The organism is Streptomyces sp. NBC_00859 (assembly GCF_045161865.1).
In the GTDB taxonomy this organism is placed as follows: Bacteria; Actinomycetota; Actinomycetes; order Streptomycetales; family Streptomycetaceae; genus Streptomyces.
In genome coordinates, this window is the sequence record NZ_CP108826.1 from 2010001 (window position 1) to 2125343 (window position 115343).

The 115343-nt window shown below is 70.8% G+C and carries 101 protein-coding genes, 2 pseudogenes and 1 riboswitch (1 of these 104 running past the window's edge); of the genes and pseudogenes, 31 read left to right on the forward strand and 72 right to left on the reverse strand.

Annotated features, from left to right (window positions below):
* Positions 1 to 12 precede the first annotated feature (12 nt).
* Together dapA and thyX are read right to left on the reverse strand one after the other, a co-directional pair.
* Positions 13 to 912 (reverse strand): 4-hydroxy-tetrahydrodipicolinate synthase, encoded by a 900-nt coding sequence (gene dapA, locus OG584_RS08210; protein ID WP_405776545.1) that lies wholly within the window; start codon positions 910 to 912, stop codon positions 13 to 15.
* Positions 913 to 1090: 178 nt separating this feature from the next.
* Positions 1091 to 1831 (reverse strand): FAD-dependent thymidylate synthase, encoded by a 741-nt coding sequence (thyX, locus tag OG584_RS08215; protein WP_405776547.1) that lies wholly within the window; start codon positions 1829 to 1831, stop codon positions 1091 to 1093.
* A gap of 198 nt (positions 1832 to 2029) precedes the next feature.
* Here thyX and OG584_RS08220 point away from each other — a divergent pair, with 198 nt between their 5' ends.
* On the forward strand, positions 2030 to 2269 hold the full coding sequence (locus OG584_RS08220; RefSeq protein ID WP_405776549.1) for a hypothetical protein: 240 nt from the start codon (positions 2030 to 2032) through the stop codon (positions 2267 to 2269).
* 124 nt (positions 2270 to 2393) lie between these two features.
* Complete coding sequence (locus OG584_RS08225; RefSeq protein WP_405776551.1) at positions 2394 to 2969, forward strand: hypothetical protein; 576 nt, start codon at positions 2394 to 2396, stop codon at positions 2967 to 2969.
* Between the two features lie 32 nt (positions 2970 to 3001).
* Here OG584_RS08225 and OG584_RS08230 read toward each other — a convergent pair whose 3' ends face one another.
* The 5 genes from OG584_RS08230 to rpsO form a co-directional block, all read right to left on the reverse strand.
* Entirely contained in the window at positions 3002 to 3454 is a 453-nt protein-coding gene (locus OG584_RS08230; protein ID WP_405776553.1) for a hypothetical protein, read from the reverse strand.
* Positions 3455 to 3458: 4 nt separating this feature from the next.
* On the reverse strand, positions 3459 to 4214 hold the full coding sequence (dapB, locus tag OG584_RS08235) for a 4-hydroxy-tetrahydrodipicolinate reductase (protein ID WP_405776555.1): 756 nt from the start codon (positions 4212 to 4214) through the stop codon (positions 3459 to 3461).
* 71 nt (positions 4215 to 4285) lie between these two features.
* Positions 4286 to 5596: a M16 family metallopeptidase gene (locus OG584_RS08240; protein WP_405776557.1), complete on the reverse strand. Its 1311-nt coding sequence runs from the start codon at positions 5594 to 5596 to the stop codon at positions 4286 to 4288.
* Positions 5597 to 5707: 111 nt separating this feature from the next.
* Positions 5708 to 7921 (reverse strand): polyribonucleotide nucleotidyltransferase, encoded by a 2214-nt coding sequence (locus OG584_RS08245; RefSeq protein WP_405783930.1) that lies wholly within the window; start codon positions 7919 to 7921, stop codon positions 5708 to 5710.
* 322 nt (positions 7922 to 8243) lie between these two features.
* Positions 8244 to 8534, reverse strand: a complete 291-nt coding sequence (rpsO, locus tag OG584_RS08250) for a 30S ribosomal protein S15 (RefSeq protein ID WP_250297433.1) — start codon at positions 8532 to 8534, stop codon at positions 8244 to 8246.
* A gap of 315 nt (positions 8535 to 8849) precedes the next feature.
* On the opposite strand from rpsO, the gene ctaD reads away from it, so the two are divergent.
* The 9 genes from ctaD to OG584_RS08295 all read left to right on the forward strand — a co-directional run bounded on the left by ctaD (position 8850) and on the right by OG584_RS08295 (position 21245).
* Positions 8850 to 10598 carry a cytochrome c oxidase subunit I gene (gene ctaD, locus OG584_RS08255; protein ID WP_405776559.1) on the forward strand — a complete coding sequence of 583 codons (1749 nt, stop codon included), beginning with the start codon at positions 8850 to 8852 and terminating at the stop codon, positions 10596 to 10598.
* 63 nt (positions 10599 to 10661) lie between these two features.
* Positions 10662 to 11003 carry a hypothetical protein gene (locus OG584_RS08260; RefSeq protein ID WP_405776561.1) on the forward strand — a complete coding sequence of 114 codons (342 nt, stop codon included), beginning with the start codon at positions 10662 to 10664 and terminating at the stop codon, positions 11001 to 11003.
* 127 nt (positions 11004 to 11130) lie between these two features.
* Positions 11131 to 11424 (forward strand): DUF397 domain-containing protein, encoded by a 294-nt coding sequence (locus OG584_RS08265; protein WP_405776563.1) that lies wholly within the window; start codon positions 11131 to 11133, stop codon positions 11422 to 11424.
* 414 nt (positions 11425 to 11838) lie between these two features.
* Positions 11839 to 15198, forward strand: coding sequence for an SCO5717 family growth-regulating ATPase (locus OG584_RS08270; protein ID WP_405776565.1), 3360 nt, complete (start codon positions 11839 to 11841; stop codon positions 15196 to 15198).
* Positions 15199 to 15374: 176 nt separating this feature from the next.
* Positions 15375 to 17246: an ABC transporter substrate-binding protein gene (locus OG584_RS08275; protein WP_405776567.1), complete on the forward strand. Its 1872-nt coding sequence runs from the start codon at positions 15375 to 15377 to the stop codon at positions 17244 to 17246.
* A 3-nt stretch (positions 17247 to 17249) separates the two neighbouring features.
* Positions 17250 to 18320, forward strand: a complete 1071-nt coding sequence (locus OG584_RS08280) for an ABC transporter permease (RefSeq protein WP_405776568.1) — start codon at positions 17250 to 17252, stop codon at positions 18318 to 18320.
* On the forward strand, positions 18317 to 19228 hold the full coding sequence (locus OG584_RS08285) for an ABC transporter permease (protein WP_405776570.1): 912 nt from the start codon (positions 18317 to 18319) through the stop codon (positions 19226 to 19228). Before OG584_RS08280 ends, OG584_RS08285 begins: the two co-directional genes overlap by 4 nt.
* The gene (locus tag OG584_RS08290; RefSeq protein WP_405776572.1) at positions 19225 to 20235 is read left to right on the forward strand and encodes an ABC transporter ATP-binding protein; all 1011 of its coding nucleotides are present in this window, start codon (positions 19225 to 19227) and stop codon (positions 20233 to 20235) included. Before OG584_RS08285 ends, OG584_RS08290 begins: the two co-directional genes overlap by 4 nt.
* Entirely contained in the window at positions 20232 to 21245 is a 1014-nt protein-coding gene (locus tag OG584_RS08295; protein WP_405776574.1) for an oligopeptide/dipeptide ABC transporter ATP-binding protein, read from the forward strand. The genes OG584_RS08290 and OG584_RS08295 overlap by 4 nt, the downstream gene beginning before the upstream one ends.
* 18 nt (positions 21246 to 21263) lie before the next feature.
* Here OG584_RS08295 and OG584_RS08300 read toward each other — a convergent pair whose 3' ends face one another.
* A complete protein-coding gene (locus OG584_RS08300) occupies positions 21264 to 22454 on the reverse strand; it encodes an MFS transporter (protein ID WP_405776576.1) in 1191 nt (396 codons plus the stop codon).
* Between the two features lie 59 nt (positions 22455 to 22513).
* On the opposite strand from OG584_RS08300, the gene OG584_RS08305 reads away from it, so the two are divergent.
* Positions 22514 to 23479 carry an ArsR/SmtB family transcription factor gene (locus tag OG584_RS08305; protein WP_405776578.1) on the forward strand — a complete coding sequence of 322 codons (966 nt, stop codon included), beginning with the start codon at positions 22514 to 22516 and terminating at the stop codon, positions 23477 to 23479.
* 24 nt (positions 23480 to 23503) lie between these two features.
* Here OG584_RS08305 and OG584_RS08310 read toward each other — a convergent pair whose 3' ends face one another.
* The 9 genes from OG584_RS08310 to rimP all read right to left on the reverse strand — a co-directional run bounded on the left by OG584_RS08310 (position 23504) and on the right by rimP (position 35284).
* Positions 23504 to 24457 (reverse strand): bifunctional riboflavin kinase/FAD synthetase, encoded by a 954-nt coding sequence (locus OG584_RS08310; RefSeq protein ID WP_405776580.1) that lies wholly within the window; start codon positions 24455 to 24457, stop codon positions 23504 to 23506.
* Between the two features lie 48 nt (positions 24458 to 24505).
* Positions 24506 to 28009 carry a trypsin-like peptidase domain-containing protein gene (locus tag OG584_RS08315; protein ID WP_405776582.1) on the reverse strand — a complete coding sequence of 1168 codons (3504 nt, stop codon included), beginning with the start codon at positions 28007 to 28009 and terminating at the stop codon, positions 24506 to 24508.
* A 224-nt stretch (positions 28010 to 28233) separates the two neighbouring features.
* A complete protein-coding gene (gene truB / locus OG584_RS08320; RefSeq protein ID WP_405776584.1) occupies positions 28234 to 29157 on the reverse strand; it encodes a tRNA pseudouridine(55) synthase TruB in 924 nt (307 codons plus the stop codon).
* Positions 29154 to 29618 carry a 30S ribosome-binding factor RbfA gene (rbfA, locus tag OG584_RS08325; protein ID WP_405776586.1) on the reverse strand — a complete coding sequence of 155 codons (465 nt, stop codon included), beginning with the start codon at positions 29616 to 29618 and terminating at the stop codon, positions 29154 to 29156. Before rbfA ends, truB begins: the two co-directional genes overlap by 4 nt.
* Positions 29619 to 29644: 26 nt before the next feature.
* Positions 29645 to 29941 (reverse strand): DUF503 domain-containing protein, encoded by a 297-nt coding sequence (locus OG584_RS08330; protein WP_405776588.1) that lies wholly within the window; start codon positions 29939 to 29941, stop codon positions 29645 to 29647.
* A gap of 170 nt (positions 29942 to 30111) precedes the next feature.
* Positions 30112 to 33234, reverse strand: coding sequence for a translation initiation factor IF-2 (infB, locus tag OG584_RS08335; protein WP_405776590.1), 3123 nt, complete (start codon positions 33232 to 33234; stop codon positions 30112 to 30114).
* A gap of 147 nt (positions 33235 to 33381) precedes the next feature.
* On the reverse strand, positions 33382 to 33660 hold the full coding sequence (locus tag OG584_RS08340; RefSeq protein WP_405776592.1) for a YlxR family protein: 279 nt from the start codon (positions 33658 to 33660) through the stop codon (positions 33382 to 33384).
* A 122-nt stretch (positions 33661 to 33782) separates the two neighbouring features.
* Positions 33783 to 34784 carry a transcription termination factor NusA gene (gene nusA / locus OG584_RS08345; protein WP_405776594.1) on the reverse strand — a complete coding sequence of 334 codons (1002 nt, stop codon included), beginning with the start codon at positions 34782 to 34784 and terminating at the stop codon, positions 33783 to 33785.
* A 2-nt stretch (positions 34785 to 34786) separates the two neighbouring features.
* Positions 34787 to 35284 (reverse strand): ribosome maturation factor RimP, encoded by a 498-nt coding sequence (gene rimP, locus OG584_RS08350; protein ID WP_405776596.1) that lies wholly within the window; start codon positions 35282 to 35284, stop codon positions 34787 to 34789.
* 181 nt (positions 35285 to 35465) lie between these two features.
* On the opposite strand from rimP, the gene OG584_RS08355 reads away from it, so the two are divergent.
* Genes OG584_RS08355 through OG584_RS08365 form a run of 3 tightly spaced genes read left to right on the forward strand, consistent with a single transcriptional unit; the run spans position 35466 to position 37344 of the window.
* Entirely contained in the window at positions 35466 to 35996 is a 531-nt protein-coding gene (locus OG584_RS08355) for a twin-arginine translocation signal domain-containing protein (RefSeq protein ID WP_405776598.1), read from the forward strand.
* Positions 35993 to 36445 carry a ferritin-like domain-containing protein gene (locus OG584_RS08360; RefSeq protein ID WP_405776600.1) on the forward strand — a complete coding sequence of 151 codons (453 nt, stop codon included), beginning with the start codon at positions 35993 to 35995 and terminating at the stop codon, positions 36443 to 36445. Before OG584_RS08355 ends, OG584_RS08360 begins: the two co-directional genes overlap by 4 nt.
* On the forward strand, positions 36442 to 37344 hold the full coding sequence (locus OG584_RS08365) for an aminoglycoside phosphotransferase family protein (RefSeq protein WP_405776602.1): 903 nt from the start codon (positions 36442 to 36444) through the stop codon (positions 37342 to 37344). Before OG584_RS08360 ends, OG584_RS08365 begins: the two co-directional genes overlap by 4 nt.
* Positions 37345 to 37411: 67 nt before the next feature.
* On the opposite strand, the gene OG584_RS08370 is transcribed toward OG584_RS08365, so the two are convergent.
* The 11 genes from OG584_RS08370 to OG584_RS08420 all read right to left on the reverse strand — a co-directional run bounded on the left by OG584_RS08370 (position 37412) and on the right by OG584_RS08420 (position 54064).
* Entirely contained in the window at positions 37412 to 39106 is a 1695-nt protein-coding gene (locus OG584_RS08370) for a proline--tRNA ligase (RefSeq protein ID WP_405776604.1), read from the reverse strand.
* A gap of 69 nt (positions 39107 to 39175) precedes the next feature.
* Positions 39176 to 39751 (reverse strand): GNAT family N-acetyltransferase, encoded by a 576-nt coding sequence (locus OG584_RS08375; RefSeq protein ID WP_405776606.1) that lies wholly within the window; start codon positions 39749 to 39751, stop codon positions 39176 to 39178.
* A gap of 30 nt (positions 39752 to 39781) precedes the next feature.
* Entirely contained in the window at positions 39782 to 40627 is an 846-nt protein-coding gene (locus tag OG584_RS08380) for a GNAT family N-acetyltransferase (RefSeq protein WP_405776608.1), read from the reverse strand.
* Between the two features lie 243 nt (positions 40628 to 40870).
* The gene (gene ispG / locus OG584_RS08385) at positions 40871 to 42025 is read right to left on the reverse strand and encodes a flavodoxin-dependent (E)-4-hydroxy-3-methylbut-2-enyl-diphosphate synthase (RefSeq protein WP_405776610.1); all 1155 of its coding nucleotides are present in this window, start codon (positions 42023 to 42025) and stop codon (positions 40871 to 40873) included.
* A 164-nt stretch (positions 42026 to 42189) separates the two neighbouring features.
* Positions 42190 to 43494 (reverse strand): M50 family metallopeptidase, encoded by a 1305-nt coding sequence (locus tag OG584_RS08390; protein WP_405776612.1) that lies wholly within the window; start codon positions 43492 to 43494, stop codon positions 42190 to 42192.
* Complete coding sequence (gene dxr / locus OG584_RS08395) at positions 43491 to 44750, reverse strand: 1-deoxy-D-xylulose-5-phosphate reductoisomerase (RefSeq protein ID WP_405776614.1); 1260 nt, start codon at positions 44748 to 44750, stop codon at positions 43491 to 43493. The genes OG584_RS08390 and dxr overlap by 4 nt, the downstream gene beginning before the upstream one ends.
* Before the next feature lie 130 nt (positions 44751 to 44880).
* On the reverse strand, positions 44881 to 46143 hold the full coding sequence (aroA, locus tag OG584_RS08400; protein ID WP_405776616.1) for a 3-phosphoshikimate 1-carboxyvinyltransferase: 1263 nt from the start codon (positions 46141 to 46143) through the stop codon (positions 44881 to 44883).
* A gap of 82 nt (positions 46144 to 46225) precedes the next feature.
* Entirely contained in the window at positions 46226 to 48172 is a 1947-nt protein-coding gene (locus OG584_RS08405) for an acyl-CoA dehydrogenase family protein (RefSeq protein ID WP_405776618.1), read from the reverse strand.
* Between the two features lie 236 nt (positions 48173 to 48408).
* Positions 48409 to 49854 carry an aldehyde dehydrogenase family protein gene (locus tag OG584_RS08410; protein WP_405776620.1) on the reverse strand — a complete coding sequence of 482 codons (1446 nt, stop codon included), beginning with the start codon at positions 49852 to 49854 and terminating at the stop codon, positions 48409 to 48411.
* A gap of 153 nt (positions 49855 to 50007) precedes the next feature.
* Positions 50008 to 51585: a PucR family transcriptional regulator gene (locus OG584_RS08415; protein ID WP_405776622.1), complete on the reverse strand. Its 1578-nt coding sequence runs from the start codon at positions 51583 to 51585 to the stop codon at positions 50008 to 50010.
* A 103-nt stretch (positions 51586 to 51688) separates the two neighbouring features.
* Positions 51689 to 54064 carry an ATP/GTP-binding protein gene (locus tag OG584_RS08420; protein ID WP_405776624.1) on the reverse strand — a complete coding sequence of 792 codons (2376 nt, stop codon included), beginning with the start codon at positions 54062 to 54064 and terminating at the stop codon, positions 51689 to 51691.
* Positions 54065 to 54274: 210 nt separating this feature from the next.
* On the opposite strand from OG584_RS08420, the gene gabT reads away from it, so the two are divergent.
* Together gabT and OG584_RS08430 are read left to right on the forward strand one after the other, a co-directional pair.
* Positions 54275 to 55606: a 4-aminobutyrate--2-oxoglutarate transaminase gene (gabT, locus tag OG584_RS08425; protein ID WP_405776626.1), complete on the forward strand. Its 1332-nt coding sequence runs from the start codon at positions 54275 to 54277 to the stop codon at positions 55604 to 55606.
* Between the two features lie 343 nt (positions 55607 to 55949).
* On the forward strand, positions 55950 to 56531 hold the full coding sequence (locus tag OG584_RS08430) for a phosphatase PAP2 family protein (RefSeq protein WP_405776628.1): 582 nt from the start codon (positions 55950 to 55952) through the stop codon (positions 56529 to 56531).
* On the opposite strand, the pseudogene OG584_RS08435 reads toward OG584_RS08430, so the two are convergent.
* From OG584_RS08435 to OG584_RS08470, 8 genes and pseudogenes are all read right to left on the reverse strand, one after another.
* Positions 56482 to 57507 (reverse strand): annotated as a pseudogene (locus OG584_RS08435) (chitinase); the annotation flags it as partial. The gene OG584_RS08430 and the pseudogene OG584_RS08435 sit on opposite strands and share 50 nt — an antisense overlap.
* A gap of 200 nt (positions 57508 to 57707) precedes the next feature.
* Positions 57708 to 58175 (reverse strand): hypothetical protein, encoded by a 468-nt coding sequence (locus OG584_RS08440; RefSeq protein ID WP_405776630.1) that lies wholly within the window; start codon positions 58173 to 58175, stop codon positions 57708 to 57710.
* 139 nt (positions 58176 to 58314) lie between these two features.
* The gene (locus OG584_RS08445) at positions 58315 to 59733 is read right to left on the reverse strand and encodes an NAD(P)/FAD-dependent oxidoreductase (protein WP_405776632.1); all 1419 of its coding nucleotides are present in this window, start codon (positions 59731 to 59733) and stop codon (positions 58315 to 58317) included.
* Between the two features lie 24 nt (positions 59734 to 59757).
* Positions 59758 to 60567, reverse strand: a complete 810-nt coding sequence (locus OG584_RS08450) for an ABC transporter permease (RefSeq protein WP_405776633.1) — start codon at positions 60565 to 60567, stop codon at positions 59758 to 59760.
* The gene (locus OG584_RS08455; RefSeq protein ID WP_405776635.1) at positions 60567 to 61496 is read right to left on the reverse strand and encodes an ABC transporter permease; all 930 of its coding nucleotides are present in this window, start codon (positions 61494 to 61496) and stop codon (positions 60567 to 60569) included. The genes OG584_RS08450 and OG584_RS08455 overlap by 1 nt, the downstream gene beginning before the upstream one ends.
* Positions 61493 to 62647, reverse strand: coding sequence for an ABC transporter ATP-binding protein (locus OG584_RS08460; RefSeq protein ID WP_405776637.1), 1155 nt, complete (start codon positions 62645 to 62647; stop codon positions 61493 to 61495). Before OG584_RS08460 ends, OG584_RS08455 begins: the two co-directional genes overlap by 4 nt.
* Positions 62648 to 62776: 129 nt before the next feature.
* A complete protein-coding gene (locus tag OG584_RS08465) occupies positions 62777 to 64024 on the reverse strand; it encodes a PotD/PotF family extracellular solute-binding protein (protein ID WP_405776639.1) in 1248 nt (415 codons plus the stop codon).
* An 18-nt stretch (positions 64025 to 64042) separates the two neighbouring features.
* Positions 64043 to 65548, reverse strand: a complete 1506-nt coding sequence (locus OG584_RS08470; protein WP_405783931.1) for a gamma-aminobutyraldehyde dehydrogenase — start codon at positions 65546 to 65548, stop codon at positions 64043 to 64045.
* 176 nt (positions 65549 to 65724) lie between these two features.
* Here OG584_RS08470 and OG584_RS08475 point away from each other — a divergent pair, with 176 nt between their 5' ends.
* Positions 65725 to 66285: an NADAR family protein gene (locus OG584_RS08475; RefSeq protein WP_405776641.1), complete on the forward strand. Its 561-nt coding sequence runs from the start codon at positions 65725 to 65727 to the stop codon at positions 66283 to 66285.
* A gap of 68 nt (positions 66286 to 66353) precedes the next feature.
* On the opposite strand, the gene OG584_RS08480 is transcribed toward OG584_RS08475, so the two are convergent.
* Positions 66354 to 67142: a DUF4190 domain-containing protein gene (locus OG584_RS08480; protein ID WP_405776643.1), complete on the reverse strand. Its 789-nt coding sequence runs from the start codon at positions 67140 to 67142 to the stop codon at positions 66354 to 66356.
* A 180-nt stretch (positions 67143 to 67322) separates the two neighbouring features.
* Between OG584_RS08480 and OG584_RS08485 the strand changes: the two genes are divergently transcribed.
* The 5 genes from OG584_RS08485 to OG584_RS08505 all read left to right on the forward strand — a co-directional run bounded on the left by OG584_RS08485 (position 67323) and on the right by OG584_RS08505 (position 72718).
* Positions 67323 to 68348 carry an adenosine deaminase gene (locus OG584_RS08485; protein WP_405776645.1) on the forward strand — a complete coding sequence of 342 codons (1026 nt, stop codon included), beginning with the start codon at positions 67323 to 67325 and terminating at the stop codon, positions 68346 to 68348.
* A gap of 33 nt (positions 68349 to 68381) precedes the next feature.
* Entirely contained in the window at positions 68382 to 69083 is a 702-nt protein-coding gene (locus tag OG584_RS08490; RefSeq protein WP_405776647.1) for a glycerophosphodiester phosphodiesterase, read from the forward strand.
* Between the two features lie 207 nt (positions 69084 to 69290).
* A complete protein-coding gene (locus OG584_RS08495; protein WP_405776649.1) occupies positions 69291 to 70526 on the forward strand; it encodes a serine hydrolase domain-containing protein in 1236 nt (411 codons plus the stop codon).
* A gap of 59 nt (positions 70527 to 70585) precedes the next feature.
* A complete protein-coding gene (locus OG584_RS08500) occupies positions 70586 to 71476 on the forward strand; it encodes an RNA polymerase sigma-70 factor (RefSeq protein ID WP_405776651.1) in 891 nt (296 codons plus the stop codon).
* A 99-nt stretch (positions 71477 to 71575) separates the two neighbouring features.
* Positions 71576 to 72718 carry an NAD(P)/FAD-dependent oxidoreductase gene (locus tag OG584_RS08505; protein ID WP_405776653.1) on the forward strand — a complete coding sequence of 381 codons (1143 nt, stop codon included), beginning with the start codon at positions 71576 to 71578 and terminating at the stop codon, positions 72716 to 72718.
* A 48-nt stretch (positions 72719 to 72766) separates the two neighbouring features.
* Here the strand turns inward: OG584_RS08505 and OG584_RS08510 are convergent, their stop codons facing one another.
* Both OG584_RS08510 and OG584_RS08515 read right to left on the reverse strand, forming a co-directional pair.
* Entirely contained in the window at positions 72767 to 73945 is a 1179-nt protein-coding gene (locus OG584_RS08510) for an extracellular solute-binding protein (protein ID WP_405776655.1), read from the reverse strand.
* A 221-nt stretch (positions 73946 to 74166) separates the two neighbouring features.
* Positions 74167 to 75606 carry a gamma-aminobutyraldehyde dehydrogenase gene (locus OG584_RS08515; RefSeq protein ID WP_405776657.1) on the reverse strand — a complete coding sequence of 480 codons (1440 nt, stop codon included), beginning with the start codon at positions 75604 to 75606 and terminating at the stop codon, positions 74167 to 74169.
* Between the two features lie 187 nt (positions 75607 to 75793).
* Here OG584_RS08515 and OG584_RS08520 point away from each other — a divergent pair, with 187 nt between their 5' ends.
* The 4 genes from OG584_RS08520 to OG584_RS08535 all read left to right on the forward strand — a co-directional run bounded on the left by OG584_RS08520 (position 75794) and on the right by OG584_RS08535 (position 79694).
* Entirely contained in the window at positions 75794 to 76282 is a 489-nt protein-coding gene (locus tag OG584_RS08520) for an Lrp/AsnC family transcriptional regulator (protein WP_405776659.1), read from the forward strand.
* A 2-nt stretch (positions 76283 to 76284) separates the two neighbouring features.
* Positions 76285 to 77646, forward strand: coding sequence for an aspartate aminotransferase family protein (locus OG584_RS08525; RefSeq protein ID WP_405776661.1), 1362 nt, complete (start codon positions 76285 to 76287; stop codon positions 77644 to 77646).
* Positions 77647 to 77832: 186 nt separating this feature from the next.
* A complete protein-coding gene (locus OG584_RS08530) occupies positions 77833 to 78570 on the forward strand; it encodes an ABC transporter ATP-binding protein (protein ID WP_405776663.1) in 738 nt (245 codons plus the stop codon).
* Entirely contained in the window at positions 78552 to 79694 is a 1143-nt protein-coding gene (locus OG584_RS08535) for a hypothetical protein (RefSeq protein WP_405776665.1), read from the forward strand. Before OG584_RS08530 ends, OG584_RS08535 begins: the two co-directional genes overlap by 19 nt.
* Positions 79695 to 79720: 26 nt before the next feature.
* Here the strand turns inward: OG584_RS08535 and OG584_RS08540 are convergent, their stop codons facing one another.
* Both OG584_RS08540 and OG584_RS08545 read right to left on the reverse strand, forming a co-directional pair.
* The gene (locus OG584_RS08540) at positions 79721 to 81346 is read right to left on the reverse strand and encodes an amidohydrolase (protein ID WP_405776667.1); all 1626 of its coding nucleotides are present in this window, start codon (positions 81344 to 81346) and stop codon (positions 79721 to 79723) included.
* Between the two features lie 21 nt (positions 81347 to 81367).
* Positions 81368 to 82006 carry a TetR family transcriptional regulator C-terminal domain-containing protein gene (locus OG584_RS08545; protein WP_405776669.1) on the reverse strand — a complete coding sequence of 213 codons (639 nt, stop codon included), beginning with the start codon at positions 82004 to 82006 and terminating at the stop codon, positions 81368 to 81370.
* A 66-nt stretch (positions 82007 to 82072) separates the two neighbouring features.
* Between OG584_RS08545 and OG584_RS08550 the strand changes: the two genes are divergently transcribed.
* Positions 82073 to 83530 carry a purine-cytosine permease family protein gene (locus tag OG584_RS08550; protein WP_405776671.1) on the forward strand — a complete coding sequence of 486 codons (1458 nt, stop codon included), beginning with the start codon at positions 82073 to 82075 and terminating at the stop codon, positions 83528 to 83530.
* Between the two features lie 114 nt (positions 83531 to 83644).
* A complete protein-coding gene (locus OG584_RS08555) occupies positions 83645 to 84751 on the forward strand; it encodes an LOG family protein (protein WP_405776673.1) in 1107 nt (368 codons plus the stop codon).
* 10 nt (positions 84752 to 84761) lie between these two features.
* Here OG584_RS08555 and OG584_RS08560 read toward each other — a convergent pair whose 3' ends face one another.
* From OG584_RS08560 to rpsB, 11 genes are all read right to left on the reverse strand, one after another.
* Positions 84762 to 85256: an SRPBCC domain-containing protein gene (locus OG584_RS08560; protein ID WP_405783932.1), complete on the reverse strand. Its 495-nt coding sequence runs from the start codon at positions 85254 to 85256 to the stop codon at positions 84762 to 84764.
* A gap of 110 nt (positions 85257 to 85366) precedes the next feature.
* The gene (locus tag OG584_RS08565) at positions 85367 to 86392 is read right to left on the reverse strand and encodes an ABC transporter ATP-binding protein (protein WP_405776675.1); all 1026 of its coding nucleotides are present in this window, start codon (positions 86390 to 86392) and stop codon (positions 85367 to 85369) included.
* Complete coding sequence (locus OG584_RS08570; protein ID WP_405783934.1) at positions 86392 to 88005, reverse strand: ABC transporter permease; 1614 nt, start codon at positions 88003 to 88005, stop codon at positions 86392 to 86394. The genes OG584_RS08565 and OG584_RS08570 overlap by 1 nt, the downstream gene beginning before the upstream one ends.
* 74 nt (positions 88006 to 88079) lie before the next feature.
* Positions 88080 to 89204, reverse strand: a complete 1125-nt coding sequence (locus OG584_RS08575; RefSeq protein ID WP_405776677.1) for a thiamine ABC transporter substrate binding subunit — start codon at positions 89202 to 89204, stop codon at positions 88080 to 88082.
* Between the two features lie 72 nt (positions 89205 to 89276).
* A riboswitch (TPP riboswitch) is annotated at positions 89277 to 89381 on the reverse strand.
* A 29-nt stretch (positions 89382 to 89410) separates the two neighbouring features.
* Positions 89411 to 90517 carry a 23S rRNA (adenine(2503)-C(2))-methyltransferase RlmN gene (rlmN, locus tag OG584_RS08580; RefSeq protein WP_405776679.1) on the reverse strand — a complete coding sequence of 369 codons (1107 nt, stop codon included), beginning with the start codon at positions 90515 to 90517 and terminating at the stop codon, positions 89411 to 89413.
* Between the two features lie 171 nt (positions 90518 to 90688).
* Positions 90689 to 91351 carry a histone deacetylase gene (locus tag OG584_RS08585; RefSeq protein WP_405776681.1) on the reverse strand — a complete coding sequence of 221 codons (663 nt, stop codon included), beginning with the start codon at positions 91349 to 91351 and terminating at the stop codon, positions 90689 to 90691.
* A 102-nt stretch (positions 91352 to 91453) separates the two neighbouring features.
* Positions 91454 to 92569, reverse strand: coding sequence for a phosphatidate cytidylyltransferase (locus OG584_RS08590; RefSeq protein WP_405776683.1), 1116 nt, complete (start codon positions 92567 to 92569; stop codon positions 91454 to 91456).
* Positions 92569 to 93126 carry a ribosome recycling factor gene (frr, locus tag OG584_RS08595; RefSeq protein ID WP_405783935.1) on the reverse strand — a complete coding sequence of 186 codons (558 nt, stop codon included), beginning with the start codon at positions 93124 to 93126 and terminating at the stop codon, positions 92569 to 92571. The genes OG584_RS08590 and frr overlap by 1 nt, the downstream gene beginning before the upstream one ends.
* A 135-nt stretch (positions 93127 to 93261) precedes the next feature.
* Positions 93262 to 94044 (reverse strand): UMP kinase, encoded by a 783-nt coding sequence (gene pyrH / locus OG584_RS08600; protein WP_405776685.1) that lies wholly within the window; start codon positions 94042 to 94044, stop codon positions 93262 to 93264.
* 157 nt (positions 94045 to 94201) lie between these two features.
* The gene (gene tsf / locus OG584_RS08605) at positions 94202 to 95038 is read right to left on the reverse strand and encodes a translation elongation factor Ts (RefSeq protein WP_405776687.1); all 837 of its coding nucleotides are present in this window, start codon (positions 95036 to 95038) and stop codon (positions 94202 to 94204) included.
* A 94-nt stretch (positions 95039 to 95132) separates the two neighbouring features.
* Positions 95133 to 96077: a 30S ribosomal protein S2 gene (rpsB, locus tag OG584_RS08610; RefSeq protein WP_405776689.1), complete on the reverse strand. Its 945-nt coding sequence runs from the start codon at positions 96075 to 96077 to the stop codon at positions 95133 to 95135.
* A 436-nt stretch (positions 96078 to 96513) separates the two neighbouring features.
* On the opposite strand from rpsB, the pseudogene OG584_RS08615 reads away from it, so the two are divergent.
* Positions 96514 to 97092, forward strand: a pseudogene (locus OG584_RS08615) (peptidoglycan DD-metalloendopeptidase family protein); the annotation flags it as partial.
* Between the two features lie 538 nt (positions 97093 to 97630).
* Here OG584_RS08615 and OG584_RS08620 read toward each other — a convergent pair.
* The 18 genes from OG584_RS08620 to proS form a co-directional block, all read right to left on the reverse strand.
* A complete protein-coding gene (locus OG584_RS08620; protein WP_405783937.1) occupies positions 97631 to 98188 on the reverse strand; it encodes a TetR/AcrR family transcriptional regulator in 558 nt (185 codons plus the stop codon).
* 72 nt (positions 98189 to 98260) lie between these two features.
* On the reverse strand, positions 98261 to 99097 hold the full coding sequence (gene whiG / locus OG584_RS08625; protein ID WP_405776691.1) for an RNA polymerase sigma factor WhiG: 837 nt from the start codon (positions 99095 to 99097) through the stop codon (positions 98261 to 98263).
* 210 nt (positions 99098 to 99307) lie between these two features.
* On the reverse strand, positions 99308 to 100477 hold the full coding sequence (dprA, locus tag OG584_RS08630; RefSeq protein ID WP_405776693.1) for a DNA-processing protein DprA: 1170 nt from the start codon (positions 100475 to 100477) through the stop codon (positions 99308 to 99310).
* Positions 100474 to 102096, reverse strand: coding sequence for a YifB family Mg chelatase-like AAA ATPase (locus tag OG584_RS08635; protein WP_405776695.1), 1623 nt, complete (start codon positions 102094 to 102096; stop codon positions 100474 to 100476). Before OG584_RS08635 ends, dprA begins: the two co-directional genes overlap by 4 nt.
* On the reverse strand, positions 102096 to 102455 hold the full coding sequence (locus tag OG584_RS08640) for a YraN family protein (RefSeq protein ID WP_405776697.1): 360 nt from the start codon (positions 102453 to 102455) through the stop codon (positions 102096 to 102098). Before OG584_RS08640 ends, OG584_RS08635 begins: the two co-directional genes overlap by 1 nt.
* Before the next feature lie 84 nt (positions 102456 to 102539).
* Positions 102540 to 102848, reverse strand: a complete 309-nt coding sequence (locus OG584_RS08645) for a DUF2469 domain-containing protein (RefSeq protein WP_003965949.1) — start codon at positions 102846 to 102848, stop codon at positions 102540 to 102542.
* A 55-nt stretch (positions 102849 to 102903) separates the two neighbouring features.
* The gene (locus OG584_RS08650; RefSeq protein ID WP_405783939.1) at positions 102904 to 103380 is read right to left on the reverse strand and encodes an NUDIX hydrolase; all 477 of its coding nucleotides are present in this window, start codon (positions 103378 to 103380) and stop codon (positions 102904 to 102906) included.
* Positions 103381 to 103531: 151 nt separating this feature from the next.
* Positions 103532 to 104278, reverse strand: a complete 747-nt coding sequence (gene lepB / locus OG584_RS08655; protein WP_405776699.1) for a signal peptidase I — start codon at positions 104276 to 104278, stop codon at positions 103532 to 103534.
* A gap of 44 nt (positions 104279 to 104322) precedes the next feature.
* Positions 104323 to 105279 carry a signal peptidase I gene (gene lepB, locus OG584_RS08660; RefSeq protein WP_405783940.1) on the reverse strand — a complete coding sequence of 319 codons (957 nt, stop codon included), beginning with the start codon at positions 105277 to 105279 and terminating at the stop codon, positions 104323 to 104325.
* Positions 105194 to 106258, reverse strand: coding sequence for a signal peptidase I (lepB, locus tag OG584_RS08665; RefSeq protein WP_405776701.1), 1065 nt, complete (start codon positions 106256 to 106258; stop codon positions 105194 to 105196). Before lepB (OG584_RS08665) ends, lepB (OG584_RS08660) begins: the two co-directional genes overlap by 86 nt.
* Entirely contained in the window at positions 106251 to 107018 is a 768-nt protein-coding gene (lepB, locus tag OG584_RS08670) for a signal peptidase I (protein WP_405776703.1), read from the reverse strand. Before lepB (OG584_RS08670) ends, lepB (OG584_RS08665) begins: the two co-directional genes overlap by 8 nt.
* A 33-nt stretch (positions 107019 to 107051) precedes the next feature.
* Positions 107052 to 107402 carry a 50S ribosomal protein L19 gene (gene rplS / locus OG584_RS08675; RefSeq protein WP_164265897.1) on the reverse strand — a complete coding sequence of 117 codons (351 nt, stop codon included), beginning with the start codon at positions 107400 to 107402 and terminating at the stop codon, positions 107052 to 107054.
* 131 nt (positions 107403 to 107533) lie between these two features.
* Entirely contained in the window at positions 107534 to 108355 is an 822-nt protein-coding gene (gene trmD / locus OG584_RS08680; protein ID WP_405776705.1) for a tRNA (guanosine(37)-N1)-methyltransferase TrmD, read from the reverse strand.
* Entirely contained in the window at positions 108355 to 108900 is a 546-nt protein-coding gene (gene rimM / locus OG584_RS08685) for a ribosome maturation factor RimM (protein ID WP_405776707.1), read from the reverse strand. Before rimM ends, trmD begins: the two co-directional genes overlap by 1 nt.
* A gap of 142 nt (positions 108901 to 109042) precedes the next feature.
* A complete protein-coding gene (locus OG584_RS08690; RefSeq protein WP_164265900.1) occupies positions 109043 to 109282 on the reverse strand; it encodes an RNA-binding protein in 240 nt (79 codons plus the stop codon).
* A gap of 2 nt (positions 109283 to 109284) precedes the next feature.
* Positions 109285 to 109743, reverse strand: coding sequence for a 30S ribosomal protein S16 (gene rpsP / locus OG584_RS08695; protein WP_405776709.1), 459 nt, complete (start codon positions 109741 to 109743; stop codon positions 109285 to 109287).
* Between the two features lie 216 nt (positions 109744 to 109959).
* The gene (locus OG584_RS08700; RefSeq protein WP_266852529.1) at positions 109960 to 110553 is read right to left on the reverse strand and encodes a hypothetical protein; all 594 of its coding nucleotides are present in this window, start codon (positions 110551 to 110553) and stop codon (positions 109960 to 109962) included.
* Between the two features lie 278 nt (positions 110554 to 110831).
* On the reverse strand, positions 110832 to 112259 hold the full coding sequence (gene proS / locus OG584_RS08705) for a proline--tRNA ligase (RefSeq protein WP_405776711.1): 1428 nt from the start codon (positions 112257 to 112259) through the stop codon (positions 110832 to 110834).
* Positions 112260 to 112480: 221 nt separating this feature from the next.
* Between proS and OG584_RS08710 the strand changes: the two genes are divergently transcribed.
* A complete protein-coding gene (locus OG584_RS08710; RefSeq protein ID WP_405776713.1) occupies positions 112481 to 113323 on the forward strand; it encodes a methyltransferase domain-containing protein in 843 nt (280 codons plus the stop codon).
* Positions 113324 to 113413: 90 nt separating this feature from the next.
* Here OG584_RS08710 and ffh read toward each other — a convergent pair whose 3' ends face one another.
* Together ffh and OG584_RS08720 are read right to left on the reverse strand one after the other, a co-directional pair.
* On the reverse strand, positions 113414 to 114955 hold the full coding sequence (gene ffh, locus OG584_RS08715; protein WP_405776715.1) for a signal recognition particle protein: 1542 nt from the start codon (positions 114953 to 114955) through the stop codon (positions 113414 to 113416).
* Between the two features lie 190 nt (positions 114956 to 115145).
* A protein-coding gene (locus tag OG584_RS08720; protein WP_405776717.1) for a [protein-PII] uridylyltransferase crosses the window boundary here: on the reverse strand, positions 115146 to 115343 show its final stretch. Its footprint extends 2268 nt past the window's final position; only the last 198 of its 2466 coding nucleotides appear in the window; the start codon falls outside the window, past its right edge — the gene reads right to left on this strand; the stop codon is at positions 115146 to 115148.

Below are 115343 nucleotides of genomic sequence, written 5' to 3' on the forward strand. Positions count from 1 at the left end.
TGAAGTCTGTGTTTAAAGTTCTACCCCGCCGGCGGCAAGATCGATCTTGAGCTGGGCCGTTTCCTCCGGGGCAAGTTCCACCAGGGGGAGCCGGAGCGGACCGGCAGGCAGGCCCCGGAGGCTCAGCGCGGCCTTCGTCGTGATCACTCCCTGCGTCCGGAACATGCCGGTGAAGACCGGCAGCATCCGCTGGTGGATCTCGGTCGCCTTCTGGACGTCGCCCTGGAGGTACGCCTCCAGGAGGGAGCGCAGCTCCGGAGTGACGAGGTGGCCTACCACGGAGACGAACCCGCACGCGCCCACCGAGAAGAGCGGCAGGTTCAGCATGTCGTCGCCCGAGTACCAGGCGAGACCGCTGCGCGCGATGGCCCAGCTGGCCCGGCCGAGGTCGCCCTTGGCGTCCTTGTTGGCCACGATGCGCGGGTGCTCGGCCAGCCGGACGATGGTCTCGGTGTTGATCGGGACGCCGCTGCGGCCGGGGATGTCGTACAGCATGACCGGCAGCCCGGTGGAGTCCGCTATGGCGGTGAAGTGCCGGAGCAGACCCTCCTGGGGCGGCTTGTTGTAGTACGGCGTCACGGCGAGCAGGCCGTGCGCGCCCGCGCCCTCGGCCGCGCGTGCCAGCTCCAGGCTGTGCCGGGTGTCGTTGGTCCCTACACCCGCGATGACGTGAGCACGGTCTCCGACCGCTTCCCGTACCGCCCGCACGAGGTCGTTTTTCTCCGCGTCGCTGGTGGTCGGGGACTCGCCCGTGGTGCCGTTGACGACCAGGCCGTCATTGCCTGCTTCCACCAGATGGGTGGCAAGTCGCTGCGCGCCGTCGATGTCGAGCGCGCCGTCCGCCGTGAAGGGCGTGACCATGGCGGTGAGGACCCGCCCGAAGGGGGTCTGCGGAGTGGAGATCGGAGCCATGGGTACCACGCTACTCGGTGCTCAGTGCGCCCTGCCCCCTCGGGGGACAGGAGCTACGGAGCCCGGCACTGCCTGCTCGGGGGTTCAAGCAGTGCCGGGTCCGTTTGATCAGCCTAGATGAACTTCACCAAAGGGTGCAATACGGACACTTCAGCCGACCCAATCGAACGTGTGTACCTTATGGGGCGACGCGACCGTTGGTGTTGAAGGCCGCATGGGTCAGCGGCATCAGGTTTCTCCAGTGCTGTTCCATCCGCTCGCCGACCATCTCGATCTCCCGCTGCGGGAAGGACGGCGTCCTCGCCAGCTCGTGCTGGGTGCGCAGACCGAGGAAGTGCATCAGCGACCTGGCGTTGCAGGTCGCGTACATCGAGGAGAAGAGACCGACGGGCAGTACCGCCCTGGCCACCTCACGGGCCACACCGGCCGCCAGCATCTCCTGGTAGGCGTCGTAGGCCTGACGGTAGGAATCCTCCATGGCACGGCCGGTCAGCTCCTGCTGGGCGGCGGTGCCCTCGACGAACTCGTACTTGCCGGGGCGGCCCTGCTGGACCAGCTTGCGGGACTCGCCAGGTACGTAGAAGACCGGCTCCAGCTCCCTGTAGCGGCCCGATTCCTCGTTGTACGACCAGCCGACACGGTGCCGCATGAACTCGCGGAACACGAAGATCGGGGCGCTGATGAAGAACGTCATCGAGTTGTGCTCGAAGGGGCTGCCGTGCCGGTCGCGCATCAGGTAGTTGATGAGCCCCTTGGAGCGCTCCGGGTCCTTCTGGAGCTCTTCGAGGGACTGCTCACCCGCCGTGGAGACTCGGGCCGCCCACAGCACGTCGGAGTCGCTCGCGCTGTGCTTCACCAGTTCGACGGTGACGTCGCTGCGGAAGCTCGGCTTGGTGTCTGGGGTGGGAGTGTCGCTCACCGGCGGGGTCCTTCCATATGCATCGCTCGGGCGGCGTCCACTCTACGGCGCGGTACTGACAACCGGGGACGGACGGACCGTCAGCAGAAAAGTTCTGCCAATCCGTGGAAATCGGGCACCGATCGGCAGCATTGAACGTCTGAATATGTGGAACCAGAGTGGAACCGGAAAATTAACAAGCCAAGGAGAAGTGCCCCTATGTTCCGCCGGCGAGAGGCCGTCCCGTTCACATTCGTCGCTGACGCCGACCGCTTCCGCAGCAACGTCGAACCCCCGCCCCGTCTGCGCCCCAGTACGTCCCAGCTCGCCGGACGCGTGCTGGTCGGCCTCACGGTCGTCGGCGGCCTGGTGGGATCGCTGCTGTTCGGAGTGCCCGCTCTGGCCGCCGATCAGACGCCCGCGCAGACACAGCAGTCCGAAGCGGCACACGGACACTGACCCGTCCGGCGCCGGCCGGCCGCGGCACTGACTCGTCCGGACCCCTGGGGTGGTCCGACGATCATCTCATCGGTAGCCTCACCGGGCACAGCCAATCGAGCGTGCTTGTGAGTGAGGATCAGTCGTGCCCCTGCCTTTCCTGACGGCCGACCGCGCGTTTGACGCAACCGCCGAGAATGCCGACGACGTCGCGCTGCCGTTCGACGACCACGATCAGTGGCGACGCCCGTACCGCCCGGGTCCCTGGCGGGTCGGGGCGGCAGCGATGCTCCTGCTGCTGGCCTCGTTCATCCTGCTGGCAGCGATGATCATCGCGTTCGCCGGTGCGGCGCCGGGCGCGGGCGTCACCCTCGTCCTCGGCCTCGTGGTCGTCGCCTGTGCGCTGCGGCTGCTGCGCATCGGCACCTGGGTCAGCAAGCACGGGGTGCGGCGGGTCGGCTTCTTCACCACGGTCACCGTGCCCTGGCGCCGGACCGCGGCGGTACGCACCGTGCAGCAGCCGGTCCGCTGGCTCGGACTGCCGCGCACGGTCCAGGGTGAGGCGCTCCTGCTCGTACAGCAGGGGGGTGAGCAGCTGCCACCGCTGCTCACCGACCACAGTGCAGACTTCCTGGCACGCCACGAGGCCTTCGACCGTGCCGCGGACACCATCGAGGCGTGGGGCGCCGAGTACCGGCTCGGCTGGGCCGACCGCAGCTGACCCCGCCGGCGACCCCGGCGACCGCGGGCCCGTCAGATACTGACGGGCCTGCCCGCGTGCAGGGCGATGGCGCGCTGCATCGCCTTGCGGGCGCGCGGGGTGTCCCTGGCGTCCTGGTAGGCGACCGCGAGACGGAACCAGCAGCGCCAGTCGTCCGGGCTGTCCTCCGCCTCCTCCTTGCGGCGGGCGAAGACCCGGTCGGCCGAGTCACGGTCGATCCGGCCGCTGGGCGTACGTACCAACTCGTCGACGGGCAGGCCGCCTTCGGCGTCGAGTTCGGCGGCGAGCCGGTTGGCCCGCTGCACGAACTGAGTGTTCTTCCAGAGGAACCAGATGCCGATCAGCGGCAGGATCAGCACGGCCACGCCGAAGGTGACGGTGAGCAGCGTGCCGTTCTGGATGAGCAGCACGCCCCGGCTGCCGACCAGGACGAAGTAGAAGACCAGGACGGCGGCCGTGACGAGGTAGGTGATCTTTGCGCGCATCGGGTCAGCTCAGATCGAGGAAGTGTTCCAGGCCGAAGGTGAGGCCGGGGGTGGCCACCACGCGGCGCGTACCGAGCAGGATGCCCGGCATGAAGCTGCTGTGGTGCAGGGAGTCGTGGCGGATGGTGAGGGTCTCGCCCTCGCCGCCAAGCAGCACTTCCTGGTGGGCCAGGAGGCCGCGCAGCCGCACGGAGTGGACCGGGACGCCGTCGACGTCGGCGCCCCGGGCGCCGTCCAGCGCGGTGCTCGTCGCGTCGGGCTGCGGGGCGCAGCCCGCCTTCTCGCGTGCTGCCGCGATCAGCTGGGCCGTGCGCCGGGCAGTGCCCGAAGGGGCGTCGGCCTTGTTCGGGTGGTGCAGCTCGATGACCTCGACGGACTCGAAGAAACGGGCCGCCGCCTGCGCGAACGTCATGGTGAGCACGGCCCCGACGGAGAAGTTCGGGGCGATGAGGACGCCGGTCTGCGGGGACGCGGCGAGCCAGGAGCGGAGCTGCGCGATGCGGTCGTCGGTCCAGCCCGTGGTGCCGACGACGCCGTGGATTCCGTTGCGTACGCAGAATTCCAGGTTGCTCATCACCGAGTCGGGGTGCGTCAGGTCGACGGCCACCTGGGCGCCGGACGCGGTGAGCGCGTCGAGCGGGTCGCCCCGGCCGATGGCCGCGACCAGTTCCATGTCGTCGGCGGCGTCGACGGCCCGTACGGCTTCGGAACCGATACGGCCCCGGGAGCCGAGGACCGCTACGCGCAGCTTGCTGCTCATGCTTGCTCTTCCTTCATCGCTCGCGATTCACGCTTCGTGCCATGCCAGGCGCGTCCCACAGACGGTCCGGCTCAGGAGACCGCTTCGTGGAGGCGGTCGGCCTGCTTGTCCTTCAGCGGTCCGATCACCGACAGCGAGGGGCGCCGGCCCAATATGTCGTGGGCGACCGCCCGGACCTCGTCCGGGGTGACCGCGGTGATCCGCTCAAGCATCTCGTCGACGGACATCTGGGCGCCCCAGCACAGTTCGCTCTTGCCGATGCGGTTCATCAGAGCCCCGGTGTCCTCCATACCGAGCACCGTGGAACCGGCGAGCTGGCCGATGGCCCGGCGGATCTCCTCGTCGCTCACGCCCTCGTTCGCTGCCCGGTCGAGTTCGTCCCGGCAGATCTTGAGGACGTCGTGGACCTGGCTGGGGCGGCAGCCGGCGTAGACGCCGAAGAGCCCGCAGTCGGCGAAGCCCGAGGTGTACGAGTAGACGCTGTACGCGAGACCGCGCTTCTCCCGTACCTCCTGGAAGAGACGGGAGCTCATGCCGCCGCCGAGTGCGGCGTTGAGGACGCCGAGCGCCCAGCGCCGGTCGTCGGTCCTGGCCAGCCCCGGCATGCCGAGGATGATGTGCGCCTGCTCGGTCCTGCGGTTCAGCAGGTCGACTCCGCCCGCGGTGCGCAGCGTGCGGGAGCCCGTGCGCGGGTCGACCGGTACCGCGTCGGTACGGGTCAGCGCGCCCGCGCGGTCGAAGGCCTCGCGGACCTGGCGCACCACGGTGTCGTGGTCGAGGTTGCCGGCGGCGGCCACCACGAGGTGCGTCGGGTCGTAGTGCTTCTTGTAGAAGCGGGCGATCTGGTCGCGGCTGAGGCCGTTGACGGTGTCGACGGTGCCGAGCACCGGACGGCCGAGGGGGGTGTCGCCGAACATCGTCTGCGCGAAGAGGTCGTGCACGATGTCGCCGGGGTCGTCCTCGGTCATCGCGATCTCTTCGAGGATGACGCCGCGCTCGGCCTCGACGTCGTCGGCGGTGATCAGCGAGCCGGTCAGCATGTCGCAGACGACGTCTATGGCCAGCGGCAGATCGCTGTCCAGGACCCGCGCGTAGTAGCAGGTGTACTCCTTCGCCGTGAAGGCGTTCATCTCGCCGCCGACGGCGTCGATCGCGGAGGAGATGTCGAGGGCGCTGCGTTTGTCCGTGCCCTTGAAGAGGAGGTGTTCCAGGTAGTGGGTGGCGCCGTTGAGGGCCGGCGTCTCGTCCCGGGACCCGACGTTCGCCCAGATCCCGAAGGTCGCCGATCGTACCGACGGGACGGTCTCGGTGACGATGCGCAGACCGCCCGGGAGGATGGTCCTGCGGACCGCGTCGCTGGACTGTGCTCCGGCGTTGCTCACGTTTCCGTCCTTATGCACTGCTGTCGTTCTCGTCCGTGAGGTGGCTCTGGGTACGGGCGACGGCCCGCGCCTCCGGGGAGGTGCGGGCCGTCGTCACGGAACTGCGGGACGTCACTTGTCGGTGTCGTCCGTCTTCTCGTCCTCTTCGCCCTCGATGACGGGGACGAGGGAGAGCTTGCCGCGGGAGTCGATCTCGCCGATCTCGACCTGGACCTTGGAGCCGACCGCGAGCACGTCCTCGACATTCTCCACGCGCTTGCCACCGGCGAGCTTGCGGATCTGCGAGATGTGCAGCAGGCCGTCCTTGCCCGGCATGAGCGAGACGAACGCACCGAAGGTGGTGGTCTTGACGACCGTACCCAGGTAGCGCTCGCCGACCTCCGGCATGGTCGGGTTGGCGATCGAGTTGATCGTGGCGCGCGCGGCCTCGGCCTGCGAGCCCTGCTGGGCACCGATGTAGATGGTGCCGTCGTCCTCGATCGTGATGTCGGCGCCGGTGTCCTCCTGGATCTGGTTGATCATCTTGCCCTTGGGGCCGATGACCTCACCGATCTTGTCCACCGGGATCTTGACGGTGATGATCCGCGGGGCGTTCGGGGACATCTCGTCCGGGACGTCGATGGCCTCGTTCATCACGTCGAGGATGTGGAGGCGTGCGTCACGGGCCTGCTTCAGCGCGGCGGCCAGGACCGAGGCGGGGATGCCGTCGAGCTTGGTGTCGAGCTGGAGCGCGGTCACGAACTGCTTCGTGCCGGCGACCTTGAAGTCCATGTCGCCGTACGCGTCCTCCGCACCGAGGATGTCGGTGAGGGCGACGTAGTGCGTCTTGCCGTCGATCTCCTGGGAGATGAGGCCCATGGCGATACCGGCGACGGCGGCCTTGAGGGGCACACCGGCGTTCAGCAGGGACATGGTGGAGGCGCAGACCGAGCCCATGGACGTCGAGCCGTTGGAGCCCAGCGCCTCGGAGACCTGGCGGATCGCGTAGGGGAACTCCTCGCGCGTCGGCAGCACCGGCACGATGGCGCGCTCGGCGAGCGCTCCGTGGCCGATCTCGCGGCGCTTGGGCGAGCCCACGCGACCGGTCTCACCGACGGAGTACGGCGGGAAGTTGTAGTTGTGCATGTAGCGCTTGCGGGTCACCGGGGAGAGGGTGTCCAGCTGCTGCTCCATGCGGAGCATGTTGAGGGTGGTGACGCCCAGGATCTGGGTCTCGCCACGCTCGAAGAGCGCCGAGCCGTGCACGCGCGGGATGGCCTCGACCTCGGCGGCGAGCGTACGGATGTCCGTGACGCCACGGCCGTCGATGCGGACCTTGTCCTTGATGACGCGCTCACGCACGACGGACTTGGTCAGCGCGCGGTACGCGCCGGAGATCTCCTTCTCGCGGCCCTCGAACTTCGGGAGCAGCTTGTCGACGGCGATCTCCTTGACGCGGTCCAGCTCGGCCTCGCGCTCCTGCTTGCCGGCGATGGTGAGCGCCTTGGCGAGCTCGGTCCTGACCGCGGCGGTGAGCGCCTCCAGGACGTCGTCCTGGTAGTCGAGGAAGACCGGGAACTCACCGGTGGGCTTGGCGGCCTTGGCGGCGAGGTCGGACTGGGCCTTGCAGAGCGCCTTGATGAAGGGCTTCGCGGCTTCGAGACCGGCGGCGACGACCTCTTCGGTCGGGGCCTCGGCGCCGTCCTTGACGAGCTGGATGGTCTTCTCGGTGGCCTCGGCCTCGACCATCATGATCGCGACGTCACCGTCTTCGAGCACACGGCCCGCGACGACCATGTCGAAGACGGCGTCCTCGAGCTCGGTGTGCGTCGGGAAGGCGACCCACTGGCCCTTGATCAGGGCGACGCGGGTGGCGCCGATCGGGCCGGAGAAGGGCAGGCCCGCCAGGATCGTGGAGGCGGAGGCGGCGTTGATCGCGACCACGTCGTACAGGTGGTCGGGGTTGAGCGCCATGATCGTCTCGACGATCTGGATCTCGTTGCGCAGGCCCTTCTTGAAGGAGGGGCGCAGCGGCCGGTCGATCAGGCGGCAGGTGAGGATCGCGTCCTCGGAGGGACGGCCCTCGCGGCGGAAGAACGAGCCGGGGATCTTGCCGGCCGCGTACTGCCGCTCCTCGACGTCCACCGTGAGGGGGAAGAAGTCGAGCTGGTCCTTGGGCTTCTTGGAAGCGGTGGTGGCCGACAGCACCATGGTGTCGTCGTCCAGGTACGCCACGGCGGAGCCGGCGGCCTGCTTGGCGAGGCGGCCCGTCTCGAAGCGGATGGTGCGGGTGCCGAAGGTTCCGTTGTCAATAACGGCCTCGGCGTAGTGGGTCTCGTTCTCCACTAGCGTTTTCTCCATACTCGTCGTCTTTCGTCCCCCTGCCCGTGTGGCGGGGAACGGGGCGGAGAAGCGCTCCATGTGTGCGGGGCCGGTCTTCGATCGAAGCACCCGGGTGATGTTTCCCGGGGGCCACTACCGAGGACCGGCGGCGGCTTGAGGGCGCTTCCCCTCGTTCGGTACTGCAGCGTTCGGTACTGCCGTGCACACCCAGATTACTGAGCGCGGTCCGGGTTCCGCACGTACAGCCGCCGTATGTGCGGCAGCCGCGCGTACGGCAAAGGGAGCGGTCCCCAGGAAATGGGGCCCGCTCCCTCGCACAACGTTCTTACTTGGCGCCGCCGGCCGCACCGCGGCGGATGCCGAGGCGGTCGACCAGCGCACGGAAGCGCTGGATGTCCTTCTTCGCCAGGTACTGGAGAAGGCGGCGACGCTGGCCGACCAGGATCAGCAGACCCCGGCGGGAGTGGTGGTCGTGCTTGTGCATCTTGAGGTGCTCAGTCAGGTCCGAGATGCGGCGCGAGAGCATGGCGACCTGAACCTCGGGGGAACCGGTGTCGCCTTCCTTCTGGCCGAACTCGGTCATGATCTGCTTCTTCGTAGCGGCGTCGAGCGACACGCGTACTCCTCGTGAGTCTTCAGGCCACCGAGTGCCCCAGGTCGAATACTCTGGGGAACTTCCGTAACTCGGGAGGCGGGGTCCGCTGAGCGCAGCCTCCAGGTCATCCGGAAGCGCGTACACAGACGGCCGTCACACAGCGTATCAGCCTTTCCGCGTCCCCCCGCCCGGCCTCCCCCGGCCCCGGCCGGTACGTCCGAACGGCTCAAGCAGCGCGCCACGCCACGCCGCATCGGAACCCCGCGGCACGGGCTGGGCCATGCTCCTGTGCTGTCCAGCCTGACAGGGCGCGATCACAGCAGCAGGAGTACCGCAGTGACGACGAGGGCCACCGAGGATTCACCCGCACCCGATGACGAGTACGACTACGACAGCGAGGTGCCGGCACGTCCCAGGCGTCCCGGAAGCGTCATCGTCAGCTGGGCGACCACGACCGATCACAAGACGATCGGCACGATGTATCTGGCCACCTCGTTCGCCTTCTTCTGCATCGGCGGCGTGATGGCGCTCCTGATGCGGGCCGAGCTGGCGCGGCCGGGCACGCAGATCGTGTCGAACGAGCAGTACAACCAGGCGTTCACGATGCACGGCACGATCATGCTGCTGATGTTCGCGACACCGCTGTTCATCGGTTTCACGAACTGGATCATGCCGTTGCAGATCGGGGCGCCCGACGTGGCGTTCCCCCGGCTCAACCTCTTCGCCTACTGGCTGTACCTGCTCGGTGCGCTGATCGTGATGGGCGCCTTCCTCACCCCGGACGGGGCTGCCGACTTCGGCTGGTTCGCGTACTCCCCGCTGACCAGCACGGTCCGCTCACCCGGGGTCGGCGCGGACCTGTGGATCATGGGGCTGGCCTTCCAGGGCTTCGGCACCATCCTCGGCTCGGTCAACTTCATCACGACGATCATCTGCATGCGTGCCCCCGGCATGACGATGTTCCGGATGCCGATCTTCGTGTGGAACGCCCTGCTGACCGCCGTGCTCGTGCTGCTGGCCTTCCCCGTGCTGGCAGCCGCGCTGCTCGCGCTGGAAGCGGACCGGAAGTTCGGCGCTCACGTCTTCGACGCGGCCTACGGCGGAGCCCTGCTGTGGCAGCACCTCTTCTGGTTCTTCGGGCATCCGGAGGTGTACATCATCGCGCTGCCGTTCTTCGGGATCGTGACCGAGATCATTCCGGTGTTCTCCCGCAAGCCGGTCTTCGGTTACATCGGCCTGGTCGGCGCCACGATCTCCATCGCGGGACTCTCGGTGACGGTGTGGGCCCACCACATGTATGTCACCGGGGGTGTGCTCCTGCCGTTCTTCTCCTTCATGACGTTCCTGATCGCGGTGCCGACCGGTGTGAAGTTCTTCAACTGGATCGGCACGATGTGGAAGGGCTCGCTGTCCTTCGAGACACCGATGCTCTGGGCCATCGGCTTCCTGATCACGTTCCTCTTCGGTGGTCTGACCGGCGTCATCCTGGCCTCGCCCCCGATGGACTTCCACGTCTCCGACTCGTACTTCGTCGTCGCGCACTTCCACTACGTGGTGTTCGGGACCGTGGTCTTCGCGATGTTCGCCGGGTTCTATTTCTGGTGGCCCAAGTTCACCGGCAAGATGCTGGACGAGCGGCTCGGCAAGATGAACTTCTGGACGCTGTTCGTCGGCTTCCACGGGACGTTCCTGGTGCAGCACTGGCTGGGCGCGGAGGGGATGCCGCGGCGGTACGCGGACTACCTCGCGGTGGACGGTTTCACCACGCTGAACACCATCTCGACCATCAGTTCCTTCCTGCTGGGGTTCTCGCTGCTGCCGTTCTTCTACAACGTCTGGAAGACCGCCAAGTACGGCAAGAAGGTCGACGCCGACGACCCGTGGGGCTACGGCCGTTCGCTCGAATGGGCGACGTCCTGCCCGCCGCCCCGGCACAACTTCACGACCCTGCCGAGGATCCGCTCCGAGAGTCCGGCCTTCGACCTGCACTACCCCGCGATCACCGCTCTCGAACAAGCGGCGCACGCGGCCGCCGCTTCGTCCACCGGAACGGGCACGGGTCCGGGTACGGGCACCCACAAGTAGCGCCGCCCGCCGTTTCCGCCGGTGGACGATCCAGTGGACGGGCAAGGACAGCGAGGAGTAGGCGTGGCAACCGATGAGGACACCGCGCGCGGGCTCGTGCGGATCGAGGGGTACCTGCTGTGGAGCGCGGAGGTGGCGGAGGCCCGGCGGCAGGCGGCCCGCTTCGCCGGCCAGCTGCCCTGGCTGACGACTGCCCAGCGGGACGAGGTGGAACGCGTCTACACGGCAGACCGGGTGGCCGTGTCCCGGGCCGTACTCGTACGGATCTCCGGCCGGGCCGCCGAACTGCGCGGCGAGTACACGGCGCGCTACGAACAGCTGAGGAGACGCTGTGTATCGGTGACCGTGATGGCAGTCGGTGCGGCGAGCGGCACCTGCACGGCCATCACGCTCCTCAGCCGGTGACAGGCGGCGCGATCCGCCGCCGCTCACCCTCCGGACCCGGGTCGTCCGGAACCTGTGAGCAGGCACGGTCTCCCCAAGTAGGCTGAGCGGACAGCTCGTTCGTACGTGGTGAAGGGACCGGGCAGCCATGGCTGACGCACACGACAAGGAACGCAAGGAACGCGAGAAGGAAGAGCTCTACGCACTCGACATCTCGGCGGTGGAGTGGAAGGGCGCGCCCGGCACCTCGGAGCACGAGGAGCGGGTCGAGATCGCGTATCTGCCGGACGGGGCCGTGGCCATGAGGTCGTCCGTCGACCACGGGACCGTGCTGCGGTACACGGAAGCGGAGTGGCGGGCGTTCGTACTCGGCGCACGCGACGGTGAATTCGACCTGGAGCCCGCGCCGCACAACGGCGGGACGGCCGGCCCCGGCGAGTAGAGCCGCGGCGTCGCCCGGGGCCGCCGCCCAAAGGCCCCGGCGGCGGGAGACCGGGATCCTTGCGGACCTGTTCGTCGAGTCCGGTCCATCGAAACCCGTTCGCCGGACATGTGTCGCCGGAGAGCGACGGACCGATTTTGGGAGTCTTTTGACGTCTTCCATCCGTTATGGCTGGTGTGATCTGACGTAACGGAGCAGCCTTCGGGCGTGTCTTGACGTAAAGGTCACGCCCGGCGGTGCACTCCGTCATGCCGTCCCGGTGCGAATGGTGATTAGGCTGGGGCAGGACGCACGACAGAACCCGCAAGCGGGTCGATCGCGTCCTTACGGGGAGAGCCAGGCGGATCGGACGACAACGGTCGCCCCCCATCCACTACGGCACGAGGGTGCTCAGCCACACCAGCGGGAGGCATTGTGAACAGCGATCGGGACGAGATTCGCGGGGGACCGAACACACCCGTCGACGATCAGTCCGACGCGGGTCCCGCCGAGACGGGTGAGTTCACCATCGACTACACCCCTCCCGCCTGGTACACGCAGAACGCTTCGGACGCCCGGACGAAGGAACCGGCGCAGCCCGCCCCGGCGCCTGCGCCCGCACCTGCTCCTCCCCCGCCGCCCGTTCCGCCGGCGCCTCAGGCGCAGCCCACCGCTCCTGTGGGCGGGCCCGCGGCTGTGCCGGGGCTGCCGCTGACGGGCGGGTTCCAGCCGAACTGGAGCCCGGCGCCGCGCACCACGGAGGATTCGCGGGAGACAGGGTCCGGGCGCCCGACGGAGCCGGACGCCGGAGCGAAGCCCGAACCGGGTGCGCGCCCCGAACCGGAGCAGGAGCGGCAGTCCGCATCGGAGCATGTGTCGGAGCCGGAACCGGAACCGGAGTGGGAGCCCGTGTGGAGTTCGGCGGTCTCGAAGGCGAAGCGGCCGTTCGAAGCCGACCCCGAGGACGAGCCCGAGCAGGCGGCCGCGCGCGGGGCGACGGACGGTTCCGCAGACGGGACGGGGCCCGGCGGCGAGTCCGGGCAGGAGTCCGCGGCCGCTGCCCCTGAACCTGTGGCCGAGCCCGTGGCCCGGACCGTTCAGGAGCCGGAGCCGGACGAGGCCCCCTCGGCCGCGCCCGAGAAGGCAGCCGAATCGTTCGGCGGGGGCGAGGTGGAGAGCGGGGCAACCATGAAGTTCTCGCCCGCCGCGCTGAAGCGTGAGTTCGAGAAGCTCGAAGCTGCCGCGAGGGCCGCCCGGGAGCGCCCCGACACTCCCCCGGCCACCGCACAGGAGAGCGCCGCTCCGGCGTCTGCTCCCGCACCGGTCACCGGGGCGCCGACCGGATCTCCCGGCTCGTACCGGTCCGATGCGTTCGCGGACGTAGCCGCCTCGTTCGACGCTCCCCGCGCTCCGGGCGACACCGCCCGTCCGGCCGGCTCCGGCGCGGACGCAACGGACAGCGGAGCGGAAGCTGCCGTCCCCGGCGCCGCGGACGAGCCCTCCGACGCCGTACCCGCGCCCGCTGACGCGGTCACGGACGTGGCGCCGCCGCACGCCCGGAACGCCCCGGAGCCGCAGGACGCCCCTCCGGCGCCCGCCCAGTCCTGGGCACCCGAGCCTCCGGCACCGCCGCAGAGCGGACTGCCGCCGCTGCCGCCCGCGTTCCAGCCCGCCGCGCCGCCGCCCGCTCCGCAGTGGCCGGTGAGTACGCCGACCGCCGACCAGTCACAGCCGTACCCGGGACCGCCCCCGCAGCAGCCTCAGCAGGGCCCGGCCGCGCCCGGCCCCGCGGCTCCCCCGGCCCAGCCGTCCTGGCCCGCGCAGCCCGCGGATGCCGGCGGCGAGCAGGGCGGGTACGGATTCCCCCGTCCCTCCGCACCCGCGCCGCAGGTACAGCCCCAGCCACCGCAGCAGCAGAACCCCGGCGCGCCTCTGCCGTCCCAGGCTCAGGGTCCGCAGGGGCCGGCCGGTTACGGGTTCCCGCAGCAGCAGCGGCCCCACCTGCCCGCTCCCCAGCAGCCCCAGGCCGGTTACGGATTCCCGCAGCAGTCCGGGCCCGCCGAGTCCGCCCAGCAGGTGCCGCCCCAGCTGCCGCCCCAGGCGGCCCAGCCGCCGCACAGCGGTTACGGGTTCCCGCAGCAGCAGGTCCCGCAGGGGCAGGCCGGTTACGGATTCCCGCAGCCTGCGCCCCCCGGTCCGCCCGCACCGCAGCAGCAGGGAGACCCACAGGCGCCGCAGCAGCATCCCGGACCCGGCTACGGCTTCCCCCAGCCCGGTCAGCCCGGTCAGCCCGCTGCGCCCACCCCGAACCTGCCCGCGCCCCAGACGCCGCAGACGCAGGACCCGCAGCAGGCCCAGCAGCCCGTGGCACCCGTCGACCCCCGTACGGGAACGGGCTGGCCCCAGCCCGTCGCCCATGACCAGCGGGAGCGTTCCGTCCCCGGTGCGCCGCTCGGGTACACGGCAGCCGTCGAGCTCTCTTCCGACCGGCTGATCCGCAACAAGCAGAAGACGAAGAGCAGTCGCAGCGGCCCGGCCGGTGCCTCGCGTTTCAAGCTCGGCGCCAAGAAGGAGGAGGCCGAGCGGCAGCGCAAGCTCGAACTCATCCGGACGCCGGTCCTCTCCTGCTACCGGATCGCTGTCATCAGCCTGAAGGGCGGCGTCGGCAAGACCACGACGACGACCGCGCTGGGCGCCACGCTCGCCACCGAACGCCAGGACAAGATCCTGGCGATCGACGCCAACCCGGACGCGGGAACGCTCGGCCGGCGGGTGCGGCGCGAGACCGGAGCCACCATCCGCGACCTCGTCCAGGCGATCCCGCACCTGAACTCGTACATGGACATCCGCCGGTTCACCTCGCAGGCGCCGTCCGGCCTGGAGATCATCGCCAACGACGTGGACCCGGCCGTCTCCACGACGTTCAACGACGAGGACTACCGCAGGGCGATCGACGTCCTGGGCAAGCAGTACCCGGTCATCCTGACCGACTCGGGTACGGGTCTGCTCTACAGTGCGATGCGGGGCGTACTCGACCTCGCCGATCAGCTGATCATCGTCTCGACCCCGTCCGTGGACGGTGCGTCCAGCGCGAGCACCACACTCGACTGGCTCTCCGCGCACGGCTATTCGGATCTGGTCTCACGGTCGCTCACGGTGATCTCCGGAGTCCGGGAGACCGGAAAGATGATCAAGGTCGACGACATCGTGCAGCACTTCGAGACCCGCTGCCGCGCAGTCGTCGTGGTCCCGTTCGACGAGCACCTGTCGGCGGGCGCCGAGGTCGATCTGGACATGATGCGGCCGAAGACCCGTGAGGCGTACTTCAACCTGTCCGCCCTGGTCGCGGAGGACTTCCAGCGCGCCCAGCAGGCCCAGGGGCTGTGGACCGGCCACGGCCAGAGCGCACCTCCCCCTCACATGGCCCCGCCGATGCCCGGCCTGCAACAGCCGTACGCGCCCCAGGGGCCGCAGGCGCCGCAAGGGCCCCCGCAGCCCTACGGCGGCCAGCAGCCCCCGCAGCAGCCTCATCCCCAGGCGTCACAGCCGCCACAGCAGCAGGGCTGGCAGCAACAGGGCCCGCAGCAGCAGCCCGCGCCGCAGGGGCAGCCCTGGCAGCAGCAGCCGGCGCAGGCTCCCCCGCCGGGCGGCCACTGGCAGCAGGAGCAGCCGGGGCAGCCGGAGTCGCAGGGACAGCCAGGTCAGCCGGGCCAACCGGAGTCGCAGGGGCCGGTCCCGCCCGCCGGGTGGCCGCAGCAGCAGCCCCCGCAGGCGCCGCCGGCCTCTCAGCAGTAAGGCAATAAGGGTATAGACCACTGAAGGCCCGCACCGTGTGAACGGTGTGGGCCTTCAGACATTTGTGCAGACCAGGCACGGTCTTGACGACCGTTGACATGTCTAAACCACCGCTGATAAACCTTCGCTTCACCAGCTGGCGACTCCATGATTCACCTGACGCGAGGTCAACGCCCATGGACAGAAGAGTTCCGACCGGCAGTATCCGGCACCGATCCCGTTTCCGTCTGCTCCTGGCCACCGGCGCGACCGCCTTCGCCCTGGTGGCCGCGGCTGCGACCCCGCTGAACCCGGCGCCCCAACAGGCCCATGCCGCCGAGGCGAAGGCGGCTTCCGGATCCAGTGGCGGCAAGAAGGTCCTCACCGTCGCCATCAACCAGAGCGTCGACTCGATGAGTCCGTTCCTCGCCCAGCGTCTGGTTTCCACCACCGCGCTGCGGTTGATGTACGACTACCTGACGAACTATGACGTCAAGGACGGCCACACGATCCCTGGTCTCGCCACCGCGTGGAAGCCGTCGGCCGACAAACTGACGTGGACGTTCACCATCCGGAAGAACTCCAAGTGGTCGGACGGGCAGCAGGCCACCGCCGGTGACGCGGCCTGGACGTTCAACAAGATGATGACGGACCCTGCCGCGGCCACCTCCAACGGCAGCTTCACCGCGAACTTCAAGAAGGTGACCGCACCCGACCCGCAGACGCTGGTCATCCAGCTGAAGAAGCCTCAGGCGACGATGACGGCGCTCGACGTGCCGATCGTGCCCAAGCATGTCTGGGAGAGCGTCAAGGACTTCTCGAAGTTCAACAACGACAAGAAGTTCCCGGTCGTCGGCAACGGGCCGTTCATCCTGACCGACTACAAGGTCGACCAGTATCTGAAGTTCAAGCCGAACAAGACGTTCTGGCGGGGCACTCCCAAGTTCGACGAGCTGGACCTCAAGTACTACAAGGACAATGACGCGGCCGTCGCGGCGCTGGAGAAGGGCGAGGTGTCCTTCGTCCAGGGCCTCACCCCGGCCCAGGCCGCAGCCCTGAAGTCCGAGAAGAACATCAAGGTCAACGACGCCCCCGGCCGGCGCTTCTACTCACTCGCCGTCAACCCCGGCGCCGAGGCCAGGAACGGGAAGAAGTTCGGCAACGGCAACCCGGCGCTCCAGGACAAGCGGGTACGCCAGGCGCTGTTCGCCGCCACCGACACCACGACCATCGTCGACAAGGTCTTCCAGGGACACGCCGTCCAGGGCGCCGGGTACATCCCCCCGCGCTTCACGGCCTACACCTGGAAGCCGTCCGCGAGCCAGAAGGTCTCCTACGACCCGGCCAGGGCCGCGAAGCTCCTCGACCAAGCGGGCTACAAGAAGAACGGCGCGGGCAAGCGGGTCGGCAAGGACGGCAAGCCCCTGAACCTCCGTCTGCTCTGCCACGCCACCGCTCCGGAGGACAAGGCCGTCGGCCAGTACATGAAGGAGTGGTACGGGAAGCTGGGCATCGGTCTCACGATGTCGTGCGTCGACAACGTCACCGACCCCGAGCTCGCCGGTCAGTACGACCTCGCGTTCGACGGCTACTCGGTCAACCCGGACCCGGACTACGTGCTGTCCATCCACACCTGCGCCGCGCGGCCCAGCACCCCGAAGGACACCGGCTCGACGGACACCTTCATCTGCGACAAGAAGTACGACGGTCTCTACGCCCAGCAGGCCCAGGAGTACAACGCGGCCAAGCGCGCCGATCTGGTGAAGCAGATGGAGTCGCGGCTGTACGACACGGGGTACATGAATGTCATGGCGTATCCGAACGCCGTCGAGGCGTACCGTACCGACCAGATCAAGTCCATCGAGACGATGCCCCGGGCGGCGGGCAACATCTGGGGCCAGGACGGCTACTGGAGCTGGTGGTCGGCAGTCCCGGCCGACCACAGCGCCTCGAAGTCGTCGGGTTCCTCGACGGGGCTCGTCATCGGCATCGTCGCAGCTGTCATCGTGATCGGGCTCGGAGGCTTTGTCGCCCTGCGCCGCCGTTCCACAGCGGAAGACCGTGAATAACTCATGAGCGCTGCTAGCACCACTCCGCTCGCGGAGGGTGCGGCGGACGGCCCGGTCGAGGTCAAGACCGGGCCGTCCGGCCCTCGCACCCGCAACGCGACCGCGTACCTGCTGTATGTGGCGGGCAAGCTGGGCGGCGCGGCCGTCTCGCTGTTCGCCGTTCTGGTCACCAGCTTCTTCCTGTTCAGGATCATTCCGGGCGACCCGGTCCGCACCATGACCCACGGACGCGCGGTCAGCCACGCCCAGCTGCTCGAACTCCGCAAGCAGCTGGGTCTCGACCTGCCGACGTGGCAGCAGTTCACCCAGTACTGCTCCAAGGCGCTCACCGGGGACCTGGGCACCTCCTACCAGTTCCACGCCCCCGTCACCGACCTGATCGCCCAGAAGCTTCCCGCGACGCTGCTGCTCACCGGTGTCGCGGTGGTCATCCACTGCGCGCTCGGCCTCTGGCTGGGCACACGCTCCGCCTGGCGGCACGGCCGCCTCGGCGACAAGGTCTCGACCGGCATCGCGCTGGCCCTCTGGTCGGTGCCGTCCTTCTGGCTCGGGCTGCTGCTGATCATCGTCTTCTCGGTCGGCATCGGGCCGATCCCGGGAATGTTCCCGACCGGCGGCATGGAGTCGGGCGGCCTGTCCGGCTTCGCGTACGTCACCGACGTCGCGCACCACATGGTCCTGCCCGTCATCACCCTGGTCGCGGTCGGCTACGCGCAGACGCTGCTGGTCATGCGCTCCTCGCTGCTGGACGAGATGGGCAGTGACTATCTGACGACGGCGCGTGCCAAGGGGCTGCGCGACGATCTCGTCCGCCGCCGTCACGCGGTACCGAACGCGCTGCTGCCCACCGTCACCATGATCTTCATCAACTTCGGCCAGGTGGCCGCCGGTTCGATCCTGGTCGAGACGGTCTTCTCCTGGCCCGGGGTCGGCGGGCTCTTCTACTCGGCGCTGAGCGTGCCCGACCTCCCGCTGGTACAGGGACTGTTCGTCGTCTTCGCGGGGGCGATGATCGTGATGAACGTCCTCGCCGATCTGCTCTATCCGCTGCTCGATCCCAGGGTGGGCCGATGACAACCGCGACCGCGGAACAGACAGCGGGTTCGCTCGCACGGGCCAGGCGGCGCGAGTCCGTGGCCCGGTTCTGGAATCAGTACCGGACCCAGCGGTCGGGGGTCTACGGCCTCGCCGGGCTGCTCCTCATCGCGCTGATCGCGCTGGCGGCGCCCCTGCTCGTCGGCGGTGACGTGCAGAGCGTGACGAAGGCCCCCGGCACGGCGCTGGAGGATCCGAGCGGGAGGTTCCCCCTCGGCACCGACCAGTTCGGGCGGTCCGTGCTCGCCCTGCTGATCTGGGGGGCGCGGATCTCGCTCACCGTCGGTCTGCTGGCCGCGGCGCTCTCGGTGGCCATCGGCACCCTGGTCGGGATCATCGCCGGACACTTCGGCGGCTGGTTCGCGACCGTACTGATGCGGGTCACCGACTGGTTCCTGGTGATGCCGACCCTGGTACTGGCCATCGTGCTGGCGACGGTGCTCGACCACTCGGTCTGGACGGTGATCCTGGCGATCGGTGTGACCGCCTGGCCGACCACGGCCCGGCTGGTGCGGGCGCAGACCATCGCCGTGGAGTCCCGCCCGTACATCGAACGCGCCAGGGCACTCGGCGGCGGCCACGGCCATGTGATGACCCGGCACGTGCTGCCCAACGTGGTGCCGCTGGTGCTCGCCCAGACGACGCTGGGCATCTCCAACGCCATCCTCACCGAGGCGACCCTGGCCTTCCTCGGCCTCGGCGACCCCACGGTGATCTCCTGGGGCGGCATGCTCCAGGACGCACGGGAGGCGGGTGCGGTCTCCTCGGGGCACTTCTGGTACCTGGCGCCGCCCGGGATCGCCATCGCGCTCGTCGCCCTCTCCTTCACCCTCTGCGGGCGTGCCGTGGAGGCCGTGCTCAACCCGAAGCTGGGGGTGGGACGTTGAGCCTCCTCGAAATCAAGGACCTGCACGTGACCTACGGGTCGGGGGCGTCCGCCGTGCCCGCCGTACGCGGGGTGGACCTGACAGTCGGGGCCGGGCAGAAGCTCGGCATCGCGGGTGAGTCGGGATGCGGGAAGTCGACACTGGCACTGGCGCTGCTGCGGCTGCTGCCCTCGTCGGCCACGCTGAGCGGCGAGATCCTGCTCGACGGCGAGGACATCCTCACCATGAAGTGGGGACGGCTGCGGGCCGTCCGGTGGGCGGGCGCCTCGATCGTGTTCCAGGGCGCGATGCACTCACTCAACGCGGTGCACCGGATCGGCGACCAGATCGCGGAGCCGCTGCTCGTGCACCACCGGGCGACCCCGGCGGCAGCCCGCGAGCGGGCCCGCGGCCTTCTGGAACAGGTCGGGCTCCCCGGGGCGCGGGCGGACGCGTATCCGCACGAGCTCTCCGGCGGACAGCGGCAGCGGGTGATGATCGCGATGGCACTGGCCTGTGACCCGCAGCTGATCGTCGCCGACGAGCCGACCACGGCTCTCGACGTGATGATCCAGGCCCAGATCCTGCGGCTGATCGAGCAACTGGTCGCGGACCAGGACATCAGCCTGCTGATGATCAGCCACGACCTGGCGGTGCTCTCCGACACCTGCGACCGGCTGGCCGTGATGTACGCCGGCCGGGTGGTCGAGGTGGGCCCCGCGCAGCAGGTCTTCACCGCGGCGGCGCACCCGTACAGCAGCGCGCTGTCCGGGGCGTTCCCACGCATCGGCGACCCCGTGTCCCGGCGTGCCCCGCGCGGCCTTCCGGGCGATCCGCCCGACCCGGCGGCGCTGCCCGCGGGATGTACGTTCCACCCGCGCTGCCCGGTCGCCCTCGACGAGTGCGCGACCGGCGACCAGGAGCTGCGGGACGCCGGACCGGCGCGCCAGGCGGCCTGTCTGCTCGTGAAGCCCGGTGTCGGCACGGCCGTGGAGCCGGGTGCCGAGGAAGCAAGGAGCACCTCATGACCACGCCTCCCCTGCTCAGCGCCACCGCACTCGAGGTCACCTTCCCCGGCCGGCGCGGAGCCTCCCGGGCGCGCGCAGTCGACGGGGTGGACCTCGACATCCGGCCGGGGGAGATCGTGGCCCTGGTCGGCGAGTCGGGATGCGGCAAGACGACGCTCGCCCGCGCGCTGCTCGGCCTCGTACAGCCGACCGCCGGTTCGGTCACCTTCGGGGGCAAGCCGCTGGGCCGCTCGGCCCGCGCCCTCAAGGCGTACCGCAGGCGCGTCCAGCTGGTGCTCCAGGACCCGAGCGGTTCCCTCAATCCCCGGCACACCGTGTACGAGGCGGTGGCGGAGGGCCTGCGGATCCACGGGTCGACGGGCGACGAGCGGGCCGCGGTGTCCCAGGCACTCTCCCGGGCGGGGCTGCGGCCCCCCGAGCGGTTCTTCCTGAAGTATCCGCATGAGCTGTCGGGCGGTCAGCGCCAGCGAGTGGTGATCGCGGGCGCGCTGGTGCTCGACCCCGAACTCATCGTGGCGGACGAGCCGGTGGCCTCACTCGACGCGTCGGTGCGCGGTGAGATCCTCGCCCTGCTGCTGCGGCTGCGGGACGAGCTGGGCCTCTCGGCGCTGGTCGTCACCCATGACCTGGGGCTCGCGTGGAACATCGCCGACCGGGTCGCCGTGATGTATCTCGGCCGGATCGTGGAGACGGGGGACGTGGACCGGATCCTCACCGCGCCACGACACCCGTACACCCAGGCGCTGCTGTCGGTGATGCCGGACGCCGGGACCGAGCCCGTGGTGCTCACCGGTGAGACACCCGACCCGTCCAGGGTGCCGTCGGGATGCCGCTTCCACGCACGCTGCCACATCCTCGCCTCGGGCGAGGCGGAGCGTGCGGGGGTGGCCGATGCCTGCCGCACGCAGGATCTGCCGGTGCTGCCGAGCGGCGGCGCGGCCGCCGACGACGCCGTGGCATGCCACTGGGCCACGGCGTCGAGGACCGCGGGGACGGTCCCGGCCTCCTGAGGCGGTACGGAGGGGCGGTCACGGGGCTGTGCCCAGCGCCGGGGCCGCCGGTGCGGGGGCCCGGAGCCCCGGCACCAGGGCCAGTGACACCGCGAGGGAGCCGGCGGCCATCACCGGTATGGCCGTCGCGGCCGACGTGTGCTGCGCGACGGCGCCCGCCAGCGCGGCCCCCACTCCCTGGAAGGTGAGCATCCCCGAGGTGTGCAGGCCGAGCGACTGGCCCTGGACGGCGTCCGGTGTCAGCTCCACCAGCCGCTCCAGCAGGACGAGGCTCGACGCGTATCCGGCCGACGCGAGCACGACCGCGGGCACCGCGAGCAGCAGCCCCGGCCGGAACGCGAAGACCAAGTAGGGCGCTGCGAGCACGAGCAGCAGCGGGGTGGAGAGCCTGGGCCGCCACCGCGCCGGCACGACACGGCCGAACATGACGTCGCCTGCGAGCATCCCGCACGCGGCGACCGCGAGCAGGAGCCCCGCGTGCGCCGGCGAGTACGGCACGAAGAGGGCCTCGCAGCCGACGATGAGCCCGTTGGGCACCCAGAGGGCGAGATATACGCAGCGGCGCGGCGCCGACGACCAGATCAGCCGGTTGACGCGCCAGGTCTCCCGGACGGAGGGCCGCCCGGCCGACCGTGGCGCCCGGCTGCTCAGTCCGCCGAGCGCGACAGCCGCGGCGGCCAGGGCGAGAGCGGCGGCGACGAGCAGCGTGCCGCGTGGCGACAGCCCGGTGACGAGCACCCCGCCGAGTGCGAACCCGGCGATCTGCATCGTCCCGGCCGACATGTTCAGCGCCGAACGGCCCAGGACATACGCCTCGTCGGGGAGGATCTCGGCGAGCAGGCCGTAGGTCACCCCGCCGCCCACCGACCCGGTCAGGCCCAGCGCGAGGAGGACGGCGAACGCTCCCCACGCCGGCAGCCCGGGGAGCGCGAGGACCGCGGCGCCGACGCCAGCGATCACCGCGAGTCCGGTCTCGGCGGCGCGGGGCGGCAGCCGGTCGGCGGCGGAGAGCAGCGCCACCGCGCCGACGACCTGGGTGAACGAGCCGCCGGACATGCTCAGTGCGGCGAGCAGGGGTGAGTGGGTCGCGGAGAAGACCAGCGATGCCAGTGCGACACCACTGACGGTCGAGGCCGCCGCGAGGAGCGAGACGGTGGTGAAGAGCGGCGTGAACTCCGGTACTCCGAAGAGCTGTCGGTAGGTGCGCATGCGCCGGATCGTGACGGGCCGCCGGGAGGGGACGATAATGTTTCGCCGGGGGGCGAAACATGGGGCTCTGGATCGTCGACGCGGACACACTGGCACGCAGCCGGTTCGTGATCTCGCAGCTCAGCGAGACCTTCGCCTGTCTGGTGATGCTGGAGTCCGGGCAGACGGGGCATCCCGGCGAGCGGTCCTGGCTGGCCGCGCACCGGCCCGCGTATCTGGAGCTGCTGGACGCGGACCCGGTGCTCCGGCTGCTGGTGCGGACCGGTCTGCGACCCCACTGGATCGCGGACTTCCTGTCGCCCGTGCCGCCGTCCGAGGACGAAGCGGAATTCCACCGCGAGCTGGCCGTGGTCCGCGCCACCCCGCCGGCCGATGCCCGCCACGACCTGGCCTTCGGTGCGGTCGGCCGGTTGCCCGCCGCGCTGCACCGGGACGACCTGCCCGACCGCGCCGCCGACCTGCTGGAGTGGGTGTGGACGCGGACCGTGCTGCCGTACTGGCCCCGGCGGCGGCGCCTCTTCGAGGCGGACATCCTGGCGCGCACCCGGCAGCTCACGAAGGGCGGCTGGGCGGCGGCGCTGGACGACATCCGGCCGGGGATGCGCTGGCTGGGCGGGGGCCGGCTGCGGGTCAACCAGGGGGACTACGAGCCGCAGGAGATCATGGGCGCGGAGCTGCTGTTCGTCCCGGCGAGCGGGCGCAGCGGCTGGGTCTCGTGGGAGAGGCCGCATCGCTTCTGCGCCGTCTACTCCTGCGCGGGCGCGCTGTCGGAGCCGGTACGGACGTCTTCGCCCGAGGCGCTCGGCAGGCTGCTGGGGAGTGGGCGGGCGGGCGTCCTGGTGCTGCTCGGTACGCCGAAGAGCACCACGCAGCTGGTGGCGCTCTCGGGTCTGGCCCTGGGGTCGGTGGGCCGCCATCTCAGCATCCTGCTGGACGCCGGTCTGGTGTTCAGGCGGCGGGCCGGGCGGTCGGTGCTCTACTGCCGCACGGCGGCCGGTGACGCCCTGGTGGCGGCACAGAGCTGAGCGTGCGCGCCGGCCGGTGCCCGGTCAGTTGGACTCGTACGCCTCGATCAGCGTCCTGCAGCGCTTCACGTCGTCCGCCATGGCCACCAGAAGCGCGTCGATCGATTCGAACTTCTCCATGCCGCGCACATAGGCGAGGAAGTCGACGGCGACGTGCATGCCGTACAGATCGAGGCCCACACGGTCGATGGCGTACGCCTCGACGGTGCGCTCGGTGCCGTCGAACTGGGGGTTGCTCCCGACCGAGATCGCCGCGGGCATCCGCTCGCCGTCGGCCGTCAGCCACCCGGCGTAGACGCCGTCGACGGGGATCGCTGTGTGCGGCAGCGTCTCGACGTTCGCCGTGGGGAAGCCCAGCTCACGGCCGCGCTGTGCGCCGCGCACCACGACGCCCTCGACACGGTGCGGCCGGCCCAGGATCTCGGCGGCGCCCGTCATGTCGCCCTCGGCCACCAGGCGGCGGGTCAGGGTCGACGAGAACGGCTCGCCGCCGCCCGCCTCACCGCTCACCGAGAGGTCGACGATGTCGACCTCGTAGTCGTAGGTCGCGCCCAGCTCGGCGAGGACACCGACGTTCCCCGCCGCCTTGTGGCCGAAGCGGAAGTTGGGGCCCTCGATGACCGATCGCGCGTGCAACTTGTCGACCAGCACCTTCACGATGAAGTCGGCGGGCGACAGCTTCGAGAACTCCGGTGTGAAGGGCAGGATCAGCTGCGCGTCCACGCCGAGCTCAGCCATCAGCTCGGCACGCCGGTGGTGCGGCGCGAGCAGCGGCGGGTGGCTGCCGGGGCGCACGACCTCGCTGGGGTGCGGGTCGAACGTGACGACCACCGAGGGGATGCCCAGCTCCCGTGCGCGCCGCACGGCCCGCCCGATGATCAGCTGGTGGCCGCGGTGCACCCCGTCGTAGGAGCCGATGGTGACGACGCTGCGTCCCCAGTCCTGGGGAATGTCCTCCAAGCCACGCCAGCGCTGCACTGAGACCGCTCCTCGCCCGAACCCGTAAACATGATCAATGCCTTGCAGTTACGCAGGTCTAAGACTGCCATGTCCGGCGCTCCCGGCTTGCATCGGCATGGGCGCTCCCAGCTTCCCGACCGTCCGCCGGGTGCTCGGGCCGACGACGACGGCCCACTCCAGTGGCGCGTCCGCCAGCCAGTCGGCGAGCTGTCCCGCGAAGACGGGCGCCTGGGTGGACAGTTCGACGAGCAGCCGGTCGAAGCGGGCCGCCCCCTCGGGCGTACGGACCAGCAGCATCCCGGTGCGGTGGACCAGGTCCCGGGTCCTCGGCACTGCCCGGCCGGCGGCTCCGAGGGCGGCGGCCCGCACCAGGGCCTCGAGGACGGCCGCACCGTCCCTGGCCTCGTACCGCTCGTACTCCAGGAGTACGTCGAGCAGCTCGGCCCGCATCGCGCGCGAGTCCCGGCTGCCGGGCGCGGCGAGCACCGGGGCGAGCGCCTCCCGCACGGAGCTGGGGCGGCCCCGCAGCAAGCTGGTCACCAGCGGGAAGATGATGCCCTGGGCGGCCGGGCCGTCCTCCAGGCGGCGGTCGACGAACGCGGCGGCGTGCACGGCGCCCGCCGGGTGCCGGTCGATGTACTCGTGGACGAGCGCGGCGGCGCGGCGGGCCTGGGCCGGGGCACTGATTCCGGCGAGTGCGTCCAGGACCGGACCCGCGGTGTCGGGCCGGGTCCGCAGGGCGGCCTCGAAGGCGTCGAACACCGTCTCCGGGTGCGTGTCCAGGACGGCGGCGAGCGCGGCGGGCGGCAGCTGACCGGACGCGAACAGGGCCAGCGCACGCGGCAGATGCCGGGCGCGGCTCTGCGGGTCACCGAGCAGCAGAGCCAGCGCGGCACCGTGCAGCTCGTCGTCACCGGGGCGGGCGAGCAGCGCCAGCGCGGCGTACCGCAGCAGCTCGCGGTCGGAGCCGGTCCTGGTGTGGGCTGCGGCGCGCGCGGCGTGGCGGGCGGCGGCGGCCCTGCGCGCGGGACGCTCGTCGTGTGCCCAGCGGTCCACGGCGCGGCAGAGCGCGGGCGTCTCGTCCTCGGCGAGCGCGCCGAGCAGCTCATCGGCACGGGGGTGTCCGGCGTCGACGAGGGCCTCGGCCAGATCGTCCACGGCCAGCCCGCGCCGGGTGTACAGCAGCGCCTGGGCGGCACCGGCGACAGTGGGCCGCAGCTCGGCACGTTCGTCGGACGGAAGCAGCCGCTCGTCGCCGAACCAGCGGCACAGCAGGGGCTGCACGGCCCGCGGCTCGGCGGCGAGGCGCCGGGCGGCAGCGTCCAGATAGCGGTCCGCGGTGCGTGCGCCGGGGGCTCCGTCGGCGGGCACCAGCCGCCGCAGCAGATCGAGGCGGTGGTTCTCGCCGAGCCGCAGCCGCTCCCAGAACACGCTGTCGAAGGTACGGAAGCCGCCGAGCGCGCCCGGTCCGCCCGAGCGGACGGACAGCACGGTGATCCGGTCGGCGAGGATCCGCAGCACCCCGATGTACGGACGGGCGTCGGGTACGCGCAGCAGGACGTCGGCGACGAGCCGCGCGGCCCACCACTGGGCGTCGGCGAGCGGCGCGGGCTCATCCGCGGTGCCCGGTCCGCGGGCGGGCCGCGGCACCCGTGGCGCGGCGGGCTCACCCTGCAGCCGGTCCAGCGTCTCGATCAACTCGCGCAGCCTGCGGCCCAGTTCATGGTTTCCGTGGCGGCGCCCGAGCAGCAGGAGTGCCTGGACCACCGTCCCGGCCCGGTGCCTGGGCACGGTCGGCCGGCGTCCCCCGGCTGCGGCATCCGCCTGCTCCGGGGCCGATACGCCGGCGCCGGCTGCCGGGTCGTCCCGGCGGCGGTGCACCAGGGCGTACAGCGCCCCGTCCACGTCGAGGTGCTCGCCCTGCACCCAGTCGGCGAGTTCCCCGTGCGGGAACCGGTATCCGGCGCCCGCCGGGGTGAGCAGCCCCTCCGTCAGTACGGCCGACGCCCATCCGGTACGCCACGGGAAGAGCTCCTCGAAGGAGCTGCGGTCCAGCTCCCCCTGGCCGGGCCCCAGACAGCGTCTGGCCGCCTCGTGCACCCGGCCGGAGACCTCGGCGGCGAGACGGCGCACCGCCGTGCCGCGCGGTGCCGGACACCGGGCGGCCGCGATCCGGACCGCCGTCCGCAGACACAGCAGGTCCAGGTAGGCGGTGAACACCTCCTCGCGGGCCGGCCTGCCGTCCGCGCCCCCGGGGATCGCGGCCCGCACCTCGGCGAGCATCCGCAGCGCGAGCGGATGGGCCGCGTCCTGCGGCGCGAGCATCCCCTCGGGGATGCCGTACCGCTGCCGGGCCCGCTCGGCCTCGCGGGGCGGCAGGTCCCCGATCCGTACGCAGTCGGCGCCCTGCGGGCGGAGTGCCGTCGCCTGCTCCCAGTACTCCGGGCGGCACGCGACCACCATCCGCGCGCCGTGCGCGCCCAGCCACCGCGCGGTGGCACCGGCCCACTCCGGCAGTGCGCCGGCCGGCAGGGGCGCCGTCTCCTCCGGCCCGTCGAGCAGGATGAGCAGGGGCTGTCCCGCCGCGGCCGCGAGAGCGGCGATCCGCTCCGGGGTCGCACGGTCCAGCCCGTCGGCGCCCACGATCCGTCCGGCCTGCAGGACCGTGCGGGCCACCGCGTCGGCGACCGAGACGTCGTCGGCGCGCAGGTCGGCGCCGCGCAGCCAGAGGGTGGGGGCGGGCTGCGCGCCGCGGGCACGGCGGGCGGCGAGCGCGCCGAGCTCCGTCGTCCGCCCGGTGCCGGGGGCGCCGACAAGTCCGAGCACGGGGCCGCCCCCCGCCGGGAAGGCGTCCAGCGCACCGGCGATGCCGGGCCGCTCGACCGGGGCGCACCAGGGGTCGGCGCTGCCGGATGCACCGACCGAGGTGGCGGTCAGCTCCAGCACACCCGCGAGGTTGAGATCGCGGCCGTATCCGGGGACGGTGGCGGCGTTGCGGCGCAGCAGCGCCGTGAGTGCGGTGCCACGCAGCGGAACGGCGAGGCCGGCCACCGGGTGGTCACCGCGCAGGGTGGTGCCGAGCACCGCGAGCACGGCCCCGGTCGAGGCGTCCACCACGGGCCCGCCCGCCGCCGTGCTGCCCGGCTGGAGCGCGTCACTGCCCTGGGTGCCGAGCGCGAGCTCCAGGGCGGTGAGCCGGTGGGAGCGGCCGGCCGCCGTGTACGTCACGGCCGTCTCGCCCAGCACGCGCGCGGCGCGCCAGCCGGACGCGGCGACCCGTACGTAGGCGCCGGTCCCGACCGTGTCCCGTACCGAGAGGGGCAGGGCCGGTACACCGAGGTCCTCGCAGCGGACCAGGGCCAGCCCCAGCTCGGGCAGGGCGGTGATGGCGTCGGCACCGGGACGGCACGTCCGGCCGTCGGCGCCGTGCAGCACGGCTCCGACGAGGCCGGCGATCACCTCATGGCCCGTCACCACCGTGCCCCGGTCATCGGCGACGAAGCCGGTGCCCCTCGGCCGCCCTGCCGGATCGCAGATGCGTACCAGCGTTTCCAGGTCCCCGCTTCCCATGGTCAGACCGTAGGCACGCGGTGATCGCCGGGAGGAGGAAACCGGCCGAAAGCGCCCCCGGCGCTCCCGGTATTCACTCCGAGCGCCTGCCCGAACGGGTGAATGCCCGGGGCCGGGCGGACAGATTGCTCGCGAGGGGAATCGTGGAGCGGACCCGTACCGCGCACCTGCGGCCCGCCCGCTCCACGGTGGGTTCCCGGCCGACGGCCGGCGCCCCGGTGGTCTCAGCCGAAGACGGCGAGGCTCTTCGCCTTGCCGTTCTCCTCCTCGACCAGCGCGAGCAGGCGCTCTTCGGGCCCGAAGGCGGCCACCGCCCCGGCCGGATATCCGGGCATGTCGAGCCGGACGCCGTTGAGCAGCAGCCGGGCCCGCCTCTCGTCCACGTCCCAGCGGGGGAAAGCGGCGGCAGCGGCATCGGCGGCCGGCATCACCGTCAGCTCTTCCTGGAGCTGGTCCAGCGTCCTGGCCGCGTCCAGCCCGTACGGGCCGACACGGGTCCTGCGCAGGGCCGTCAGGTGCCCTCCGACGCCGGTGGCGGCCCCGAGGTCGCGGGCGATGGCGCGGATGTACGTACCGGACGAACAGACCACCGAGACGACCAGGTCGACGACCGGGGTCCCGTCCTCCGCGACGGCCGGGCGGACGTCGTACACCCGGAACGACGAGACGGTCACCGGCCGGGCCGGGATGTCGAACTCCTCGCCGCCGCGCACCCGTGCGTAGGAACGCTTTCCGTCGATCTTGATGGCGCTGACCTTGGACGGCACCTGCATGATGGCGCCGGTCTGCTCGGCCACTCCGGCGTCGATGGCCTCACGGGTCACCGCCGACGCGTCGGCGGACGAGGTGATCTCGCCCTCGGCGTCGTCGGTGACGGTGTTCTGGCCGAGCCGGATCGTGCCGAGGTACTCCTTCTCGGTCAGGGCGAGATGGCCGAGCATCTTGGTGGCCTTCTCGACCCCGAGGACGAGCACGCCCGTGGCCATCGGGTCGAGGGTGCCCGCGTGGCCGACCCGGCGGGTCTTCGCGATCCCGCGCATCTTGGCCACGACGTCGTGCGAGGTGAAGCCGGACGGCTTGTCGACGATGACAAGGCCGTCCAGCGGACCCTTCCCGGCGGCGGGGGGGTTGGTTTTCTGCTGTGTCATGCGGAGGCGGTGTCCCCGTCGTCGTCGGCCTCGTCCTCGTCCTCGGGCTTGCGGTACGGGTCGGCGCCGCCGGCGTACGCGGCGCCGGACGACGCCTCGCGCACCTTGGCGTCCGACGCCCTGGCCCGGTCGAGCAGATCCTCGATCGCCTTGGCGTTCTCCGGCAGGGCGTCCGCCACGAAGGCGAGGGTGGGGGTGAACTTCGTCCCCGCCGCCGAGCCCACCGCCGAGCGCAGGATGCCCTTGGCGCTCTCCAGACCGGCTGCCGCGCTCGCCCGCTCCTCGTCGTCGCCGTAGACCGTGTAGAAGACCGTGGCCTCCCGCAGATCGCCGGTGACGCGGGTGTCCGTGATGGTCACGTGCGTGCCCAGACGGGGGTCCTTGATGCCGCGCTGCAGTTTCTCGGCGACCACCTCCTGGATGAGGTCCGCCAGCTTTTTCGCCCGCGCGTTGTCGGCCACTGGTCCGTCTCCTTCTTAAGCCGTGCTCATTCGTCATCGTCGCCGTGCAGCCGCCGTCGTACGGACAGCAGCTCCACCTCGGGCCGGGCGGCGACAAGTCGCTCGCACCGGTCGAGTACATCAGTGAGGTGCTCCGTCTCCCCGGACACCACCGCGAGGCCGATCCTGGCCCTGCGGTGCAGATCCTGGTCGCCGACCTCGGCCGCGCTCACCGCGAATTTGCGCTGGAGCTCGGCCACGATGGGCCGGACGACGGAGCGCTTCTCCTTCAGCGACCGTACGTCGCCGAGAAGCAGATCGAAGGACAGTGTCCCTGCATACATGCATGTCCGGATGTCCCGCCGGTTCGGGGTCGCGCCCCGCCAACCGCTTGGCAGGGACACCAGAACCGTACACGCAACGGCCGGGGCCGCTCGACGGATATTCCTCCCGCCGAGCGGCCCCGACTGACGCTGTACGGATCAGCCGCAGTACGGCTCAACCGCGATACGGATCAGCCGCGGGGCTTCTCGCGCATCTCGTACGTCGCGATGACGTCGTCGATCTTGATGTCGTTGAAGTTGCCGAGGTTGATACCACCCTCGAACCCTTCGCGGATCTCGGTGACGTCGTCCTTGAAGCGGCGCAGACCGGAGATGTTGAGGCTCTCCGCGATGACCTTGCCATCGCGCAGCAGCCGCGCCTTCGTGTTGCGCTTGACCTCGCCGGAGCGGACCAGCACACCGGCGATGTTGCCCAGCTTGGACGAGCGGAAGATCTCGCGGATCTCCGCCGTGCCGAGCTCGACCTCTTCGTACTCCGGCTTGAGCATGCCCTTGAGGGCCGCTTCGATCTCTTCGATCGCCTGGTAGATGACCGAGTAGTACCGGACGTCCACGCCTTCGCGCTCGGCCATCTGCTCGGCACGCCCCGCGGCGCGCACGTTGAAGCCGATGACGATGGCGTCGGAGCCGGTCGCCAGGTTGATGTCCGACTCGGTGACCGCACCCACACCGCGGTGCAGGATCCGGATGTCGACCTCTTCGCCGACGTCGAGCTGGAGCAGCGAGGACTCGAGAGCCTCCACCGAACCGGACGCGTCGCCCTTGATGATGAGGTTGAGCTCCTGGACCAGACCGGCCTTGAGCGCCTCGTCCAGGTTCTCCAGGGAGAACCGGACACCCTTGCGGGCGAAGTTGGCGTTGCGCTCACGGGCGGCACGCTTCTCGGCGATCTGACGGGCCGTACGGTCCTCGTCGACCACCAGGAAGTTGTCGCCGGCACCCGGGACGTTGGTGAGTCCCAGGACCAGGACGGGGGTCGAGGGACCCGCTTCCTGGACGTTGTTGCCGTTGTCGTCGAGCATCGCCCGGACCCGGCCGTACGCGTCGCCGACAACCATCGTGTCGCCGATGCGCAGCGTGCCGCGCTGGACCAGGACGGTCGAGACAGCACCGCGGCCCTTGTCCAGGTGGGACTCGATCGCAATACCCTGCGCGTCCTGCTCCGGGTTGGCCCGCAGGTCGAGCGAGGCGTCCGCGGTCAGGACCACGGCCTCCAGGAGGGCCTCGATGTTCTCGCCCTGCTTGGCGGAGATGTCGACGAACATCGTGTCGCCGCCGTACTCCTCCGCCACCAGACCGAACTCGGTGAGCTGGCCGCGCACCTTGGTCGGGTCCGCGCCCTCGACGTCGATCTTGTTGACCGCGACCACGATCGGCACGTCGGCCGCCTTGGCGTGGTTCAGCGCCTCGATCGTCTGCGGCATCACACCGTCGTTGGCCGCCACCACGAGGATCGCGATGTCGGTCGACTTGGCACCACGGGCACGCATGGCGGTGAACGCCTCGTGACCCGGGGTGTCGATGAAGGTGATCCTGCGCTCTTCACCGTTGACCTCGGAGGAGACCTGGTACGCGCCGATGTGCTGCGTGATACCGCCGGCCTCGCCCGCGACGACGTTCGTCTTGCGGATCGCGTCGAGCAGCCGGGTCTTACCGTGGTCGACGTGACCCATGACGGTCACGACCGGCGGACGCGCGACGAGAGCTTCCTCGCCGCCCTCGTCCTCGCCGAACTCGATGTCGAAGGACCCGAGCAGCTCGCGGTCCTCCTCCTCGGGGCTGACGATCTCCAGGACGAAGTTCATCTCGTCCGCGAGAAGCCGCAGCGTCTCGTCGGGGACGGACTGCGTCGCGGTGACCATCTCGCCGAGGTTCAGCATCACACCGACGAGCGACGCCGGGTTGGCGTTGATCTTCTCCGCGAAGTCGGTGAGCGAAGCACCGCGCGACAGCCGGACAGCCTGTCCGTTGCCACGGGGCAGCATGACGCCGCCCACCGACGGAGCCTGCATCGACTCGTACTCCTGGCGCCTCTGCCGCTTCGACTTGCGACCACGGCGGGCGGGCCCGCCGGGACGGCCGAAGGCGCCCTGTGTGCCACCGCGGCCACCGGGGCCGCCGGGACGGCCCGCGAAACCGGGACGTCCGCCGAAGCCACCACCGGGGGCGCCGCCACCGGGACGGCCGCCGAAGCCACCGCCACCGCCGGGACGACCGCCGCCGCCGGGACCTGCCGGACGGCCGGCGAAGCCGCCGCCGCCCGGACGCGCGCCGCCGCCGCCGGGACGGCCTGCGCCGCCGCCGGGACCACGACCGCCACCGCCGGGGCCGCCGCCGGGGCGGGGGCTGGCTGCGGGACGCTGCGGCATCATGCCGGGGTTGGGACGGTTACCGCTGGGGGCGCCACCGGGTCGCGGGGCACCGCCCTGCGGACGGGGCATGCCACCGGGGCTGGGACGGGCGCCGCCCTGACCCTGGCCCTGGGGGCGCGGAGCGCCACCGGGACCACCCTGCGGACGCGGGCCGCCGGGGCGGTCCTGGCCGCCGCCGGGACGCGGTGCGCCACCGGGACGGGGTGCCTGCGGGCGGGCCATTCCGGTGGAACCACCGGAGGTGAACGGGTTGTTGCCCGGACGGGGACCGGACGGACGGTTGCCGCCGGGGCGCGGGGCACCCTGGCCGGCCGGCCGTGCCGGACGCTCGCCGCCGCGGCCACCGTCACGCTGACCGCCGGCCGGGGCCGGACGGGCGTTGGTGGGACGGGGGCCGGGGGTGGCACCGGCCGGACGCGGGGACTGCGGCGTCTGCGGTGCCGTCGGCTGGGCCGGCGCGGGCGCCGAGAACTCGGCCGCGGGAACCGGAGCCGCCGGAGCGGGCTTGGCCGCGGGCTTCGGACCCGGACGCGGGCCCGAGGCGGCCGGAGACGGCGCCGACGGCGTGGTGGGAGCACTGCTCTCGGCGGCCTCGGCGGCGGCCGGCTTGGGGGCCGGGACACCGGGCTTCGGAGCAGCGGGACGAGCCGCGGCGGCCGGAGACGGCGCCGACGGCGTGGAAGAACCCGCACGGGGTGCGGGAGAGGGCGCGGCCTTGCGGGGCGCGCCGGGCTTGGCAGCGGACTTGCCGGCGTTGCCGCCGGGCCCCTGCAAAGCGTCGGTCAACTTGCGTACTACCGGCGCCTCGATCGTCGAGGACGCCGAACGTACGAACTCACCGAGTTCCTGGAGCTTGGCCATGACGACCTTGCTCTCAACTCCGAACTCCTTGGCGAGTTCGTATACCCGGACCTTAGCCACTTCGCTCCTTTTAGGTCCGGGTTACCGCCGGACCGTCGCTACTTCATGGGCGTACTCATCGCGTACTCATCGAGTGCTCATCGCAATCTCGACCTACTTCCAACTCGCGAGGTACCTGACCGCACGGGGACCCGTGCCGTTCTCTTATTACGGTGCTGCCTGTCCGACATACTGGTTCAGCTCCGCGCTGTCGAGCGGACCCGGGACCTTGAAGGCCCTGGAGAACGCCCGCCGGCGGACCGCCAGGTCGAGACAGACCGAGGCGGGGTGCACGTACGCACCCCGGCCGGGCAGCGTACCGCGCGGATCAGGGGCGCATTTGCCCTCAACCACGACGATGCGCAGCAGTTCGCTCTTGGCCGTCCGCTCCCGGCACCCCACGCAGGTTCGCTCGGGGCACGCTCGGTCGACTGTCCGGCCAGACACGTTTAAGTCTACCTCCCCGTAACGACCCCACCTGATTGGGGCAGGAATCGAACGGATGTTGTCCTGAAGTCTTCTGGAATCGAGCAGATACGGTCCCGGCCGATCAGCCGGGACCGGGACGCTCAGGCCTCGTCGACCGGACCGTCGGACGGCTCGGTGTCCGGCCGGATGTCGATGCGCCAGCCGGTCAGCCGGGCGGCGAGACGGGCGTTCTGCCCTTCCTTGCCGATGGCCAGCGACAGCTGGTAGTCCGGGACCGTGACCCGCGCGGAGCGGGCGGCCAGGTCGACGATCTCGACCTTGCTGACCCGGGCCGGCGACAGCGCGCTGGCCACCAGCTCGGCCGGGTCGTCCGACCAGTCGACGATGTCGATCTTCTCGCCGAGCAGCTCGGCCATGACGTTGCGCACCCGGCTGCCCATCGGGCCGATGCAGGCGCCCTTCGGGTTGAGCCCGGACCGGGTCGACCGTACGGCGATCTTGCTCCGGTGACCGGCCTCGCGGGCGATGGCCTCGATGACGACCGAGCCGTCCGCGATCTCCGGGACCTCCAGCGCGAAGAGCTTCTTCACCAGGTTGGGGTGCGTACGGGAGAGGGTCACGGACGGGCCGCGGACCCCCTTGGCGACGCGGACCACGTAGGTGCGCAGCCGCAGCCCGTGGGTGTAGGCCTCGCCGGGCACCTGCTCCTGCACCGGCAGGATCGCTTCCAGCTTGCCGATGTCGACCAGCACGTTCCGCGGGTCCTTGCCCTGCTGCACGACCCCGGCGACGACATCGCCCTCGCGCCCGGCGTACTCGCCGAACGTCAGGTCGTCCTCCGCGTCCCGCAGCCGCTGCAGGATGACCTGCTTGGCCGTGGTCGCGGCGATACGGCCGAAGTCGGACGGGGTGTCGTCGAACTCCCGGGCCTCCTGGCCCTCTTCGAGGTCGGCCGGGTCCTCCTTCGCCCAGACCGTCACATGACCGTTGTCGTGGTCGAGGCGCACGCGGGCGAGGCGGCGGCTTCCCTCGGTGCGGTGGTAGGCGATGAGGAGGGCCGACTCGATCGCCTCGACCAGCAGGTCGAAGGAAATCTCCTTCTCCTTCGCCAAGCCCTTCAGAAGCTTTACGTCGATGTCCATGGCTACGCCTCCTCTTCCTTCTTGTCCTTGCGGTTGAATTCGAGCTCCACGCGCGCCTTGGCGATCTCGGCGAAGGTGACCCGGCGGGCGGTGGGCTTGCGCCCCTTCACGCCCGGCACTTCGAGGTCCAGTCCTTCGCCGTCCACCGCGAGGATGCGCGCGGTCACTTCGTCGCCCCCGGTCAGCGTCAGCCTGACCAGACGGCCGGTGGCCCTCACGTAGTGGCGGTGCTCCGACAGCGGGCGGTCGGCGCCCGGCGAGCTGACTTCGAGTACGTACTCGCCCTCGCCCATCGCGTCGGTCTCGTCGAGCTTCTCCGAGATGGCCCGGCTCAGCTCGGCGCAGGTGTCCAGCTCCACGCCCTCGTCGGAGTCGACGGTGATCCTCAGCACGCCACGCCGGCCGGCCCGGGACACCTCGATCTCTTCCAGATCCAGGTCCTTGGCGGCGACGAGCGGCTCCAGCAGCCCGCGCAGCCTCTCGCTCTGGGTGGTGCTCATCCGGGTGACTCCTCGGCCGCGTGTGCTGTTGTGGGAACGTCGCGATTCTCGATCGCCGCGTGTCTGATCGTCGCGTGTCAGATGAAAGGGTATCCGGTCCCCAGGGGTGTTGCCGTCCTCGCTCTGTTGACGCGCAGGTACGCTCGCCTGCGGTGATCACTTCGGGCCGAGGGAGAGACACGTGCTGGGCACGGGGACCACACGCAGGAGTGTGCTGGGCGCGACGACGGCCGCCGGTGCGGCACTCCTGACCGGCTGTTCGGAGCGGTCCGCCGCCCACCGTACACAGGGTGCGGCCGCCCGGGACGCCGGTACGGTCCTCCGCCGGCGCTCCGCACGGGCCAGCGGCACTCTGCTCGCGCTGTACGACGCGGTGCTCGCGCAGCATCCCGACGCGGCGACGGAGAAGCTGGCGGGACCGCTGCGGGACACCGTGGCCCTGCACGTCGCGGCGTTGACGCGGACTCCAGGGGCAGCGCCGTCCCCTTCGGCCCCCGCTTCTCCCGAGGCGTCCCCGGCGCCCGCGCCGCCCGGAGTTCCCGCCGACCGGAAGGCCGCGCTGAAGGCCCTCGCCGCGGCCGAGCGGCGCACCGCCGACGCCCACACGAGAGCGCTCGCCGGCGCCCCGCCCGAGCTGGCGCGGCTGCTGGCATCGGTCGCGGCCGCCTGCGCCGTCCACGCGTACCTGCTGACCCGGGGAGACCACCGATGAGCGCTCGCGAGGCGGCGCAGGCCGCACTGGCCGCCGAGCACGCCGCCGTGTACGGGTACGGCGTCGTCGGTGGCCGGATCGGTCCTGAGCGCAGGTCCGAGGCGCTCCAGGCGTACGACGCCCACCGTGCCCGTCGGGACGCTCTGGCCCGCACCGTGCGCGACCTCGGCGGTAAGCCGGTCGCGGCGTCCGCCGCCTACGCACTGCCCTTCGAGGTGACGGGGGAGGCCGGCGCCGTGCGGCTCGCGGCCGTTCTGGAGGACCGGATGGCCGACGCCTGGTCCGACCTGGTGCGGGCCGCCGGGGGCCCGCTGCGGCACGAGGCGGCGCTGGCCCTGCGCGAGGCGGCGGTGCGGGCTGCGCGGTGGCGCGGCGACGGCAGCGTAGCCTTTCCGGGGCTCGTCGAGCGGGCCTCCGCAAGCGCCGGAAAGGGAAATACGCACGCATGACTTTCGAACCGCCGCAGCGGCTTGTCCGGGCGCTCGGCGAGACGTACGGGGACGCCGCCGCGGCCGACTGGCTCGGCCGGATTCAGACTGATATGCAAGGAGCCCTCGGCGTACGGGAGTTGACTGCGGAGCGTGTGCAGGCACCGGGCGGCCGCAGCGGCCTGATCGTCCTGGTGCGCCGCCCCGACGGTGCTCCCGCGGTACTGAAGCTGGCTCCGCCCTTCGCCCGGCCCGACCTGGAGCGGGCCGCGCTCGCGCACTGGAACGGCTGGGGCACCGCGCAGCTGCTCGACGACGCCTCCCCCGGCGACAACGCCCTGCTCCTGGAGCGCCTGCACCCCGAGGTCTCCCTGCACTCCCTCCCGGAGGCCAAGGCCCTCCTGGAGGCCGCGGGCACGGTGCGCAAGCTCTGGGTGGCGCCGCCCGACGACCATGCCTTCGAGTCGGTGGCCGAGCGGACCGCCCGGCAGGCCGACGCGATGCGTGCGACGGCCGAGCCGCTGGTGCGCCCGCTGGTCGACGCGGCGCTCGCGGCGCGCGACCAGATGATCGGTTCGGCCTCCGACAGCGTGCTGCTGCACGGCAACTTCCGTCAGAGCAAGGTCCTCGCGGGCGAGCGCGCCCCGTGGCTCGCGGTGGGCCCCGACCCGGTGGTCGGTGAGCGGGCGTACGACCTGGCCCGGCTGGTGCGCGACCGGGTGGACGACCTGGTGGCCGCCGCGGTCGGCCCCTCCACGGTCCGACGCCGGGTGAACCGGCTGGCGGACTCGCTGGAGGTGGAGCACGCGCGGCTGCACGGCTGGACCCTGTTCCGCGCGGTGGAGTCGGGGGTGCGCGCGGTCGCGGCGGGGCGGCGGCAGGACGGCGAGCTGCTGCTGGAGTTCGCGGGCTGGCTGTAGCAACGGGTCCGGGGCGGGGCCGCTGCCCCGCCCCGGACCTCTGCGCGAACCCTCAGCCCGCGACCCCTCAGCCCGCGAGCCGGCTGATCGCCTCGGCCACCGTGAGCTCCTCGCGCTCACCGGTGCGCCGGTCCTTGAGTTCTAGGACGCCGTCAGCCGCCCGCCGTCCGGCGACGAGGATCTGCGGGACACCGATCAGCTCGGAGTCGGTGAACTTCACGCCGGGAGAGACCCCTGCGCGGTCGTCGACCAGCACCCGCAGACCGGCGGCGCCGAGCTTCTCGGCCACGTCCAGGGCCAGTTCGGTCTGCAGCGCCTTGCCCGCCGCCACGACGTGCACGTCGGCCGGAGCGACTTCGCTGGGCCAGCACAGCCCCTTGTCGTCCGCGGACTGCTCGGCGAGCGCCGCCACGGCGCGGGAGACGCCGATGCCGTACGAGCCCATGGTGACCCGCACCGGCTTGCCCTGCTGGCCCAGCACGTCGAGCTGGAAGGTGTCGGCGTACTTGCGGCCCAGCTGGAAGATGTGGCCGATCTCGATCGCCCGGTCCAAGTTGAGGCCGGTACCACAGGAGGGGCAGGGGTCGCCCGCCTCGACGACCACCACGTCGAGGTAGTCGTCCACCTCGAAGTCGCGTCCGGCGACGACGTTGCGCGCGTGCTTGCCGGGCTTGTTGGCGCCGGTGATCCAGGCGGTGCCGGCCGCGACCCGAGGGTCGGCGATGTAGCGGACCTTCTCCAGGCCCTGCGGGCCGACGTAGCCGCGTACCAGGTCGGGGCGGCCCTCGAAGTCCTCGGCGGTGACGAGCTCGACCACGGCCGGGGCCAGGTGCTCACCCAGCTTGCCGAGATCCACCTCTCGGTGGCCGGGCACACCGACCGCGACGATCTCGCCGTCGACCTTCACGAGCAGGTTCTTGAGGGTGGCCGAGGCGGGGACGCCCAGATGCGCCGCCAGCGTCTCGATCGTCGGGGTGTCCGGGGTGTCCAGCTCCTCGACGGCGCCGTACTCCGCGCTCTGGGCGGCGGGGGCGGTGAAGGTGACCGCCTCGGTGTTGGCCGCGTAGTCGCACTGCGGGCAGTCGGCGAAGGTGTCCTCACCGGCGGCGGCCGGTGCGAGGAACTCCTCGGAGGCCGAGCCGCCCATGGCGCCGGAGACTGCGGACACGATGCGGTGGTCGAGACCGAGGCGCCGGAAGATCCTGATGTACGCCTCGCGGTGCAGCCGGTAGGACTCGGCCAGTCCCTCGTCCGTGGTGTCGAAGGAGTACGAGTCCTTCATGTGGAACTCACGGCCGCGCAGCACGCCCGAGCGCGGACGCGCCTCGTCCCGGTACTTCGTCTGGATCTGGTAGAGCATCACCGGCAGGTCCTTGTAGGACGTGCACTGGTCCTTGACGGTCTGGGTGAAGATCTCCTCGTGCGTCGGGCCGAGGAGGTAGTCGGCGCCCTTGCGGTCCTTGAGGCGGAAGAGCAGGTCGCCGTACTCGTCCCAGCGGCCCGACGCCTCGTAGGGCTCCTTGGGGAGCAGCGCGGGCAGCAGGACCTCCTGGGCGCCGATGCCGTCCATCTCCTCGCGTACGACGCGCGAGACGTTGTCCAGGACCTTCTTGCCCAGCGGCAGCCAGGTCCAGATCCCGGCCGCGTTGCGGCGTACGTAACCGGCGCGGACCAGGAGCTTGTGGCTGAGCGTCTCCGCGTCCGCCGGGTCGTCGCGCAAGGTCTTGACCATCAACCGGGACATGCGCTGGACCTGGGCCATGGTGACTCTCCTGCTTGGCTGTGTTTTCCGGGGGACGCCCCCCGGACCCCCGTAAGTGATGTCAGGAGGTTAACCGTGCCCGGCGGGCGGGCGGAAATCGGTTGTGGGACCGGGGTGGAGCAGCGGGAGCGGGGCGCCCATCACCGCGTACGGCATTCCCGCGCTGGGGAAGTGGACCTGCCGGGCGAGGTCGGTGTACCCGAGTGAGCGGTAGAGGCAGCGGGCCGGGCTCTCCCGGTCGATGGCCGAGAGGATCGACCGGGGTTCCGCGGCGCTGTCGGTGATCGTGGTGATCAGGCTGCGCCCGGTGCCCCGGCCCTGGTAGTCGGGGTGGACGTGCAGTTCGGTGATGACGAAGGAGTCGTCGAGCCAGAAGTCGGATCCGGTCCCGCGCAGATACGGTTCGACGACCGTGGACCACCAGTGGGCGCGGCTGTTGGGCATCCCGTACACGAAGCCGACCAGGCGGCCGCCGGGCGCCGTCGCACCGAGCGCGCGGGCGCCGGGGTTCTGCAGATGACGCAGCACGATGTGGCGGCGTACGGCGACCTCGGCCTCGCTGAGGCCGAACGCGACGGCCTGCACGGCCAGCGCCTCGTCCACTCGTCCGGCGAGATCGACCGGTCCGACCACTGCGTCATCCATGGTCGGCACCCTAGCCTCAGAACCCGGGCGTCAGAACAGGACGCTCATGAAGGCTCCGACCTCGCGGAAGCCGACCCTGCGGTACGAGGCGCGCGCGGCGGAGTTGAAGTCGTTGACGTACAGACTCACCACGGGGGCGACATCGGCGAGCGCGTAGCGCAGGACGGCGGCCATGCCCGTCTCGGAGAGCCCGCGGCCGCGGTGTTCGGGGGCGACCCAGACGCCCTGGATCTGGCAGGCCCGGGTGGTGGCGGCGCCGATCTCGGCCTTGAAGACGACTCTGCCGTCCTCGATGCGGGCGAAGGAGCGGCCGGAGCCGACCAGTTCGGCGACGCGGGCCTGGTAGAGAAGTCCGCCGTCCCCGGCCATCGGGGAGACGCCGACCTCCTCGGTGAACATGGCCACGCAGGCGGGCATGACCACTTCCAGCTCGTCCTTGCGGATACGGCGGACGAGGGGGTCGGGCGCGACGTCGGGCGACTGCTGCTCGGTGGTCATCAGCGGCTGGTTGGGGCGGACGTCGCGGGCGGGTCCCCAGCTCGGTTCGAGCAGCTGCCACAGCAGTGCGGTGGCCTCGGCGGGGCCGACGATGGAGGAGCAGCGGCGGCCGGCCCGGCGGGCGCGTTCGGCGAAGGCGCGTACGGCGTCGGGCCCGGCGCAGATGGGTACGAGGTTGGCGCCCGAGTAGCAGAGCGAGCGGAGCCGTCCCCCGGTGTACCAGCCCCACATCTCACCGCCGAGCCGCCAGGGGTCGAGTCCGGCGACCTGGACACGGGACGTCACGAAGGCGTTGACGACGGGATCGCTGTGCAGGATCGCCAGCGCCGCGTCGAGTTCGCCGGGTTCGAGGACCCGGGTGGTGGTCTGCGTCAACACAAGGGTCGCTCCAACGCTCCTTCGGGGCAATGTCACGGCATCGCGCTTCTTGCTAGCGTTGCAAGCGCGTCTGTCCGGCGTCGGCCGTGGCTCGGCCGTCGCGTACCGCGAGAAGCCCCTCGGGGCGCAGTCACACGGTCTGCTGGTCTCCGAACTGTACCCGGAGATGGATCGCAGCACCGCTCGCGCGGGAGAGGACGCTGCCCGCGGGGCAGGTCCCGTCCCGCGCGCCTTCGACGCGGATCAGCTGACGGAGACCGCGGGCTCGCCCGATGCGATGCCGTCCCGTTCCATCTGCTCGGCGATCTTCATGGCCTCTTCGATGAGGGTCTCCACGATCTTCGACTCCGGGACGGTCTTGATGACCTCGCCCTTCACGAAGATCTGCCCCTTGCCGTTGCCGGACGCCACACCGAGGTCGGCCTCACGCGCCTCGCCCGGACCGTTGACGACGCAGCCCATCACGGCGACGCGCAGCGGGACCTCCATGCCTTCGAGCCCGGCGGAGACCTGGTCGGCCAGCTTGTACACATCGACCTGGGCCCGGCCGCAGGAGGGGCAGGAGACGATTTCCAGCCGGCGCTGCTTGAGGTTGAGGGACTCCAGGATCTGGATGCCGACCTTGACCTCTTCGGCGGGCGGCGCGGAGAGCGAGACCCGGATCGTGTCGCCGATGCCTTCGCTGAGCAGCGCGCCGAAGGCGACGGCGGACTTGATGGTCCCCTGGAAGGCGGGCCCCGCCTCGGTGACTCCCAGGTGCAGCGGGTAGTCGGACTGCGCGGCCAGCTGCCGGTAGGCGTTGACCATGACCACCGGGTCGTTGTGCTTGACCGAGATCTTGATGTCGCGGAAGCCGTGCTCCTCGAAGAGCGACGCCTCCCAGAGCGCCGACTCGACCAGCGCCTCGGGGGTCGCCTTGCCGTACTTCTTCAGCAGACGCGCGTCGAGCGAGCCCGCGTTCACGCCGATCCGGATCGGCGTGCCGGCGTCGGATGCCGCCAGCGCGATCTCCTTCACCTTGTCGTCGAACTGCTTGATGTTGCCCGGATTGACGCGCACCGCGGCACACCCGGCGTCGATCGCGGCGAAGACGTACTTCGGCTGGAAGTGGATATCGGCGATGACCGGGATCTGCGACTTCTTCGCGATCGTCGCCAGCGCGTCCGCGTCGTCCTGCGTCGGACAGGCCACTCGCACGATCTGGCAGCCCGACGCCGTCAGTTCCGCGATCTGCTGAAGCGTCGCCCCGATGTCCGAGGTCCGCGTCGTGGTCATCGACTGCACGGAGACGGGTGCGTCTCCGCCGACGGCCACCGTGCCGACCTGGATCTTGCGGCTGATCCTCCGGTCGGCGAGCTTGGTCGGAACGTCCGGCATTCCGAGAGAAATCGCAGTCATGCGCAGTGCATCCCCAAGGGTGTGGATCGAGGTCCCGGAATCAACGGGCTTCGGCCACCGAGATTACGTCACGCGGGGCAGCACACGAACACCCGCGCCCGTAAACCACCCGAAGGTGAGCGGCCGCACACCAAGGGTGTGCGGCCGCCCGCTCGCGGTCCCTCTCAGGTGATTTTGACCGGGTTCACGATGTCGGCCACCAGCACGAGCAGGGTGAAGCAGACGAAGACCCCGGCGACGACGTAGGCCACCGGCATCAGCTTGGCGACATCGAACGGGCCCGGGTCGGGCCGCTTGAAGACCTTGGCCAGATTGCGCCGCAGCGCCTCCCACAGCGCCCCCGCGATGTGCCCGCCGTCCAGGGGCAGCAGCGGCAGCATGTTGAACAGGAACAGCGAGAGGTTGAAGCCGGCCAGCAGGAACAGCATCATCGCCAGCTGGTTCTGGGCGGGCACGTGCAGCGTCATCACCTCGCCGCCGATCCTGGCCGCGCCGACCACTCCGACCGGCGAGTCGGCCTTGCGCTCACCGCCGTCGAACGCGGCGTTCCAGAGGTCCGGGATCTTGGACGGCATCGCGACGATCGAGTCGACGCCGTTGGCCACCATGTCGCCCATCCGGCCCACGGACGAGCCGAAGGACAGGGGCTTGATCTCGGTCTGCGCGGCGAAGCCGAGGTAGCCGGCCGGTACGTACTTGTCGGGGACGACGTCCCCGTTGGAGTCCTTCCGGGCCACCATGTTCTTGGCCAGCTTGGCGTGCAGGGTCTGCTGCTCGCCGTCGCGTACGACGGTGATCGTCGCCGGGCCGATGGTGTCGCGGATGTGGTTCGACAGGTCGGCCCAGGTGGAGACCTTCGCCCCGTCGAACGCGACGATCTTGTCGCCCTCCTTGAGGCCCGCGGCTCTGGCGGGCGAGACCGGGTCGCCCTTCTCGCAGGTCTGGCGCTTCTCGCTCTGCGAGATCACGCACTTCTGCACACCCGCGACCTGCGTGGTCTGGGTCTCGAAGCCGAACGACATCGCGACCCCGACGAAGATCACGACAGCGAGGATCAGGTTCATGAAGGGGCCGGCGAACATCACGATGACGCGCTTCCACGGCTTGCGCGTGTAGAACAGCCGCTCCTCGTCACCTTCCTCCAGCTCCTCGAACGCGGCGGACCTGGCGTCCTCGACCATGGAACGCCACGGTGAGGTGGACCGGGATTCGATCCGCCCGTCGGGGCCCGGCGGGAACATCCCGATCATGCGGATGTAGCCGCCGGCCGGGATCGCCTTGAACCCGTACTCGGTGTCGCCCTTCTTCCGTGACCAGATGGTCGGTCCGAAACCGACCATGTACTGCGGTACCCGGATGCCGAAGAGCTTCGCCGTCGAGAGATGGCCGAGCTCGTGCCAGGCGATCGAGAAAAGCAGCCCGAAGACAAAGATGACGATGCCGATGACCGTCAACACGATCGTGTTCATGCGCGGGCCTCCGCTGTGGCCTTCTGGGCGAGTTCACGGGCCCGAGCTCGTGCCCAGGTCTCCGCTTGCAGGACGTCCGCGACCGTCAGAGAAGTTCCCGCGGGGGGCTCGCCATGCTCGGCCACGACTGCGGTGACCGTATCCATAATCCCGTTGAACGGCAGCTTTCCGGCGAGGAAGGCGTCGACGCACTCCTCGTTCGCCGCGTTGAAGACCGCGGGGGCCGTGCCGCCCAGGGCCCCCACGTGCCGGGCCAGGCCGACCGACGGGAAGGCCTCGGTGTCCAGCGGGAAGAACTCCCAGCTGGACGCCTTCGTCCAGTCGAAGGCGGGTGCGGCGTCCGGGACGCGCTGCGGCCAGCCGAGCCCGACGGCGATCGGGCCGCTCATGTCGGGCGGGGTGGCCTGCGCGATGGTCGAGCCGTCGGTGAACTCGACCATGGAGTGGACGTACGACTGGGGGTGCACGACGACCTCGATGCGGTCGAACGGGACGTCGTACAGGAGATGCGCCTCGATGACCTCCAGCCCCTTGTTCACCAGGGTCGCCGAGTTCACCGTGATCACCGGGCCCATGGCCCAGGTCGGGTGTGCGAGGGCCGCGTCGGGGGTGACGTCCGCCAGCTCGGCCCTGGTACGCCCCCGGAAGGGCCCGCCGGACGCCGTCACGATCAGCTTGCGCACGTCCGCGCGCTTCCCCGACGCCAGCGCCTGGAAGAGTGCGGCGTGTTCGGAGTCGACCGGGATGATCTGGCCCGGCTTCGCCAGCGCCTTCACCAGCGGGCCGCCGACGATCAGCGACTCCTTGTTGGCGAGGGCCAGGGTGCGGCCCGCGGTCAGCGCGGCGAGGGTGGGCGCGAGACCGATCGAGCCGGTGATGCCGTTGAGCACGGTGTGACAGTCCGATGCGGCGAGGTCGCTCGCGGCCTCCGGCCCCGCCAGGATCTCCGGCAGCCGGCCGGACCCGTACTCGCCCTTCAGCGCCTCGCGGAGTGCGGGCACGGCGTCCTCACGGGCGACAGCGACAGTACGGACACCGAGTCGGCGCGCCTGCTCGGCGAGCAGGGCGACCCGCCCGCCGGCGGCGGAGAGCGCCGTCACCCGGAAGCGGTCGGGGTTGCGCAGCACCAGGTCGATGGCCTGGGTGCCGATGGACCCGGTCGAGCCGAGGACGACGATGTCCCGGCGTCCCTCGACGGGGTCGAAGACGATGTGCGGGTCGGCGAGGATGGCAGGGCTGTCGCTCATGACCCCCATTGTTGCCGCATCGGTCCGCCGTCAGGACAGTGAGCCCCGGATCGGGTGTCAGCGGTGTGTCCCGGCGTGCCCGGACGCCGGTGCTCCGCCCGGCCGCGGCACCGGCCCCTTTCCCCGCGGCGGGCGCACGTCACAAGGAGCGCCGGAGCTCAGCGAAGGCCTGGTGGAAGCCGGGGAAGGTCTTCCGTACGCAGCCGGGGTCGTCGAAGGTGATGCCGGGCGTGCGCAGACCGGTGACCGCGAAGGACATCACGATGCGGTGGTCGCCGTGCGTGCGGATCAGGGCGGGGCCCGGCGTGCCCGGCCGGATCTCGATCCAGTCGGGGCCGGTGACGGCCTCGATGCCGAGCGCGCGCAGGTTCTGGGCACACGCCTCCAGCCGGTCGCACTCCTTCACCCGGGTGTTGCCGACGTCCTCGATCCGGACCGGTCCCGACGCGTAGGGGGCGATGGCGGCCAGGGTCGGCATGGTGTCGGAGATGTCACGCATGTTCACCGTGAGACCGCCGAGCGTTCCGGGACCGGTGACCGTGGTCCCGCTCGCGGTCGTACGGACGTCGGCGCCCATCCTGCTGAGTACACCGGCGAAGCGGAGGTCGCCCTGGAGCGCGCCTTCGCCGAGGCCCGGCACGGTGACCGTGCGGCCGGTGACGGCGGCAGCGGCGAAGAAGTAGCTCGCCGTGGATGCGTCGGGCTCGATGGCGTAGTCGGTGGCGCGGTAGCCGCCCGGCGGCACCGAGAACACATTCCCCTCACGGGCCACATCGACGCCGAAGCTGCGCATCATCGCGAGGGTGATCTCGATGTACGGGGCTGAGACGAGGTCCGTGACGGTGATGCGCAGCCCGGTGCGGGTGAGCGGGCCGAGCATCAGCAGCGCGGTGAGGTACTGCGACGACTGGCCGGCGTCGAGGGTCAGTTCGCCGCCCTCGATGCCGCGGGCCACGATCCGCAGCGGGTGGTGGCCGTCGGCCTCCTCGTGGCGGAGGTCGACACCCAGTTCCTGCAGCGCGCGGGTGAGCGGGGCCAGTGGCCGGCGGCGCATCTGGGCCGAGGCGTCGAAGCGGTAGGTGCCTCCCCCGGTGCCCGAGGGGCCCGCCGGATACGCCCGGCCCGCGGCGGCGAGGGCGGGCAGGAAGCGGGCGGTGGTGGCTCCGTCCCGGCAGTAGACATCGGCGTCGGCCGTGCCGGGCCCGGCCGGGCGGCCCTCGATCCGCCAGGAGTCCGGCCCGCGCTCCACCACGTATCCGAGCCGGGTCAGGCCCTCGGCGAAACCCTCGGTGTCGTCGGAGACCAGGGGGCGCAGGAGTGTGGTGGTGCCCTCGGCCGCGGCGGCCAGGAAAAGGGCGCGGGCGGTCACGGACTTGGAGCCGGGGATTTCTGTCACGGTCACGGGCGGACATTCTGCCGTGTACCCGCGAACGCCGCCGGGGCGGGGCTTCCCCGGGCCGGGCCCGGGGACGCCCCGCCGGGGATCAGCGGATACGGCGGTGGACGTTGTCCGCCGTGGAGGGGCCGGGGGTCGCGTCGGCGATCCAGGGGCCTTCGCCCGAGGGGTCGACGATGCCCTGTTCCAGCCAGGTGTACGTGCCGGCGAGGACGCCGGACACGACCTTGTGGTCCAGGTCGTCGGTGTTCGCCCAGAGCCGGCCGAAGAGCTCGTCGACCCGGAGGCGGGCCTGCCGGCAGAAGGCGTCGGCCAGCTGGTAGGCCTCCCGGCCGTGGTCGTCCGTCGACCGCAGCAGTTCGGCCCGCACACAGGCGGCGCTCATCGCGAAGAGCTCGGCGCCGATGTCGACGATGCGGCCGAGGAAGCCCTGCTTCGTCTCCATCTTTCCCTGCCAGCGCGACATGGCGTAGAAGGTCGAGCGGGCGAGCTTGCGGGACGAGCGCTCGACGTGGCGCAGATGCACGGAGAGGTCGGGATGCCCGGCCGGGTGGAACGCCGCGTAGCTGCCCGGCAGCTGTCCGGGCCCCGCGACGAGCTTCGGCAGCCAGCGGGCGTAGAACGCGCTCGCCTGCGCACCCGCCTTCGCCTTGTCCTGCAGGGTCGTGTCCGGGTCGATCAGAGCCCCTGCGACGGAGAGGTGGGCGTCGACGGCCTCCCGGGCGATCAGCAGATGCATGATCTCCGTCGAGCCCTCGAAGATGCGGTTGATGCGCATGTCCCTGAGCATCTGCTCGGCGGGCACCGGCCGTTCGCCGCGGGCAGCGAGGGAATCGGCCGTCTCGAAGCCGCGGCCGCCGCGGATCTGGACCAGTTCGTCGGCGATCAGCCAGCCCATCTCGGACCCGTACAGCTTGGCGAGCGCCGCCTCGATGCGGATGTCGTTGCGGTCCTCGTCGGCCATCTGGGACGAGAGGTCCACGACCGCTTCGAGGGCGAAGGTGGTCGCGGCGATGAAGGAGATCTTGGCGCCGACAGCTTCGTGCCGGGCGACGGGCCTGCCCCACTGCTCCCGCTCGGCCGACCACTCGCGGGCGGTCTTCAGGCACCATTTGCCCGCGCCGACGCACATCGCGGGCAGCGAGAGCCGGCCCGTGTTGAGGGTGGTCAGGGCGATCTTGAGTCCGGCGCCCTCCGGGCCGATCCGGTTCGCCGCCGGGACCCGGACCTGGTGGAAGCGGGTGACGCCGTTCTCCAGGCCGCGCAGGCCCATGAAGGCGTTGCGGTTCTCGACGGTGATGCCCGGGGAATCGGCCTCGACGATGAAGGCCGTGATGCCACCCTTGCTGTCCTTGCTGTCACCCGTCTTCGGCACCCGGGCCATCACGACGAGCAGGTCCGCGACGACGCCGTTGGTCGTCCAGAGCTTCACCCCGTCGAGAACGTAGTCGTCGCCGTCCCTGACCGCGGATGTGGCCAGCCGGGCCGGGTCGGAGCCCACGTCGGGTTCGGTCAGCAGGAATGCGGAGATGTCGGTGCGGGCCAGCCGGGGCAGGAAGGTGTCCTTCTGCTCCTGGGTGCCGAACTGCTTCAGCGGCTGCGGGACACCGATCGACTGGTGGGCGGAGAGCAGCGCGCCCACGGCCGGGCTGGCCGAACCGACCAGCGAGAGCGCCCTGTTGTAGTACACCTGGGTGAGGCCGAGGCCGCCGTACTTGATGTCGATCTTCATGCCGAGAGCGCCGAGCTCCTTGAGCCCGTTGACCGTCTCGTCGGGGATCCGGGCCTCGCGCTCGATCAGCGCCCCGTCGATCCGGGTCTCGCAGAAGGTGCGCAGCTTCGCCAGGAAGGCCTCGCCGCGCCGGGCGTCCTCGCCGTCGGGCAGGGGATGCGGGTGGATCAGATCGAGCCGGAAGCGGCCGAGGAACAGCTCCTTGGCGAAGCTCGGTTTCCGCCAGTCCTGCTCACGGGCGGCTTCGGCGACCTGGCGCGCTTCGCGCTCGGTCACCCTGGGCTTGTCGAGTGGTGCGGTCATGAGGGGTACTCCTCACCGCCGATGTCGGGTGGACACACCTGCCCGCGGTCAGGCGGTGCTACTCGTCGCTACTCGTCCGTATGTACCCCATTCCACGCACCGCGGCCACCCCTCGCGTGGGCGAGGGGTGGCCGGGCGGGGACGAGTGCGTCCGATCGGGTCTGATCGGCTCCCCGGTGCGGGGCCGGTTCAGGCCCCGTCGGTTCAGGCCCGGCGGTGCGGTCCGGTTCCGCGGTTCAGAGCGCGAGTCCCGTGAGGACCATGACCCGCTCGTAGGTGTAGTCCTCCATCGCGAAGCGCACGCCCTCGCGGCCGACGCCTGACTGCTTGGCGCCGCCGTACGGCATCTGGTCCGCGCGGTACGAGGGGACGTCGCCGACGATCACGCCGCCGACCTCAAGGCCGCTGTGGGCGCGGAACGCCGTCTGCACGTCGTGCGTGAACACGCCGGCCTGGAGGCCGTACTTGGAGTCGTTGACGGCGGCGAACGCCTCCGCCTCGCCCTCGACCCTGGTGAGCGTGAGAACCGGGCCGAAGATCTCCTCGCGGGCCACCGTGGTGTCCGCGGGGACGTCCGCGAGCACGGTCGGCGCATAGCTCGCGCCGTCCCGTGAGCCGCCCGCGAGCACCTTGGCACCTGCCTGTACCGCCTCGTCGACCCAGGACTCGACCCGCCTGGCCGCGTCCTCGCTGACGAGCGGGCCGACATCCGTGGCCGCGTCGGCGGGGTCACCGGTGGTCTGCTGTGCCACGGCGTCGACGATCTTCGGGACGAGCCGGTCGTACACCGAGGCATCCGCGATCACGCGCTGCACCGAGATGCAGGACTGGCCGCCCTGGTAGTTCGAGAAGGTCGCGATGCGCGTGGCGGCCCAGTCGAGGTCCTTCTCGGACGCGTAGTCGGCGAGCACCACGGCGGCGCCGTTCCCGCCGAGCTCCAGGGTGATGTGCTTGCGCGGGACCGAGTCCATGATCGAGAAGCCGACCTTGTCGGACCCGGTGAAGGAGATGACCGGGAGCCGCTCGTCCTGGACGAGGGCGGGCATCCGGTCGTTGCCGACCGGCAGCACCGACCAGGAGCCGGCGGGCAGCTCGGTCTCGGCCAGCAGCTCGCCCAGGACGAGCCCCGAGAGCGGGGTCGCGGGCGCGGGCTTGAGGATGATCGGCGCACCGACCGCGATGGCGGGGGCGATCTTGTGGGCGCACAGGTTGAGCGGGAAGTTGAACGGCGCGACGCCCAGGACCACGCCGCGCGGGAACCGGCGCGTCAGAGCGAGGCGCCCCGCCCCGCCCGCGTCGGTGTCGAGGCGCTGCGCCTCACCGCCGTTGTAGCGGCGTGCCTCCTCGGCGGCGAAGCGGAACACCGAGACGGCGCGGCCGACTTCACCGCGGGCCCACTTGATCGGCTTGCCGTTCTCGGCGGTGATCAGCTGGGCGATCTCCTCCGTGCGCTCGACGAGGCGGCGCGAGACGTGGTCCAGGGCGGCGGCGCGGACGTGGGCGGGCGTCGCGGCGAACTCGTCCCGGACCGCGTGCGCGGCGGCGACGGCCTCCTCGACCTGTGCGTCGGTCGGGACGGCGACCGTGCCGACGAGCCGGCCGTCCCAGGGGGAGGTGACATCGAAGGTGTCATCGCCGGTGGCCTGGCGGCCGGCGAGCCAGAAGGCGTGGGTGGAGGTCATGTGTTCCGGCCCTTCCGTGGTGGTGGTTGGTGTTCCCACGGTAGGGGTGCGGGGGCGGCGCTGTGTTTGTCCGGCGTGGAGTGGTGCGGGCCGCCGGGGCGCCGGAATGTCGTGGGCCGGGACGGCCGGGCGCTCCGGCCTCCGGGGCCCCCGTCAGGGCATGCTCGTGGCCTTAAGCGCCAGCCACAGCTCCATCCGTACGTCCGGGTCGTCCAGGGACCGCCCCAGGATCTCCTCCACCCGCCGCATCCGGTACCGCAGCGTGTGCCGGTGCACCCCGAGGTCGGCGGCTGCCGCGTCCCACTGCCCGTGGTGCGCGAGCCAGGCCCGCAGGGATGCCACCAGGTCACCGCGGCCGGTCGCGTCGTGCTCGTGCAGCGGCCGCAGCATGCCGTCGGCGAAGGCACGTACGGCGTCGTCGGCGAGCAGCGGCACCACTGACCCGGTCGCCAGTTCCTCGTGTTCGACCAGGACCCGGCCGCGGCGGCGGGCGACCGAGAGCGCCTGTTCGGCCTGGCGGTAGGCGGAAGCGGCGGCGATGGTGCCGGCCGGCGCGGACTGTCCGACGACGACTTCGCCCTCCTCGCCCGTGGCTCCGGCACCGGGGCGGGCGTCCGTCTGGGTACGGCGGGCCTCCATCCGCTGGGCGTACTCCGTGCAGGCCGTGACCGCGGCCCCGCCGTCGGTGGCGAGCACGACGAGGCGCTCGCCCTCGGGTACGACAAGCACCATCTCGCCCGCGCGGGAGGCCCCGGACTCCAGGGTCTCGGCCAGTTCCTGGAGCGCGCCGGCCGTACCGTCGGCGATGAGCAGACGGTACGGGGCGTCGAGCAGTCCGTTGTACAGATCCCCGGCGACGGTCCGCGCGTGGTCGGGCTCTCCGGCGAGCAGCATCCGCAGCACCGCTGCCCCCAGCCGGTCCTCGGCCGCCCGCAGGGCGCGGGAGCGTTCGGTCGTCAGGGTGAGCAGGGCGATGGCCGAGTGCACCGCGTACCGCTCGGCGGTGCCCAGCGTGGTGCCCGTGCCGACGGCCAGCGCACCGTGCGGGCGGCGGCCGGTGCCCAGGGACTGCAGCTCGACACGGTCGTCGGAGCCGCCGACCACCGCGCTCGCGGGCGCGGGGCGCTCGCCGAGCCGGGCCACGTCCGGGGTGAGCCGTGCGGCGCGGCGCGCCGCCCACTCGGGGGCGACGGACACGACGGCTCCGGCCGCGTCGTACAGCGCGGCCCAGCCGTTGACGTGAGCGGCGAGCCGCGCCACGAGGTCGCCGGGACCGTCACCGTTCAGCGCTGCCCTGGTCAGTTCGCGCTGGGCCTCGAAACCGGCGGTGACCGAGCGGTACTGGTCGGCGGCGATGGCAGCCGAGACAGCCTTGCTGATGGCCAGGAACGGCGTACGCCTGGGTACCTCCAGGAGCGGCAGGCCCTCCTCCTCGGCCGCGGCGACCAGCGCGGGCGGGATGTCGTCGTAGTGGACACCGACGGCGAACCCGAGTCCGACGACCCCGGCCTTGGCGAGCCGCCTCACGTACCGGCGCATCGCCTCCTGGTCCTCGGTGTCCAGAGTCATGGCGGTGATGAGGAGGAGCTCACCGCCCTCCATGTACGGGACGGGGTCGGCCAGCTCGCTGACATGCGCCCAGCGCACCGGCGTCTCGAGACGGCCCTCCCCGGCACGCACGGTCAGCTTGAGCGTGGAGTGGTGGACGAGCGAGGCAAGGGTGGGCGGCATGGAGGGACCGTAGGACTTTCGGCTGAAGAATGGGTGAGAATTACGCCGCCCCGTATGAACGGCTCAGACAATTCTGCCAGGGCGTACGAGTCCTCGCGCCGGATCAGCCGCGCAGATTCACCAGGAGCGGTGGTGCGTGCTCACCGCGCACCGTCGTCAGGGAGAGCACCGCATGTCCGGCGGGCACGGAATGGGCCAGGTCAGAGGCCGACCAGCGCTCACGTTCGACCTTCCGCACAGTGACCGCGTCCGTCGTCACGGCCTTCCCCGTGACGAGTTTGCGGAAGGAGTGGATCGCGCGGGTCAGCGGCTGGTCGGCGAAGACCGTGCGCTGGGTGACGTCCCTGGTCTCCACCCACTCGGTCCCCCATGCCTCGGCGAACGACCGGCCCTCCCAGGTGGTCACCCCGGAGAACGCCATCCGGCAGCCGACCGCGCCCAGCAGCGCGGTGTGCAGTTCGTCCGGTACGTCGCTCAGGCTGCGCAGCGTGAGGACGGCGCCCGCGTGCGCCGAGCGCAGCCGCTGGACGGAGCGAACCGAGTCAGCGGTGATGGTGCGGGTCGCGTCGTCGAGGACGAGGCAGGCGAAGAGCGAGCGGTCGGCGCGGGCCGACGCGTTGGCGGTGAACTGGGCGAGGACGAGACGGGCCAGGACCCGGGACGCCTCTGCGTGCGCCCGTTCCGGAAGGTCGATCCGGACACGTACGGGGTGTTCGAGCGAGCGCAGCGAGAAGGGCCTGGACGTACCCGACGTGTCGAAGAACCCGGCGAAGGCGGGCCGGTCGAGGGAGGCCACACGGTCGGCGAGCGCGGGGCCCGGGTCGCCCGGCGCCCCGGACTGGCGGGCGCGGGCGTCGAGTTCGCGCTGCAGGCCGAAATGGCCGCCCGCGTCGAGTGCCTCACGCAGGGTCGCCAGCGCGGCCGGCACCCCGTCGAGGAGTTCCCGCAGGTCGGGCACTGAGGGGAACCGGCCGTGAGCCGCCCGGTAGGGGCCGAGCAGTTGGGCGAGCGCGGTGGCGGCACGCCTACTGTCGACCTCGGGGAGGTCGCCGGTGAACGCCTCGGCGAGTACGGCGGCGGCCTCGTCGGGGTCGGTGGTGCCTCCGTAGAGGTCGAAGTCGTGGACGGAGGAGGGGTCGCCGAGCTTCACCACGACGTCGTACGCGTCGTCGGGACCGAGCTGGGTGCCCGCGGCCGCCACCGCGATGACCGCGGCCTGGCCCGCGAGCGCCTGGAGGGCGAGGGACTCCACCACGGGACGCACCAGGTCGCGGGTCTTGCCCGCGCCGGGCGGCCCCACGGCCAGCAGCGAGGTTCCGAGCAGTTCGGGTTCGAGCGCGAGACCGCTGCCGCGCCTGGCGTACGGATTGCGCTCGCCGGGATCGACCGTGCCGAGCCTGACCTGGCGTACGAACAGATCGTGCCGGGCCGCACGCACCGGCAGGTCGCGGGCGCCCGAGGGGTGCAGGCACGCGGCCGCGCCGGCCCGGCGCACTGCTTCGGTGAAGGAGTCGAGCCGGGTGGGGTCCGCCTGGACGGAGCGCCAGGCGCGGCGGACCCGGGTGTAGTCCACGTCGTTCATCCGCCCGGACCGCACCTCGTCGGAGAGCCGGTCGGCGAGCTCGGTGAGGCCCTGGGCGCGCAGTTCGGGCCAGTCTGCCGGCCCCGGGGCCGCCGGGTCGGGGGCCGCCGCCCTGGCCGGTGTCTGTGCCTGCTCCTGCGGTGAGCGCTGGTGCGGGACCTGCCCCGGACGCACCAGCTCGCGCCAGCGGCCGAGCCTGGCGAACGGCCAGACCACGGCCAGCGTGATCAGCCCGTAGAGCGAGTAGGCCACGGCGGCGGCCGCGACATGGTCACCGCCGCCGTTCAGCCAGGACTGCGGGACCAGCATGAAGACCATGTCGAATCCGGGCAGAGTGTCCGTCCACACGAACATCCAGACGAGGAACGCGAGGGCGGCGGCGGCCGTCGCACGGGCCCGCGGCCCCCGGCCCTCGACGGCTCGGTCGAAGGCGGCGTGCCAGTTGCCGAGCCGGCCGAAGCCGTAGAGGAGGACGCCCGCGATCAGGAACCGGTAGATCTCCAGGGCTGTCTCCGCCGACTCCGGCGCCGGCTCCCCCATGCGCTGGCGGCTCCACCAGTCCCCCGGTGTGAAGAGCTCCAGCGGGACGCGCCAGTACGGGATGTAGCCGTTGCGCCACAGGGACCAGACGAGCACGCAGGCCAGCAACGAGATGACCGCTCCGCTGAGCAGCGTGCGGCCGGGTACGTCCTCCGACTCCGCGGGGCGCTCCGCGTGGCCGTAGGCCCAGACGCCGGGCCCCGCCCGGTGGCGCGGGGTGTCCAGCCAGTCGGTGAGCAGCGGGCCTGTCGCGGGTGCGTAGGCGGGCGGTGGCGGCACGGCCGGCGGCCCGGCGGGACGTGGCACGGGATCGGCCCCCCGGGTGCCGCGTGCGTCGTATGTGCCTTCGGTGTCCATGACCCCTGCCCCCTGACCAGCCAGGTCTGCCTTGTGCGGTGCGCCTCAATCTAGTGCCACGTGCCCGCTGCCGGGCGTCATCACGCTGCTATGTCCGCCGCGGACAACGACACAACCGGACCACTACCGAACGGAGCATGCCGCAGTTTCGGCCGCGCCCCTAGCCTGCTGTGAGAGGAAGCGTCCGATTTCGTCCCACAGGAGTCCCCCATGACCGCTGTTCCGCAGGAGCGCCGCGTCGTCACCGCCATCCCCGGCCCGAAGTCGCAGGAGCTGCAGGCCCGTCGCAATGCCGCGGTCGCCGCGGGTGTCGGCTCCGTGCTGCCGGTCTTCACGACCCGCGCGGGCGGCGGCATCGTCGAGGACGTCGACGGCAACCGCCTCATCGACTTCGGTTCCGGTATCGCCGTGACCTCCGTGGGCGCGTCCGCCGAGGCCGTCGTGCGCCGCGCGTCCGCGCAGCTCGCCGAGTTCACCCACAGCTGTTTCATGGTGACCCCGTACGAGGGCTACGTCGAGGTGTGCGAGCGGCTCGCCGAGCTGACCCCGGGTGACCACGCCAAGAAGTCGGCGCTCTTCAACTCGGGCGCCGAGGCCGTCGAGAACGCCGTGAAGATCGCCCGCGCCTACACCAAGCGCCAGGCGGTCGTGGTCTTCGACCACGGCTACCACGGCCGCACCAACCTCACGATGGCGCTGACCTCGAAGAACATGCCGTACAAGAACGGCTTCGGCCCGTTCGCACCCGAGGTCTACCGGGTGCCGGTGGCGTACGGCTACCGCTGGCCGAGCGGTCCGGAGAACGCGGGCGCCGAGGCGTCCGCCCAGGCCATCGACATGATCAACAAGCAGATCGGCGCGGAGAACGTCGCCGCCGTGATCATCGAGCCGGTGCTCGGTGAGGGCGGCTTCATCGAGCCGGCCAAGGGATTCCTGCCTGCCATCGCCCAGTTCGCCGAGGACAACGGCATCGTCTTCGTGGCCGACGAGATCCAGTCCGGCTTCTGCCGCACCGGCCAGTGGTTCGCGTGCGAGGACGAGGGCATCGTCCCCGACCTGATCACCACCGCCAAGGGCATCGCCGGCGGGCTGCCGCTCTCCGCGGTGACCGGCCGCGCCGAGATCATGGACGCCGCGCACTCGGGCGGTCTCGGCGGTACGTACGGCGGCAACCCGGTGGCCTGCGCCGGCGCCCTCGGCTCCATCGAGACGATGAAGGAGCTGGACCTCAACGCGAAGGCCCGGCGCATCGAGGAGATCATGAAGGCGCGGCTGACGGCCGTCCAGGAGAAGTACGACATCATCGGCGACATCCGGGGCCGCGGCGCGATGATCGCGGTCGAGCTGGTCAAGTCGGGCACCAAGGACCCCAACCCGGAGGCGACGGCGGCCCTGGCCAAGGCCTGTCACTCGGTGGGGCTGCTCGTTCTGACCTGTGGCACCTACGGCAACGTGCTGCGCTTCCTGCCGCCGCTGGTCATCGGCGAGGACCTGTTGAACGAGGGCCTGGACCTCCTGGAGGAGGCCTTCGCCGGAGTGTGACCTCCAGTAACGGTCGGGGCGTGTGAAGAACGTGTGGGGGGCCGATGGCGGGATAGGGTTCCCGCTGTCGGCCACCCCTCCTCCTGCCGTACGGTTCTGACAGATGAGAGAAACACCTCGCTCACGGGAGACCGTGGGCGATCCCGGGCAAGGGCCTCCCCAGCTCGCGCCTGGTCGTGCCTTTGCGCACACCACCGGACCTTCGGGCTCCGGTTCTCCTCACCGATCGGATGGCCGCTCGCCCCACACCCCCCGGGGCGCGCGGCACACCGGTCAAGGCGGCCGCCCCGGAACTACCCCCCCTGTTCCCGGGCGGCCGGCTACCCCCTCCCCACTGCGGCGCGTGCTGCTCCCCGCGCTCGGCTGTCTTCTCCTCTTCGCACTGATCACCTGGCAGGTCATGACCGCCGGGCCGCTACTGCGCCTGGACACGCGCGTCGACCGTCACATCGTCGGCACCGGTCCCGGACGGCTGAGCGGCGCCCTCTCCGACCTGGGCAATACGGAAGTCGCCCTGCCGGTCCTGGTGGTGGCGATGGCGTACGCCCTGTGGCGGGGCAGCCGCAGGGACGTCCTGGCCGCCGCGCTGGCGATGGCCGTGGTTCCCGCGCTGGTGGTACCGCTGAAGCTCTGGACGGCGCGGTCAGGTCCGCTCGACCCGTCCACCGGGTACTTCCCCTCGGGCCACTCGGCGACCGCGATGGTGGCGTACGGCGGGGCCGCGCTGCTGCTCACGCCGTACACCCGGCGGAACTGGCCGGTGCCCGTCGCCGTAATCCTGACGGTGGCGACGGGCACCGGTCTCCTCCTGCACGGCTACCACTGGCCTCTCGACGTGCTGGCGAGCTGGCTGCTGTGCGGGGCCCTGCTGCTGGTCACTGCCAGCTGTATGCGTCGAAGTTCTTCGCGAACTCCTGACTGCTGAACAGGTCCCAGTTGACGGACCAGGCCATCAGGCCGCGCAGACCCGGCCAGCTGCCGTGGGTCGCGTAGGAGCCGCAGCCGGTCTTCTTCGTCAGGCAGTTCAGCGCCTGGTCCACGTCAGCGGTCGAGGTGAAGCCGTTGCCCGCGTTCACCGAGGCCGGCAGGCCGATGGCCACCTGGTCGGGGCGGAGCGGAGCGAACATCTTCGTCGTGTCACCCGCTACCGGGAAGCCGGTCAGCAGCATGTCGGTCATGGCGATGTGGAAGTCGGCGCCGCCCATGGAGTGGTACTGGTTGTCGAGCCCCATAATCGGCCCCGAGTTGTAGTCCTGGACGTGCAGCAGCGTCAGATCGTCGCGCAGCGCGTCGATCACCGGGAGATAGGCGCCCGCGCGCGGGTCCTGGCCGCCGAACGGGCCCGATCCGTAGAACTGGTAGCCGAGCTGCACGAAGAAGGTCTCCGGAGCCATCGTCAGTACGAATGCGTCGCCGTACTTGGCCTTGAGCGTCTTCAGCGCGGAGATCAGGTTGACGACGACAGGCGTGGTGGGGTGCCGGAAGTCCGTGTCACCCGTGTCGAGCGAGAGCGAGTGGCCCTCGAAGTCGATGTCCAGGCCGTCGAGTCCGTAATCGTCGATGATCTTCGAGACGGAAGCGACGAAGGTGTCGCGGGCGGCCGTGGTGGTGAGCTGCACCTGGCCGTTCTGGCCGCCGATGGAGATCAGCACCTTCTTGCCCGCCGCCTGCTTGGCCTTGATCTCCGCCTTGAACGCGTCGGCCGACTCGACACCGGGACACTCCGTGGCCGGACACAGGTTGAAGCGGATGTCGCCGGACGTGGGCGAGGTGGGCTCGCCGAACGCCAGGTCGATCACGTCCCAGGAGTCGGGGACGTCGGCCAGCTTGGTGTAGCCGGACCCGTTGGCGAAGCTGGAGTGCAGATAGCCGACCAGGGCGTGTGCGGGCAGGCCGGCACCGGCTGCGGGGGCGGCGGCCTGGGAGGTCTGCGCGGTGGCGAAGAGCGCGCTCGCCGCGAGTGCGGCCGTGGCGAGCATGGCCAGAAGTCTTGGGCGTTTCACAACTGCCTCCGGACATGGGGGGATTGAGGGGTGAAGCGCGCCCAACATGGTCCAGACCAATTGGACTGTCAAGACTTCACACATCGCCCGGCGGTGGTTCAGACCAATCCGTCACCAATGTCGCCCGCCCTCAGTGCCGCGGCCTCGTGCAGCGCGAGTTCGAGGAGCGCCGGGTCGGTGAGCGTCCCCCCGCCGTCCGGCGGGACGAGCCAGCGCACCCCGCCCGCCGCCCCGCCCGGACGCGGCACCACTATCCAGGTGCCGCGTCCGGCACCCCGTACACCCGTCCCGATCCAGCGGGCGGCCGTCCCCGGCGGCACGAAGAATCCCATTCTGGCCTCGCCGAAACCGGCCAGGACCGGACCCGGCCGGTCGATGAGCCGGGACAGCACGTCCAGGGTCGGATAACCCAGCTCCCCCGGAATGATGAGCACGTCCCAGCGCACACCGGCGGGCAGGAGCGCCACCCCGTGGGGGTCGCGCTCCCATTCCCGCCGGCACGCGTCCGGATCCGGCGCCGCCGAAGCGAGCCACTCCACTGCGGACCTTGCCCCCGAGCCAGCCATCGCCCGGCCTCCATTCGTGTACGCGCGAATTCTGCGTGCACGGGGAGAGAGCGGGGACGGGGCGCTTCATGACGCGGGTTCGGACACCCAATCGCAGTGACCCGGGTCACACCGCCGCCGGTCCGGGGAAACGGCGGCGTCAGGAGTCGAACCCGAGCCCAAGACGGTCCATCGACTTCAGCCAGAGATTCCGGCGTCCGCCGTTCTCGTCCGCCCGCGCCAGCGACCACTTGGTCAGCCCGATCCCGGCCCAGGCGAACGGCTCCGGCGGGAACGGCAGCGGCTTGCTCCGCACCATCTCCAGCCGGGTGCGCTCGGTCTCGGCGCCCGAGAGCAGATCGAGCATCACGTCACCGCCGAACCGGGTGGCACCCACGCCGAGGCCGGTGAAGCCCGCCGCGTAGGCGACGCGGCCGCCGTGCGCCGTGCCGAAGAAGGCCGAGAAGCGGGAGCAGGTGTCGATCGCGCCGCCCCACGCGTGGCTGAAGCGGACCCCTTCGAGCTGCGGGAAGCAGGTGAAGAAGTGCTCGGCGAGGGTCAGATAGGTGTCCGGGCGCTGATCGAGATCGGAGTTCAGCCTGCCGCCGTACGGATAGATCGCGTCGTAACCGCCCCACAGGATGCGGTGGTCCGCGGTCAGCCGGAAGTAGTGGAACTGGTTGGCGCTGTCGCCGAGCCCCTGCCGGCCCTGCCAGCCGATCGACGCCAGCTGTTCCCCGGTCAGCGGCTCCGTCATCAGCGCGTAGTCGTAGACCGGGACGGTGTACGACCGCACCCGCTTGACCAGCGAGGGGAAAACGTTGGTGCCCAGTGCCACCTGCCGAGCGAAGACCCTGCCGTACGGGGTACGGACGGCCATCCCGGTACCGGAGCGCGCCAGATCGAGCCCCCGGGTGCGTTCGTGGACCCGTACGCCCAGGTCCGTACAGGCACGCTTGAGCCCCCAGGCCAGCTTGGCCGGGTGCAGCATCGCGACGCCTCGCCGGTCCCAGAGCCCGGCGAGGAACGTCGGGGAGTCCACCTGGGCCCGCAGCGCGTCCTGGTCGAGGAACTCCAGCCCCTTGAAGCCGAGGTCCGCAGTCTCCCGGTGCCAGTCGCGCAGCTCATCGGCCTGGTGCGGCCGGGTGGCGACGTCGATCTCGCCGGTGCGCTCGAAGTCGCAGTCGATCCCGTACCGGGCGACGGCCTCCTCGATGGCGTCGAGGTTGCGCGCGCCCAGCTCCTCCAGCTGCTTGATCTCACCGGGCCAGCGTTCCAGCCCGTTGGCGAGTCCGTGGGTCAGCGATGCGGCGCAGAAGCCGCCGTTGCGGCCCGACGCGGCCCAGCCCACCTCGTTGCCCTCGATGAGCACGACGTCCAGGCCCGGGTCGCGCTCCTTGGCGAGGAGCGCGGTCCACAGCCCGCTGTAGCCGCCGCCGACGACGAGGAGGTCGCAGCTGACGTCCCCGGTGAGGGCGGGTTCGACGGCGGGCCTGCCGGGGTCCTCCAGCCAGAACGACACCGGTTCGGCGTCGGCGAGTGATGCGGCAAGGGCACGGGTCATGGCAGCTGGGGCCATGGGTTCCACTCCTTCAGGTCCTGCTCAGTGCGGTGTGCTGTTCTTCCGGCGGTTGCTGATCAGCTGGCCGCCGAGTACCACCAGCACCGCGATGACGAACATCGCCGTGCCGATGACGTTGATCTGTACAGGGGTACCGCGCTGCGCCGATCCCCAGACGTACATGGGGAAGGTCACGGTCGACCCCGCGTTGAAGTTGGTGATGATGAAGTCGTCGAAGGAGAGCGCGAAGGCGAGCAGCGCGCCCGCCGCGATCCCGGGCGACGCGATGGGCAGGGTGACCCGCAGGAAGGTCTGCACCGGGCTCGCGTAGAGGTCGCGTGCCGCTTCCTCGAGCCGGGGGTCCATGGACATCACCCGGGCCTTGACCGCCGTGACGACGAAGCTCAGGCAGAACATGATGTGCGCGATGAGGATGGTCCAGAAGCCCAGCTGGGCGCCCATGTTGAGGAACAGGGTGAGCAGGGACGCGGCCATCACTACCTCGGGCATCGCCATCGGCAGGAAGATCAGCGAGTTGATCGCGCCGCGCGCCCGGAACCGGTAGCGGACCAGCGCGAAGGCGATCATCGTGCCGAGCACGGTGGAGCCGATCGTCGCCCAGACGGCGATCTCCAGCGAGAGGTTCAGCGAGCCGCACATGTCGGCGACGCCGCAGGGGTCCTTCCAGGCGTCGAGCGAGAACCGCTGCCAGGTGATGTTGAAGCGTCCGTTGGGCTTGTTGAAGGAGAAGACCATGACGACGACGTTGGGCAGGATGAGATAGGCGAGCGTGAGCAGACCCGCGACGGTGACGAGGTGGCGGCGCAGCCGGCGTGTGGAGTTCCTCAGCATCAGACCAGGTCCTCCGTGCCGGATCGGCGGATGTAGACGGTGACCATGATCAGCACGATCGCCATGAGGATGAAGGACAGCGCGGCCGCCGTCGGATAGTCGAGCACGCGCAGGAACTGCGACTGGATGACGCTGCCGACCATTTTGGTGTCGGTCGAGCCCAGCAGTTCGGAGTTGACGTAGTCACCGGCTGCCGGGATGAAGGTGAGCAGGGTGCCGGAGACGACGCCCGGCATGGAGAGCGGGAAGGTCACCTTGCGGAAGGTGGTGGCCGGGGTCGCGTAGAGGTCGCCGGCGGCTTCGTGCAGCCGTCCGTCGATCCGCTCCAGCGAGGTGTAGAGCGGCAGGATCATGAACGGCAGGAAGTTGTAGGTGAGTCCGCAGACCACTGCCATGGGGGTGGCCAGCACCCGGCTGCCGTCCGTCCAGCCGAGCCAGCTGGTCACATCGAGGATGTGCAGCGTGTTCAGGGCCCCCACGACCGGACCGCCGTCGGCGAGGATCGTCTTCCAGGCGAGCGTGCGGATCAGGAAGCTGGTGAAGAACGGCGCGATGACCAGGATCAGCACCAGATTGCGCCAGCGGCCCGCCTTGAAGGCGATGAGGTACGAGAGCGGGTAGCCGAGGAGCAGGCAGAGGACCGTCGCCGTGGCCGCGTACAGCAGGGAGCGGATGAACTGCGGGTAGTACTCCTGCAGCGCGTCCCAGTACGTCTGGAAGTGCCAGGTGACCTGGAAGCCGTCCTCCAGCGAACCCGTCTGCACCGACGTGGACGCCTGGTAGATCATCGGCAGCGCGAAGAAGACCAGCAGCCAGATGATGCCGGGCAGCAGCAGCCAGTACGGTACGAGCCGCTTGCGGACGGGTGGCTTGCGCAGGGCGCCGGCCTCCGCGGGGGCCGCGGTGCGCGGGGCCTCGGTGACGCTCACGCCGCCTCCTCGCTGCTTGCGTCCGCCTTGCCGGCGTCGACCGCCTGGTCTGCGCCGAGGCCGAACGAGTGCCGGGGGTTCCAGTGCAGGACGACCTCGGCGCCCGGCGTCAGCCGTGAGTCCCGCTCGACGTTCTGTACGTAGACCTCGAGGTGCGGGCAGACCGGGCTGTCGATGACGAACTGCGTGGAGACGCCGATGAAACTGGAGTCGGCTATTCGCCCGGTGATGCGGTTGCGTCCGGCGCCGATCTCCGCCGCGTCGTCCGCGTGCACCAGCGCGATCTTCTCGGGCCGCACCCCGACGAGCAGCTTGCCGCCGGTGGTGGTGGCGGCCGAGCACCGGTCGGCGGGCAGCCGGAGCTCGGCCCCCGACGCCAGGACCGTGATGTCGGACCCCGCCTCCGCGACCTCGGCCTCGATGAGGTTCGAGGTGCCGAGGAAGTTCGCCACGAAGGTGGTGTCGGGGTTCTCGTAGAGCTCGGCGGGCGCACCGAGCTGCTCGACCCGTCCTCCGTTCATCACCGCGACGGTGTCGGCCATGGTCATGGCCTCCTCCTGGTCGTGGGTGACGTGGACGAAGGTGATGCCCACCTCGGTCTGGATCCGCTTGAGTTCGAGCTGCATCTGGCGGCGCAGCTTGAGGTCGAGGGCGCCGAGCGGCTCGTCGAGCAGGAGCACCTTCGGGTGGTTGATGAGCGCGCGGGCGACGGCGACGCGCTGCTGCTGGCCGCCGGAGAGCTGGTGCGGTTTGCGGTGGGCGAAGTCCCCGAGCTGGACGAGGTCGAGCATGTCGCCGACCTGCTTCTTGACGGACTTGATGCCGCGCCTGCGCAGGCCGAAGGCGATGTTCTCCGTCACGTCGAGGTGCGGGAAGAGCGCGTAGGACTGGAAGACCGTGTTGACCGGCCGTTTGTACGGCGGCAGGTCGGTGACGTCCTGGTCGCCGAGCCGGACGGTGCCGGTGGTCGGGTCCTCCAGGCCGGCGATCATCCGCAGGGTGGTGGTCTTTCCGCAGCCCGAGGCGCCGAGGAGCGCGAAGAAGGAGCCCTGCGGGACGGTCAGGTCCAGCGGGTGCACCGCGGTGAAGGACCCGTAGGTCTTGCTGATCCCGGCGAGACGGACGTCGCCGCCTTCATTCGTCTGTGTCATGGGTACGGTCCCGGGGGGTTCGTGGGAACAGGGGGAGAACGGGGAGGGGACGGGGGCGGCAGAGGCCGGACGGTTGCGGGTCCGGGCGGATCGGGTGCGGGCGTCGCGCGGGTGCGCGGGCGGTACGGGTCAGGCCCCGATGAGCTCGGCGAACTTCTGCTCGTACGCCGTCTCTTCCTTGCTGGAGAGCGAGCGGAAGGCGTGCGACCGGGCGGCCATCGCCTTGTCGGGGAGGATCAGCTGGTTGGCGGCCAGCTTCGGATCGATCTTCGCGAGTTCCGTGCGGACACCGTCCACCGGGGACAGGTAGTTGGTGTACGCGGTGAGCTTCGCGGCGACGGCGGGCTCGTAGTAGTAGTCGATCAGCCGCTCGGCGTTGGAGGGGTGGCGGGCCTTGGCCGGGATCATCATGTTGTCGCTGGACGTCATGTAACCGGCGGTGGGGATCGCGTATTTGACGTGCGGGTTGTCGTTCCGCAGCTGGGTGATGTCACCGCCCCAGGCGACACAGGCCGCGATGTCGCCCTTGTCCAGGTCGCTGATGTAGTCGTTGCCCGTGAAGCGGCGTATCTGCTTGCTGTCGACACCCTTCTGGAGACGGCCGATCGCGGCGTCGTAGTCGGCGTCGGTGACCTTCGCCGGGTCCTTGCCCATGTCGAGCAGCGTCATCCCGATCGAGTCGCGCATCTCCGAGAGGAATCCCACCCGCCCCTTGAGCCGGGGGTCGTCGAGGAGCTGGGTGACGGAGTCGACCTTGCGGCCGCCGGTCGCCTTCGTGTTGTAGGCGATGACGGTGGGGATACCGGCCCAGGGGTACGAGTAGGCGCGGCCCGGGTCCCAGTCGGGGGTGCGGAACTGGTCGGAGAGGTTGGCGTACGCGTGCGGGAGCAGCGAGGCGTCGAGCCGCTCGACCCAGCCGAACCGGATCAGCCTGGCGGCCAGCCAGTCGGTCAGGATGATGATGTCCCGTCCGGTGTCCTGACCGGCCGCGAGCTGCGGCTTGATCTTGCCGAAGAACTCGACGTTGTCGTTGATGTCCTCGGTGTACTTGACCTTGATCCCGGTACGCCGGGTGAATGCCTCCAGGGTGGGCCGGTGCTTCTGGTCGTCGCTGACGTCCATGTACTCGGTCCAGTTGGAGAAGTTGATCACCTTCTCCGCGGCCGAGTGGTCGCTGGAGGCCGGGGCGCCGCCCTCGCGTTTGGCCGCGGGAATCCCGCAGCCCGTGAGGGCGGCGAGGCCGCCGAGTGTGAGAGCGCCGGCGCCGGTGGCGCGCAACAGCGACCGGCGGGTGACGGCCCCCCTGCCGCGGGTCAGGGTGCGGTGCGCGGCGGCCAGCTGGGCCGGGGAGAGACGGTCTGGCTCGAACTGCTCCATGGGCTCGGTGCCCTTTCTTTATCGGTCCCCGAAGATCGTGCGGTGCCAGTCCTTGCGGGCCACCGCGGTGTTGTCGAACATGACGTGCTTGACCTGTGTGTACTCCTCGAACGAGTACACCGACATGTCCTTGCCGAAGCCGCTCGCCTTGTAACCGCCGTGCGGCATCTCGCTGATGATCGGGATGTGGTCGTTGACCCACACGCAGCCGGCCTGGATCTCGCGGGTCGCCCGGTTCGCGCGGAAGACGTCACGGGTCCAGGCGGACGAGGCCAGTCCGTAGGGGGTGTCGTTGGCGAGGGCGATGCCTTCGTCGTCGGAGTCGAAGGGCAGCACGACGAGGACCGGGCCGAAGATCTCGGCCTGCACGATCTCGCTGTCCTGGGCGGCGTCGGCGATCAGGGTCGGCAGGTAGTAGGCGCCGTCGTTCTCCGGTGCCGCACCGCCGGTGACCACGCGGGCGGTGTCCCTGGCCCGGTCCACGAAGGCCGCGACCCGGTCGCGCTGGGCGTAGCTGATCAGCGGGCCGATGTCGGTCGACTCGTCGAAGGGGTCGCCGATGCGGAGGGTGCCCATCAGGTCGGCGACACCCTGGACGAAGGCGTCGTACAGCGGGCGCTGCACGTAGGCGCGGGTGGCGGCCGTGCAGTCCTGGCCGGTGTTGATGAGCGAGCCCGCGACCGCGCCGTGCACGGCCGCTTCCAGGTCGGCGTCGTCGAAGACGAGGAAGGGGGCCTTACCGCCCAGCTCCAGGTGGATCCGCTTGACGGTCGCGGTGGCGATCTCGGCGACGCGCTTGCCGACGGGCGTCGATCCGGTGAATGAGGTCATGACCACGCCGGGGTGGCCCACCAGATGCTCGCCCGCCTCGGCCCCGAGACCGTTGACGATGTTGACGACCCCGTCGGGGATGCCCGCTTCGGTCGCGGCCTGCGCGAACATCAGCGAGGTCAGCGGGGTGATCTCGGCGGGCTTCAGCACGATGGTGTTGCCCGCGGCGATGGCCGGCAGAACCTTCCAGGCGGCCATCTGGAGGGGGTAGTTCCAGGGGGCGATGGAGCCGATCACGCCGATCGGCTCACGGCGGACGTACGAGGTGTGGTCCCCGCTGTACTCACCGGCGGACTGGCCCTGGAGGTGGCGGGCCGCGCCCGCGAAGAAGGCGGCGTTGTCGACGCTGCCCGGCACGTCGAACTCGCGGCTCAGCTTGATGGGTTTGCCGCACTGGAGGGACTCGGCGTACGCGAACTCCTCGGCGCGCTCGGCGAGCACGGCGGCGAAGCGGTGCAGCGCGTCCGAGCGCTCCCCCGGGGTGGCTCCGGACCAGCCCGGGAAGGCCGCGCGGGCCGCGGCGACGGCGGCGTCGACATCGGCGGTGCCGGCCAGCTGATAGCTGAGGACCACCTCGCCTGTGGCGGGGTTCACGACGTCCTGGGTCCGCCCTGACGTGCCGGGGCGCAGCTGCCCGCCGATGTACTGTGCGCCGGCCGCGAAGCGGTCCCGCACCTGGAAGCTGTTGACCATCGTGCTCTCTCCGTAGCTCAAGCTCGAATTGAGTGCCGATCCTGGCAGAGCCATAGTTCATCAACAAGTGATTCCGTTGTTTCCTTTTGGTTACGCAACGGAATCGGTGGACCATGTGTCGCGTGGGCCGGGAAATCCACGACGGAGTGTCCGTGGCGGCTGCCAGACTCGCGTGCATGGAGCGAATCGAAGCGCTGGCCAGACGGGCCGGAAACGGAGAGCGGATCGAGTTCCTGCACTTCTGGGGCCACACCGCCCGGCGGGACGGCAGCATCGGGCCGGAGTGCCTCAGCCAGTGGTGGCCGTCACCCTTCGTGGCCGGCGGCGTCCGGTACGCCACGGCGGAGCACTGGATGATGGCCGCCAAGGCGCGGCTCTTCGCGGACGCGGAAGCGGAGCAGGCGGCCGTGACGGCGGCGAACCCCGCGCTGGCCAAGAAGGCGGGCCGGCTGGTGCGCGGCTTCGACGACGCGGTATGGGAGCGCGAGCGGTACGGGATCGTGGTCGAGGGCAGCGTGCACAAGTTCGGTGCGGACGCGGCGCTGCGCGGATATCTGCTGGCCACCGGGGACCGGGTGCTGGTGGAAGCCAGTCCGATGGACCGGGTGTGGGGCATCGGGCTGGCGGCCGGCGACGAGCGGGCCGGACAGCCGGAGCGCTGGCGCGGGCTCAATCTGCTGGGTTTCGCCCTGATGGACGCCAGGGAGCGGCTGCGCAAGTCCCCAGCCGCGGGCTGACGTCGGGAAACCGTCCGCGGGCGGCCTGCGGGTCCGTCCCGGGCGAGTGGGGCCGCCCGGGACGGATTTCAGTGGCCGGCGCCGACGGTCAGCGAGCTCGGGTAGGTGCTGCCGTAGTCGGGCGTGGAGTCGTCGGAGTGCGAGATGCCCCAGATCACCACGGCGAGGAAGGCGGCGCTGACCACGATGCCGATGGGCCCCAGGATGATCCCGGTGAGGGCCATCCCCCCGTTGTTCGCCTCACCGCGGTTGGCGCGCTTGCGGCCGAGGATCCCGAAGATCAGGGCGAGCGTCCCCAGGATGATGCCGAGACCCCAGGCGCAGAAGATGACCACACTGAGAATGCCGAGTACCAGCGCGGCCACGCCGTAGCCGTTGGCAGGCCTCTGCTGCGGGCTGTTCCAGCCGCTCTGGCCGCCGTACCCCGGGTACCCGGGGTAGCCGTAGGCGGCGGGTCCCTGCGGGCCCGGGGCCGCGCCGGGGTACGACGGGTATCCGTACGTGCCGGGAGCACCCTGTCCCGGGCCGTTCGGCGCGACCGGCGGGGGCGGTACGGATCCGGGTGCCGGGTAGGCGGGCGGTGCGTATCCCGCGGATGCCGGCCCGTGCTGCCCCGGCGTCTGCTGCCCGGGGATGTACGGGCCCGGGGCCTGCTGGCCCGGGGCCTGCTGAGCGGGACCGGTCTGCCCGGCGCTCTCGCCGGGTTCCACGTTCGGCATGGCCGTGACCGTCGGCTGGTCGTGCACCGGGCCGCGGGGCGGCTGCGGCTTGTCCAGCGGGACACTCTGATCGGGCGCAGCCCATGGGTCTCCCGGCGGTTCCGGGTCCCCCGAAGGGCGTGGTGCGTGGTCTGACATGGGCCTCCCCCATCTTCGGCTCGTCATGCTAATGCCGCAGCCCGCGGTGTCCGCCCGACGGGGCAGACGTCACCGGCCGCAGCACCTGAGCCCGCGTGCCGGGCTCCGGTCCCGCCTACGATGTTCTCCGGCCGCCAGAACAACTCATCAGCAGAACTCGCGATACCCCGGAGGACCCCGATGCCCGACCTGCACCCGTTCATTGCGGGACTGCCCAAGGCGGAACTGCACGTGCACCACGTCGGGTCCGCGTCGCCGCGCATCGTCGCCGAACTCGCCGCGCACCACCCGGACTCGATGGTCCCGACCGACCCCGAGGCGCTCGCCGACTACTTCACCTTCACCGACTTCGGACACTTCATCCAGGTCTACCTGTCCGTGGTGGACCTGGTCCGCACCCCCGAGGACGTACGCCTGCTGACCTTCGAGGTCGCACGTGACATGGCCCGCCAGAACATCCGGTACGCGGAGCTCACCATCACGCCGTACTCCTCCACCCGCCGGGGCATTCCCGAGCAGGCCTTCATGGAGGCGATCGAGGACGCGCGCAAGGCCGCCGAGGCCGAGCTGGGCACCGTGCTGCGCTGGTGCTTCGACATCCCGGGTGAGGCCGGCCTCGAAGCGGCGGCCGAGACGACCCGGCTCGCGCTGGACCTCCGCCCCGACGGGCTGGTCTCCTTCGGGCTCGGCGGTCCCGAGGTCGGTGTGGCCCGCCCGCAGTTCAAGCCCTTCTTCGACCGGGCCATTGCGGCCGGCCTGCACTCGGTACCGCACGCCGGTGAGACGACGGGGCCCGAGACCGTCTGGGACGCGCTGAACCACCTGGGCGCCGAGCGCATCGGACACGGCACCAGCTCGGTCCAGGACCCGAAGCTGCTGGCCCACCTGGCCGAGCAGGGCATCGCGCTGGAGGTCTGCCCGACGTCCAACATAGCGACACGGGCCGTGCGCACGCTGGAGGAGCACCCGCTGAAGGAAATGGCCGACGCCGGGGTGCTGGTGACGGTCAACAGCGACGACCCGCCGATGTTCGGCACGGATCTCAACAACGAGTACCTGGTCGCGGCCCGCCTGCTGGGCCTGGACGAGCGGGGCGTCGCCGGCCTCGCGAAGAACGCCGTCGCCGCGTCGTTCCTCGACGCTCCGGGCAAGTCGAAGCTGGCGGCCGAGATCGACACGTACACCGCGGACTGGCTCGCCCGGTAGCCGCCCGCTGCGGGGGTCGGCAAAGATGTCCCCATGCGTACCGTCACTGCCGTGGGTCATCGCGGCGACCCGTATCTCTTCCGTGAGAACACCCTGCCCTCCGTCCGCTCGGCGCTGCAACGGGGCGCCGACGCGGTGGAGATCGACGTCCGGCTGACCCGGGACGGTGTACCGGTGCTGCTGCACGACGCGACGCTCGAACGGCTGTGGGGCCACGACCGGCCGCTCGACCGGATCACGACGGACGAACTGCGCGGGCTGACGGGCGGCGGGGTGCCCACGCTCCGGGAGGCGGTGACGGCGGTCGGCAGTCACCGCATCATGATCGATCTGCCGGGCGCCACCCCGGAAGCGGTGCGCACGGTCGTCGGTGTGGTCCACGAGTGCGGGGCGAGCGAGCGTACGTACTACTGCGCGGGGGCGACCGCCATGCTCGCCGTGCGCGAGGCCGATCCCGCCGCCGAGATCGCTCTGACCTGGACGACGCTGACCCCGCCGCGCCCCGCGCTGCTCGACGCGGTGAAGCCCCGCTGGCTCAACTACCGCTTCGGGCTGCTGAGTCCGGAGCTCTGCGAGCGCGTCCACCGGGACGGCCTGCTCGTCTCGGCGTGGACCCCCGACACGAAACGGTCGATGCGCCGGCTGATCGGCTTCGGGGTGGACTCGATCACCACCAACCGCGTCGACGCGCTCCGCACGGTCCGCCGCCGCGCGCTCACCGGCCCGCGCCCCTAAGGGGTCCTTGCACTATGCCCGCCGGGGTCGCACGGGCCGATCATAGCGTAAGGACCCTAAGGGAGAACCCTCAGCAACTCCCCTGACACGAGGGGCGGTTGGCGACCGAGCGCGTCAGGGGGGAGGTCGGCCTCGGTGAGGATTCCCCGCGCCGCCGGGCTCAGCAGGATGGTACGGGTCAGCACCCCACCCACCCCCGGAGCCCCGATGAGCCGGCCCACCCGCACCAGCAGTCACTCCCCTGTCAGCGGCAGACCGCGGCGCACCCGTGTACGCAGCGCCCTGGCCGCCACTGCTCTCGCCGCCGTTCTCGCCACCGGTCCGGCAGCCCCGGCTTTCGCGCACGCTCCGGCAGCGCACGACTCCGCCGGCACGGCGGATACCGCGCCCCGGTGCACGAGTGCGGGGGCGCTCTGCACCGCCATCGCCGGGCTGCCTGGCGACGACGCCACCGCGGCGCTGGTACGGGTCGGCGGCAAGGAGGGCACCTGGCGCGGCAGCGCAGGAGTGCACGACCTCACGTCCGGCCGCGCGGCGGACCCCGCCGCCCGGTTCCGGGCCGGGTCGGTGACGAAGGTCTTCACAGCGGCGGTGGTGCTCCAGCTCGCGTCCGAGCACCGGGTCTCCCTCGGCCGGCCGGTCAGGCACTACCTCCCCGACCTGATCCCGGGCGCCTACCGGGGCGTCACCGTAAGGCAGTTGCTGAACCACACCAGCGGTCTGCCGTCGTCGGACTCCGCCGGGGACAGCGAGCAGGAGTGGTACGAGCACCGCTTCGACCGCTACACCCCGCACCAGTTGGTGGCATCCGCGGTGGCCAAGAAGCCGCTGTTCGCACCGGGCACGCGGCAGAAGTACGACAACATCGGCTACACGGTGGCCGGGCTGCTGATCGAGCGGGTCACCCACGACTCGTACGCGCACCAGGTCACGCGGCGCATCCTGGACCCGCTCGGGCTGCGCGACTCGTACTTCCCCGGCACCGCCACCGGCATCCGCGGCCCGCACAACCACGGATACCAGGTCTACCGGGGGCCGGGCGGGACCAGTGAGCTCCGCGATGTGACGGAATGGGGGCAGACCGAGTCCTGGGCCGCGGGCGACCTCATCACCAGCACCGCAGACCTGGAGCACTTCACCAGGGCGCTGTTCTCCGGGCATGTGGTGCGCGGGCCGCAGCTGTCGGAGATGTTCACCCTGCCCCACCTGCGCACCGGTACGCCCGAGTACAGCGCCGGACTCTCGGTGATCACGCTCGGCGGCCGTCAGGTGTGGGCGAAGACCGGCGGACGCTGGGGGTACAACGCGGTCATGGCGGCCACCCGTGACCTGTCCCGGACCCTCGTCTACAGCGTGAACTCCACGGACGCCAAGGGCGAGGACATGAACCCCACAGCGATGAAGATCGCTGTGGCGGCGTTCGGCGCACCGCCGGCCGGCTGAGCCCCGCCGCCGGTCGCGCCCGGCTCCCCCTGGGAGGCCCCTCCTGGCATGCTGCGGGCATGACCACGGAAGCCGCCGCAGAGTTCGAGTCCCACCGGCCCCGGCTGTTCTCGCTCGCCTACCGGCTGCTCGGCAGCGCGAGCGAGGCCGAGGACGCCGTGCAGGACACCTATCTGCGGTGGAGTGCGGCCGACCGCGAGGCGATCCGCACCCCCGTCGCCTGGCTCACCAAGGTCTCCACCAACCTCTGCCTGAACCGGCTCACTTCGGCGCGTGCCCGCCGTGAACGGTATGTCGGGCCCTGGCTGCCCGAACCGGTCCTCACCCACGGTGGAGAGACGGCGCTCGGTCCGCTGGAGACCTCGCTGCAGCGCGAGTCGGTCTCGCTGGCGCTGCTCACCCTGATGGAGCGCCTCACTCCGGCCGAACGGGCGGTGTTCGTGCTGCGCGAGGCGTTCGAGCACAGCCACCGGGAGATCGCCGCCGTCCTGGGCATCGAAGAGGCCCACTCCCGGCAGCTGCACCGCAGGGCGCGTGAGCAGCTCGGCCGTCCCCGGCGGCAGCTGCCGGTCGACAGCGGTCAGCGCCGGAAGATCGTCGAGCTGTTCGTCGCAGCCGCCGTCGAGGGTGACCTGGCGGGTCTGGAGCAGGTGCTCGCCGCTGACGTGGTCGCCTGGAGCGACGGCGGCGGCGAGGTCTCCGCCGCCCGCCGTCCGGTCGGCGGCAGGGAGAAGGTGATCCGCTACCTGCTCGGTCTGGCGGAGCAGCCGGAGACCGCGCTGCTGCGCTTCCGGGTGACCGAGGTGAACGGCGAGCCGGGGGCGCTCCTGCTGATGGGCGACGCGCTGTTCGCCGTCGTCGTACCGGAGGTCACCGACGGCCTGGTCGGCGCGGTCCGTACGGTCCTCAACCCCGGAAAGCTCGGCTTCGCCGCAGCCCAGCTCAGCTGATGCAAATGTGATCCGCATCACATTCAGTTCCGTCACGGATCGGTCCTCCCACCGGTTCAGAGGGGGACAGCACAGGCTGAACGGGATGCGGGAGGACCGATGACCCATCACATCGTTGTTCTGGGAGCGGGGTACGCGGGGCTGGCGGCCGCCAAGCGCACGGCGGGACGGCTGCGCCGCGCCGGTACGCGGGTCACGCTCGTCAACGCCTCGGACCACTTCGTCGAGCGGGTGCGGCTGCACCAGACCGCCACCGGCCAGAGCCTGCCGGAGCGGCCACTGAGGCGGCTGCTGGCCGGTACCGGCGTCGAACTGGTCGTCGCACGCGTCACCGCGGTCGACGCGGACGCCCGTACGGTGCGGCTCGACTCGGCCCCGCACGCCCTCGGGTACGACACGCTCGTCTACGCCCTGGGCAGCGGGCCCGACACCGCCGCCGTCCCGGGCGTCACAGCGCACGCCTCCGCCGTCGCCGCCTACGACGACGCGGTCCGGCTGCGGGAACGGCTGGCGCACGGTACGGGCTCACTGGCCGTCGCGGGCGCCGGGCTGACCGGGATCGAAACAGCGGCCGAGCTGGCGGAGACCTGCCCGGGGACCGATATCCAGCTGGTCACCGGAGGCGAGCTCGGCGCGGACCTCTCCGCCCGCGCCGCCCGCTACCTCCGCCGGGCGATGGCGCAACGCGGCATCACCGTGCACGAGCACACCAGGATCGCCGAGGTCACCGCCGAAGGGCTGGGACTGGCCGACGGCACCGAGATCGCGGCGGGCACGGTGGTGTGGACCGCCGGATTCCGGGTGCCGGAGCTGGCCCGCGCTGCGGGCATCGCGGTGGACGAGCGCGGCCTGATCAGGGTCGACGGCGCGCTGCGCTCGACCTCGCACCCCGAGGTGTTCGCGGCGGGCGACGCGGCCGCTGCCCTGGGGCCCGACGGATGTGCCTCGCGGATGTCCTGCCAGACGGGCATCCCGATGGGGATGCGGGTCGCGGACAGCGTCGCCGCCGTGGTGGGCGGCCGGACGCCCCGGCCGCTGCGGCTGCGCTATGTCGGGCGGAACATCAGCCTCGGGCGCCGGGACGGGCTGGTCCAGCTGACCCGCGCCGACGACACCCCGGTGGACCGCATCCTCACCGGCCGTACAGCGGCCCGGCTGAAGGAGGCGGTCACCCGGAGCACCGTACTGGCCATGCGCAGTCCGGGCCCGTACGTTCCGGGACGGGCCGGCCGCCGGAACTGACCGGCCGCGGGAGCCGTGGGAGGGGGCCACGGGCCGGCCCGGCACCGGCTACAGACCCACGAGCCGGTTCCAGCGCTTCGCGTACTCGACCCGCTCCGACGACGTGATGTCCCGGGCGATGGCCAGACGCTTGCGCATCGTGGCATCGGGGAAGATCAGCGGGTCCTCGGCGAGGTCCGCAAGCTCCTTGTCCTTCGACGAGGCCAGCACCTCGCGTGCGGCGGGCACCGGGCACACGTAGTTGACCCAGGCCGCCAGCTCCGCCGCCACCGCCGGCTCGTAGTAGTAGTCGATCAGCTTCTCGGCATTGGCCTTGTGGCTGGCGAGGTTGGGGATCATCATCGACTCCGCCCACAGCTCGCCGCCCTCCTGGGGCACCACGAACTCGATGTCCGGGCTGTCGGCCTGCAGCTGGATCACATCGCCCGAGTACGCCTGGCAGGCGAGCACATCGCCGGTGGACAGGTCCTTGATGTAGTCGTTGCCGGTGAAGCGCCGGATCTGGTTCGTGCGGACGAGCTTCTCGACCTGGTCGCACATGGTGTCGAAGTCCTTGGCGGTCCAGCGGGTGATGTCGGCGCCGTTGCCCTGCATGAGCAGGGCGAACGCCTCGTCGAGCCCGGAGAACAGGGTGACCTTGCCGCGCAGGTCGGGGGCCCAGAGATCGCTCAGGTGCTTGATCTCGTGCCCGACCTTGCGCCGGTTGTAGGCGATGCCGGTGATCCCGGACTGCCAGGGCACGCTCTGTTTGCGCCCCTTGTCGAAGGCGGGTGAGAGCAGCTGCGGGTCGAGAAACCTGGCGACGTTCGGCTGCGCGGCCCGGTCCATCTCCTCGACCCAGCCGAGGCGGACGAACCGGGCCGCCATCCAGTCGCTGATGACGATCAGATCCCGCCCGGTCTCCTGGTGGTTCATCAGCGCCGGGCTGATCTTCCCGAAGAACTCGTCGTTGTCGTTGATCTCCTCCGTGTACTTCACGGAGATCCCGGACTTCTTCTCGAAGGCGTCGAGGGTGGGCCGCTTGGAGGGGTTGTGGTCGTCGGTGTCGATGTACAGCGGCCAGTTGGCGAAGACCAGGCTCCGGTCCTGCGCCGATCTGTCGCGCCCCGCCCGCTCCCCCGGCTTCACGTACGCCGCGGGGACCCCGCATCCGGTGAGCGCGGCCAGCACGCCCACCGCGCCGGACCCGCGGAGGAGGGAACGCCGGGAAACACCAAGATCTGCCATAGGCCCAGCTTCACCTCCGGCAGTGGCGGCGGGCAATGGACGCTGCGTACGCAGCACCGCCGCAGGGCGCGACACCTTGTCGGGCCGCGGCGCACGCGGCGGGCGGAGACCACGGTGATCGCAGGGATCACGGAGACCGCCGCACACCGCGAACGCGGCCCGCCCCCGCACGGCGGACCGTGCGGGGGCGGGCTTGGACAGGCGGCGGAGGCGGGAGCCGCTCAGGCGTCCAGGGACGTCATCACGTGCTTGATCCGCGTGTAGTCCTCGAAACCGTAGGCCGAGAGGTCCTTGCCGTAGCCGGACTTCTTGAATCCGCCGTGCGGCATCTCGGCGACGAGCGGGATGTGGGTGTTGATCCACACACAGCCGAAGTCGAGGTTCTTGGACATCCGCATCGCGCGGGCGTGGTCCTTGGTCCACACCGATGAGGCCAGCGCGTACTCCACGTCGTTGGCGTGCGCGAGGGCCTCCGCCTCGTCGCGGAACGGCTGGACGGTGATGACGGGCCCGAACACCTCGTGCTGGATGATCTCGTCGTCCTGCTTCAGCCCGGACACGACGGTCGGGGCGTAGAAGTAGCCCCGGTCGCCGACCCGGTGGCCGCCGGCCTCGACCTTGGCGTGTGCGGGCAGGCGGTCGATGAAGCCGCTGACCTGGGCCAGCTGGTTGGCGTTGTTGAGGGGCCCGTACAGCACGTCCTCGTCGTCCGGCAGGCCGGTCTTCGTGTCGTCGGCCGCCTTGGCCAGCGCCGTGACGAACTCGTCGTGGACCGATTCGTGGACCAGTACGCGGGTGGCCGCGGTGCAGTCCTGCCCGGCGTTGAAGTACCCGGCCACCGAGATGTCCTCGACGGCCTTCGCGATGTCCGCGTCCTCGAAGACGACCACAGGGGCCTTGCCGCCCAGCTCCAGGTGGACCCGCTTGACGTCCTTGGCCGCCGATTCGGCGACCTGCATCCCGGCCCGCACCGAACCCGTGATGGACGCCATGGCGGGCACCTTGTGCTCGACCATCGTGCGGCCGGTGTCCCGGTCGCCGCAGACCACGTTGAAGACGCCCTTGGGTGCGACGGCCCCGATGATCTCAGCCATCAGAACCGTGGAGGCGGGCGTGGTGTCGGACGGCTTGAGGACGACGGTGTTGCCCGCGGCCAGCGCCGGGGCGAACTTCCACACGGCCATCATCATCGGGTAGTTCCACGGCGCGACCTGGGCGCAGACACCGACCGGCTCGCGCCGGACGATGGAGGTCAGCCCCTCCATGTACTCACCGGCAGAGCGGCCCTCCAGGAGCCGTGCGGCGCCCGCGAAGAAGCGGATCTGGTCCACCATCGGCGGGATTTCCTCGGTGCGGGTCAGCCCGAGCGGCTTCCCGCAGTTCTCGCTCTCGGCCGCGATCAGGTCCTCGGCCCGCTCCTCGAAGGCATCGGCGATCTTCAGCAGAACGCGCTGCCGTTCGGCCGGGGTGGCGTCGCGCCAGGCGGGGAACGCCGCGGCCGCGGCCGCCATGGCGGCGTCGACGTCCGCCTGCCCGGAGAGCGGGGAGGTCGCGTACGCCTCGCCCGTGGCCGGATTGACCACCTCGATGGTCCGGCCGTCGGCGGCGTCCCGGAACTCCCCGTTGATGTAGTTACGCAGCCGGCGCAGCTCGGTGGTCACAGTCTTTCTCCCTCTCCGATGTCCGATGAATGTCCGGTGGATGAGACACCACCCTAAGCGCAAGGGTGACGCTTTCGACATACCCAGCCTCCAGGAACTTCGGATTCAGTTCCCAAAACGGCTTTGAACAACGAATTACATCGCTTCGGGGTTGCATGACGGGCGAGACCTCGTGCACAGTGTGGGCGTGGCCAGTCGCAGCGCAGATTCCAGAAACGGGAACGGCACCCCTCCGATCGACGCCGTCTCCCTGGCGATCATCGAACAGCTCCAGCAGGACGGCCGGCGGCCCTACGCCGCGATCGGGAAGGCCGTCGGCCTCTCCGAGGCGGCCGTCCGCCAGCGGGTGCAGAAACTCCAGGACCAGGGCGTCATGCAGATCGTCGCCGTCACCGACCCGCTCACGGTGGGTTTCCGGCGGCAGGCGATGGTCGGCATCACGGTCGAGGGCGACCTCGACCCGGTGGCGGACGCGCTGGCCACCATGAACGAGGTCGACTACGTGGTGATGACCGCGGGCTCGTTCGACCTCATGGTGGAAGTCGTCTGCGAGGACGACAACCACCTGCTCGAACTGATCAACAAACGGATCCGCGCGCTCCCGGGCGTGCGGGCGACCGAGAGCTTCGTCTACCTCAAGCTGAAAAAACAGACCTACCAGTGGGGCACCCGATAGTCATGAGCAAGGACCTGAGCCAGACCGCGTACGACCACCTGTGGATGCACTTCACCGACATGTCGTCGTACGAGAACGCGCCCGTTCCCACCATCGTGCGTGGCGAGGGCACCTACATCTACGACGACAAGGGCAAGCGCTACCTCGACGGTCTGTCCGGCCTGTTCGTGGTCAACGCGGGCCACGGCCGCCACGAGCTGGCCGAGACCGCGTACAAGCAGGCCCAGGAGCTGGCCTTCTTCCCGATCTGGTCGTACGCCCACCCCAAGGCCGTCGAGCTGGCCGAGCGCCTCGCGAACTACGCGCCCGGCGACCTCAACAAGGTCTTCTTCACGACGGGCGGCGGGGAGGCGGTCGAGACCGCCTGGAAGCTGGCGAAGCAGTACCACAAGCTCACCGGCAACCACCAGAAGTACAAGGTCATCTCCCGCGCGGTCGCCTACCACGGCACGCCGGCGGGCGCCCTGTCCATCACCGGTCTGCCCGCGCTCAAGGCGCCCTTCGAGCCGCTGGTCCCGGGCGCGCACAAGGTCCCCAACACCAACATCTACCGCGCCCCGATCCACGGCGACGACCCGGTGGCCTACGGCCGCTGGGCCGCCGACCAGATCGAGCAGGAGATCCTCTTCGAGGGCCCGGAGACGGTCGCCGCCGTCTTCCTGGAGCCGGTGCAGAACGCCGGCGGCTGCTTCCCGCCGCCGCCCGGCTACTTCCAGCGCGTGCGCGAGATCTGCGACAAGTACAACGTGCTGCTCGTCTCGGACGAGGTCATCTGCGCCTTCGGCCGCCTCGGCACGATGTTCGCGTGCGACAAGTTCGACTACGTACCGGACATGATCACCTGTGCCAAGGGCATGACGTCGGGCTACTCCCCGATAGGGGCGTGCATCATCTCCGACCGCCTGGCCGAGCCGTTCTACCGCGACGGCAACACCTTCCTCCACGGGTACACCTTCGGCGGCCACCCGGTCTCCGCCGCCGTCGGCATCGCGAACCTCGACATCTTCGAGCGCGAGGGCCTCAACCAGCACGTCCTCGACAACGAGGGCGCCTTCTACTCGACGCTGCAGAAGCTGCACGACCTGCCGATCGTCGGCGACGTCCGCGGCAACGGCTTCTTCTACGGCATCGAGCTGGTCAAGGACAAGGCGACCAAGGAGACCTTCAACGAGGACGAGACCGAGCGCATCCTCTACAACGCCGTGTCCAAGGGCCTGTACGAGGCCGGTCTGTACTGCCGGGCCGACGACCGCGGCGACCCGGTCGTCCAGCTCGCCCCGCCGCTGATCTCCGACCAGTCGACGTTCGACGAGATCGAGTCGATCCTGCGCGGAGTCCTCACCGAGGCCTGGGCCAAGATCTGACCGGGCACCCGCCGATGTGACACGCGGCCCGGCCGCACCCGTACGAGTGGATACGGGTGCGGCCGGGCCGCGTGCTGTCCGCACTCCCCGGTCCGAGTCCTTACGGTGCCCAGTGACCGATCGGCTCCTCCCTCGTTCCCCCCGTGCGGGGGCCGGAAATCAGATCTGAACCGAGGTGTGCTCGCCATGGTGACCCCACCGGACAACGACGTGCTCTGGGCGCGCGCCGCGCACTACTCCCACAGCGGAACCCCCGCGCTCACCGGTGTCTCGCTCGCCGTGCGCGACGCGGAGGTCCTCGCGGTGCTCGGCCCGCGCGGCAGCGGCAAGACGACGCTGCTGCGCTGCCTCTCGGGACAGCTCGTCCCGGAGCAGGGCGAAGTGTGGTTCAACAGCAGCCCCGTGCACACCCTCGGGCGGACGGCGCGTGAACGGCTGCGCGTCTCCCGGTTCAGCTGGATCGATCCCGAGCCCCGGCTCGTGCCCGAGCTGACGGCCTGGGAGAACACGGCCCTGCCGCTGCTCCTGAACGGTGCTTCGCACCGCGAGGCGAAGCACACGGCCATCCAGTGGCTGGAGCGGCTCGACCTGGGGACGCAGGTGCGCAAACGCCCGCACGCCCTGGTGCAGGCGCAGCGGCAGCGGGTGGCCGTCGCCCGCGCCCTGGCCGCGGGACCCGCGGTGCTCTTCGCAGACGAACCCACGGCCGTCCTGCACGCGGCGGAGGGCACCCATGTACTGCGCACCCTGATCGCGGCGGCCCGCTCGCACGGGGTCACGGTGGTGCTCGCCACCCATGACCCCGGGGTAGCGGCGCACGCCGACCGTACGGTGCTGCTCAGGGACGGGCGCAGGACCGCGTCCCTCAGCGACGAGGGCAGCTCCGCCGAGGAGGCGCGCCCCACGTGCTCGCTCTCCGTCTAGCCCGCGGCTCGGGGCCCGTCGCTCTGCTGCGGAGGCTGCTGGTCGCTGCCGCTTCGGCCGGCACAGGACTCCTGCTGCTCTGCGCACTCGGCTACGCGGTGGGGCACTCGCCGCGACCGTCCGGAGCCGGGCTCCGGCTGCTCTGGTGCCTGGTTCCGCTGGCGGCGGCGGTCCGGTTCGCCACCGCGGTCGCGCGTACCGATCCGGGCACCCGCCCGAGCCGCGGGGCGACGGCCGCGGGGCTCGGGCCGGCCGGACGCGCCGCGCTGTCCGCGGTGTCGACCGCGCTCTTCTGCGTGCTGGGCAGCGGGGTCGCACTGCTGGTCTTCTTCCATCTGCGCGACGGCATCGGCCGGCTGCCGTTCGGTGGCACCGCCCCGCGCATGCTGGGGGCGGGCAGCCGCCTCCCGCTGCCCGCCGCCCTGGTGCTCCTCGCACCCGTTCCGTTGGCCGCCGCCGCCGGGAGCGCCTGGGCGGTGAGGGAGCGCAGGCCCGCGCACGACCGCGCCGCGCCGAGGGGGCTGGTCCTCGCACTGGCTCTGGTCGCGGTGGGTGCCGCGGCCGAGCTGTACGCCGCCGGGCGGCCCGGGGGCGCCGCGCTGCCGGTGCCCGGCCGCTTCGACGGCGCCCCGGCCGGGGTGCTGGCCGGCTGGTCCCTGACCGCGCTGGGACTCGCCGTCGCGGGCCCCGCACTGACCCATCTGTGCGGCCGGGTCCTGCAGTCCGTGCGGCCGGGCGCGGTCCGCCTCCTCGCGGGCCGGGTGCTGCAGTCCGAAGCCCGCCGGATCGGCCGACCGCTCGGGGTGTGCTGTGCGGTGGTCTCGGGCCTCGTCGCGGCTTGCGCACTGCGCGGCGCGGGCCACCCGCCGGCCCACCCGCTCTTCGGTGCGCTGACCTCGCTGGGCGCCGCGCTCGTCGTGGTCTGCTCGGCCGCCACTCTGCTCACCGCGGCCGTGGAGGCGCGCCAGGAGCGCGCCGCGACAACAGCGGCCCTGCTGCGCGGGTGCGCCCCCGCGAGCCTGCCGCGTTCGGCGGCCCTGCTGCGCACGGCCGCCCTGGTGGCTCTGTTCACCGCGGTGACCTGGGCGGTCTCGGCGCTCGCTGCGGTGCCGCTGTCCCGGTAGCGCCGGGGACCGTCCCCGGCCGGCGGTCACAGCCGTGCGTCCCGATGGGTCGGTTCGCCGTCGAGGACGGTGAGCAGCACCGGCACGTGCGGCAGTTCGGTGGCCCCGGTGGTGAGCGGGTCGGCGGCCAGGACCGTCAGATCGGCGCGGTGACCGACCGCGACACGGCCCGCCTCGTGTTCCTCGCCCGCCGCGTAGGCGGCGTTGACGGTCACGCCCTGGAGGGCCTCCAGGGCGGTGAGCGCCTGTTCCGGGCCGTGCGGTGCCTGGCCGAGGTCGCGGGTGGGCCTGCGGTGGCGGGCTCCCGCCATGACCTCCAGCGGCGGGTAGGCAGCGATGGGCCAGTCGGAGCCGAGAACGACGACGGCGCCGGAGTCGTGCAGGTCGCGGCAGCGCCAGGCGCGTGAGGCCCGTTCCTCGCCGAGACGGCGTGACCAGTTGTCGGTGTGGTCCGCGCGGGTGAAGTCGCAGCAGTGGGTCGGCTGCATGGACGCCACGACGTCGAGCCCGGCGAACCTGCGCAGGGTGTCGTCGGGGACGGTCTCGATGTGCTCGACCCGGTGCCGCGCCCCCCGTCCGCCGCCGGCCTGCGCCTTCTCGACCGCGTCGAGGACATGGCGTACGGCGGCGTCACCGATGGCGTGGGTCGCGGTGGGCACACCGGCCCGGTGGAGTTCTCCGATGACGCGGGTGTACTCCTCGGGGTCCGGCCAGAAGGCGTTCCTGGACTCGCCGTGGCAGTCCGGGTGTTCCAGCCAGGCGGTGCCGTTGTCGATGGTGCCGTCCATGAAGATCTTGACGCCGTCGGTCCGCCACAGCCGGCCGCCCTCGCCCTGCTGCCCGATGAGGGCGCGCACACCGTCCGCACCTGTGCCGGGCCGGCACCAGGGCGCGACCCGCAGGCGCAGCGGCAGTTCCCCGGCCGCGTCGAGTTCGGCGTAGAGGGCGAGGCTGTCGCCGTTGGCGTCCATGGCGTGACCGCCGGTGAGACCCGCGGCGGCCATGGCGCGCAGCGCGGCGGCGAGCCGTTCGCGGCGTTCCCCGCGGGTGGGCTGCGGGGCCGTCCGCGCCACGAGTTCGCAGGCGGCCTCCTCCAGGAGCAGGCCGGTGGGCCGCCCCGCGGCGTCACACACCACCTCGGCCGTGGCCTGGCCGAAGGTCCGGGGGCCGTCGACACCGGCGAGCTCCAGCGCGCGCGGGCTGGCCAGCATGGAGTGCGCGTCGAAGAGCTGCAACAGGGCGGGCACGCCGTCGAGTACCGCGTCGAAGGGGGCTGTTCCGACGGGGCGGCCGGCGAAGACGTTGGGGTCGAGGCCCCAACCGTGCAGCCATCCGCCGGGGGCCAGGTCACGTATCGCGCGGGCGAGTGCCTCGCGCACCTGCTCCACGTCCGTACAGCGCGAGAGGTCCAGGCCGTGGGTCAGCTCGGCGCCCGAGGCGGGGTGGATGTGTCCGTCGACGAGACCGGGGGTCACCACCGCGCCCTTGAGGTCGATCACCGTGGTCGAGGCGTCCGCGAGCGCGCGGATCTCGTGGTTGTCACCGAGCGCGGTGATACGTCCGCCGGCCGCGGCGAGTGCGGTCTGCGGCAGGAAGCCGCCGGTGACCGGGTCGAGCAGACGGGCCGAGAGCAGAATGAGGGAGGTGCGCATGGAGGGCTCCTTGGGGAGAGGTCAGTTCGCGGCGGCGGTCAGGGCGCCGGCGGGCAGTCCGAGTTCGCGCTCCGCGGTGGCCGCGGGCATGTTCCGGACCGCCGGCGGGTCGTCGCCCAGGTCGCCGCTGTTGACGAGCGCGCCGAGGCCGTCGAGGACGACCAGGATCTGAATGGCCGTCAACGCCGGGTCGGGTGTACGGAATTCACCTTGTTCGACGCCGTCGCGGATGAGCGCTTCGAGCCGGTCGCGCCAGGCGGCCTCCTGGACCATGACGCGGCCACGCAGCGCGGGCCGGTAGCGGCTGAGGTGCCGGGCGTTGAGCCAGAGCCGGCTGATGTCGTCGTACGAGTCCCCCGCCGCCCGGACGAGAAACCGCGCCAGGTGCCGGGTCGGGCCGGCGTCCGCCCGGTCGGCCGGGAGCAGCTCGTCGAGTTCGGCGGCGACGGCATTCCCGTACGCCTCGGACACCAGATCCTCCACCGCCGGGAAATAGTGGCTGATCAGCCCCGGCCGGACCTCCAGCTCGTCGGCGATGCGCCGGAGGGTGATGCACTCCAGCCCTTCGGCCAACGCCACTGCGGCGGCCGCCGCAACGATTTCCGCACGTCTGGCGGCCGGATCCTTGCGGATTCGCTTGTTCTGAATGCTTGACGGCATGGAATCGATGCTATTGAGTGTGCGACCAACAAGCAAGCAGCTGGGTATCAGCATCCGGAGGGCCGCATGGCGTCCACGCTTCCCGAACCGCACCACGACACCCGCGCCGCGCAGCAGGAGGCGCGGCCCCCGTCGGACGGGGCTGCCCGCATCGAAGCCCACGGCATCGATCACATACCCGAGCAGGAACGCCACGGCCACCCGCGGCAGTTGTTCTCCGTCTGGGCCGCGGCAAGCGTCAACTACCTGAGCCTCGTGGTCGGCGGCGCCCTGGTCCTCATGGGCCTGACCCTGTGGCAGGCGCTCGCGGTGATCGTGGTGGGCAACCTGTTCTGGCTGTTCACCGGGCTGCTCTCCATATCCGGCCCGTCCGCCGGCGCACCGAGCGAGGTGATCACCCGGGCCATGTTCGGAATCCGCGGCAACCGGGTGAACAACGCGGTGGTCGGCTGGATGATCTCCGTCTGCTACTTCGCCCTGAACCTGGCGGCCGCCGCGACAGCTGCCTTCTCGCTCGTCGAGAAGACCGGCATCACCGCGAGCACCGGAGTGAAGGTCGTCGTCGTGCTGGTCATCGCCGCGGTCACCCTGACCATCGGTGTCTACGGCCATGCCCTGATCATGAAGCTGTACCTCCCGCTCACGCTCGTCCTCACCGCCGTCTTCGCCGTCGTCGCGGTCGGCGTCCTGCGGCACACGGACTTCTCGTACACACCCGCCGAACCGCTGAGCGGCACCGGCCTGTGGACAGCTCTCATCGCCGGGGTCACCCTGATCGGCTCCGGTCCGCTGTCCTACACGACCAGCGCCGACTTCTCCCGCTACCTGCCCCGGACGACCTCTCCGACCGCGATCGTGGGATGGACCGCCCTGGGCGGCTTCCTGCCCAGTGTCGTCGTCTGCTCCCTGGGCGCCTTCGCCGCCACGGCGGTCGACATGACCGACCCGCAGTCCGGGCTGCAGAAGATCCTGCCCGGCTGGTTCGACCCCTTCTTCCTGTTCGCCCTGGTGCTCGGCACGATCGCCATCAACGCCCTGACCTCGTACAGCGCGGGACTGGCCCTGCAGGCCGTCGGTATCCGCATCCGCCGCTCCCTCAGTGTGATCGCCGACGGAACCGCCGCCGTCTCGCTCACCCTCTACGGGCTCCTCGTCTCGAACTTCCTCGACACCGTCAACAACGTCCTGCAGCTCACCGTCGTCCTGCTCGGCCCGGCGATGGCCGTCTACGCCACGGACATCCTGGTGCGCCGCAACCGCTACGACGGCCCCGCCCTGATGGACGAGACCCCCGGCAGCCCCTTCTGGTACACCGCGGGTTTCCACACGGCGGGGGTCCTGGCGCTCGCCGGAGGCGTCGCCGTATCGGCCCTGTGCGTCAACACCCTCTACACCGGGCCGGTGGCACAGGCCCTGGGCGGCATGGACCTCGCCCTGCCCGCCGGTATCGTCGCCGCCTCGCTCCTCTACACGGTCCTCACACGGAGCACGGGCGGCGGGCGCCCCCTCCGTATCCGGGCCTGACCGTCACCGCCCGGCCGGCCTGCGGGGGCCGGAGTCCTTCCGGGGGCGGGCCCGCGCCGGCTGCTGCGACGCCGCGCCACCGGACGCGTGGAGGCACCCCCCTACGATGGCCGGATGCCCACCACACCTGAGCGTGACCGTGAGATCGAGACCCTGGACGAGTTCGACCGGGCCGCCGCCCGCGGTGCACTCGGCGGATACCGCGTCCAGGGCGTCGACCTGACGGGCCGTACCGACACCCTGCTCGCCGCGGACACATCGGGCGCCGTCTTCCTCGGCTGCCCCATGCGCCCCGAGGCCGAGTCAGCGGTCGGTGCGGCCGGCGCACTCGTCTTCCCGCCGGTCCCGGGCCTGCCGTTCGCGCCGTACCGCGGGCTGCTGTACTCCGCGGACGAGCTTTTCGCGGGCCTCGACGGCGGTGGCTACGAGGCAACGCCGGACGCCCGCGCCTACGCCTGGTTCCAGCAGACCGGGAACGACGGCGACATATTCGCCTCGATGCTCCGCTCCATCCACGACGACGCGATGTCGGACGCGCTCGACGAACACCTCGACAGCGCACGGGTCGTGGGCGTGATGGGCGGCCATGCCATGGCCCGTGGCACCGCGGAGTACGCGGGCGCGGCGCGGCTCGGCCGTACGCTCGCCCGGTCCGGCCTGACGGTCGCCACCGGCGGCGGCCCCGGCGCGATGGAGGCCGCCAACCTCGGCGCGTACGCCGCCCCCTTCCGCGACGGCATGCTGGACGAGGCGCTCGAACTCCTGGGCAAGACACCGTCGTTCAAGCCGTCCGTCTCGGAGTGGGCGAGCGCCTCCTTCGAGGTCCGCGGCCGCTGGCCGGACGGCGGGGACTCGGTCGGCATCCCCACCTGGTTCTACGGCCACGAACCGCCGAACGCCTTCGCGGGTCACATCGCCAAGTACTTCGCCAACGCCACCCGCGAGGACGGGCTGCTGGCCCGCTCGACCGCGGGCGTCGTCTTCCTGCCGGGCGCGGCCGGGACCGTCCAGGAGATCTTCGACAACGCGACACCGAACTACTACGGATCGCACGGCGAGCCGTCCCCGATGGTCCTGGTGAACCGCACCCACTGGACCGAGGAGCTGCCCGCCTGGCCACTGCTCCGGGCGCTGGCGAAGGGCCGGCCCATGGAGTCCCGTATCGCGCTGGTCGACACCGTGGACGAGGCCCCCGAAGCGCTGGCCCGGATGGTCTTCTGAGGCCGGGGGCTCAGCCTCGCAGCACCTGGGCAAGGGTGTCGAAGAAGATCTCCCAGCCGCCCCTGGCCTGCTGGTACTGCTCGGCGCTGAGGTTGCCGCCGCCCTGGTGGAACACCATCTCGGTGCGGCCGCCGACGCCGGCGAAGGTGACGGTGACGATCTCACCCTCGATGTCCTCGGGGGCCCCGCCGTCCTTGAGCGTCAGAACCAGCCGTCCGGGCGCGTTGACCTCGCGGTAGACGCCGTGGAACGGCATCTCGCCATGGTCCGGTACGAGCAGGACCAGGCTCCACTCGCCGCCGGGGCGGACGTCCATGGTGACCCGGTCCAGGGGCGCCTCCGCGTCACCGCCGTACCAGGCGGCGAACTGCTCGGGGGTGGTCCAGGCCCGGAAGACCCGCTCGGGTGGTGCGTCCAGGACGCGGGTGACGGAGATACCGCCCTGCGTCCCGGTTCCTTCGGCGTTCTCGCCGGGCGTCCTGTCCGTGTTCTTCTCGGTGCTCATGGTGTCCATGCCCTTTCCGGAGGTCACTCAGATGTTCTCCCGGGCGCGCGGAACTGTCCTGCCGGGGCACCCGGCCGGTGAGCGCACCGGGCACCGCCGGGGACGCCCCTTCACTCCTGCTCGGCCAGCAGGACGACATCGGACGCGTCGAAGACCGCCCCGACCGTCTCACCCACCTCGGGCGCCGTCAGCAGCGGGCACTCGGCCTCCAGCCGGGGACCGTCCTGCGGACTCAGCAGTACGGCCACATGGCTGCCCCGGAAGGTACGCGCCTCCACCGTGCAGCGCAGGCCGTCCTGCGGGGCCACGAGCCGCACACCGGTGGGCCGCACCAGCAGCCGGCTCCCGCCCTGCGCCGCACCGGCCGGAACCGGAACCTTGCCCCAGGGGGTGTCCGCCGCCCGGCCGCTGACGGTCGCGGGCACCACGTTGTCGAAGCCGAGGAACCGTGCGACGAACTCCGAGGCGGGCTGCTGCCAGACCTCCAGCGGGGTGCCGGCCTGGGCGATCCTCCCGTCCTGCATCACCACGACCCGGTCGGCGAGGGCGAAGGCCTCCCCCTGGTCGTGGGTGACGGCGAGCACGGTGGTGCCCAGACTGCCGAAGAGCCGGCGCAGCTCCACGACGAGGCGCTCGCGCAGGCTGCGGTCGAGCTGGCCGAGCGGCTCGTCCAGCATCAGGAGCTTGGGGCGCGGGGCGAGCGCACGGGCGAGCGCCACGCGCTGCTGCTCGCCCCCGGAGAGCGCCGCCACCGCGCGGTGCCCGGCGCCCGGCAGGCCCACGAGGTCGAGCAGTTCCTCGACCCTGCGGGCCTGCTCGGCCCGGGGCACGGAGTGCATACGCAGCCCGAAGGCCACATTGGCGCCGACATCGCGCTGCGGGAAGAGCTGGTGGTCCTGGAACATCAGGCCGACGCCGCGGCGGTGCACCGGAACGCCGGCCTGTTCCGCTCCGTCCAGCAGCACCCGTCCGGCGGAAGCGGGCTGGAGCCCCGCCACCACCCGCAGCAGCGTCGACTTGCCGCTCCCGCTGGGCCCCAGCACGCAGACCGTCTCGTGTTCGGCGACCGTCAGGTCCACCGCGTCCAGGGCCACCCGCTCCCCGAAGCGGACCGTCACACCGTCCAGTTGCAGCATCAGAACTCTCCGGAGCGGTCGGTACGAATGTGTTCGAGCACCAGCAGCGACACCGCGCACACCAGCATCAGGATCGTGGAAAGGGCCATCGCCTGCCCGTAGTTCAGCTCACCGGCCCGCCCGAGCAGCCGCGCCACCGCCACCGGCAGCGTCGGATTGTCCGGCCTCGCGATGAAGACCGTCGCTCCGAACTCCCCCAGAGACACGGCGAAAGCGAACCCGGCAGCGACCAGCAGCGCCCGGCGCACCATCGGCAGATCTACCTCCCGCCAGGCCCGCAGGGGCGAGGCGCCGAGTACCGCGGCGGCCTCCCGCAGCCGCCCGTCCACCGCCCGCAGCACGGGGAGCATCGTCCGCACGACGAACGGCACGCCCACCAGTGCCTGGGCGAGCGGCACCAGGATCCAGGAGGTCCGCAGGTCGAGCGGCGGCTTGTCGAGGGTGATCAGGAACCCGAAGCCGACGGTGACCGCGGAGACCCCGAGGGGCAGCATCAGCAGGGCGTCGAACCCGCGCACGAGGCGCCCGGCCCGGCGGGTGAGCGCCGCCGCCGCGAGACCGCCGACGGCCAGGGCGATCCCCGTCGCGACCAGGGCGTACCGCACGGAGTTCCAGACCGCGTCGACCGGCGGCACGAGGAAGGTACCGCCGTCCGCGCCCTGCGACTGGAGCGCCCGGTAGAACGTGAACCCGTACCCTCCCGGACCGTCCAGTGACCGCGCGACCAGCACTCCGAGGGGCAGCAGGATCAGCACGGTGATCACCGCGAGCACCCCGCCCACGAGCGCCCACTGGCCGGCCCCCCGCGGACGGCGCGAGGTCTGTGCCGGGTCCACCAGGCTCAGCGCGCTCTCCCTGCGCCGCACGGTCCAGGCGTGCAGCGCGAGGATCGCTCCCACCGCGGCGAACTGCACCAGCGTCAGCACGGCCGCCGTCGGGAGATCGAACAGTTCGGCGGTCTCGCGGTAGATCTCCACTTCGAGCGTGGAGAAGGCCGGTCCGCCGAGGATCTGCACCACACCGAAGGAGGTGAAGGTGAAGAGGAACACCATCAGCGCGGCGGCGGCCACCGCCGGCGTCAGCGCGGGCAGCGTCACCCGCCGCCAGGCGGCGAACCGTGAGGCGCCGAGCACCCGCGCGGCTTCCTCCTGCCGCGGGTCGAGCTGCGACCAGAGCCCACCGACGGTCCGAACGACCACCGCGTAGTTGAAGAAGACGTGCGCGAGCAGAATCGCCCAGACGGTGGTGTCCAGGCGTACGCCCCACAGCTGGTCGAGCAGCCCGCCCCGGCCGAGCAGCGCGAGGAAGGCCGTCCCGACGACGACGGTGGGCAGCACGAACGGCACCGTCGCCACCGCGCGCAGTACGTGCTTGCCGGGAAAGTCGAAGCGTGCGAAGACATACGCGCCGGGGAGCGCGATCACCAGCGTGAGCCCGGTGGAAGCGCACGCCTGCCAGGTGGTGAACCACAGGACGTGCAGGATGTCGGGCTGGGTCAGTACGTCACCGATCCGCCCGAACTGCCACGCGCCGCCCACCTTGAGACCGCGGCCGACGATGGCCGCCACCGGGTAGGCGAAGAAGACCGCGAAGAACACCACGGGCAGGGCCATGAGCGCGAGCCGGACCGCGGTCCGGCGCCGCCCGGCCCCGGCCGCGGAGGGCTGCCCCGCCCGCGCCGGGCCGTCTACCTCAGGACGATCGAGGACCACGACTTGACCCACTGATCACGGTTCTTGGCGATCGTGCCGGGCGCGACGGTCTCGGGCCGCGTGACCTTCGCGCCGTACTTCGTGAACAGCGCGGGCTCCTTCGCACCCTTCACCACCGGGTCCACGAACATGTTGAGCGGCATGTCCTCCTGGAACTTCTTACTGATCAGGAAGTCGATCAGGGCCTTGCCGCCCGCCTGGTTCTTCGCGCCGTCCAGCAGCCCGGCGAACTCGATCTGCCGGAAGCAGGTCGAGGTGGCGACGCCGGTCGGAGCGGTCTTCGGCTGTGGCTCGGCGTCCAGCACCTCGGCGGGCGGGCTCGACGCGTACGACACGACGAGCGGACGGTCGCCCTTGGCCTTCTTGCCGCCGGCCGAGCCGGAGAAGTCGTTGTTGTACGCCTGCTCCCAGCCGTCGTCGACCTTGACGCCATTGGCCTTGAGCTTCTTCCAGTACCCCTGCCAGCCGTCGCCGCCGTACCTGGCGACCGTGCCGAGCATGAAGCCGAGCCCGGGTGAGGACGTGGCGACGTTCTCGGTGACCAGGAGGTTCTTGTACTGCGGCTTGATCAGGTCGTCGAAGCTGCGGGGCGGGGCGATCTTGTGGTCGGCGAAGTACTTCTTGTCGTAGTTGACGCAGAGGTCACCGCTGTCGACGGGCGTCACCCGGTGCTTCCCGGCGTCGAGCTGCACGGCGGGTGCGACCTGGTCCAGGCCCTTCGCCCGGTACGGCGTGAAGAGGCCGTTGTCGAGCGCCCGCGACAGCAGGGTGTTGTCGACGCCGAAGAAGACGTCGCCGCGCGGGGAGCCCTTGGTGAGGATCTCCTGGTTGAGCGCGGCACCGGCGTCCCCGCTCTTGAGGACGTGGACCTTGTAGCCGGTCTCCTTCGTGAACGCCTTCAGCACGGAGGGCGAAGCGACGAAGGAGTCGTGGCTGACCAGTGTCACGGTCTTCGACTGCCCGGCGGACGAACCGGAGCCACCGGAACTTCCGCAGCCGGCGAGCGCCGAGACGCCCAGCGCCGCGGCCAGCGCGGTGGCCGTCAGTTTCCCGGTCGTGAGCGTTCTGCCTGCCGTACCCGCTCGCTTGGTGTTGCTCACTGGATTCCTCCTGGGATGGGACATCCAGGAAGAGACGCGGCCCTGCCCACGGGAGCGGGCAGGGCTGAACAGCTTGAGTAGTGACCGAACTTCCTACCCGGAATGACCCGGGCAAGGTCCAGAGGGTCTGCGGCGTGGCCGCACTCTCAGCGCTGTGGCGCTCCCCTGTCGGAATATGAAAATGTGCGGCCCACGTTACACGGGCCCTACCGCTCGGCGGCCGCCAGCTGCCCGCACGCTCCGTCGATCTCCTGGCCACGGGTGTCCCGTACGGTCACGGGGACGCCGTGGGCGGCGATGGCGGCGACGAACGCCTTCTCGTCCTCCGGCCTGGAGGCGGTCCACTTGGACCCCGGAGTCGGGTTGAGCGGGATCAGATTGACATGAACAGGCTTGCCCTTGAGCAGCCGGCCGAGCCGGTCGCCCCGCCAGGCCTGGTCGTTGATGTCACGGATGAGCGCGTACTCGATGGAGATGCGGCGGCCGGACTTCTCCGCGTACTCCCACGCGGCGTCCAGCACCTCCCGGACCTTCCACCGCGTGTTCACCGGGACGAGCGTGTCGCGCAGCTCGTCGTCGGGCGCGTGCAGCGAGACCGCGAGGCGGCACTTGAAGCCCTCGTCCGCGAAACGGAGCATCGCGGGCACCAGACCCACCGTGGACACGGTGATCCCGCGCTGGGAGAGGCCGAGGCCGTCGGGCTCGGGGTCCGTGAGCCGGCGGATCGACCCGACCACCCGCTTGTAGTTGGCGAGGGGCTCGCCCATGCCCATGAAGACGATGTTGGAGAGCCGCGCGGGCCCTCCCGGCACCTCGCCGTCGCGCAGGGCGCGCATGCCGTCGACGATCTGGTGCACGATCTCGGCGGTCGAGAGATTACGGTCGAGGCCCGCCTGGCCGGTGGCGCAGAAGGGGCAGTTCATACCGCAGCCGGCCTGCGACGAGATGCACATGGTGACCCGGTCCGGGTAACGCATCAGCACGGACTCGACGAGCGTGCCGTCGTGCAGCTTCCAGAGCGTCTTGCGGGTGGTGTCGTCGTCGCAGCTGATGTGCCGCACGACACTCATCAGGTCGGGCAGCAGAGCCTCCCGCAGCTTCTCGCGTGAGGCGGCGGGAATGTCGGTCCACTCGGCGGGGTCGTGGGCGTACCGCGCGAAGTAGTGCTGCGACAGCTGCTTGGCGCGGAACGGCTTCTCACCGGTCTCGGCCACGGCGTCCTTGCGCTCGGCGGGCGTGAGGTCGGCGAGGTGGAGCGGGGGCTTCTTGGCTCCGCGGGGCGCGACGAAAGTGAGTTCTCCGGGCTTAGGCATGGTTCATCCAGTGTCGCAGACACGCCGTGGTGCTCACGGTCGTCGCCGGTCCCGCCCGGTGCCCGGCCCTCCGGTGGCCGTTGCCGCTAGCTCCGGGGCGGCTCCGTGACGACCGCGGACGGCCCCGGGACGGCCCGGCCCACATGCCCGCTCATCCCGGCTGAACTGCGGTCACTGACTGATCAGGGCCCGGACCGCCCGTTCCGTCCAGTGGCCGGCGGCGCCTCGAGCCGAAGCGACATAGGCGGCCACGGTGTCCACGTCCCACGCCCCGGCCGCAAGCAGTCCGGAGGCGATGAAACGCACGTACGCACGGGAAGGGGCCACCGGCGTCACCTCGTCGGCGCCCCAGGGGGCAGTGAAAGTGAGGACCGGCAGCCCCTCCATCTGCCCGGCGCACACCAGCGTCTCGTAACGTCCGCTCCCCAGCTCCGCGACACCCGACGTGAGGACCTCGCTGAGATCGAGATCCGCACCCGGGCTCCTGCCCATCTCCTGCGCCGCGATGTCCGCGAACTGGGCCGCCGGAAGCAGGTGGGCACGGGCGTGGACCCGCCCTTCCGCATGCCGGTCGTAGAACGCCCGTCCCCCGCCCCAGACCGGCGACTCAGTGGCGAAGTAGAGGGCACCGTCGAGTTCCACAGGAACGGAACGACTGGGCATCCGCCGGTCCCGGCACCCCGGGTACACCGCGTCGGTACCGGGCAGCCGGCCGCCCTTGATGTAGTACGCGAGCCGGTCGAGGTGCGTGTTGGAGCCGTATGCGGTGTACCAGACCCATTGGGGAGCGGAATCGCTTCCCGCTCCTGGTCCGATCGGATGCGCATCGAGCACGTGACATCTCCCTCACGGACGCCGGAGGGAGGGCCCGCCGCCCTGTGGACGGTGAGCCCTCCCTCCGGTGAAAAGGCAGGTCGAGACGTGGACGCGGGCGTCTCAGGACCCGACGAAGAGCACCAGCAGCAGCCAGACCACGGGGGCGGTGGGCAGCAGGGAGTCCAGCCGGTCCATGATCCCGCCATGGCCCGGCAGCAGCGTCCCCATGTCCTTGATCCCGAGATCTCTCTTGATCATCGACTCGCCCAGATCGCCCAGTGTGGCGCTGGCCGCGACGGCAAGGCCGAGCAGCAGGCCCTGCCACCACCGGCCGTCGTCGATCAGGAACTGCATGCAGAGCGCGCCGGCCACCATCGCGAAGCCGACCGCCCCGAGCAGGCCCTCCCTGGTCTTTCCGGGGCTGATGCGCGGTGCGAGCTTGTGCTTGCCGAAACGCCAGCCGATGGCGTACGCGCCCGTGTCGCTCACCACGGTGAGCACCAGGAACGTGAGCACCCGCCAGGGGCCGTCGTCGGCCGCCAGCAGGAGAGCCACGAAGGTCGCGAGGAACGGCACGTAGAACGCGGCGAACACACCCGCCGTGACGTCCCTCAGGTATCCGTCGGGCGGCTCGGTCATCCGCCAGACGAGGACCGCCAGCGCCGTGAGCGCCATGGCGATCCAGGCGCCCTCGGCCCCGCGCGCGTACCCGGCGACGACCATGGCGGCGCCGCCCACCGCGAGCGGTACCAGCGGCGCCTTGATGCCCTTGCGCTCGTCGAGCCGGGAGGTGAGCTCCCAGAGTCCGACGACCACCGCGACCGCGATCACGATGACGAACGCGGCCTTCCAGACGAAGAGGGAGGCCGCCACCACCACGCCGAGCCCGAGACCGACCCCTATCGCCGACCGCAGATCGCGGCCGGCCTTCTTCTTCTCGGGAGGCGGCGGGACTGCCATGGGCTCCTGCGGCATCTCGTCACGGGCCGGGGGGCCACTCGGGCGAGCGGCCCCCCGGTCCCGGCCGGCACGGTCATGGTCGGCACGGTCGTGATGGTCACGGCCGCCGTCTTCGGCGTCTCTGCCTGCGTCGGGCACGATGGGCATGGGCCGAGTCTGCTCAACTTCATGCTCGCCGTACGCGGGACCCGCCGGGACAGCGCCCTGGTCGGGGGCGGGTCGCCATTCCCCGACGGGGTGGCCGCTCTGCGGGGCACCCCAGGAAGAGTCGTTCATCAGACCTCGAGCAGCTCGGCTTCCTTGTGCTTGAGCAGCTCGTCCACCTGCGCGACGTACTTCGCGGTGGTGTCGTCGAGCTCCTTCTCGGCGCGGCGGCCCTCGTCCTCGCCGACCTCGCCATCCTTGATCATCTTGTCGATCGCTTCCTTCGCCTTGCGGCGGATGGAGCGGATCGAGATCTTGGAGTCCTCGGCCTTGGTCCTGGCGACCTTGATGTACTCCTTGCGGCGCTCACCGGTCAGCTCGGGGAACGTCACCCGGATGATGTTGCCGTCGTTGCTCGGGTTGACGCCGAGGTCCGAGTCTCGGATCGCCTGCTCGATGTTGCGGAGCGAGGTCTTGTCGAACGGGGTCACCACGGCCATCCGGGCCTCGGGCACGGAGAACGAGGCGAGCTGGTTGATCGGGGTCAGCGCGCCGTAGTACTCAGCCACGATCTTGTTGAACATCGCCGGGTGCGCACGGCCGGTGCGGATCGCGGCGAAGTCCTCCTTGGCGACCACGACGGCCTTCTCCATCTTCTCCTCGGCCTCGAGGAGGGTCTCTTCGATCACCACTTGCTCCTGCATGTCTTGAGTGGGCCCTGCGTTCTCAGGCCCTGGAGTAAACCCGCGTCTTGCCCTGCACGGTGTCCGACCGGCAGGTTCTTGTCCACCCTGTTGGCCTCTTGAACGGCCGTCCCCCGGTTCTCAGGCCCGGGTGCCGTGGTCGTTCACAAGAGTCCCGATCTTCTCACCCTTGACGGCCCGCGCGATATTGCCCGATGCCAGCAGCTCGAAGACGAGGATCGGCAGGCTGTTGTCGCGGCAGAGGGTGATGGCGGTCGCGTCGGCGACCTTGAGGTTGCGGTTCAGCACCTCGCTGTACTCCAGCGCGTCGTACTTCACCGCGTCGGGGTTCTTCTTCGGGTCGGAGTCGTAGACCCCGTCCACGCCGTTCTTGCCCATGAGCAGCGCCTCGGCGTCGATCTCCAGGGCGCGCTGCGCGGCGGTGGTGTCGGTGGAGAAGTACGGCATGCCCATGCCCGCACCGAAGATGACGACGCGTCCCTTCTCCAGGTGCCGGACGGCGCGCAGCGGGATGTACGGCTCCGCGACCTGCCCCATGGTGATGGCGGTCTGGACGCGGGAGTCGATCCCCTCCTTCTCCAGGAAGTCCTGGAGGGCGAGGCAGTTCATGACCGTACCGAGCATGCCCATGTAGTCGGAGCGGGCCCGGTCCATACCGCGCTGCTGGAGCTCGGCGCCGCGGAAGAAGTTGCCGCCGCCGATGACGACCGCCACCTCGGCGCCGTCGCGGACGACCGCGGCGATCTCGCGGGCGATGGCGTGCACGACGTCGGGGTCGACACCGAGACCGCCGCCGCCGGCGAACGCCTCACCCGACAGCTTCAGCATGAAGCGGCCGTGCCTCTTGACGTCGCCGGTACTGACGTCGTCGGTCCTGTCGGCGCTTTTGTCGGGCTGTTCCATGGAGATCTCCTCGTGCGCATACGAAGAAGGCCATTGCCGGGGGTCCTTGCGGTTCCCTGTGCGGCAATGGCCTCCTCGTCAGATCTGCGGCCGTCCGGCGCGGACCCGGGCGGCTGCGTCAGACCCTATCGGGGTCTTCGGTGGATCGCGTACAGACTCAGATGCCGACCTTGATGCGCGAGAAGCGCTTCAGGGTGACACCGGCCTCGTCCAGAACCTTCTGGACGGACTTCTTGTTGTCCAGCGCGTACGGCTGGCCCAGCAGGGTGGCGTCCTTGAAGAAGCCGTTGACCCGGCCCTCGACGATCTTCGGGAGGGCGGCCTCGGGCTTGCCCTCGGCGCGCGTGGTCTCCTCGGCGACGCGGCGCTCGGCCTCGACGACCTCGGCCGGAACGTCCTCGCGGTCCAGGTACTTCGGCGCGAAGGCGGCGATGTGCTGCGCGATACCGCGGGCGAGCTCGGCGTCGGCCTTGTCCAGCTCGACCAGGACACCGATCTGCGGGGGCAGGTCGGGCATGGTGCGGTGCATGTACGAGGTCACATAGCCGCCCGAGAACTGCGCGAAGCGGTCCAGGACGATCTTCTCGCCGAGGTTGGCGTTGGCCTCGTCCACGTACGCCTGGACGGTCTTGCCGGACTCGATCTCGGACGCGAGGAGCGTCGCGATGTCGGCCGGAGAGGTCGCGGCGACGTGAGCGGCGAGCGCGTTGGCGACGGCCTGGAACTTGTCACCCTTGGCGACGAAGTCCGTCTCGCACTTCAGCTCGACGAGGACACCGGAGGTGTTGTCGTCGGCGATGAGGGAGACGACGGCGCCGTTCTCGGCGGAGCGGCCCTCGCGCTTGGCGACGCCCTTCTGGCCCTTGATACGGAGCGCCTCGACGGCCTTGTCGACACTGCCGTCGGCCTCGTCGAGTGCCTTCTTGCAGTCCATCATGCCGGCGCCGGTGAGCTCGCGGAGCTTCTTGACGTCAGCGGCGGTGTAGTTCGCCATGATCGTGAAATTCTCTCTCGAAGTCTGAAAGATCTTACGGGTGAACGGCGGAGGCCCGAAGGCCTCCGCCGTCAACAACCGAACCCGGTGAGGGTCAGGCCTGCTCGGCGTCCGCGGCCGGGGCGGCGGGCGCCTCGGCAGCAGGAGCCTCGGCGGCAGGGGCCTCGGCAGCGGGCGCCTCGGCGACCGGAGTCTCAGCGGCGGCCTCGGCGTCCGCGACCTTCTCGGTCTCGGCAGAGGTCTGGACGACCTCGGCGCCGTCCTTCTTCTCGAGCAGGTCACGCTCCCACTCGGCGAGCGGCTCGGAGGCAGCCTTCTCGCCCGGCTTCTGGTCGCCGGTCGCTGCGCCGGAGCGGGCGATGAGGCCCTCGGCGACGGCGTCGGCGATCACGCGGGTGAGCAGGGTGACGGAGCGGATCGCGTCGTCGTTGCCCGGGATCTTGTAGTCGACCTCGTCCGGGTCGCAGTTGGTGTCGAGGATCGCGACGACCGGGATGTGGAGCTTGCGCGCCTCACCGACGGCGATGTGCTCCTTCTTGGTGTCGACGATCCAGACGGCGCTGGGCACCTTCTGCATCTCGCGGATACCACCGAGGGTCTTCTCCAGCTTGGCCTTCTCGCGCGAGAGGACCAGGAGCTCCTTCTTGGTGAGGCCGGAGGCGGCCACGTCCTCGAAGTCGATCTGCTCAAGCTCCTTCAGACGCTGAAGGCGCTTGTAGACGGTGGAGAAGTTGGTCAGCATGCCGCCGAGCCAGCGCTGGTTGACGTAGGGCATGCCCACGCGCGTCGCCTGCTCGGCGATGGCCTCCTGGGCCTGCTTCTTGGTACCCACGAACATGATGGAGCCGCCGTGGGCGACGGTCTCCTTGACGAACTCGTAGGCGCGGTCGATGTACGACAGCGACTGGAGCAGGTCGATGATGTAGATGCCGTTGCGCTCCGTGAAGATGAAACGCTTCATCTTCGGGTTCCAACGACGGGTCTGGTGACCGAAGTGGACGCCGCTTTCCAGCAGCTCCCGCATCGTGACGACGGCCATGGCCGTACTCCTTGAGATACTCGGTTGTCGCGACCGCAGGATTGCTGTCGCGCCTGACGCCCACACGCGCCGTGCCACGAGGGACCGAGAGGCGCGTCCATCGACCGCTGATGGGGTGATGGGGGGCGTGCGAAGTCGACCCGGTGACCCGGATCGCCAGCAGAAGTGTACGGGACCCGGTGGGTGCCGGGTGACGGCGATGTCCACAACCGGTTGGTAGTCCACAGATACCGGCCATGATCCCCACGGGCCGTCGGAACGGGGGACGGTTCCTTCCATGCGCCTCCTGATCGAGACTGCCCCGAGCGGCGACGCCGCCGGACCCGACGGCCCGGACCGGCACGCACCGAACCGGAATGCGCCGGACCGGAATACACAGGACCGGTGCTCGTCGGGCCGTTCCATGCCGGAGCGGTCCGGCATGGAGCGGTCCGGCATGGAGCGGCCCGCGCCGTCGCCCCCGCAGGCCCGGCGCGCGCTGGGTGCGCGGGCGAGGCTCGCGCCGCGTGCGCGGGCGAGGCTCGCGCCGCGTGCGCGGGCGAGGCTCGCACGGCTCGTCGTGGCGGTGTGCGTCGTGCTGCTGGGCACAGCCGCGGTGTTCGCCGCGGACGCGGCAGCCGGGGTCCCGTACACCGCGGCGCCCGCTCTGCCGTCCGCGGCGCCCGCCACGTCCCCCGTCGCCGCCGGGCCCGGGTCGGCGACGGCGCCCGGCGCGGACCGCAGCTGGCCACTGGCCGGGCGGCCGCGGATCGTCCATGGGTGGCGGCCGCCCGCCAATCGATACGGGCCGGGACACCGCGGGGTCGATCTGGCCGCGCGGCCGGGCACACCTGTGCTGGCCGCGGCTTCCGGCCGGGTCCTGTTCGCGGGCCGGGTGGCCGGTCACGGGGTGCTCACCATCGCGGTGTCGGGAACGCAGCTGCGCACGACGTACGAACCGGTCCTGCCGGTCGTCGGGGCGGGGGACGAGGTCACCGCGGGCCGGCCGGTCGCCGTACGGGAGGACGGACCGTCCCACTGCCCGTCGGGATGCCTGCACTGGGGGCTGCTTCGCGGAGAGGTCTATCTGAACCCGCTCTCGCTCCTCCCGCCCGAGCTGCTCCACCTGGGGCCGTCCAGGCTGCTGCCGGTATTCGGAGTCCCGGAGATCCCCGCCCCTCAGATCCCGGCCGCGAAGCTCCCGGCCGGGAAGCACATGGGCACGGGGACAGCGGCCGCGAAGACCACCGCCCAGGAGACCACAGTCCCGGAGGTCAGCGGCACGGAGGCCGGAGGAGCGGAGGCCGGAGGAGCGGAGGCCGGAGGAGCGGAGGCCGGAGGAGCGGAGGCAGGGACCGGAGTGGAGGTCACAGGCGCAGTGGGCACTGCGCGGCACTCGTCCGGACCCGCAGCCTGCCCGGCCCCGCGGCTGCCGGGCAGTCGCATCCTGTGCGGGTCAGCACCAGGCGCGCCAGTGCCGGGCAGGCATCCGGACAGTCACGTCCGGAGCGGACGGGCACAGGACAGACGCATACAGGACAAGCGCGCACCCGGCGGGCGGGCAGCGCCGGACGTCAGCGTCCGACCCCGCCGAGCGCCATCGCGACTGCCGCGTCCGCCACCACACTCGGGTCCTCGGCCGATCCCGTTTCGATGCGCCGCACCGCCGCGTCCACCACACCCTGGAGCAGCATCGCCGCCAGCCTCGGCTGGTCGTGGTGCAGAGCTTCGAGCGCCTCGACGATCATCGCGATGAGACCGCCGTGTGCGGCGCGGATCTTCTCGCGGGCACCCGAGTCGAGCTCGCCGGCGGAGATGGCCACCACGGCCCGGTGCCGCTGATCACCGACCAGCGCCAACTGCTGGCGCACATAAGCCTCGACCTTGCCTGCCGGATCGGGGGCCCGCTCCATCGCGGACTCGATCTCCGCGGCCCAGATCGGAAAGTCGACAGCGCAGAGCTCCTCCACGACAGCGGCACGTGACCGGAAGTATTCGTACACCGAGGAGCGCGCGAGGCCCGTGCGCTCGGCGAGGGCGGGGAAGGTCAGCGCGTCCGTACCCCCTTCGGAGAGGAGGGTGCGGGCGGCGTCCAGCAGGGCGCTGCGCTGCATGGTTCGGTGTTCGGCCACGGAGGCCGCTCGAATCCTGGGCACGCTGCCACTTTACGGAAACTCCCGCGGTGGCGGTGATTCGCCTGCGGATCAGCGTCCGACGTCCGACAGCTTGGCGCGCAGCTGCAGGACCGATTTGGTGTGGATCTGGCTGACCCGGCTCTCCGTGACCCCGAGAACGTTGCCGATCTCAGCCAGGGTGAGGCCCTCGTAGTAGTAGAGGGTCACCACGGTCTTCTCCCGGTCGGGAAGCGTGTTGATGGCGCGGGCCAGCAGCCTGCGCAGTTCGCGGCCCTCGGCCAGCTCGACCGGGTTGTCCGCTGCCGTGTCCTCCAGAGTGTCCATCAGACTCAGCCGGTCGCCGCCCTCGCCGCCGACGTGCAGCAGCTCGTCCAGTGCCACCACGTTGGCCAGGGACAACTGGCTGAATACCGCGTGCAGTTCCTCGACCGCGATGCCCATCTCGGCCGCGACCTCGGTCTCGGACGGCGTGCGGCGGAGCTGGGCCTCCAGCGTGGCGTAGGCGCGCTCGACGGCGCGGGCCTTCTGCCGGACCGAACGTGGGATCCAGTCGAGGGCACGGAGTTCGTCGATCATGGCGCCGCGGATCCGCGTGATGGCGTAGGTCTCGAACTTGATGGACCGCTCGATGTCGAACTTCTCGATGGCGTCGATCAGCCCGAAGACGCCCGAGGACACGAAGTCGGCCTGCTCAACGTTGGAAGGCAGCCCCACACTGACCCGGCCGGCCACATACTTCACCAGGGGCGAGTAGTGCAGGATCAACTGCTCGCGCAGTCGTTTGTCGCCCGTCGACTTGTACGACCGCCACAGCTCATCGAGCGACGACGGCGCGGGGGGCCGAATATGGCCACGTGCAGCCGGGGGCGCTGCCGCGCGGTCAGACCCGGACGTGTGCTGGGGCATTCGTTGCCTTGAGCCGTTCTGCTGGGACTTGCGTAGGACTTGTTTGGGTGCCGGATTCCTTGTGAGCGTAGCGTGACTGGAGCATCGCAGGGTGCGATGAGTACGTCATAGCACCCTGCGTGACGTCATCGCGTGGACCGCGTCCGGGAGGCGATGCCGGAAGGCCCCTGCCGAGGCTGCGACATCACCTTTTCACCCGATTGCCCCGGATCAAGCATCGCCTCGCCGCGCGTCGGCGATCTGTGGCGTGGCCGATACCAACTGCCATCCGTCACCGCGTCTTTCGACGAACCCCAACGAGTGGAGTTCGTACAGCCTGGCGAGCGCCTCGTCCGCTGTCGTCCCGGCCTCACGCGCCACGTTCCGACCGTCCATCGCGCCGTGGCCAGGGAGCGCCTCCAGCACCCTGGCCGCGACAGGACCGAGAAGATCCCTGGGAAGTACGGGGCCACGCCTGTCGGGTGCGAGTTCGCCGATGTCTCCCACCAGTTCGGCCACTTCGGCCGCGTCGGTGACCAGTACACCGCCGCCGCGCAGCAGTTCATGCACGCCGGCCGAGAGACCGCTGGTGACCGGCCCGGGGACGCCCATCGTGTACCGGCCCAGTCTCTGCGCGCTGCGCGCGGTGGCCAGCGAACCGCTGCGGTACTCGGCCTCGACGACCACGGTCCCCCGGGTGAGCGCGGCGATCACCCTGTTCCGGAGAATGAAACGGCTGGGCGTCGGATGGTCACCTGGTGGCAACTCACCGATGAGCAGGCCCTGTTCCGCGATCCGGCCGATCATCTCGGCATGGCCGCGCGGGTATACCGTGTCGACCCCGCAGGCCAGTACCGCGATGGTGGCCCCACCCGCCGCCAGCGTCCCGCGGTGCGCGGCGCCGTCCACACCGAACGCGGCACCCGACACGACAACCCAGCCCAGTTCGGCCAGCCCCGAACCCAGCGCGGCCGCCATGTGCGCGCCATAGGCCGTGCAAGCGCGGGCGCCGACCACCGCGACGGAACGCAGCGCCCATATCCGCAGATGGGGCCGGCCCCGCACCCAGAGGCCGATCGGCCGGGCGTCCCCCAGGTCGTCGAGCTGCGCAGGCCACTCCTGGTCACCGGGGCAGATGAACCGCCCGCCACCGGCATCCGCGGCCGCCAGATCCCGCGCGGGCCTCGCCGAGGCTGCCCGTAGCCGATAACCGGCGAGCCGCTTGGCACTCATCCTGGGGAACGCCGCCCCCTCGTCGTCCACCGTGGCGCGCAGGCGCCGCCAGAGCTCCACGGCTCCCAGGTCCCGCAGCCACCGGCCGCCCAGTTCGTCGCCCGGCTCCATGATCCGGGTCAGCGCGGCGCGGGCCACCCGTTCGTCCTCAGCGGCATCCTCGCTCATGCGGAGTCCTTCCTGGCTGCTGCCAGTGCCCCGCGGTCCACGCCCGTGCGCAGTTGGAGAGCGAGCCCGACATCCTGGGCGCCCGGCCGGTCGCGGCCCGCGAGATCGGCGACCGTCCAGGCCACTCTCAGGACCCGGTCGAGACCGCGGGCCGTGAGCAGCCCGCGCTCCATGTCGCGCTCCGCCGCGACGAGCGCGCCCGGCGCCGCCGTCCACCGGGTCCGCAGCTCATGGCCCGGCACTTCACTGTTCGTCCGCCACGGCGAACCGGCCAGCCGTGCCGCGGCCCGTTCCCTGCCCTCCCGTACCCGCACCGCCACGGCGGCCGACGACTCGCCCGAATCGCCCTGCCCCATGAGGTCGGAACGGCGCACCGGCTCCACCTCGACCCGGAGATCCACCCGGTCGAGGAGCGGGCCGGAGAGTCTGGCCTGGTAGCGCCGGACCACCGACGGCGGGCATTCGCACCCCGACCCGTTCATCGAGTGCCGGCCGCAGGGGCAGGGATTGGCCGCCAGCACCATCAGAAATCTGGCAGGCAGCCGCACCACCCCGGCGCTGCGCGCGACCACCACATGGCCGGACTCCAGGGGCTGGCGGAGTGCGTCGAGCACCCGGACGGAGAATTCTGGCGATTCGTCCAGAAAAAGGACCCCTCGATGTGCGAGGGACACGGCTCCCGGCCGCGGGAGCCCGTTGCCGCCCCCGACCAGCGACTGCATGGTCGCGGAGTGGTGTGGCGCGCAGTACGGGGCAGCCCTGATCAGGGGCTCTCCCGGTGGGAGGATGCCGGCCACCGAGTGGACCGCTGTCACCTCCAGGGACTCCTGCCTGGTCAGCGGTGGGAGGATCGCAGGCAGCCGCTCGGCCAGCATGGTCTTGCCTGCGCCCGGAGGCCCGTGCAGCAGCAGGTGGTGGGCTCCGGTGGCCGCGACCTCCAGCGCCTTTCTGGCGGCCGGCTGGCCCGCCACGTCAGCGAGATCGGGCCCCGGTCCGATTGCCGCGCCCGCGGCCAGCCCGGTGCCCGCCCCGGCGCCCGGCACCATCAGCCCTGCGAGCATCGCGTCCGGCCGCCCCTCCGCCGGTACCGCCTCCTCGGGCACGGGCTCGCCGTTGAGCACGGCGATGAGCTGCCGCAGGCTCCGCACCCCCAGAACCGAGACGCCGGGCACCAGTGACGCCTCCCCCGCGGTCTGCTCCGGGACGACGACCTGCCGATACCCGGCTTCCGCCGCCGCCAGGACCGCGGGCAGGATTCCGCGTACCGGCCGGACCCGGCCGTCGAGCCCCAGCTCCCCGATCAGCACCAGATCGGCGATCTCCCCGGGGTCGACGCGCTCCGCGGCTCCCAGGACGGCGCAGGCCACAGCCAGATCGAATCCGCTGCCGCTCTTCGGCACGGAAGCCGGGCTGAGCCCGACGGTGAGTTTCTTCTGCGGCCACTCGGCACCGGAGTTCACCACGGCGGCCCTGACCCGGTCCCGGCTTTCGATCAGACTCTTGTCCGGCAGCCCCACCAGCGTGAAGGCGGCGATGCCAGGCTCGAGATCTGCCTGAACCTCCACCACGACGCCTTCGACACCGACCAGCGCGACCGAACACGCACGCGCGAAGCCCATCAGGCCACCCCCCGCGCGTGCTCGACCAGCGGCGCCCCACGCCTGGGCAGCAGGACCCCGATCAGATCGATCCGCACCCCGCCGGGCGGCGCTCCGCCGTTCTCGGCGATCCAGCACCCGGCGAGGCGTCTGAGCCGGTCGGCCTTGACCGGCGTGACCGCGGCCATCGGATGCTCGAAGGAGCCTTCCCGGCGCGTCTTCACCTCACAGACGACCAGTGCGTCGCCGTCTCGCGCCACGATGTCGATCTCGCCCGACCTGCAGCGCCAGTTCCGCTCGACGACGGTCATCCCGGCTCCGGCCAGCGTCCTTGCCGCCAGTCCCTCGCCGTACCGCCCGAGTGCCCCCCGTGCGTTCATATCGGCACCACCTCCGGTACCGACTGTGCCGCTCGGGCCGCCACCGTGTGGATCTTGGTGGGTTACTCGCCGGTTGTGGACAACTCAGCCACCCGGAAGTTCGAGATCGCTCTTGTTGAGCTCCTCGATGTTCACGTCCTTGAACGTCAGTACGCGTACCTGTTTGACGAACCTCGCCGGCCTGTACATGTCCCAGACCCAGGCATCCGCCATCGACACCTCGAAAAAGACCTCGCCCTGTACGGAGTGCACCTGCATCTCGTAGTCGTTGGTGAGGTAGAAGCGCCGTTCGGTCTCGATCACATATTTGAACAGGCCAACGACGTCGCGGTACTCCCGGTAGAGCTTCAGCTCCATCTCGGTCTCGTACTTTTCGAGGTCCTCGGCGCTCATGGCATGTTCCCCTTCAGCCGTGCGTCCCCCTATTGTGCGCCGCTCTCCTGCGCCCCTAGACGATTTCCGGGGCCAGGACCACCGGTGCAGCCGGGGGACCCTCGTCGAGCAGCGTGCGCAGCAGCCCGGCGAGCCTGGTCGGGTACACCGTCTCACGCGTCGCGGACAGTTCGGCGGAAGTCCACCACCTCAGCCCCGCGACACTGCGCTGCTCCAGGGGGGTCAGCCCGTCCATGGCCGTCGCGGTCCGGGTGGTCCGGCCGAGAAAGTACCGCTCGTCCTGGTTCCACCGCCGCCCGTCGAACGGGAACGAACACATCCGCGTCCAGAGCACCGGGCCGAGCTCCACCGTGCCGATGCCGGTCTCCTCGCGTACCTCACGGAGCGCGGCCTCCTCGTGCGTCTCCCCCGGTTCGACACCCCCGCCGGGGGTGAACCACCAGGTACTCGACGGGTCCGCGGGCTCGAATCCGTGCATCAGCAGTACCCGGTCCGCCGGATCGAGCAGGATGACGCGCGCGACCTTGCGCAGCTCCTCATCCGCCGGAAGTCCGGCCGCGACAGGTTCCGCCGCCCGCGTGGCCTCCGCCCCGGCCGTGGCTTCGGGCGCCTCCGGGGCTCCGGCGCCCTCCGTGGCCGCCGTCGCCCCGTCCCCGGTCCCGGTCCGAGAGCCTTCCGCCGGCTCAGCCGACACCTGCGGTCACCTTCTTCCTGCGGCCCAGCCGGGCGAGCGGCCCGTAGACCGCCCCGACCAGGATCAGGACGACCCCCGCCAGCACCGCCCCCACCACGAGTTTCAGCGGGCCGGGCTGCGAGACACCCCCGGGCAGCGCGGCGAAACCGTCCGGGCGCCCGATCGTGCCGCCGCTCAGCGGCCAGGCGATGGCGTCCACCCGTGCGGAGACCGTGGAGCGCGGCACCGAACCGTGGTCCGCGTCCTGGAGGTGGACCCGTGAGTCCATCGAGTTGGTGCGTTCGTCCCCGAGCAGAAAGAGCCGCCCCTCGGGCACCTTCACGGTGAAATCGTTCGCGGAGGCACGCCCCTTGGACAGCGAATCGGCCTTGAGATACGGCTCGTTGATCCCCTTGCCGTTCACGGTGAGCCGGCCCCCGGCGTCACAGCAGGCGACCTCGTCACCACCGACACCGACCACGCGCTTCAGCATCGGCATATCGCCCCAGGCGGGATCCTTGAAGACCACCACGTCTCCGCGGCGTACCGCGCTGCTGTCTATTCGCTGCGCCAGCACCCGGTCCCCCACCTGGACGGTCGGGGTCATCGAGTCGGTCGGCACGGTGTACGGCTTGTACTCCACCGCACCCCAGGCGAACCCTCCGAGAAAGAGCACGCAGCCGACGGCCACGGCCAGGCCCGACAGCGCACTGCCGAGCCGGCCGCCCTCGTCACTCGTACGTACTGTTCCGCTCATCCCAGCGCTCCCCACATCGGAGATCAACAATCTGGGAGGGCACCTTACCCGGCAGTACCGTCGCGGGTCAGCTTGCGCCTGCGCCGGATCACCAGCGGCAGCGCCCCCGCGAGCCCAAGCGCGGCGGGGCCGAGATCACCTGCGGCGTTGATGCCCTTCTGGTCGAAGGTGCTGGGCACGCCCAGCCACGACCAGCGGTTGACCGGCCACGCCACGACGAAGGCCCGTCCGACGACCTCCTTGGTCGAGACCGTGCCACCGCCCGCCAGTTGCTGGTGGTAGCGCGAGTCCAGCGAGTCCTGGCGGTGGTCGCCCATCACCCAGATCCGGCCCTTGGGCACATGGATCGGCCCGAACGGCTGGTCGTCGCACGGGGTGTTGCCGGGGTAGATGAACGACTTCTCGGAGAGCGCCTTGCCGTTGACGACGACCGGGCCCCCCTTCTTGCACGAAACCGTGTCCCCGCCGACCGCGATGACCCGCTTGATCAGGTCCTTCTCCTCGGCGGACGGCATCAGGCCGATGAAGCTGAGGAACTTCTGCGCGACGTTCGGATCCGGGGTCGGCTCGCCTTCGAGCCAGCCGCCCGGGTCATGGAACACCACGACGTCGCCCCGGTCCGGCTCCGAGCCGAACCACGGGGTCAGCTTGTCGACCAGCACCCGGTCACCGCGCTGCAGCGTGTCCTGCATCGAGTCGGACGGGATCGAGAAGGCCTGCACCAGGAAGGTCTTGATCAACAGGGCCAGTACCAGCGCGATGCCGATGAGGAGCGGCAGTTCCTTCCAGAAGGAACGCGGTTTCTTCGGTCCGCTGCTCCCGGTGTTCCTGCCGTCCTCGCCTTCCGGCCCGCCGGGACTGCCCTGCTGACCGCCGTCCCTGTGCAGGCCGCCGGGCCCGTCGGGCCCGCCGCCGTCAGAGGCCTCGGTTCCCGCGCCGCCAACGGGCGGCCCTGACCGGTCCTCTGGCTCTTCGTGTCCGGATCGCGCGCCGACCGCCACGTCCCCCACATCCACTCCTCACTCCGTGCCGTCGCCTGCCTCCGAGGAGACGCAGGCCCACCACTCCCATAACGAGCGGAAGTTCCGCAGGAGTCGGGAGCCGGAAGTTTACGTGCCGATCCTGGGACGCCAGACTATGCGCATCCGGCCCCCCGCCGCCCCGACCCGTACCGGCGGCCCCGGCAGCGACCGACGCGAAGGTGGCGGGCTCCTTGAGCCTGCGCAAGTGCCCGAACGGCCAGGCGATGACGACCGCACGGCCCACCACACCGCTCTCCGGCACCGTCCCCTGGTAGGCCGAGTCCAGATGGAACCGGGAATCCGCCGAGTTGGACCGGTGGTCCCCCATCACGAAGAGCCGGCCGCGCGGAACCTTCACCTCGAACTTCAGCTGTGAGGGCGGATTGCCCGGATAGAGATAGGGCTCGTCGAGGGGCACACCGTTGACCGTGACTTTGCCACTCTTGTCGCAGCATTTGACCGTGTCCCCGCCGACCCCGATGACCCGCTTGATCAGATCCTGCTCGTTGTCCGACGGAAGCAGTCCGATGAAGGTCAGGCCCGTCTTGAGCTCTTTGACGAGGAAGGGGGAGCTCTGGCTCTGCGCCTCTTCCGGGGGCAGCCAGTGGCCGGGGTCCTTGAAGACGACGACATCACCGCGCTGCGGCTTGGAGCCGAACCAGGGGGTGAGTTTGTCGACCAGCACCCGGTCACCGATCCGGATCGTCTGCTCCATCGAACCCGACGGGATGACGAAGGCCTGCACCAGGAACGTCTTGAGCACCAGCGCGATCACCACCGCCACGACGATGAGGACAGGTATCTCCCGCACCGCGGATCTGCGCCGCCGCCGCTCGACCTTGCGGGCGAGTCTGCGCCGCTCCGCCCTGGTGGGCAGGGCCCGCTCCCGGTCGGAGCGGCTCTGCGCCGGCGGCCCCTCGCCGCCCCCGTCGCCGCGCGCTCTTCCCCGGTTACCCATGGGTGGCTCCTGCGGCGGGGACCCGGTCGAAGGCCCCGGTACGTTCCAGCGAGCCCCAGCGGCTGAAGGGCCAGGCGATCCCGCCGGCCCGCCCGATCACCCGGTCCACCGGGACCATCCCGCCGCCGGGTTCACCGAGGTGGTCACGTGAGTCACTGGAACGGGACCGGTGGTCGCCCATGACCCACAGGGTTCCTTCGGGTACAACGATGTCGAAGGGCACCTGCGAGGGCGGGTTGCCGGGATACACATAGGCCTCGTTCACCGGCCGCCCGTTCACGTGGATCCGCCCCTGCTTGTCGCAGCAGACCACATGGTCGCCGCCCACCCCCACCACACGCTTGACGTAGTCGGAATCGGCGGGCGCGGCCAGGCCCAGGGCCGCAGCCGCGCCGCGCACCACCCGCGGCACCGGGTTCTGCCGGGGCGCGTCCTGCACGAACGAGCCGGTGCCGTCGAAGACCACCACGTCGCCGCGGTGCGGCGCGGAGCCGAACCGGTACGCCAGCTTGTCGACGAGCACCCTGTCCCCGACTTCGAGCGTCGGCTCCATCGATCCGCTGGGGATCAGGAACGGCTGCATCACGTACGTACTGAGCAGCAGCAGGAACACCAGGCAGACGATCACCAGCAGCCCGGCCTTGCGCCAGGGCCCGTCGGTCATCGCGGCGAGACGCAGGGAGCGCGACCGCTCCCCCTCGCCGGACGTATCCGTTTCGGGTGAGCTGCCGCGCTCCTCGTGCTGTGCTTCGGTGTCCATCGGGGCCAGAGCTTATCCGGCCGCCCTGTGGACTCAGTGGTCGCGCTTCTCCTTGATCTTCGCGGCCTTGCCGCGCAGCTCACGGAGGTAGTACAGCTTCGCGCGGCGGACGTCACCGCGGGTGACGAGCTCGATCTTCTCGAAGATCGGGCTGTGCACCGGGAAGGTGCGCTCGACGCCGACGGAGAAGGAGACCTTGCGGACCGTGAAGGTCTCGCTGACGCCCGCACCCTGGCGGCGGATGACGACACCCTTGAACTGCTGGATACGCGAGCGGTTGCCCTCGATGACACGGACGTGAACGTTGACCGTGTCGCCGGCGCGGAAGGCCGGAAGGTCGGACCGCAGCGAAGCGGCCTTGACGTCGTTGAGCAGGCTGGACATATTCTTCTGCTTTCTTCGCCGATGCCACAGGTCATCGACGGGATCATCGTGATGAGTTTCGGGAGCTGATCGCGTCGGACGGTCGTCGTTCCCCCTGTGGCAGGGGCGCACGCCGGACGTACAGCAGCGGCCTATTCTTCCACGGCCCCGGGCTCTCGCCCAAATCGCCCTCCGGGGCCCTGCTTCCAGCCCAGGATCGAGAGCATCTCGCGGTCCTTCTTGCTGAAGGACCCGGGGTCGCTGCGCTCCAGCAGATCCGGCCTGTTGAGATCCGTACGGCGGAAGGCCTCGTCCCGCCGCCAGCGCGCGATCTTCCCGTGGTGGCCGCTCAGCAGGACGTCCGGGATGCCACGGCCCCGCCACTCGGGCGGCTTGGTGTAGACGGGGCCCTCCAGCAGGTCGGCCATCGCGCCGGTGGCGAACGAGTCGTCCTGATGCGATTCGGCGTTGCCGAGCACACCGGGCAGCAGCCGCGCGACGGCTTCCGTGATCACCAGAACGGCGGCCTCGCCGCCGGCCAGGACGTAGTCCCCGATGGACACTTCGTACACCGGCATACGGGTCGCGTACTCATCGACCACCCGCCGGTCGATCCCCTCGTACCTGGCGGGCGTGAAGACCAGCCAGGGCCGCTCGGAGAGTTCGACCGCGACCTGCTGGGTGAAGGGGCGGCCGCTGGGGGTGGGGACGACCAGGACGGGCCCGGCCGCGCCCGCCTCGTAACCGGAGGCCAGCACCTCGTCAAGCGCCTCGCCCCATGGCTCCGTCTTCATGACCATGCCGGGGCCCCCGCCGTAAGGGGTGTCGTCGACCGTGTTGTGCCGGTCGTACGTCCAGTCGCGCAGGTCGTGCACCTGCACGTCGAGCCGCCCGCGTGCGCGCGCCTTGCCGACCAGCGAGACATTCAGGGGTTCGAGGTACTCCGGGAAGATCGTGACGACGTCGATCCGCATCAGTCGTCGTCCCTGGCGCCGGCAACCTCGGCCTGGCCCTCGTCGATCAGGCCGGGCGGCGGGTCGATGACGGCCCGCTGCTCGTCGAGGTCGATCGAGGTGACGATCTCCTCGACGAAGGGGATCATGACCTCGCTGCCGTCGGGCCGCTCGACGATGAAGAGGTCCTGCGAGGGCAGGTGGGTGATCTCGGTGATCCGGCCCACCTCAGTGCCGTCGGCCAGCACCACGTCGAGGTCCATCAGCTGGTGGTCGTAGAACTCCTCGGGGTCCTCCGGCGTCTGCTCAGGGTCGACGTCGGCGATCAGCAGGGTGTTCCGGAGCGCCTCGGCGGCCGTCCGGTCCGCGACCCCCGCGAAACGCAGCAGCAGCCTGCCGCTGTGCACCCGGCCGGTCTCGATCGTCAGCGGCCCGGTGGCTGCGGGGTCGGTGGTGAGCACTGCGCCGGGTCCGAGCCGCAGCTCGGGCTCGTCCGTGCGCACCTCCACGGTGACTTCGCCCTTGATGCCGTGGGCGCGCCCGATCCGTGCGACTACCAGCTGCACGCTTCGCTCCTTCTCTGCTGTTCTCGCTGTTTCTTGCTGCTTTTCGTACTGCCGTGCGCGTTCCACGGACGGCAGAGGGGACGACAAAGGCCGGGGACGGCTTCTCAGCCCTCCCCGGCCCGAGCCGGTGTTCAGCTACTTCTCAGCGGACCTGGTCCACGTCGACGAGGTCGACCCGGATACCACGGCCGCCGATGGCGCCCACGATGGTGCGCAGGGCGCGCGCGGTGCGGCCGTTGCGGCCGATCACCTTACCGAGGTCGTCGGGGTGCACCCGGACCTCGAGCACCTGCCCACGACGGAGGTTGCGCGAGGCCACCTGTACGTCGTCGGGGTTGTCGACGATGCCCTTCACGAGGTGCTCGAGAGCCTCCTCGAGCATGCTCAGGCCTCGGTCGGCTCAGCGGCGGACGGCGAGGGCTCCGTGGCCGGAGCCGCCTCGTCCGCCTTCTTGTCGGCCTTCTTCGCCTTCGGGGTGATGGCCTCACCCTTCGGCTCGTCGCCCTCGATCGACTTGGCGAACGCCTCGAACGCGGCGCGCTTGTCGGCCTTCGGCTCCGGCTGCAGCAGCGGCGCGGGGGCCGGGAGGCCCTTGTGCGCCTGCCAGTCACCGGTGAGCTTCAGGATCGCCATGACCGGCTCGGTCGGCTGGGCGCCGACGGACAGCCAGTACTGCGCACGCTCCGAGTTGACCTCGATGCGCGAAGGGTTCTGCACCGGGTGGTACAGGCCGATCTCCTCGATGGCCCGGCCATCACGGCGGGTACGGGAGTCGGCGACGACGATGCGGTAGTGAGGCGAACGGATCTTGCCCAGACGCTTCAGCTTGATCTTGACTGCCACGGAAGTGGTGTCTCCTGGTCTTGACGTGGTTGGGCACAACGAGATGCCACGTGGGGTTGCGGTACTCGGGTGCCCGATGGACGCGTCAGCCGGAGGACGAGAGGGTTCCTGTGCGGCTGTCGAGTACAGCTAGCCATTGTGCCATACGCGGGCGGTGCGCGGCGCCCCGGCCGCAATCACCGCCGGCCGCCCTCCGGCCGTCGCGGCCCCTGGGGGTCAGCCTGCCGCTGCGACCACTTCCGGGATACGGAAAGCCTTCCCGCAGCCACCGCAGACGATGGGCGCCTGGGCCAGCACGGACGGGACGACCCGGACATTGCGGCCGCAGTCGCAGACCGCCTTCACCCGCACTCCGCCCCCGGAGGAACCGTGCCGGGCGGCAGGCCCGCGGAAGGAGCGTTTGGTGTCGGCGGCCGTCGCTGCGGTGTGCGCCTTGAGCGCACGCTGCAGTCGTTCGATCGTCTGCCGGTACCTGCGCTTCGCCTCGGGGTTGAGCGAGACCAGCGAGAAGCCACTGCTGGGATGCGGCTCCTCGGGGTGGTCGAGCCCCATCTCCTCTGCGATCGCCAGGAACCTGCGGTTGTGGTAGCGGCCGGCGCGGGAGGTGTCGCGGACACCTCGGGCGGCGGCGATGCCGTGGACTGCCTCATGGAGCAGTCGCTCGAAGGAGAGTTCAGCGCCACAGGCGGACGAGGACTCACCGATCAGGGACTCGGGCGCGGCTAGATCCGGCAGCTCGGGGTGGTACCGCTGAATGTCGGCCCACGCCTGCGCCAGCTCTGCGGCGAGGACAGTTGGTGTCGTGCTCACGTCGTGACAACGAGCCGGGGTACCGCTGTGTTCCTATTCCGGGGCATCCCAAATAATTTGCACGTACCCGTCAGTTGCCCTTCATGCGTCCGGACGAGGGCGGGTGCGCTGATCTGCGGAGAAGTCTCACAGCTCACACCAAGGTGGTACGTAGGGTCGCGTACGCCCCGGCGCGTACGAACGTCTCCCGCGCCGGGTTGCACCCCGCCTCCCGGCGCGCAAGGGGCGTTTTCGGCCGATTAACCGGCCGCCTGTCGTCCACCGCGCCGGACAGCCGCTCAGTAGGCGCGCGCGACCAGGGCGACGCTACCGGGGGCGTCGTCCGACTCCGGCACCGACCCGTCCTCGGCGACCAGACACCGCACGGACGCCGAGTGTGCGGCGAGTGCGGCCTCGCCCTCGGGGCCGAGGCGGGCCCACGGGATGCGGGCCCAGCCGCCCGCGGCCGCCGCTTCGGCGGCCTCGCCGACCGTACGCACATCGCTGGTGCGGGCCTCACGGCGCTCCCGTGACTCCCGCAGCAGCTGGTTCTGCGCCTCTTCGAGCACCCCGGGCACCAGCCCGGCCAGCTCGTCGGACCGGACGGACACCTTGCCCGCGGGGCCACCCGGCGCCACCACCCGGCGGACCAGCACCGCGGTTCCCTCCGCCAGATCGCGCGGGCCGATCTCGATCCGTACCGGAACGCCCTTGAGCTCCCAGTCGACGGCTCGGCGGCCGAAGGGGATGTCGGTGCGGTCGTCGACGTGGACCCTGATGCCCGCCGCGCCCAGCCGCGCGCCGACCTCGCGGGCCTTGGCCACGGCCTCGTCCCCCTTGATGGCGACGACCACGGCCTGCACGGCCGCCAGCCGCGGGGGCACCCGCAGCCCGCTGTCGTCACCGTGCGACATGATCAGCCCACCGACCAGCCGGGTCGTGGCACCCCAGGACGTCTGCCAGACCAGCTCCTGGGTGCCGTCCTTCGACAGGTACTCGGTGTGGAAGGCCTTGGCGAAGTTGGTGCCGAGTTCATGGCTCGTGCCCATCTGGAGGGCCTTGCCGTCACCCATCATGGCTTCGAGCGTCAGGGTGTTGATGGCGCCCGCGAACCGCTCCGCTGCGGTCTTGCGGCCGAGTACGACATCGATCCCGAGGACATTGACCATGAAATCCGCGTAGACGTGCCGGTGGATGTACGCAGCGTAGTCATGAGCCTCCTCGCGGGCGGCGTGCGCGGTGTGTCCCTCCTGCCACAGGAATTCCGTGGTGCGCAGGAACACCCTCGGACGCATCTCCCAACGGACCACGTTCGCCCACTGATTGATGAGGAGCGGCAGATCGCGATAGCTCTGCACCCATTTCGAGAAGTATTCGTTGACGATCGTCTCGGATGTGGGCCGCACGACCACCGGCTCTTCGAGCTCCTTGCCACCGGCGTGGGTGACCAGCGCGAGCTCCGGAGCGAATCCCTCGACATGCTCAGCTTCGCGAGTCAGGTAAGACTGGGGGATGAAGAGCGGGAAGTAGGCGTTCTGAGCGCCCGCTGCCTTGATGCGGGCGTCCAGCTCCTGCTGCATCCGCTCCCACAGCCCGTAGCCGTACGGGCGGATGACCATGGTGCCCCGCACCGGGCCGTTGTCCGCCAGTTCGGCTTTGTTGATCAGATCCTGGTACCAGCGGGGAAAATCGTCCGCCCGGGGCGTGAGAACGGGAGCCTTTGCCATGGCGCGAATGGTACGGCGACTGCCTCCGGGAACGTGAATCATTTTCGCGCCCCGGAGGCGCACAGCCAGGACGCATATTCCGGGAACGCAAGCATTGCCTCACGCCCCCTGGACTTGGGCGCCGATGCGGAGTTCTCTGGCAACGGGACAGTGCGCGCACATCTGCACGGGGGTTTGCAAACAGTTCACAACTGATCTCTCGGCGAATTGGGGCGCTTTCGATGTCATCAACGCTCGTCCGGAACCACCGGTCCGTGACTGCGACTCCCACTGAGGAAGCGGTCACGCGTGCCCGCGACTGGGCCGAGATCCAGGAGCGGATGCTGGTACCGCTCTACGAAGCGGTCTACAAGAGGCTGGACGCCGGCAGCGCGACCCGGCTGCTGGGCATCGGCTGCGGCTCGGGCCTCGCCCTGCTCATAGCCGCCGCCCGCGGCGCGAGCGTCACCGGTGTGGACACGCACGCCGAACGGATCGCGCTGGCCCGCGAGCGGCTCCAGCCGGAGGCGGCCGACGGCACAGCGGGCGCGCGGCGCGGCAGTACCCATCTCGTGCACGGTGGCCCGGCCGACGCGTCCGGCGCCATGGCGGCGCCGTACAACCTGCTGACCGCTTTCGACCCGATGGGGTGTGTCACGGGTGACACGGATGGGCTACAGCCCGCCGTCGAGGACGCGGTGCCGCTGATGGAGCGCGGCAGCGCGGTGGTCCTGACCGGCTGGGGGCCGCCCGAGCGCTGCGCGACGTCGGCCGTGCTGCGGGTCGCCACCCGGCTGGCCGACGCGGTCCGCCATCCGCGCAGGGACGACCTGGAGGAGGTCGCGGCGCGGGCGGGTCTGAAGCTCGACGGGTCCGGCCGGGTGGCCTGCCCGTTCGGCTACGCGGACCTGAAGAGCGCGGTGCGGGGACTCCTGTCGACCGGCCTGTTCGACGCGGCGATACGGGCGACGGACCGGGACCAGGTGAAGAAGGAGGTCGCCGAGGCGCTCCACCCCCATCTGCGGCGCGACGGCACGGTGTGGATGCCGAACGTCTTCCGTTACGTGGTCGCCCGCACCGCCTGACCCGTCCGACAGCGCGGAAGCGGCCCGCACCCCCTCAGTGATCGAAGGGGTGCGGGCCGCTTCCGCGTGTGTACCGGTCCGGCGGTGCGGTCAGCCCATGAACTTCTTGAACTCGTCGGGGAGCTCGAAGTTCTGCGGCGGCTCCTCACCGGCCGGCAGACCGGGAGCGCCCTGCTCGCGGCGGGCGGCCGCGGCCTCCTCCTCAGCCTTGCGCTTCATCGGGTTACCGCTCTTGCGCTTGCCCTTGGCCTGCTTCTGCTGCTTCTTCTGCCGGCCGGGGCCGCCACCCATGCCCGGCATGCCCGGCATCCCCGGCATGCCACCGCCCTGGGCCATCCGCGACATCATCTTGCGCGCCTCGAAGAACCGCTCCACCAGGCTCTTCACGGCGCTGACCTCGACGCCCGAGCCCTTGGCGACCCGGGCCCGGCGTGAGCCGTTGATGATGGTCGGGTCCTGGCGCTCGGCCGGGGTCATCGACTTGATGATCGCGGCGGTGCGGTCCACGTCCCGCTCGTCGATGTTGTTGATCTGTTCCTTCATCTGCCCCATACCGGGGAGCATGCCGAGCAGCTTGGAGATGCTGCCCATCTTCCTGACCTGCTCCATCTGGGCCAGGAAGTCGTCGAGCGTGAAGTCCTTGCCCTTGCTGCTGGCCAGCTTGGAGGCCATCTGCTCGGCCTCGGCCTGGCTGAAGGTCTGCTCGGCCTTCTCGATCAGGCTGAGCATGTCGCCCATGCCGAGGATCCGGGACGCCATGCGGTCCGGGTGGAACGTGTCGAACTCGTCCAGCTTCTCGCCGTTCGAGGCGAACATGATCTGCCGGCCGGTGACATGGGCGATCGAGAGGGCCGCTCCGCCCCGGGCGTCGCCGTCGAGCTTGGAGAGCACCACCCCGTCGAAGCCGACTCCGTCGCGGAAGGCCTCAGCCGTGTTGACCGCGTCCTGACCGATCATCGCGTCGACGACGAAGAGGACCTCGTCCGGGCTGACCGCGTCGCGGATGTCCGCGGCCTGCTGCATCAGCTCCTGGTCGATGCCCAGACGGCCCGCGGTGTCGACCACGACGACGTCGTACTGCTTGGACTTGGCGAACTCGATCGAGTCCTCGGCGACCTTGACCGGGTCGCCCACGCCGTTGCCGGGCTCGGGGGCGAACACGGCGACGCCCGCGCGGTCGGCGACCACGCTCAGCTGGTTGACGGCGTTGGGGCGCTGGAGGTCGCAGGCCACCAGCAGCGGGGTGTGGCCCTGGCCCTTCAGCCAGAGGCCCAGCTTTCCGGCGAGGGTCGTCTTGCCCGCGCCCTGGAGCCCCGCGAGCATGATCACGGTGGGCGGCTGCTTGGCGAAGCGCAGGCGGCGGGTCTCGCCACCGAGGATGCCGATGAGCTCCTCGTTGACGATCTTGATGACCTGCTGGGCCGGGTTCAGCGCCTGGGAGACCTCGGCGCCGGCCGCACGCTCCTTGATCTGCTTGATGAAGGCACGGACGACGGGCAGCGCGACGTCCGCCTCGAGCAGAGCGATACGGATTTCGCGCGCGGTGGCATCGATGTCCGCCTCGCTGAGGCGCCCTTTGCCCCGGAGGTTCTTGAAAGTCGCGGCAAGGCGGTCGGAGAGGGTATCGAACACGGCGGTCGCGGATCCTCGGGTCGGGGGCGGGCGGACGGTTGGACCCCAGGGTATCCGGACGTGGCGGGTCGGGTCTGCCCCTGCCCCCGACAGGGATGCCGGCAGAGGCCGCCGGACCGGAGAACGGACCCCTCTCCGGCCGCCCGCGGCGCCCGGATCCCGGGTGGGGCCGCTGCGGGCGCCACCCGGCTCAGCCCCGCAACTCCGCCTCCAGCTCCCTGGCCAGACCGGCTGCCGCGTCCGCCGGGAGCGGCTGCCCGTCCTGGTCCGTCACATAGAACGCGTCCACGGCGTTGGCCCCCAGTGTGGAGACGTGTGCGCTGCGCACCGCGACGGCGGCCGTCTCCAGCGCCCGTCCGATCCGGTACAGCAGCCCGGGGGCGTCCTG

Bases quoted from the DNA above. Each gene is read 5' to 3' on its own strand.
- dapA (WP_405776545.1), bottom strand. From the start codon at position 912: ATGGCTCCGATCTCCACTCCGCAGACCCCCTTCGGGCGGGTCCTCACC.
- OG584_RS08220 (WP_405776549.1), top strand. From the start codon at position 2,030: ATGTTCCGCCGGCGAGAGGCCGTCCCGTTCACATTCGTCGCTGACGCC.
- OG584_RS08230 (WP_405776553.1), bottom strand. From the start codon at position 3,454: ATGCGCGCAAAGATCACCTACCTCGTCACGGCCGCCGTCCTGGTCTTC.
- dapB (WP_405776555.1), bottom strand. From the start codon at position 4,214: ATGAGCAGCAAGCTGCGCGTAGCGGTCCTCGGCTCCCGGGGCCGTATC.
- OG584_RS08265 (WP_405776563.1), top strand. From the start codon at position 11,131: ATGGCTGACGCACACGACAAGGAACGCAAGGAACGCGAGAAGGAAGAG.
- OG584_RS08275 (WP_405776567.1), top strand. From the start codon at position 15,375: ATGGACAGAAGAGTTCCGACCGGCAGTATCCGGCACCGATCCCGTTTC.
- OG584_RS08280 (WP_405776568.1), top strand. From the start codon at position 17,250: ATGAGCGCTGCTAGCACCACTCCGCTCGCGGAGGGTGCGGCGGACGGC.
- OG584_RS08285 (WP_405776570.1), top strand. From the start codon at position 18,317: ATGACAACCGCGACCGCGGAACAGACAGCGGGTTCGCTCGCACGGGCC.
- OG584_RS08295 (WP_405776574.1), top strand. From the start codon at position 20,232: ATGACCACGCCTCCCCTGCTCAGCGCCACCGCACTCGAGGTCACCTTC.
- OG584_RS08300 (WP_405776576.1), bottom strand. From the start codon at position 22,454: ATGCGCACCTACCGACAGCTCTTCGGAGTACCGGAGTTCACGCCGCTC.
- OG584_RS08305 (WP_405776578.1), top strand. From the start codon at position 22,514: ATGGGGCTCTGGATCGTCGACGCGGACACACTGGCACGCAGCCGGTTC.
- OG584_RS08315 (WP_405776582.1), bottom strand. From the start codon at position 28,009: ATGGGAAGCGGGGACCTGGAAACGCTGGTACGCATCTGCGATCCGGCA.
- truB (WP_405776584.1), bottom strand. From the start codon at position 29,157: ATGACACAGCAGAAAACCAACCCCCCCGCCGCCGGGAAGGGTCCGCTG.
- OG584_RS08330 (WP_405776588.1), bottom strand. From the start codon at position 29,941: ATGTATGCAGGGACACTGTCCTTCGATCTGCTTCTCGGCGACGTACGG.
- nusA (WP_405776594.1), bottom strand. From the start codon at position 34,784: ATGGACATCGACGTAAAGCTTCTGAAGGGCTTGGCGAAGGAGAAGGAG.
- rimP (WP_405776596.1), bottom strand. From the start codon at position 35,284: ATGAGCACCACCCAGAGCGAGAGGCTGCGCGGGCTGCTGGAGCCGCTC.
- OG584_RS08360 (WP_405776600.1), top strand. From the start codon at position 35,993: ATGAGCGCTCGCGAGGCGGCGCAGGCCGCACTGGCCGCCGAGCACGCC.
- OG584_RS08365 (WP_405776602.1), top strand. From the start codon at position 36,442: ATGACTTTCGAACCGCCGCAGCGGCTTGTCCGGGCGCTCGGCGAGACG.
- OG584_RS08370 (WP_405776604.1), bottom strand. From the start codon at position 39,106: ATGGCCCAGGTCCAGCGCATGTCCCGGTTGATGGTCAAGACCTTGCGC.
- OG584_RS08375 (WP_405776606.1), bottom strand. From the start codon at position 39,751: ATGGATGACGCAGTGGTCGGACCGGTCGATCTCGCCGGACGAGTGGAC.
- ispG (WP_405776610.1), bottom strand. From the start codon at position 42,025: ATGACTGCGATTTCTCTCGGAATGCCGGACGTTCCGACCAAGCTCGCC.
- OG584_RS08390 (WP_405776612.1), bottom strand. From the start codon at position 43,494: ATGAACACGATCGTGTTGACGGTCATCGGCATCGTCATCTTTGTCTTC.
- dxr (WP_405776614.1), bottom strand. From the start codon at position 44,750: ATGGGGGTCATGAGCGACAGCCCTGCCATCCTCGCCGACCCGCACATC.
- OG584_RS08405 (WP_405776618.1), bottom strand. From the start codon at position 48,172: ATGACCGCACCACTCGACAAGCCCAGGGTGACCGAGCGCGAAGCGCGC.
- OG584_RS08410 (WP_405776620.1), bottom strand. From the start codon at position 49,854: ATGACCTCCACCCACGCCTTCTGGCTCGCCGGCCGCCAGGCCACCGGC.
- OG584_RS08415 (WP_405776622.1), bottom strand. From the start codon at position 51,585: ATGCCGCCCACCCTTGCCTCGCTCGTCCACCACTCCACGCTCAAGCTG.
- OG584_RS08420 (WP_405776624.1), bottom strand. From the start codon at position 54,064: ATGGACACCGAAGGCACATACGACGCACGCGGCACCCGGGGGGCCGAT.
- gabT (WP_405776626.1), top strand. From the start codon at position 54,275: ATGACCGCTGTTCCGCAGGAGCGCCGCGTCGTCACCGCCATCCCCGGC.
- OG584_RS08440 (WP_405776630.1), bottom strand. From the start codon at position 58,175: ATGGCTGGCTCGGGGGCAAGGTCCGCAGTGGAGTGGCTCGCTTCGGCG.
- OG584_RS08445 (WP_405776632.1), bottom strand. From the start codon at position 59,733: ATGGCCCCAGCTGCCATGACCCGTGCCCTTGCCGCATCACTCGCCGAC.
- OG584_RS08450 (WP_405776633.1), bottom strand. From the start codon at position 60,567: ATGCTGAGGAACTCCACACGCCGGCTGCGCCGCCACCTCGTCACCGTC.
- OG584_RS08460 (WP_405776637.1), bottom strand. From the start codon at position 62,647: ATGACACAGACGAATGAAGGCGGCGACGTCCGTCTCGCCGGGATCAGC.
- OG584_RS08465 (WP_405776639.1), bottom strand. From the start codon at position 64,024: ATGGAGCAGTTCGAGCCAGACCGTCTCTCCCCGGCCCAGCTGGCCGCC.
- OG584_RS08470 (WP_405783931.1), bottom strand. From the start codon at position 65,548: ATGGTCAACAGCTTCCAGGTGCGGGACCGCTTCGCGGCCGGCGCACAG.
- OG584_RS08475 (WP_405776641.1), top strand. From the start codon at position 65,725: ATGGAGCGAATCGAAGCGCTGGCCAGACGGGCCGGAAACGGAGAGCGG.
- OG584_RS08480 (WP_405776643.1), bottom strand. From the start codon at position 67,142: ATGTCAGACCACGCACCACGCCCTTCGGGGGACCCGGAACCGCCGGGA.
- OG584_RS08485 (WP_405776645.1), top strand. From the start codon at position 67,323: ATGCCCGACCTGCACCCGTTCATTGCGGGACTGCCCAAGGCGGAACTG.
- OG584_RS08490 (WP_405776647.1), top strand. From the start codon at position 68,382: ATGCGTACCGTCACTGCCGTGGGTCATCGCGGCGACCCGTATCTCTTC.
- OG584_RS08495 (WP_405776649.1), top strand. From the start codon at position 69,291: ATGAGCCGGCCCACCCGCACCAGCAGTCACTCCCCTGTCAGCGGCAGA.
- OG584_RS08500 (WP_405776651.1), top strand. From the start codon at position 70,586: ATGACCACGGAAGCCGCCGCAGAGTTCGAGTCCCACCGGCCCCGGCTG.
- OG584_RS08505 (WP_405776653.1), top strand. From the start codon at position 71,576: ATGACCCATCACATCGTTGTTCTGGGAGCGGGGTACGCGGGGCTGGCG.
- OG584_RS08510 (WP_405776655.1), bottom strand. From the start codon at position 73,945: ATGGCAGATCTTGGTGTTTCCCGGCGTTCCCTCCTCCGCGGGTCCGGC.
- OG584_RS08525 (WP_405776661.1), top strand. From the start codon at position 76,285: ATGAGCAAGGACCTGAGCCAGACCGCGTACGACCACCTGTGGATGCAC.
- OG584_RS08530 (WP_405776663.1), top strand. From the start codon at position 77,833: ATGGTGACCCCACCGGACAACGACGTGCTCTGGGCGCGCGCCGCGCAC.
- OG584_RS08540 (WP_405776667.1), bottom strand. From the start codon at position 81,346: ATGCGCACCTCCCTCATTCTGCTCTCGGCCCGTCTGCTCGACCCGGTC.
- OG584_RS08545 (WP_405776669.1), bottom strand. From the start codon at position 82,006: ATGCCGTCAAGCATTCAGAACAAGCGAATCCGCAAGGATCCGGCCGCC.
- OG584_RS08550 (WP_405776671.1), top strand. From the start codon at position 82,073: ATGGCGTCCACGCTTCCCGAACCGCACCACGACACCCGCGCCGCGCAG.
- OG584_RS08555 (WP_405776673.1), top strand. From the start codon at position 83,645: ATGCCCACCACACCTGAGCGTGACCGTGAGATCGAGACCCTGGACGAG.
- OG584_RS08560 (WP_405783932.1), bottom strand. From the start codon at position 85,256: ATGAGCACCGAGAAGAACACGGACAGGACGCCCGGCGAGAACGCCGAA.
- OG584_RS08565 (WP_405776675.1), bottom strand. From the start codon at position 86,392: ATGCTGCAACTGGACGGTGTGACGGTCCGCTTCGGGGAGCGGGTGGCC.
- OG584_RS08570 (WP_405783934.1), bottom strand. From the start codon at position 88,005: ATGGCCCTGCCCGTGGTGTTCTTCGCGGTCTTCTTCGCCTACCCGGTG.
- rlmN (WP_405776679.1), bottom strand. From the start codon at position 90,517: ATGCCTAAGCCCGGAGAACTCACTTTCGTCGCGCCCCGCGGAGCCAAG.
- OG584_RS08590 (WP_405776683.1), bottom strand. From the start codon at position 92,569: ATGAACGACTCTTCCTGGGGTGCCCCGCAGAGCGGCCACCCCGTCGGG.
- pyrH (WP_405776685.1), bottom strand. From the start codon at position 94,044: ATGGAACAGCCCGACAAAAGCGCCGACAGGACCGACGACGTCAGTACC.
- tsf (WP_405776687.1), bottom strand. From the start codon at position 95,038: ATGGCGAACTACACCGCCGCTGACGTCAAGAAGCTCCGCGAGCTCACC.
- rpsB (WP_405776689.1), bottom strand. From the start codon at position 96,077: ATGGCCGTCGTCACGATGCGGGAGCTGCTGGAAAGCGGCGTCCACTTC.
- whiG (WP_405776691.1), bottom strand. From the start codon at position 99,097: ATGCCCCAGCACACGTCCGGGTCTGACCGCGCGGCAGCGCCCCCGGCT.
- dprA (WP_405776693.1), bottom strand. From the start codon at position 100,477: ATGAGCGAGGATGCCGCTGAGGACGAACGGGTGGCCCGCGCCGCGCTG.
- OG584_RS08635 (WP_405776695.1), bottom strand. From the start codon at position 102,096: ATGGGCTTCGCGCGTGCGTGTTCGGTCGCGCTGGTCGGTGTCGAAGGC.
- OG584_RS08640 (WP_405776697.1), bottom strand. From the start codon at position 102,455: ATGAACGCACGGGGGGCACTCGGGCGGTACGGCGAGGGACTGGCGGCA.
- OG584_RS08645 (WP_003965949.1), bottom strand. From the start codon at position 102,848: ATGAGCGCCGAGGACCTCGAAAAGTACGAGACCGAGATGGAGCTGAAG.
- lepB (WP_405776699.1), bottom strand. From the start codon at position 104,278: ATGAGCGGAACAGTACGTACGAGTGACGAGGGCGGCCGGCTCGGCAGT.
- lepB (WP_405776701.1), bottom strand. From the start codon at position 106,258: ATGGGTAACCGGGGAAGAGCGCGCGGCGACGGGGGCGGCGAGGGGCCG.
- lepB (WP_405776703.1), bottom strand. From the start codon at position 107,018: ATGGACACCGAAGCACAGCACGAGGAGCGCGGCAGCTCACCCGAAACG.
- rplS (WP_164265897.1), bottom strand. From the start codon at position 107,402: ATGTCCAGCCTGCTCAACGACGTCAAGGCCGCTTCGCTGCGGTCCGAC.
- trmD (WP_405776705.1), bottom strand. From the start codon at position 108,355: ATGCGGATCGACGTCGTCACGATCTTCCCGGAGTACCTCGAACCCCTG.
- OG584_RS08690 (WP_164265900.1), bottom strand. From the start codon at position 109,282: ATGCTCGAGGAGGCTCTCGAGCACCTCGTGAAGGGCATCGTCGACAAC.
- proS (WP_405776711.1), bottom strand. From the start codon at position 112,259: ATGGCAAAGGCTCCCGTTCTCACGCCCCGGGCGGACGATTTTCCCCGC.
- OG584_RS08710 (WP_405776713.1), top strand. From the start codon at position 112,481: ATGTCATCAACGCTCGTCCGGAACCACCGGTCCGTGACTGCGACTCCC.